The 115,343-nt window shown below is 45.1% G+C and carries 103 protein-coding genes and 3 riboswitches (2 of these 106 cut by a window edge); of the genes, 31 read left to right on the top strand and 72 right to left on the bottom strand.

The window, feature by feature from the left end; genetic code table 11:
• From AM506_RS07375 to AM506_RS07345, 6 genes are all read right to left on the bottom strand, one after another.
• Positions 1–486 carry the start of an ATP-binding protein gene (locus tag AM506_RS07375; protein ID WP_060671839.1) on the bottom strand. It extends 762 nt beyond the left edge of the window, so 486 of the gene's 1,248 nt are visible here — the first part of the coding sequence; its start codon is at positions 484–486; its stop codon lies off the left edge, out of view.
• A gap of 37 nt (positions 487–523) precedes the next feature.
• On the bottom strand, positions 524–1,093 hold the full coding sequence (locus AM506_RS07370; RefSeq protein WP_060671838.1) for a helix-turn-helix domain-containing protein: 570 nt from the start codon (positions 1,091–1,093) through the stop codon (positions 524–526).
• Between the two features lie 214 nt (positions 1,094–1,307).
• Complete coding sequence (locus AM506_RS07365) at positions 1,308–2,366, bottom strand: C45 family autoproteolytic acyltransferase/hydolase (RefSeq protein ID WP_060671837.1); 1,059 nt, start codon at positions 2,364–2,366, stop codon at positions 1,308–1,310.
• 79 nt (positions 2,367–2,445) lie between these two features.
• Positions 2,446–2,964 carry a hypothetical protein gene (locus AM506_RS07360; RefSeq protein WP_152968545.1) on the bottom strand — a complete coding sequence of 173 codons (519 nt, stop codon included), beginning with the start codon at positions 2,962–2,964 and terminating at the stop codon, positions 2,446–2,448.
• A gap of 168 nt (positions 2,965–3,132) precedes the next feature.
• Complete coding sequence (gene clpP / locus AM506_RS07350) at positions 3,133–3,717, bottom strand: ATP-dependent Clp endopeptidase proteolytic subunit ClpP (protein ID WP_060671834.1); 585 nt, start codon at positions 3,715–3,717, stop codon at positions 3,133–3,135.
• Positions 3,718–3,738: 21 nt separating this feature from the next.
• Positions 3,739–4,410, bottom strand: coding sequence for a sigma factor-like helix-turn-helix DNA-binding protein (locus AM506_RS07345; RefSeq protein WP_060671833.1), 672 nt, complete (start codon positions 4,408–4,410; stop codon positions 3,739–3,741).
• Positions 4,411–4,594: 184 nt separating this feature from the next.
• Here AM506_RS07345 and AM506_RS07340 point away from each other — a divergent pair, with 184 nt between their 5' ends.
• The 4 genes from AM506_RS07340 to AM506_RS07325 all read left to right on the top strand — a co-directional run bounded on the left by AM506_RS07340 (position 4,595) and on the right by AM506_RS07325 (position 8,401).
• Positions 4,595–5,269: a response regulator transcription factor gene (locus AM506_RS07340; RefSeq protein WP_060671832.1), complete on the top strand. Its 675-nt coding sequence runs from the start codon at positions 4,595–4,597 to the stop codon at positions 5,267–5,269.
• Complete coding sequence (locus tag AM506_RS07335) at positions 5,266–6,636, top strand: HAMP domain-containing sensor histidine kinase (RefSeq protein WP_060671831.1); 1,371 nt, start codon at positions 5,266–5,268, stop codon at positions 6,634–6,636. The genes AM506_RS07340 and AM506_RS07335 overlap by 4 nt, the downstream gene beginning before the upstream one ends.
• 72 nt (positions 6,637–6,708) lie before the next feature.
• Positions 6,709–7,746, top strand: a complete 1,038-nt coding sequence (locus AM506_RS07330; protein ID WP_160316855.1) for an ABC transporter permease — start codon at positions 6,709–6,711, stop codon at positions 7,744–7,746.
• A 1-nt stretch (position 7,747) separates the two neighbouring features.
• Positions 7,748–8,401: an ABC transporter ATP-binding protein gene (locus tag AM506_RS07325; protein ID WP_060671829.1), complete on the top strand. Its 654-nt coding sequence runs from the start codon at positions 7,748–7,750 to the stop codon at positions 8,399–8,401.
• Positions 8,402–8,437: 36 nt separating this feature from the next.
• Here AM506_RS07325 and AM506_RS07320 read toward each other — a convergent pair whose 3' ends face one another.
• From AM506_RS07320 to AM506_RS07300, 5 genes are all read right to left on the bottom strand, one after another.
• Positions 8,438–9,457 carry a hypothetical protein gene (locus AM506_RS07320; protein WP_060671828.1) on the bottom strand — a complete coding sequence of 340 codons (1,020 nt, stop codon included), beginning with the start codon at positions 9,455–9,457 and terminating at the stop codon, positions 8,438–8,440.
• Positions 9,458–9,621: 164 nt separating this feature from the next.
• On the bottom strand, positions 9,622–10,488 hold the full coding sequence (locus AM506_RS07315) for a DMT family transporter (RefSeq protein ID WP_060671827.1): 867 nt from the start codon (positions 10,486–10,488) through the stop codon (positions 9,622–9,624).
• Positions 10,489–10,665: 177 nt separating this feature from the next.
• A complete protein-coding gene (locus AM506_RS07310; RefSeq protein ID WP_060671826.1) occupies positions 10,666–11,121 on the bottom strand; it encodes an SRPBCC family protein in 456 nt (151 codons plus the stop codon).
• The gene (locus tag AM506_RS07305) at positions 11,105–11,881 is read right to left on the bottom strand and encodes an SRPBCC domain-containing protein (RefSeq protein WP_060671825.1); all 777 of its coding nucleotides are present in this window, start codon (positions 11,879–11,881) and stop codon (positions 11,105–11,107) included. Before AM506_RS07305 ends, AM506_RS07310 begins: the two co-directional genes overlap by 17 nt.
• Positions 11,882–12,071: 190 nt before the next feature.
• A complete protein-coding gene (locus tag AM506_RS07300; RefSeq protein ID WP_060671824.1) occupies positions 12,072–12,929 on the bottom strand; it encodes an AraC family transcriptional regulator in 858 nt (285 codons plus the stop codon).
• A gap of 249 nt (positions 12,930–13,178) precedes the next feature.
• On the opposite strand from AM506_RS07300, the gene AM506_RS07295 reads away from it, so the two are divergent.
• The 3 genes from AM506_RS07295 (at position 13,179) to AM506_RS07285 (ending at position 15,556) form a co-directional block, all read left to right on the top strand.
• The gene (locus AM506_RS07295) at positions 13,179–13,613 is read left to right on the top strand and encodes an SRPBCC family protein (RefSeq protein WP_060671823.1); all 435 of its coding nucleotides are present in this window, start codon (positions 13,179–13,181) and stop codon (positions 13,611–13,613) included.
• Positions 13,614–13,931 (top strand): ArsR/SmtB family transcription factor, encoded by a 318-nt coding sequence (locus AM506_RS07290; protein ID WP_060671822.1) that lies wholly within the window; start codon positions 13,614–13,616, stop codon positions 13,929–13,931. It begins immediately after the preceding gene.
• 146 nt (positions 13,932–14,077) lie between these two features.
• Complete coding sequence (locus AM506_RS07285; RefSeq protein ID WP_327205522.1) at positions 14,078–15,556, top strand: flavin monoamine oxidase family protein; 1,479 nt, start codon at positions 14,078–14,080, stop codon at positions 15,554–15,556.
• Between the two features lie 41 nt (positions 15,557–15,597).
• Here AM506_RS07285 and AM506_RS07280 read toward each other — a convergent pair whose 3' ends face one another.
• Together AM506_RS07280 and AM506_RS07275 are read right to left on the bottom strand one after the other, a co-directional pair.
• Positions 15,598–15,963 (bottom strand): permease, encoded by a 366-nt coding sequence (locus AM506_RS07280; RefSeq protein ID WP_235576063.1) that lies wholly within the window; start codon positions 15,961–15,963, stop codon positions 15,598–15,600.
• Positions 15,960–16,172, bottom strand: coding sequence for a helix-turn-helix transcriptional regulator (locus tag AM506_RS07275; protein ID WP_060671821.1), 213 nt, complete (start codon positions 16,170–16,172; stop codon positions 15,960–15,962). Before AM506_RS07275 ends, AM506_RS07280 begins: the two co-directional genes overlap by 4 nt.
• Positions 16,173–16,412: 240 nt before the next feature.
• Between AM506_RS07275 and AM506_RS07270 the strand changes: the two genes are divergently transcribed.
• Complete coding sequence (locus AM506_RS07270; protein WP_060671820.1) at positions 16,413–16,850, top strand: hypothetical protein; 438 nt, start codon at positions 16,413–16,415, stop codon at positions 16,848–16,850.
• 78 nt (positions 16,851–16,928) lie between these two features.
• Here AM506_RS07270 and AM506_RS07265 read toward each other — a convergent pair whose 3' ends face one another.
• Positions 16,929–17,864 carry an NADP-dependent oxidoreductase gene (locus AM506_RS07265; RefSeq protein ID WP_060671819.1) on the bottom strand — a complete coding sequence of 312 codons (936 nt, stop codon included), beginning with the start codon at positions 17,862–17,864 and terminating at the stop codon, positions 16,929–16,931.
• A gap of 190 nt (positions 17,865–18,054) precedes the next feature.
• On the opposite strand from AM506_RS07265, the gene AM506_RS07260 reads away from it, so the two are divergent.
• A complete protein-coding gene (locus AM506_RS07260) occupies positions 18,055–19,473 on the top strand; it encodes an NAD-dependent succinate-semialdehyde dehydrogenase (protein ID WP_060671818.1) in 1,419 nt (472 codons plus the stop codon).
• A 38-nt stretch (positions 19,474–19,511) separates the two neighbouring features.
• Here the strand turns inward: AM506_RS07260 and AM506_RS22700 are convergent, their stop codons facing one another.
• On the bottom strand, positions 19,512–19,685 hold the full coding sequence (locus AM506_RS22700; protein WP_160316854.1) for a hypothetical protein: 174 nt from the start codon (positions 19,683–19,685) through the stop codon (positions 19,512–19,514).
• 328 nt (positions 19,686–20,013) lie between these two features.
• On the opposite strand from AM506_RS22700, the gene brnQ reads away from it, so the two are divergent.
• A complete protein-coding gene (gene brnQ / locus AM506_RS07255; protein ID WP_060671817.1) occupies positions 20,014–21,312 on the top strand; it encodes a branched-chain amino acid transport system II carrier protein in 1,299 nt (432 codons plus the stop codon).
• Positions 21,313–21,374: 62 nt separating this feature from the next.
• On the opposite strand, the gene AM506_RS07250 is transcribed toward brnQ, so the two are convergent.
• Positions 21,375–21,869, bottom strand: coding sequence for a GNAT family N-acetyltransferase (locus AM506_RS07250; RefSeq protein WP_327205524.1), 495 nt, complete (start codon positions 21,867–21,869; stop codon positions 21,375–21,377).
• An 83-nt stretch (positions 21,870–21,952) separates the two neighbouring features.
• Positions 21,953–22,447: a lactoylglutathione lyase family protein gene (locus AM506_RS07245; RefSeq protein ID WP_060671815.1), complete on the bottom strand. Its 495-nt coding sequence runs from the start codon at positions 22,445–22,447 to the stop codon at positions 21,953–21,955.
• 132 nt (positions 22,448–22,579) lie between these two features.
• Here AM506_RS07245 and AM506_RS07240 point away from each other — a divergent pair, with 132 nt between their 5' ends.
• A complete protein-coding gene (locus AM506_RS07240; RefSeq protein WP_060671814.1) occupies positions 22,580–22,912 on the top strand; it encodes a winged helix-turn-helix transcriptional regulator in 333 nt (110 codons plus the stop codon).
• Positions 22,913–23,008: 96 nt separating this feature from the next.
• Here the strand turns inward: AM506_RS07240 and AM506_RS07235 are convergent, their stop codons facing one another.
• The 3 genes from AM506_RS07235 to AM506_RS07225 form a co-directional block, all read right to left on the bottom strand.
• On the bottom strand, positions 23,009–23,629 hold the full coding sequence (locus tag AM506_RS07235; RefSeq protein ID WP_060671813.1) for a LysE family translocator: 621 nt from the start codon (positions 23,627–23,629) through the stop codon (positions 23,009–23,011).
• 149 nt (positions 23,630–23,778) lie between these two features.
• Complete coding sequence (locus AM506_RS07230) at positions 23,779–28,326, bottom strand: FtsX-like permease family protein (RefSeq protein WP_060671812.1); 4,548 nt, start codon at positions 28,324–28,326, stop codon at positions 23,779–23,781.
• Entirely contained in the window at positions 28,323–29,015 is a 693-nt protein-coding gene (locus AM506_RS07225; RefSeq protein WP_060671811.1) for an ABC transporter ATP-binding protein, read from the bottom strand. The genes AM506_RS07230 and AM506_RS07225 overlap by 4 nt, the downstream gene beginning before the upstream one ends.
• A gap of 193 nt (positions 29,016–29,208) precedes the next feature.
• On the opposite strand from AM506_RS07225, the gene AM506_RS07220 reads away from it, so the two are divergent.
• Positions 29,209–29,565, top strand: a complete 357-nt coding sequence (locus AM506_RS07220) for a DUF488 domain-containing protein (RefSeq protein ID WP_060671810.1) — start codon at positions 29,209–29,211, stop codon at positions 29,563–29,565.
• 92 nt (positions 29,566–29,657) lie between these two features.
• Here AM506_RS07220 and AM506_RS07215 read toward each other — a convergent pair whose 3' ends face one another.
• The 3 genes from AM506_RS07215 to AM506_RS07205 all read right to left on the bottom strand — a co-directional run bounded on the left by AM506_RS07215 (position 29,658) and on the right by AM506_RS07205 (position 34,888).
• Positions 29,658–30,695, bottom strand: a complete 1,038-nt coding sequence (locus AM506_RS07215) for a hypothetical protein (RefSeq protein WP_060671809.1) — start codon at positions 30,693–30,695, stop codon at positions 29,658–29,660.
• A 146-nt stretch (positions 30,696–30,841) separates the two neighbouring features.
• Positions 30,842–33,055 (bottom strand): bifunctional diguanylate cyclase/phosphodiesterase, encoded by a 2,214-nt coding sequence (locus AM506_RS07210; protein ID WP_235576062.1) that lies wholly within the window; start codon positions 33,053–33,055, stop codon positions 30,842–30,844.
• Between the two features lie 132 nt (positions 33,056–33,187).
• Complete coding sequence (locus AM506_RS07205) at positions 33,188–34,888, bottom strand: transglutaminase domain-containing protein (RefSeq protein ID WP_060671807.1); 1,701 nt, start codon at positions 34,886–34,888, stop codon at positions 33,188–33,190.
• Positions 34,889–35,154: 266 nt separating this feature from the next.
• On the opposite strand from AM506_RS07205, the gene AM506_RS07200 reads away from it, so the two are divergent.
• From AM506_RS07200 to AM506_RS07190, 3 genes are all read left to right on the top strand, one after another.
• A complete protein-coding gene (locus AM506_RS07200; RefSeq protein ID WP_060671806.1) occupies positions 35,155–35,538 on the top strand; it encodes a GntR family transcriptional regulator in 384 nt (127 codons plus the stop codon).
• Between the two features lie 3 nt (positions 35,539–35,541).
• Positions 35,542–36,645 carry a DUF1648 domain-containing protein gene (locus AM506_RS07195; protein ID WP_235576061.1) on the top strand — a complete coding sequence of 368 codons (1,104 nt, stop codon included), beginning with the start codon at positions 35,542–35,544 and terminating at the stop codon, positions 36,643–36,645.
• 274 nt (positions 36,646–36,919) lie between these two features.
• Positions 36,920–38,338, top strand: coding sequence for an alanine/glycine:cation symporter family protein (locus tag AM506_RS07190; protein ID WP_060671805.1), 1,419 nt, complete (start codon positions 36,920–36,922; stop codon positions 38,336–38,338).
• Positions 38,339–38,382: 44 nt separating this feature from the next.
• Here AM506_RS07190 and AM506_RS07185 read toward each other — a convergent pair whose 3' ends face one another.
• The 7 genes from AM506_RS07185 to AM506_RS23295 all read right to left on the bottom strand — a co-directional run bounded on the left by AM506_RS07185 (position 38,383) and on the right by AM506_RS23295 (position 45,344).
• Positions 38,383–39,450, bottom strand: coding sequence for a carbohydrate-binding protein (locus tag AM506_RS07185; protein ID WP_152968544.1), 1,068 nt, complete (start codon positions 39,448–39,450; stop codon positions 38,383–38,385).
• Positions 39,451–39,600: 150 nt separating this feature from the next.
• Positions 39,601–40,395, bottom strand: a complete 795-nt coding sequence (locus AM506_RS07180) for a cytochrome c oxidase assembly protein (protein ID WP_235576060.1) — start codon at positions 40,393–40,395, stop codon at positions 39,601–39,603.
• A 34-nt stretch (positions 40,396–40,429) separates the two neighbouring features.
• Entirely contained in the window at positions 40,430–40,906 is a 477-nt protein-coding gene (locus AM506_RS07175; protein WP_060671803.1) for a DUF2243 domain-containing protein, read from the bottom strand.
• Positions 40,907–41,111: 205 nt separating this feature from the next.
• A complete protein-coding gene (gene hflX, locus AM506_RS07170; RefSeq protein WP_060671802.1) occupies positions 41,112–42,377 on the bottom strand; it encodes a GTPase HflX in 1,266 nt (421 codons plus the stop codon).
• 590 nt (positions 42,378–42,967) lie between these two features.
• Positions 42,968–43,888: a methyl-accepting chemotaxis protein gene (locus AM506_RS23390; protein WP_060671801.1), complete on the bottom strand. Its 921-nt coding sequence runs from the start codon at positions 43,886–43,888 to the stop codon at positions 42,968–42,970.
• 349 nt (positions 43,889–44,237) lie between these two features.
• Complete coding sequence (locus AM506_RS07160) at positions 44,238–45,062, bottom strand: SDR family oxidoreductase (RefSeq protein WP_060671800.1); 825 nt, start codon at positions 45,060–45,062, stop codon at positions 44,238–44,240.
• A 147-nt stretch (positions 45,063–45,209) separates the two neighbouring features.
• Entirely contained in the window at positions 45,210–45,344 is a 135-nt protein-coding gene (locus AM506_RS23295) for a hypothetical protein (RefSeq protein ID WP_268788380.1), read from the bottom strand.
• Positions 45,345–45,587: 243 nt separating this feature from the next.
• Here AM506_RS23295 and AM506_RS07155 point away from each other — a divergent pair, with 243 nt between their 5' ends.
• A complete protein-coding gene (locus AM506_RS07155; RefSeq protein ID WP_060671799.1) occupies positions 45,588–46,163 on the top strand; it encodes a TetR/AcrR family transcriptional regulator in 576 nt (191 codons plus the stop codon).
• An 84-nt stretch (positions 46,164–46,247) separates the two neighbouring features.
• Positions 46,248–49,415 carry a bifunctional cytochrome P450/NADPH--P450 reductase gene (locus tag AM506_RS07150; RefSeq protein WP_060671798.1) on the top strand — a complete coding sequence of 1,056 codons (3,168 nt, stop codon included), beginning with the start codon at positions 46,248–46,250 and terminating at the stop codon, positions 49,413–49,415.
• Positions 49,416–49,542: 127 nt separating this feature from the next.
• On the opposite strand, the gene AM506_RS07145 is transcribed toward AM506_RS07150, so the two are convergent.
• From AM506_RS07145 to AM506_RS07105, 8 genes are all read right to left on the bottom strand, one after another.
• Positions 49,543–50,373, bottom strand: a complete 831-nt coding sequence (locus tag AM506_RS07145; RefSeq protein ID WP_060671797.1) for a carbohydrate ABC transporter permease — start codon at positions 50,371–50,373, stop codon at positions 49,543–49,545.
• A 15-nt stretch (positions 50,374–50,388) separates the two neighbouring features.
• Positions 50,389–51,288: a carbohydrate ABC transporter permease gene (locus AM506_RS07140; RefSeq protein ID WP_060671796.1), complete on the bottom strand. Its 900-nt coding sequence runs from the start codon at positions 51,286–51,288 to the stop codon at positions 50,389–50,391.
• A 154-nt stretch (positions 51,289–51,442) separates the two neighbouring features.
• Positions 51,443–52,696, bottom strand: a complete 1,254-nt coding sequence (locus AM506_RS07135) for an ABC transporter substrate-binding protein (RefSeq protein WP_060671795.1) — start codon at positions 52,694–52,696, stop codon at positions 51,443–51,445.
• Between the two features lie 56 nt (positions 52,697–52,752).
• Complete coding sequence (locus AM506_RS07130; RefSeq protein WP_060671794.1) at positions 52,753–54,861, bottom strand: amylo-alpha-1,6-glucosidase; 2,109 nt, start codon at positions 54,859–54,861, stop codon at positions 52,753–52,755.
• 143 nt (positions 54,862–55,004) lie between these two features.
• Complete coding sequence (locus tag AM506_RS07125; protein WP_060671793.1) at positions 55,005–56,021, bottom strand: LacI family DNA-binding transcriptional regulator; 1,017 nt, start codon at positions 56,019–56,021, stop codon at positions 55,005–55,007.
• 174 nt (positions 56,022–56,195) lie between these two features.
• Complete coding sequence (locus AM506_RS07120) at positions 56,196–57,062, bottom strand: AraC family transcriptional regulator (RefSeq protein ID WP_060671864.1); 867 nt, start codon at positions 57,060–57,062, stop codon at positions 56,196–56,198.
• A gap of 117 nt (positions 57,063–57,179) precedes the next feature.
• The gene (locus AM506_RS07115; protein WP_060671792.1) at positions 57,180–58,625 is read right to left on the bottom strand and encodes a DEAD/DEAH box helicase; all 1,446 of its coding nucleotides are present in this window, start codon (positions 58,623–58,625) and stop codon (positions 57,180–57,182) included.
• Between the two features lie 423 nt (positions 58,626–59,048).
• Positions 59,049–59,249: a cold-shock protein gene (locus AM506_RS07105; protein WP_060671790.1), complete on the bottom strand. Its 201-nt coding sequence runs from the start codon at positions 59,247–59,249 to the stop codon at positions 59,049–59,051.
• Positions 59,250–59,493: 244 nt separating this feature from the next.
• On the opposite strand from AM506_RS07105, the gene AM506_RS07100 reads away from it, so the two are divergent.
• Positions 59,494–59,706 carry a hypothetical protein gene (locus AM506_RS07100; protein WP_060671789.1) on the top strand — a complete coding sequence of 71 codons (213 nt, stop codon included), beginning with the start codon at positions 59,494–59,496 and terminating at the stop codon, positions 59,704–59,706.
• A gap of 78 nt (positions 59,707–59,784) precedes the next feature.
• Here AM506_RS07100 and AM506_RS07095 read toward each other — a convergent pair whose 3' ends face one another.
• The 3 genes from AM506_RS07095 to AM506_RS07090 all read right to left on the bottom strand — a co-directional run bounded on the left by AM506_RS07095 (position 59,785) and on the right by AM506_RS07090 (position 61,258).
• A complete protein-coding gene (locus AM506_RS07095) occupies positions 59,785–59,985 on the bottom strand; it encodes a cold-shock protein (protein ID WP_034762311.1) in 201 nt (66 codons plus the stop codon).
• 267 nt (positions 59,986–60,252) lie between these two features.
• Positions 60,253–60,399, bottom strand: a complete 147-nt coding sequence (locus AM506_RS22035; protein ID WP_082386265.1) for a DUF3934 family protein — start codon at positions 60,397–60,399, stop codon at positions 60,253–60,255.
• A 97-nt stretch (positions 60,400–60,496) separates the two neighbouring features.
• The gene (locus tag AM506_RS07090) at positions 60,497–61,258 is read right to left on the bottom strand and encodes a MerR family transcriptional regulator (RefSeq protein ID WP_060671788.1); all 762 of its coding nucleotides are present in this window, start codon (positions 61,256–61,258) and stop codon (positions 60,497–60,499) included.
• Positions 61,259–61,436: 178 nt separating this feature from the next.
• Here AM506_RS07090 and rluF point away from each other — a divergent pair, with 178 nt between their 5' ends.
• The 3 genes from rluF (at position 61,437) to AM506_RS07075 (ending at position 63,944) form a co-directional block, all read left to right on the top strand.
• A complete protein-coding gene (gene rluF, locus AM506_RS07085; protein ID WP_060671787.1) occupies positions 61,437–62,144 on the top strand; it encodes a 23S rRNA pseudouridine(2604) synthase RluF in 708 nt (235 codons plus the stop codon).
• 169 nt (positions 62,145–62,313) lie between these two features.
• Positions 62,314–62,931: a DUF47 domain-containing protein gene (locus tag AM506_RS07080; RefSeq protein ID WP_060671786.1), complete on the top strand. Its 618-nt coding sequence runs from the start codon at positions 62,314–62,316 to the stop codon at positions 62,929–62,931.
• 14 nt (positions 62,932–62,945) lie between these two features.
• Positions 62,946–63,944, top strand: a complete 999-nt coding sequence (locus tag AM506_RS07075) for an inorganic phosphate transporter (protein WP_060671785.1) — start codon at positions 62,946–62,948, stop codon at positions 63,942–63,944.
• Positions 63,945–64,071: 127 nt separating this feature from the next.
• Here the strand turns inward: AM506_RS07075 and AM506_RS07070 are convergent, their stop codons facing one another.
• From AM506_RS07070 to AM506_RS07050, 5 genes are all read right to left on the bottom strand, one after another.
• Positions 64,072–64,545, bottom strand: coding sequence for a response regulator (locus tag AM506_RS07070; protein WP_060671784.1), 474 nt, complete (start codon positions 64,543–64,545; stop codon positions 64,072–64,074).
• 77 nt (positions 64,546–64,622) lie between these two features.
• Positions 64,623–65,654: a fatty acid desaturase gene (locus AM506_RS07065; protein ID WP_060671783.1), complete on the bottom strand. Its 1,032-nt coding sequence runs from the start codon at positions 65,652–65,654 to the stop codon at positions 64,623–64,625.
• A 270-nt stretch (positions 65,655–65,924) separates the two neighbouring features.
• On the bottom strand, positions 65,925–66,767 hold the full coding sequence (locus tag AM506_RS07060) for a TRM11 family SAM-dependent methyltransferase (protein ID WP_327205523.1): 843 nt from the start codon (positions 66,765–66,767) through the stop codon (positions 65,925–65,927).
• A gap of 194 nt (positions 66,768–66,961) precedes the next feature.
• Positions 66,962–67,747 carry an SDR family oxidoreductase gene (locus AM506_RS07055; protein ID WP_060671782.1) on the bottom strand — a complete coding sequence of 262 codons (786 nt, stop codon included), beginning with the start codon at positions 67,745–67,747 and terminating at the stop codon, positions 66,962–66,964.
• 109 nt (positions 67,748–67,856) lie between these two features.
• A complete protein-coding gene (locus AM506_RS07050; RefSeq protein WP_060671781.1) occupies positions 67,857–68,720 on the bottom strand; it encodes a 5'-methylthioadenosine/S-adenosylhomocysteine nucleosidase in 864 nt (287 codons plus the stop codon).
• 134 nt (positions 68,721–68,854) lie between these two features.
• Positions 68,855–68,958: riboswitch (purine riboswitch) on the bottom strand.
• Between the two features lie 176 nt (positions 68,959–69,134).
• Between AM506_RS07050 and AM506_RS07045 the strand changes: the two genes are divergently transcribed.
• Complete coding sequence (locus tag AM506_RS07045) at positions 69,135–70,034, top strand: Gfo/Idh/MocA family protein (protein ID WP_060671780.1); 900 nt, start codon at positions 69,135–69,137, stop codon at positions 70,032–70,034.
• Positions 70,035–70,185: 151 nt separating this feature from the next.
• Here AM506_RS07045 and mmuM read toward each other — a convergent pair whose 3' ends face one another.
• Together mmuM and mmuP are read right to left on the bottom strand one after the other, a co-directional pair.
• Positions 70,186–71,136 (bottom strand): homocysteine S-methyltransferase, encoded by a 951-nt coding sequence (gene mmuM, locus AM506_RS07040; RefSeq protein ID WP_060671779.1) that lies wholly within the window; start codon positions 71,134–71,136, stop codon positions 70,186–70,188.
• On the bottom strand, positions 71,105–72,517 hold the full coding sequence (gene mmuP, locus AM506_RS07035) for an S-methylmethionine permease (protein ID WP_060671862.1): 1,413 nt from the start codon (positions 72,515–72,517) through the stop codon (positions 71,105–71,107). The genes mmuM and mmuP overlap by 32 nt, the downstream gene beginning before the upstream one ends.
• A 92-nt stretch (positions 72,518–72,609) precedes the next feature.
• Positions 72,610–72,716: riboswitch (SAM riboswitch) on the bottom strand.
• Between the two features lie 136 nt (positions 72,717–72,852).
• Here mmuP and nei point away from each other — a divergent pair.
• Positions 72,853–73,677 (top strand): endonuclease VIII, encoded by an 825-nt coding sequence (nei, locus tag AM506_RS07030; protein ID WP_060671778.1) that lies wholly within the window; start codon positions 72,853–72,855, stop codon positions 73,675–73,677.
• Between the two features lie 64 nt (positions 73,678–73,741).
• Here the strand turns inward: nei and AM506_RS07025 are convergent, their stop codons facing one another.
• The 7 genes from AM506_RS07025 to AM506_RS06995 form a co-directional block, all read right to left on the bottom strand.
• The gene (locus AM506_RS07025) at positions 73,742–75,958 is read right to left on the bottom strand and encodes an ABC transporter permease (RefSeq protein ID WP_060671777.1); all 2,217 of its coding nucleotides are present in this window, start codon (positions 75,956–75,958) and stop codon (positions 73,742–73,744) included.
• Positions 75,958–76,659, bottom strand: a complete 702-nt coding sequence (locus AM506_RS07020) for an ABC transporter ATP-binding protein (protein WP_060671776.1) — start codon at positions 76,657–76,659, stop codon at positions 75,958–75,960. The genes AM506_RS07025 and AM506_RS07020 overlap by 1 nt, the downstream gene beginning before the upstream one ends.
• Before the next feature lie 2 nt (positions 76,660–76,661).
• Positions 76,662–77,291, bottom strand: coding sequence for a TetR/AcrR family transcriptional regulator (locus AM506_RS07015; RefSeq protein WP_060671775.1), 630 nt, complete (start codon positions 77,289–77,291; stop codon positions 76,662–76,664).
• A 147-nt stretch (positions 77,292–77,438) separates the two neighbouring features.
• Entirely contained in the window at positions 77,439–78,011 is a 573-nt protein-coding gene (locus tag AM506_RS07010; RefSeq protein WP_060671774.1) for a cysteine hydrolase family protein, read from the bottom strand.
• A gap of 181 nt (positions 78,012–78,192) precedes the next feature.
• Positions 78,193–79,227, bottom strand: a complete 1,035-nt coding sequence (locus tag AM506_RS07005) for a zinc-binding dehydrogenase (RefSeq protein WP_060671773.1) — start codon at positions 79,225–79,227, stop codon at positions 78,193–78,195.
• Between the two features lie 52 nt (positions 79,228–79,279).
• Positions 79,280–80,725 carry a protein adenylyltransferase SelO gene (locus AM506_RS07000; RefSeq protein WP_060671772.1) on the bottom strand — a complete coding sequence of 482 codons (1,446 nt, stop codon included), beginning with the start codon at positions 80,723–80,725 and terminating at the stop codon, positions 79,280–79,282.
• A 111-nt stretch (positions 80,726–80,836) separates the two neighbouring features.
• Positions 80,837–82,231 (bottom strand): amino acid permease, encoded by a 1,395-nt coding sequence (locus tag AM506_RS06995; RefSeq protein ID WP_060671771.1) that lies wholly within the window; start codon positions 82,229–82,231, stop codon positions 80,837–80,839.
• 282 nt (positions 82,232–82,513) lie between these two features.
• Here AM506_RS06995 and AM506_RS06990 point away from each other — a divergent pair, with 282 nt between their 5' ends.
• The 3 genes from AM506_RS06990 to AM506_RS06980 are packed head-to-tail and all read left to right on the top strand — an operon-like array spanning position 82,514 to position 84,908.
• Complete coding sequence (locus tag AM506_RS06990) at positions 82,514–83,296, top strand: ABC transporter permease subunit (RefSeq protein WP_152968543.1); 783 nt, start codon at positions 82,514–82,516, stop codon at positions 83,294–83,296.
• Positions 83,293–84,318, top strand: coding sequence for a hypothetical protein (locus AM506_RS06985; RefSeq protein ID WP_060671769.1), 1,026 nt, complete (start codon positions 83,293–83,295; stop codon positions 84,316–84,318). Before AM506_RS06990 ends, AM506_RS06985 begins: the two co-directional genes overlap by 4 nt.
• Positions 84,315–84,908, top strand: a complete 594-nt coding sequence (locus tag AM506_RS06980; RefSeq protein WP_060671768.1) for a hypothetical protein — start codon at positions 84,315–84,317, stop codon at positions 84,906–84,908. Before AM506_RS06985 ends, AM506_RS06980 begins: the two co-directional genes overlap by 4 nt.
• Positions 84,909–85,050: 142 nt before the next feature.
• On the opposite strand, the gene rlmD is transcribed toward AM506_RS06980, so the two are convergent.
• The 3 genes from rlmD to htpX form a co-directional block, all read right to left on the bottom strand.
• Complete coding sequence (gene rlmD, locus AM506_RS06975; protein ID WP_440480346.1) at positions 85,051–86,415, bottom strand: 23S rRNA (uracil(1939)-C(5))-methyltransferase RlmD; 1,365 nt, start codon at positions 86,413–86,415, stop codon at positions 85,051–85,053.
• Positions 86,416–86,574: 159 nt separating this feature from the next.
• A complete protein-coding gene (locus tag AM506_RS06970; protein WP_060671766.1) occupies positions 86,575–87,741 on the bottom strand; it encodes an N-acetylmuramoyl-L-alanine amidase family protein in 1,167 nt (388 codons plus the stop codon).
• A gap of 142 nt (positions 87,742–87,883) precedes the next feature.
• A complete protein-coding gene (gene htpX, locus AM506_RS06965; protein ID WP_060671765.1) occupies positions 87,884–88,765 on the bottom strand; it encodes a protease HtpX in 882 nt (293 codons plus the stop codon).
• A gap of 157 nt (positions 88,766–88,922) precedes the next feature.
• On the opposite strand from htpX, the gene AM506_RS06960 reads away from it, so the two are divergent.
• The gene (locus AM506_RS06960; RefSeq protein ID WP_060671764.1) at positions 88,923–89,627 is read left to right on the top strand and encodes a DUF1836 domain-containing protein; all 705 of its coding nucleotides are present in this window, start codon (positions 88,923–88,925) and stop codon (positions 89,625–89,627) included.
• Between the two features lie 47 nt (positions 89,628–89,674).
• Here the strand turns inward: AM506_RS06960 and AM506_RS06955 are convergent, their stop codons facing one another.
• Positions 89,675–91,672 carry a YhgE/Pip domain-containing protein gene (locus tag AM506_RS06955; RefSeq protein ID WP_060671763.1) on the bottom strand — a complete coding sequence of 666 codons (1,998 nt, stop codon included), beginning with the start codon at positions 91,670–91,672 and terminating at the stop codon, positions 89,675–89,677.
• Between the two features lie 119 nt (positions 91,673–91,791).
• On the opposite strand from AM506_RS06955, the gene AM506_RS06950 reads away from it, so the two are divergent.
• Positions 91,792–92,694, top strand: a complete 903-nt coding sequence (locus tag AM506_RS06950; protein WP_060671762.1) for a LysR family transcriptional regulator — start codon at positions 91,792–91,794, stop codon at positions 92,692–92,694.
• Positions 92,695–92,772: 78 nt separating this feature from the next.
• Here AM506_RS06950 and AM506_RS06945 read toward each other — a convergent pair whose 3' ends face one another.
• The 4 genes from AM506_RS06945 to lysA all read right to left on the bottom strand — a co-directional run bounded on the left by AM506_RS06945 (position 92,773) and on the right by lysA (position 100,335).
• On the bottom strand, positions 92,773–96,486 hold the full coding sequence (locus AM506_RS06945) for a S8 family peptidase (protein ID WP_060671761.1): 3,714 nt from the start codon (positions 96,484–96,486) through the stop codon (positions 92,773–92,775).
• Between the two features lie 559 nt (positions 96,487–97,045).
• Positions 97,046–98,068: an ABC transporter permease subunit gene (locus AM506_RS06940; RefSeq protein WP_235576059.1), complete on the bottom strand. Its 1,023-nt coding sequence runs from the start codon at positions 98,066–98,068 to the stop codon at positions 97,046–97,048.
• Positions 98,068–98,937, bottom strand: a complete 870-nt coding sequence (locus AM506_RS06935; RefSeq protein ID WP_235576058.1) for an ABC transporter permease subunit — start codon at positions 98,935–98,937, stop codon at positions 98,068–98,070. Before AM506_RS06935 ends, AM506_RS06940 begins: the two co-directional genes overlap by 1 nt.
• Positions 98,938–99,048: 111 nt before the next feature.
• A complete protein-coding gene (gene lysA / locus AM506_RS06930) occupies positions 99,049–100,335 on the bottom strand; it encodes a diaminopimelate decarboxylase (protein WP_060671759.1) in 1,287 nt (428 codons plus the stop codon).
• 114 nt (positions 100,336–100,449) lie between these two features.
• Positions 100,450–100,626: riboswitch (Lysine riboswitch) on the bottom strand.
• A gap of 150 nt (positions 100,627–100,776) precedes the next feature.
• Between lysA and AM506_RS06925 the strand changes: the two genes are divergently transcribed.
• Positions 100,777–101,565, top strand: coding sequence for a DUF2935 domain-containing protein (locus tag AM506_RS06925; protein ID WP_060671758.1), 789 nt, complete (start codon positions 100,777–100,779; stop codon positions 101,563–101,565).
• A gap of 94 nt (positions 101,566–101,659) precedes the next feature.
• Here the strand turns inward: AM506_RS06925 and AM506_RS06920 are convergent, their stop codons facing one another.
• The gene (locus AM506_RS06920) at positions 101,660–102,250 is read right to left on the bottom strand and encodes a helix-turn-helix domain-containing protein (protein ID WP_060671757.1); all 591 of its coding nucleotides are present in this window, start codon (positions 102,248–102,250) and stop codon (positions 101,660–101,662) included.
• A gap of 92 nt (positions 102,251–102,342) precedes the next feature.
• On the opposite strand from AM506_RS06920, the gene AM506_RS06915 reads away from it, so the two are divergent.
• The gene (locus AM506_RS06915; RefSeq protein ID WP_060671860.1) at positions 102,343–103,302 is read left to right on the top strand and encodes a DMT family transporter; all 960 of its coding nucleotides are present in this window, start codon (positions 102,343–102,345) and stop codon (positions 103,300–103,302) included.
• A 41-nt stretch (positions 103,303–103,343) separates the two neighbouring features.
• Here AM506_RS06915 and AM506_RS06910 read toward each other — a convergent pair whose 3' ends face one another.
• From AM506_RS06910 to AM506_RS06875, 8 genes are all read right to left on the bottom strand, one after another.
• Positions 103,344–103,991 (bottom strand): 2OG-Fe(II) oxygenase, encoded by a 648-nt coding sequence (locus AM506_RS06910; RefSeq protein WP_082386267.1) that lies wholly within the window; start codon positions 103,989–103,991, stop codon positions 103,344–103,346.
• A gap of 346 nt (positions 103,992–104,337) precedes the next feature.
• On the bottom strand, positions 104,338–105,477 hold the full coding sequence (locus AM506_RS06905) for a mannitol-1-phosphate 5-dehydrogenase (RefSeq protein WP_060671859.1): 1,140 nt from the start codon (positions 105,475–105,477) through the stop codon (positions 104,338–104,340).
• Positions 105,478–105,482: 5 nt separating this feature from the next.
• Positions 105,483–107,552, bottom strand: coding sequence for a BglG family transcription antiterminator (locus tag AM506_RS06900; protein WP_060671755.1), 2,070 nt, complete (start codon positions 107,550–107,552; stop codon positions 105,483–105,485).
• Between the two features lie 85 nt (positions 107,553–107,637).
• Positions 107,638–109,545, bottom strand: coding sequence for a PTS mannitol transporter subunit IICBA (locus AM506_RS06895; protein ID WP_060671754.1), 1,908 nt, complete (start codon positions 109,543–109,545; stop codon positions 107,638–107,640).
• Between the two features lie 199 nt (positions 109,546–109,744).
• Positions 109,745–111,778 carry a DUF4179 domain-containing protein gene (locus AM506_RS06890; RefSeq protein WP_060671753.1) on the bottom strand — a complete coding sequence of 678 codons (2,034 nt, stop codon included), beginning with the start codon at positions 111,776–111,778 and terminating at the stop codon, positions 109,745–109,747.
• Positions 111,779–111,938: 160 nt separating this feature from the next.
• The gene (locus tag AM506_RS06885) at positions 111,939–112,271 is read right to left on the bottom strand and encodes a hypothetical protein (protein ID WP_060671752.1); all 333 of its coding nucleotides are present in this window, start codon (positions 112,269–112,271) and stop codon (positions 111,939–111,941) included.
• Between the two features lie 129 nt (positions 112,272–112,400).
• On the bottom strand, positions 112,401–112,949 hold the full coding sequence (locus AM506_RS06880) for a hypothetical protein (RefSeq protein WP_060671751.1): 549 nt from the start codon (positions 112,947–112,949) through the stop codon (positions 112,401–112,403).
• 161 nt (positions 112,950–113,110) lie between these two features.
• Complete coding sequence (locus AM506_RS06875; protein WP_060671750.1) at positions 113,111–113,944, bottom strand: STAS domain-containing protein; 834 nt, start codon at positions 113,942–113,944, stop codon at positions 113,111–113,113.
• Positions 113,945–114,326: 382 nt separating this feature from the next.
• Here AM506_RS06875 and asnB point away from each other — a divergent pair, with 382 nt between their 5' ends.
• A protein-coding gene (gene asnB / locus AM506_RS06870; RefSeq protein ID WP_060671749.1) for an asparagine synthase (glutamine-hydrolyzing) crosses the window boundary here: on the top strand, positions 114,327–115,343 show its 5' portion. The gene runs 807 nt beyond the window's last position; 1,017 of the gene's 1,824 nt are visible here — the first part of the coding sequence; it begins with the start codon at positions 114,327–114,329; its stop codon lies off the right edge, out of view.

Here is a 115,343-nt window from a genome sequence, read left to right as displayed (position 1 = left end):
ATACTCATCCACTGAGATTTCGGCTGAATTGATATAACCAAACAGGAGATTAAAGATCGTCATGCTAAAACAGATGGCAACGGTAAAGAACATTTTCACTTTTTTCTTAGCCCTCAGGAAACCTTTAGAAAAGGCTGCCAAAATTAAAAAAGTGATAAAATAGTTTAGGATCACTAAATGGATCAGCCCGCTCCCGATGATCAAGTAACGTAACGCTATGATGATGATCATCAAAACAAATGATACGGCCGGTCCAAAATATAAGCTGGCCAGAAAAAAGGGTATCCTTCTTAAATCGACATAAACTCCATTTGTAAGCTTATGACTGAACATTACACATAACAGAATCGTAACCGTAGAAAAAATGATGACGATTCCTTTAGAAGGCTGCTTCTTTGTCACATCGTAATAAAGGGCGAATAGCAAGAGTCCCACTACAATAAATAAAAAATTCAATAATAAGTTCGTTAAGACAGAATCATGCATGTGTACACCCCTCTCTCACTTCAATTGGACAATCTTATCAGGAGGGAATTTCATAATCCGCGGCCTTTACCTCTTCTTTAATCAGCTGAGTGGAGGCAGAACTTCCTCCAATCAGTTTACCTTTATGATTAAATAAGGGATGGCAGGTAACATCATATTCATATGTTTGATCGGATATTGGAAAAGCGATATTCCTTCTAATGGATGTACGAATGTTAATGACCTCTTGCTTTAATTTCATTAATTCCCTGGTGCCGTCATTATCTTCTAATTCCACGTCCCGCTTACCAATTACTGAAACGGGATCGAAGTCCGGATGGGGGTTGAAAATCCATGTATATCTCAACTCTAAATCAAAATGGGCAATTACCATCGGGGAATCTTGCAGGGCGAAATGAAAGGGACTTTCCTCTAACTCGAAGACGGAAACGTGAAAATTCAGCAAGTCTGCCAAATTCTCTGCCAGCCTCCTGCTTGGTACTCTAACTCCACTTTCAATTTTTGAATAGTAGGACCTGTCGATATGAACTAAATAGGCAATTTCTTCTTGGCTGTACCCCTTCATCTTTCTTAGTCGTTCAAGCCAATTTCTCTTCTGATGACTCATTCGCATCCCTCCTACAAAACCTTTCTAGTTCTATTATACTGATTCAATATCCAAAAACTATGTGACTATTTTGTCACTATTGCAAAATATCGTAAAACCGCCTAAAAGCCCTACATTTAAGGAAAAATCAGAAAAATTCTTCTAGTAAAATGGAATTTACGTCGCTAACCATACACAAAAAAAGAACTCCAGGAGTAAACCTGAAGTCCTACATTTAATTCCCGAACCAATCCGCTCCCTCATCCATATGAACAAACGGAATGTCAGTATCCACTTTGCCTGTCATTTTCTCCTGTTCAACATCCTTACCATTCAGCCATTCAGCAAAATCAAAGATAACAGGCTCCCGATCCCCGCCAAGGGCAAACCATGCTTTCATTTGTTTCGGAAAATAAGCCGATGTATGTATCGTGCCGGCCCAGCTGCCGTAAAGATCCGAGAACACCCCTTTATCACTGTCATTCATTAATCGGAAGGCACTACGGGCGTCATGCTCACCCGTTTCCTTGATTATGCTCAATCTTCGCTTGGAATCGACCAGGTGATTTCTATTCTCATGGGTCATGATTTCAAAATGATTGGTACACGCATTTTCCTGTCTTACCTCTACCCCGCGCGGTGAGGTTTCCACGATAAACGTTTCCCCGCTCCTGTCATACACGACATAGCTGAATGAGTGCCGATGCGGAATCTCCTTCAACATATCAACGGCTTCGGTAACATCTTTACACGATTCGAGGATCAATCGTCCAATCATGCAGCAGATGAAACCATCACCGGGATTTTTCCGGTGCATGAAGTTATACCCCAACGCCAGGCCTTTTTCGTTCATGCCGTCCATCCTGCCAGTCACGCGCTGACTTGGACCGATGATCGCGTATCCTGTATCCGTTGGTTGAAAGAACGTATAGCGTCCCTCATAGGTTTTGGGATGGTAATCATAATTTCTGATCAGATAATCGTTACCCGTCATGATCGAGCATCCGGACTTCACATAATCCACCCGGTAGCCGCCAAACTCCTTCAGCACCCGCTCCATCGGCCACTGGAGTGCTTCCTGTAAGCCAAGGAGTTCATCCCAGAGCCCTGGGGCAAATCGCTTGATGGCTCCCTTTGCTTCTTCAATGCTGATGGAGAAGCGCGGCTTACGTACTTTCCATTGATTTTCCCGGTTTCTGACCGTGATCGAATCCTTTATTCTTTCTCCCTGCATATAACCAAAATCGTAATGAGATCCACGAAATTGAATCACATCGCTATGTATTGTTTTCATGCTAAACCCTCATTTTCATCAGTATCTATTCTACAAGGATAATAGAATGGTTCATAAAAAGAAAGAAATCGCCATCCTCCTATACACGCTTATCAACTGGAAGAAAAACAAGTATCACAAAACAAATGATGAACGCCATACCCGTTACCAATTCTCCAATGAAAAAACCGATCATACTCATGAATTCGTCTTCGCCAGGATACTGAGGGACGTACGTCATCCATTTATAAAGGATAATCAAAAACAGAAACAAGTAAAAACCGCTTCCCAACAAACCCACTTTCAACCTTTCACATTTCCCCCAGTCTCTTGCATAGACAATCGATTGCCACACGCGGATACTGGAAACAACTGCCCCCACCATGATTACAAGATGAATGTATGGAATCATCATGAAGGTGATACCGTACAAGATCAACGCCGTTGACCCAAATAAAAGGAGGTTCATTCCAAATAAAAAAGCACCAATCAACCAGGGATTTTGAAACCAATTGTGCTTATTGAGCGATAATATCCATTTCACTCTATATGGTTTCCCTCCGGACTTTCTCATAAAAAACAACACCCATATAAATCCCAATAAAATCATCAGCGTCATAATTGATACCCTCCTTCTCATCCACAGACGATTTTACCATATTTTTCTTAATGATTGTGCCCTGTTGTACCTGGTACAACTCCAGTGAAATGTACCAGGTACACGTCCAGTCGTTCAATAGACGAACTAAAACAAAAAGAACGGCCGTATCGACCGTTCCTCTCATCCTTATTTTTTCTTCTCAATAATCTCATCGATGATCCCATATTCCTTTGCTTCATATGCACTCATAAAATAATCACGATCTGTATCAAAGGCCACTTTCTCTACAGATTGCCCTGTTTTCTCAGCTATGATTTCATTGATATGCTCCCTTAATTTCAGGATGCGCTTTGCCGAAATTTCAAGATCAGTCGCCTGACCACGCGCTCCTCCCAAAGGCTGGTGAATCATGATTTCACTATTCGGAAGGGCAAATCGTTTCCCTTTCGCACCTGCTAACAGAAGCATCGCCCCGAATGAAGCCGCCATCCCCGTGCAGATCGTCCGTACATCGGGGTTGATATACTCCATCGTATCAAAGATGGCGAACCCTGCGGAAGTCGATCCCCCCGGACTGTTGATATATAAGGAAATGTCTTTATCCGGATCATCCGCTGCCAGGAATAACAATTGTGCCACAATACTATTAGCCATCTGATCATTCACTTCGTCACTCACCATGATGATTCGGTCCTTTAATAATCGTGAGTAAATGTCGTAGGAGCGCTCCCCTTTACCGGATTGTTCAATCACATAGGGTATTGCATTCATATATACTTCCTCCCTCATTCGTTATGCAGCCATTGAGAGGACGTGCGAAGACGACGGAGATGCCGGTGTCACCATATGGACCTGACCATATGCAAGAAGTGTCGGGATGTAGGCGATCAAAAGACTGGGATCCTGTGCTTTCAGGCTCCGGGATAAAATCGCGTTCAGCTCTCTTTGAAGAGTATCGTTTTCATATCGTTCACTTCCGCCCCATTCATCATCGTCTGAGATCTTTTTCACTTTCGATCTGGCACGGTTCAGTAAGGCTTTTACAGCGGTTTCCTTCAGGTTCAACAGACCAGCGATTTCAGAAATCTTGTACTGAAACGCTTCCTTTAATACGAATGAAACCAGCTGCTTTGGAGTCAATTCATGTGATATCATTTGAATCATTTCGGGACTGATCCACTCTTTTGAATGATGTTCTAAAGCATATTCAGGAACGGGACCGATCATTTCCCTGCTTTCTTTCCGTCCTTTATCAATCCAAAGATGATACGCCATTTTCTTCAGTAAGGCAGAACTCCAATCCAAAGATTCAGGGTATCGGCTGAGTGCTTTACAAACAGACTCCTGAGCAAGATCCTCCCCGTCCCATTTGTCCTTCGTCAGAAAATAGCAGTATCGTAACAGTTTGAGAACCATCTCTTCCATTCCCTCATCGTCCCTGTTGTACACCGACCTCATTTGCATAGTCTTCACTCCTTTGCATCCTCTCACTTCTATAACGGATAAGTACGGAAAAAAGATATGGGTGAAATCATATTTTCCTATTATTATATCCAAGGGGAGGGCGTTTCGTCATAAATTGGTTTCCTCTCCGTCACTTGTGCTAAAGTGAAATCATAATAATCGCAAACAGAAATGAGGTGCCGTAATGATATCGATCCTTGTGGTTGATGATGATCCCAATCTGCGAAAGCTCGTTAGGGTGTATTTGGAGCAAAATGGATACCTGGTAACAGAGGCAACGGACGGCGAAGCGGCTTCCGTCAGTCTTCTCCATCAACCCGTCGACCTGGCCATTGTCGATCTGATGATGCCGAATAAAGATGGATTTCAGCTGGCAGAAGAAATTAGGTCTGACTATGACATCCCGATCATTATGTTGACGGCCAGGGGCAGTCTCACCGATAAAGCGAAAGGATTCCAGGCAGGGACCGATGATTATATGGTGAAACCCTTTGAAAAAGAAGAACTCCTCTTCCGGGTGCAGGCGATCTTGAGACGATTCGACCGGGCAGGTTCCCAAACCGTGCGCCTGGGAGACATGGCTCTTGATAAACGATCTTATGAGGTAAAGGCCGGGAACAGAACGGTGGTCCTCCCCCTCAAGGAATTTGAACTCTTATATTATCTTGCCAGCTTTCCAAACCGGACCTTTACCAGGGATGAGCTCATCCAGCATGTATGGGGAATGGACTTTGAAGGGGATGACCGAACCGTCGACGTCCATATTAAAAGACTGCGTGGACGGTTCCAGGATTCTTCCCAATCCTTTACAATCACGACCGTACGTGGAGTCGGATACAAACTGGAGGTACACAAATGAAGAGCCTATATATCCGGATCGTTGTTGTCACCCTTTTCATCATGATGATAAGCAGCGTGATCGCCTTTATCGGCTCGAACCTTTACTACCAGAAGATTTTAAAACCATCCAATGATAAGAAAAACACAGAAATCGCCAATGACGTAGTGGACCTATTCGAAGCTGCCTCCATGGACGAATCCACTTTTTTTGAAAAGACGGCTAAACTCAGTTATCAATTTTACGTAACAGATGAAAAGGGAGACGGAACCTTTTATGGAGAAGAGTTTCGGAATCGAACCTTGTCGCCCAAAGTGATAAAGAATGTAGTGAATGGCGATACATACCACGGCATGGCTGAATATCCCTCCACCACATTTGTGACAGGTTTTTTCTCAAATGAATTGTCCAACTCGATCGGTGTCCCGATTGAAATTGACGGAAAACCGCATGCCTTGTTCATGAGACCGGACATCAAGCAGCAGTTCAATGAGATCCACATTCTGCTGGCTATCCTGCTCCTCCTGACGATTTCCCTCAGCATGCTGATTGTCTTCTTCAGTACAAGGTATCTGGTGAAACCGATCAGGGGGCTCACCGTCGCTACAAAGAAGATCGCCGGCGGGGATTATTCCATACAGCTGAAGGAAAACCGACAGGATGAAATCGGGACATTGGCCAAATCATTTATGTCCATGAGTCGACAGCTGATGCAAGTAGAACAAATGCGTCAGGAATTCGTTGCAAATGTATCCCATGAAATTCAGACACCTCTTTCCTCCATGAAAGGTTATGCAAATCTGCTCCGTTCCCCTTCTCTTTCCAAAGAGGAACAGGAGGCCTACACCAAGGTGATTGAATCTGAAAGCACCCGCTTGGCAAAGGTAAGCAAACAGCTTTTGACCCTTGCCTCTCTTGATAAGGATGATGGATTCATCAAATGTGAATCCGTTAACTTGACTGGGATGCTTCAAACTCTCATTAGCCAAACGAGGTGGCTGTGGGAAGAAAAAGACCTTGCCCTCTCACTGGAGGCGGATGAGGTGATCTGTTCAGGGAACGCAGACCTTCTTTACCAGGCCTTCGAGAACCTCTTATCCAACAGCATAAAATATACTCCCTTTGGAGGTGAAATCCGTCTTTCCCTTCACAAGGAACAAAGCGGCATCACGTTTAGGATCGAGGATACGGGAATCGGCATCCATCCCGACCATATCGAAAAGATCTTTGAGCGTTTCTATAAAGTGGACGAGTCCCGCAGTCATGAACGAACCAGCAGCGGACTGGGTCTCTCCATCGTCAAGAAAATCATCTCCCTCCACAATGGAGACATTCATGCAGAGAGCATGCCCGACGAAGGGACGATCTTTACGGTGACGCTTCCTTAATACACTGTTCATCTTCCGTTCATACTTCCCTTTTATGATGAAGGGGAAGTTATGAAAGGGAAGGTGATTTTTTTGTTTCTTGCATGGAAAGAAATTCGCTATGCCAAAATGAAGTTCTTATTAATCACAGGCATCATCACATTGATTACCAGCCTTGTGCTATCGATATCTGGATTGGCCAATGGTTTGTCCGTGGATAACGCCTCTGCCATAAAAAACATGACCGCCGGCACATTCGTGGTAGAAAAAAGCGATCAACATCAGCTTGAGCGCTCCATGATGACGCCTGTCGATATCGATGCCGTAAAAGGAGGCTCTCCCCTGGGATTGAAGATGGTGGAAATGATCCATGACGGTGAAGCCGTGAATATCAGCCTCTTTGCCTTAGATCCCGAGAGCTCATTCATGCCAGCTGGAGAAAAAAGCGTGAAACTTGCTCCTTACGAGATCCTTGCAGACCCTGCCCTCAAGAAAGAAGGATATAAACCAGGGGACACCTTCACCTACGGGGAGAAAACATGGATCATCCAGGGATTTACAGAACAACGCTTCAGCTACGGGCATACACCTGCCGTGTTCACCTCTCTGGAGACGTGGAAAGATTTCCAAGGAGAGGATCTCTCGTATCAGGCTCTCCTCTTCACTGACAATAAGGAAGATGACATCCCTCCCAATCTGGACGCGGCAGCCAAAGAGGATATTCTTTCAAACGTACCGGGTTATTCGGCGGAACAGGGGTCATTAAAGATGATGGTGATCTTTCTGCTCATCATCTCAGCAATTGTCCTGGCTACATTCTTCTATGTCATGACGCTGCAAAAGCTCCATCAATACGGTGTACTGAAAGCAATCGGAGCCAAGGCAGGCATTCTCCTCAGTGCCCTGTTTCTCCAGATTTCCATTCTTTCGATCTTCGGTATCCTGACAGGGAATACCCTTACGTATGGATTGACACAACTCATTCCGGGAGATGTCCCGTTTGAATTGTCTTCTAGGATGATCCTGTTAAACAGCGGGTTGATCTTGGCCATGGCTTGGGTCGGTTCACTTTTGTCCTTTAGAAGCATCATGAAAGTCGATCCCCTAGAAGCAATCGGAGGGGTGAAATAAGATGACATCGATCTTGGAATTAAACGGAATTACAAAGACTTACAAACAGGGAAATGAACGGCTCACGGTACTGGATCATATTTCAATGAGGGTCCAAAGCGGGGAGTTCGGTGCGATCCTTGGGCCATCCGGTTCTGGAAAAAGCACACTCCTCTCCATCATCGGAGCTCTGACCAGTCCTTCAAGTGGCGAAGTGATCATCAACGGGCGAAACGTTCATGAGATGAATGGAAAAGAACAAACAACCCTGCGACTCAAGGAAATCGGCTTCATCTTTCAGCAATCGAACCTTGTTCCTTTTTTAACCGTAGAAGAACAACTGCTGCTTGTCGGAAAGCTCACTAAACAGAAGGACCGTCCCCAGGAACGGGCATTGGAATTATTGTCTCATCTTGGACTTGAAGAACGGCGCTCCCATTACCCTGAACAGCTTTCAGGCGGTGAACAGCAGCGGGTCGCCATCGCACGTGCCCTCATGAATGAACCGAAGCTGATCCTTGCCGATGAACCTACCGCGAGCCTCGACAGGGAACGGGGAAAATCCGTGGTGGAATTATTAGTAAAAGAAACGAAGGAAAGAAATATCGCTACTATTATGGTCACTCATGATGAGTCGATGATCGGGGAATGTGATTGGGTTTATCGCATGGGGTAGGAAAGGAAAGTGCCTGGTAACCGTCAGGCACTTTTTTCATGTTTGCTCCAACAACCGTTTTAACTTCTCCGGATCATCCACTCTCAGTGCTACTTTTGACACGCTTTTTTTTCTCCCCATGAACATGGTCGCTTCTACAGTCGTTTTCAAGAACAAGAGCGCTTGAGGATGAAGCTCTTCAAAATCTTTCTGCATGAATACAATGGTATCTTTACTTGGTTTCTTCTCTCCCCATTCCACTCGCTCGATGTTTGAAAGTGGCAGGATCATCCTCAGCCTCAGCCCCTGTGCCACACGCAGCTCGTCATCTTTCACTTCAATAGGATGCAATCTCGTGATCTGGATTTCAGCTATGAAGAGAAGGACTGTGTATACGTTTAGAATCAGCAGAATGAAAGACAGAACAGGAATCTTAGAATGAAGCCACCAGTGAAGGCCGATCGTTTCAATGAGGACGGCATGGATAAGCATAATATTCATGGCAATGGCGCTTGTTTTCCGGTGCAGGGTAACGACTCCGTCATGAACAGGAGCTTTTTTTCGCCAGCTGAAGAAGGCGTAGTAGACCATTAGAAGCTCTGATGACAAAATCCTTATCAGAGGAAGGTTGCTTACCTTTCTTTCGACTGCGGGCAGGAAAGAAAAGATGGGACTTGTTCCTGATGATTTCATATCGGTTCGGATGACTGGAATTCTCTTGATCAATAGTAATATCAGACCCAACTCCGCCAGAAAGAACAAGGCTTCCAAGCTTATTCCGAAGTATAGGAGGATGGTATATGGGGTAAAAAAAACCTCCGGTATAATCACTCTTGCTATCACCAGTCCGAATACCATGAATCCGGCCGCCTGCTTCTTTGACACTTTAAAAGCTGCATAAGCCAGTACTGGTGAAATGACCACCAAATCCATTAAAGATCCTAATACCACCCCTTTTTCAAGTTCAATGGCCAGGAATTGCTGCACGACAGGCTGATACAATAAAACATTGCTCAGGATGACGATTGATAACAGTGTAAGTGCCCATAAAGACCATTTCGAGTCGCGGAGTACCATTTCAATCCTCCTCCCAGACGAAAATTCCATTTACTTACATTATAACTCCTCAGCTTGTTTTTGAGAATATTTATCACATCAATTAATAAGTAAACGACTGATTTGTGAAATTTCGTCCACATATATATGAAAAACCTATCCACCAATTGATGGATAGGTTCGTTTTATACTTCCTGTTTTTTACCGGCTGCATTATTTTTCAAGAACATATACAATGATGCTCCGAAGATCACTACGTATCCAATGATGCTGTACACATCAGGGATCTGCCCGAATAAGAAGATGCTGATGAGAGCGGAATACACGACAGTCGAATAGAAGAAGATCGAGATTTCCCTCGCCGGCGCGAACTTGTATGCGATCGTGATCCCGAACTGACCGACTGTCGCAAAGACACCAGCGGATAACAGGTAAACCCACTGTTTCGCGCTCATCGGTTCATAAAATCCGATGACAAATGGAAGCAGCACGACCGTCGTAAAGAATGAGAAGTAAAAGACGACCGTATAAAACTTCTCCCTGCTCCCGAGTACGCGCAGGACCGTATAGGCACCTGCAGCGAAGATGGCCGAAAACACCCCTGCGAGATACGGAATGACATCAAAGGAAAATGCGGGTTTGATGATGAACAATGTCCCGATGAACGCAATGATGATGGCCACCACCTGAAAGACGCGCGTCCGTTCTTTCAAGAATAGTGCCGAAAAGATGATGGTTAAAAACGGGCTCAGCTTGTTCAGCATATCGGCATCTGACAGCACGAGATGATCGATTGCATAGAAGAACAGCACAATGCCGACAGCACCTAAACCGGAACGCAGTAACAGAAGCTTCTGATTTTCTTTTTTTCCAAATAGGCGTTCCTTATGGTACCGGACAAAACCGAATGCAATGAACGCAGAGACGATATTCCGGAAAAAGGTTTTCTGGATCGTCGGCACATCCCCCGACAACTTGACAAATGCCGCCATCAGAGAGAAACCAAACGCTGATAATAATAACAGTATAATTCCTTTATTTCGATTTGACATCATATCCTCCAATGATAAACAATTTAGCAACTAAATTAGTGTATCAAAAAAAAGGCGGCAAGGAAAAAGAACGGTTCGCAATCCTGCGTACATTCTATACATGTTGAATCAATATTATGTAGACGAGGCACCTGCTTTGTTCAAGCAGGTGCCTCGTCTCTTTTTATTTAGTCAATATTAACTTTCCAGGATTTCTTTGATTTTCTTTAAATCCTTTTTGTTTGCATTTTTCATCATGACTGATATAAGGGGAGTCATCCATCTTGAAAATCCAGTAGGGTTCCCCTGATTCCTTAGGGTCATTTTGGTCGTTTGTTCATCAATAGACTCCCACTCATAGGTGGTTTCCATTGGGAAAGGCCCATTTTCCGTTTTCATCACGAGCTTCTGTTCAGGCATGAACTCTCTAATTTCATATATATAGGAGAGATCCTTCCCTAAGAATCTAGCTTTAAATGCAATTTGAGAATGTACGGATAGTGGCTTTTCCGTTTTCCATTCTGCGGAATCAATATTCACATACCATTCGGGTGCATGATCCGGGTTCACAGCATATTCTGCAACCATATGGATTGGACGGCGTATCGTTATGTTTGTTGTGACATCTACAGTCGTCTTACTTCTTTTCAACATAATTTTTCAGCAGGGTTCCAAGTAAATAGGTCCAACCTTCGGAATGCTTATCTGCCCAGTCCTCTTCTATTACTCCTGAAGCTGCATGGGATAATTGAAGTAACGTGGAGTCACCTTTTTCAATCAATCGATACGTATATGCACTGTTTACGGCACCTTGCATTCCAAGATGACCGTGGAGACGAATTTCCTCCGGTGCGTTAACGTAATACACTGTCCCCCATAATGCTCCTTCATCCTTGCGCCATTTCTCGATGAATTGACCGCCGGGTACAGGATCGAATGTGAATTGTGAGCTTACTCCCTCAGGAGCCAGTTTAAACTCCCACCAGTCCCCCGCTTGCTCGGTTAACGCTTTAAATACCTGATCCCTTGGCGCATCTATCATCACTTCTTGCTCAATGCGAAATACTTTACTTTGTTCCATTGATTCTTCTCCTCCTTTGTTCTCGGCTATTGCTCGTAAATTTAACAGCGAATTGGCAGTAGATTCCATGTATTTCCCTACCCACCGGTTGTGCATTTCCTGCAATGGGACTGCGTTAAGGTAATTTCGCCGGTATTTCCCTTCACGCTTCACCACCACCAAGTTCCCTTCCTCCAAGATGTTCAAATGTTTCATAATCGCGTATCTTGTCACTTCGGGAAAATATTCATTCAGTTCGCCCGTCGTCTTGGCCGACTTCTTTAAGAGATCGAGGATTTCCCTGCGAATGGGGTGACCCAGAGCTTTAAATAAGGTAGAAAGTTCGTCCTTCATGTTAACGATCCTTTCGTTTTGATTAACATGTGAATGAATGGTCACATGTGTTATGTGACTTTATAGTAACATGATAGTTATAACAAATCAATGACAAAAAAAGGACTAGATCCAGGGGAGTCGTCCTTAAAACAAGTTCTTCTCCAGTTACACATAAAAGCCCCCAATCCCTGTTGGAGGCAAACTTACCTTATTTCTTCATAACCGGAACCCAAACTTCACATCTATAATCCTCGTCATTCGGATTTCCAGGCGGATATAATTCGAATTCAGGCGCATCTCCATGCTCATACCCTGTAGACGGAAACCATTCAGAGAAAATCCGCTTCCACACACCCTGGATCGCGTCCGGCATCGGACCAACCGATTCAAATACTGCCCATGTGGAAGCAGGTATCTCCTTAACCTCCAGTGAGGAATGAGGGTCCGTTTTCTTTTCTGACCCGATGAAATAGGTAAACTCTTCATTCGTATGATCGAACTCCATGCAGATTCCGAGCATTTCATCATTATTTGCTGCCTCACAAATTTCACTGTCCAAGCCCGAAGTATTCACCTCATCCCAAAATGCCGGAATCTCCTTCAAGTTTTGACCGTTACTGGTTGAGACTCTTTTCCCTTTTCCAATCACCTGAAATGCTTCTTTTTCAACGATTCTATAATTCATTTCGACTTCCCCTTTTAATTGAATTTGGAAGGAGATACGCGGGAATGCTTTCAAGGGAGTTCCTGATTCTCTTACCTGGGATGGGGAAACACCGTGAGCTTTTCGAAATGCCTTCGAGAAAGACTCTGGTGTTTCGTATCCATACCGGAAAGCGACATCAATGACCTTTACATTCGCATTATTCAGTTCCTGAGCAGCAAGAGTCAGCCTTCTCCTCCTGATGTAATCAGCTACAGTGCAGCCTGTGACTAAAGAAAACAGCCTTTGAAAGTGAAATTTCGAGTTCAATGAGAGCTTGGCAAGCTCCTCCATCTCGATATCTCCTTCAAGATTCTCCTCTATATACTGAATGCAGTCATTCATCCTATGAAGCATTTCCATTGTTTATCTTCTCCCGTCTCAACTAATGTACCATGCAGATTATCTATTCTCCGGTCATTCTGTGCGAAGTGGTGACCGGTGTTTCTTTATAAATTGTGCAATGTATGCAGATACTAACCTTTACCAAGACACTATTTCTACACTCTTTCACCGAACTCCTCTTTTCATTGACACGAAACCATATGGTGTTGTATCATTAAAGCAAAACCAAATGGTGTTATTTTCAACACCAGAAAGCAGGCGACAAATATGAAATCAAATCAAAGCAGTCAGCTTCAAGATATTAACCAAACCGTCCTCTTCAATGCCCCAATCCAAAAGGTATGGGACACCGTTTCCACTTCAGAAGGCATTTCTTCATGGTTCATGCCCAATGATTTCCAACCTGAAGTCGGGTACGAATTTCATATTCAGTCCCCTTTCGGTCCGTCTCCATGTAAGGTATTGGAAGTTGAGGAGCCTCATAAGCTGTCCTTCTCCTGGGATACGGATGGCTGGGTCGTCACATTCCTTTTAAAAGAGGTTGGGACACAAACCGAATTCACATTGGTTCATGGTGGCTGGAAGCATGATGATGCCGTAGTTTCAAAACCGAACGAAAAAAGCTCCGTTATCCGGGAACGTATGGAGAACGGCTGGGTCGGCATTGTGGACCAGCGACTTCGGAAGGTTGTGGAGGAATAAGTGTCTGCCGTTAAACACGATGTATTCCAGGCGATTGCAGATCCAACCCGCCGGGAAGTGCTTCGCCTTCTTTCGGAAAAAGAGATGCCCATTTCGGCACTGACTTCCCATTTTCCGATGAGCCGGACTGCCATTGCCAAGCATCTTGCCATCCTGACAGAAGCCGAGTTGGTTTCCGGTGAAAAAGTCGGCAGGGAAAAAATCTATCGACTTCAGCCTGAACCCCTCGCAGAACTAAAGGATTGGCTAGCCTATTACGAACAGTTCTGGAGCAATAAGCTCTCCAAACTTAAATACCTAGTCGAGGACGAAGATTGAACACTAACAGGGACGGACCTTCCATAGGTCCGTCCCTGTTTATTTTTTACAAGTTGGAGAATTGGAACTATAGCTCCCCCTTCTATTCCCCATCACCTCAATCATATGTATATGTAATGCAGCTTCGGCGTAAGGGGGAGAAAGAATTGAGGAATAGAGCTGATAATCACAATTACGGCGATCTTTCTTATCCAGATGATATGGTATCCATCGTGAAAAATGGATTGGTCCCTACATCAGATCCAAAGAAAGTGATCATTATCGGGGCGGGCATGGCCGGTCTTGTGGCAGGCTCCCTATTAAAAAAAGCAGGCCATACCGTCACGATCCTTGAAGGAAATGATCGCATAGGCGGGAGGGTGTATACGTTACGGCAACCTTTTTCAGAAGGTCAATACCTCGATGTCGGAGCTATGCGATTCCCGGAAACACATGATTTAGTCTTTGAATATATTCGTAAATTCAACTTGCCCACAAATGAGTTTATTAATAAAAGCGACCTCTATCTCGTAAATGGAATTCAGACGACAGATACCAATTACACCGCTAACCCTGATATTTTCAATTACCCTTTGCCACCTGAAGAACAGGGGAAAACGGCCATTGAATTATTATCGTCAGCTATAAAACCGTTTTTAGACCTGTACGACAAAGCAGACCCGGAAGAACAAGAACGGTTACGAATCAAGTTTGATCATTATTCATTCGACGTCTTCTTACGATTTAATCCGATCGGAACGTCGCTTTCCCCGGAAGCCATCCGCATTGTAAAGGTCATCTTGGGCATTGAAGGATTCCCGGAACTCTCATTCGTTGATATTCTCCTGGACATTGTCCGGACAGTTTTCAATGATGAACTAAAGTTTTATGAAATAGATGGGGGCAATGACAAACTTCCATACTCCTTTTTGCCTCAACTTCAGCAGAATATCCACTATTCCCAAAAAGTTCATGGGATCATTCAGAAGGACGATGGAGTAGAAGTCATAACCAGAGACCGTACCACCAACCGTTATCATCGCTTTGAAGGAGATTATACCATCGTTACGGTCCCTTACTCAGTTTTTCAATTCATTGATGTGCATCCCTATCATTCGGTTTCTTTTCAAAAATGGAAAGCGATACGGGAACTGAATTATGTTTCGTCAGTGAAAATAGGCTTGGAGTTTAAGTCGAAGTTTTGGGAAACCTTTAAAATTGGAAATATCATAACGGATCTTCCCATCCGGTATACGTACCGACCAAGTCATAAAATAGGCGTTGCAGGTCCAGGTGTCATGCTCGGCAGTTACAGCTGGGGACAAAATGCAAATCTGTGGAATAGCCTGCCTGAGGAAGAACGGATACGTGAAGCACTGCAGGGGCTTTATAAAATTTATGGAGAGCAGGTGTACAAAGAATTTACTACTGGCGCCTCTTACAGCTGGGGAGAAAACCAATTTTCAGCAGGTTGCTTTACGCTATTCGCTCCAAATCAGGCTTCCGATTTTTCTGACAACCTGTACTTACAGGAACACCGCATCCACTTTGCCGGGGAACACACATCCCCTTTCCACGGCTGGGTCGAAGGGGCAATCGAATCCGCCATCCGTGCCGCCTACGAGGTCAACAACAGATCGGATTGAACAGGGACGGACCTATAAGTTAAAGGTCCGTCCCTCCCTGTTTAGTAGATTTTCGACATGACCACCATGGAGATGAATACGGTCATGATGGTAAGACTGGTTATTATGTACATTAGATTCATAGCCGATAGATCAATCAGGCCAAGGCCGAGTGTGGACATGATGATAACATAAAAGAATAAGATGGCAAAGTACGAATAGAAGATTCCTTTCTCCCTTATCACCTTCATTCGCTCATCCTTATCTTTGAACTGTGGATACAGATAGTACATACAAAAGCTCATGACAGTCAAAGACAGCTGTGTAAGGGCAAAAAACGGAAACTCCCCTGCCGAGATGCCGATGAAAAATAAAAAAGCAGTCTGCAGCGCCATAATCAATCCTATAATCAGATAAGCCTTTGTCACGTTTTCTCCCCCCCTTTTTCTTCATATACAAATATCTCTTCAATCGAAGTATCAAATACCTTTGCCAGCTGAAATGCCAGATTCAAAGAAGGGTCATACTTTCCCTTTTCAATCGAAATGATGGTTTGTCTCGATACTCCCAGTCTCGCTGCCAATCTTTCCTGAGAGAAACCAAACGTCTTCCGGTATTCAACCAGTTTATTTTTCAAAGAGAGCTCCCCCCTTATATTTTCAAAGCATAATGTAAAGGAAACTTTACGTCAAGTGTCCTTTACATTTTTTTCGAATGCCTTGTTTCACCACATACTCGAATCATTCAACTTAATGGATGTAAAAAAAGAGGGACGGACCTTGGATACATAGGTCCGTCCCTCCCCGATACCATGTTTAGTAATGAATAAACAGGGGAAACCAAGTGAAATGACAATGGTAAGGAGGAGGTTAGTATAATGAGGACAGATGGAATAGAGTCAGGATTAAAGAAGCTTGAAGACGATTACATACGAGGACTAAACCTAAATGAAAGCAACACAATAGAACAGTTTATTGAAACATTTCTCTATGATTCGTGGGATTATAATGAACAAAATATGGAATTGATTAAATCTGTAATGGGCCGTTTTAGCAGAGGTGATATTCATCAGACGATATTTAGCCAGTCATTTGATCGAATGATAACTCATTTACAAAAAAAGCTTTCTGAAGTGGATCACGATCGAAACTTCCCTATTGTTCATTCAAAGAGCGGGGCTTCAATTCTAGTGTCATTCGTCGATGGATTCATCATTCAATACTATGCAGGGATTTATAGTGTGGGGGACTTAAGAAAGCTCACACCTCAACTTAAGGAATCGATTTTAAACGCTATCAGCATTTCAGACAGGTAGCTTATAACTTATATTAATTCCTTAAAACTATGTAGGAGAGGGACGGACCTATAGTTTATAGGTCCGTCCCTCCTATCATTATTTCACTTTGATCACGATTTTTCCTTTTGCGTGGTGCGTTTCACTGAGTGCGTGGGCGTCTTTTAACCCTTGTTCACTCAGTTCGAATGTCTCTCCTATCACTGGCTTTAGTTGCCCGGATTCATACAGGTCGGCAAGCTTTGAAAGCTGCTCTCCTTTGGGATCAAGCCATAGGAATTCAGCTTTCACGCCATGCTTTGCTGCTTCCTCCTCATTTGGAGGCTGTGCAATCGATACGAGCTTTCCGTTTTCCTTGAGGACTTTATAGCTGTTGGACTGGATTTCCCCGCCCATCGTATCCAACACCAGGTCGAAGCCTTGTAACACTTCACTAAAGTCTTCTTCTTTATAATTAATGAACTGATCGGCTCCCAATGATTTGACGAACTCTTCATTCTTTCCGCTTGCGGTTGTTGCGACATGTGCCCCGAAGCTTTTGGCAATCTGAATTGCATAATTCCCTACCCCGCCGGATCCTGCGTGGATCAGCACTTTATCTCCTTCTTTGATTTCACCAAAGTCGACTAAGCACTGCCAGGCGGTCAGTCCGGCCAGAGGAATCGCTGCCGCTTCTTCAAAGCTCATGTTTTCAGGCATTTTAGCGAGCAGTTCTTCATCCACTGCCACATACTCAGCATAAGTACCTTCCCTTGTTGTAGCCGGTCTGGCAAATACACGGTCACCCACTTCGAATCCTTTTACATTTTTACCTTTTTCAGCAATCACTCCAGCTGCATCCCATCCCAGGATGATTGGGAATTCAAAGTCCAGCATATCTTTTAAATATCCTGCCCTCACCTTCCAATCGATGGGGTTGATGGATGTGGCATGATTTTCGAGTAAAATTTGATTGTCCCCGATCGCAGGCTGATCGATTTCTTTTTCCTGTAAAACGTCTTTATCTCCGTACTGGTTGATGATGATGGCTTTCATATGATTACGCCCTCCTTGTTTTTGAACATACGGTTTATCTTCCCTCTTATTTAGGGTATTTAAACAATGAATAGCCCATCGTCATTAAATAAAGTGTATTACTGGATTCTTCCTTCACACTATTGTAAATTTAAGACAAACTACATAGTCATCAGCATATGGGAATCTATCATACTAAAGGAGGAACACTATGCAACATTACAATCTCATCATCAATGGAGAACAAACCGGATCGGATCTTGAAAAGAAAGAAGTAACCAACCCTGCCACATCAGAAGTAATTGCCACCATTCCGAATGGAGGTAAAAAAGAGGCCTCGAAGGCGGTGGATGCTGCTCATGAGGCATTCAAGGAATGGTCTCAATTCTCGGCATACGAACGAAGTGAACTCATCCGAAAATGGTATGATCTTATTAATGAAAACCAAGAGGATCTTGCACGCACGATGACCATCGAGCAAGGAAAACCGCTAAAAGAGGCACTCGGCGAAATTCAATATGCCAACGGATTCATCTCCTGGTATGCAGAAGAAGGAAAGCGGGTTTATGGGGAACAGATCCCTGCCACTCAGCGGAACAAACGATTATTTGTCCATAAGCAGCCGGTCGGGGTTGTAGCGGTCATCACTCCGTGGAACTTTCCTGCGGCAATGATCACACGCAAGGTTGCACCGGCACTCGCCACCGGATGTACAGTCGTGATCAAACCTGCAAATCAAACCCCTTTGACTGCGTTAAAGATGGCTGCACTTGCTGAAGAAGCGGGCATCCCGAAAGGCGTCGTCAACGTCGTGACAGGTGATTCGAAATCCATCGGGGAAGCGTGGATGGAAGATACACGCGTCCGGAAACTGACCTTCACCGGTTCAACAGAAGTCGGAAAGGTCCTGATGAAAGGATCAGCGGACACCGTTAAGAAAATATCCCTGGAACTTGGCGGCCACGCCCCTGTTATTGTGATGGATGACTCTGATTTGGAAAAAGCCGTTGACGGTGTCATCGCATCCAAATTCAGGAATGCCGGACAAACCTGCGTCTGTTCCAATCGGATCTATGTCCATGAATCCATCGCAGATACTTTTTCTGAAAAACTGGTTGAAAAAGTGAAGGGGCTGAAAGTCGGAAATGGTCTCGAAGAAAGCGTCGATATCGGTCCATTGATCGATGAGGATGCCATCGAAAAAGTCCGCAAGCATGTGGAAGATGCCATAGACAAAGGAGCTTCCGTTGCCTATGGAGGAAAAGGAATAGAAGGGCTATATTATGAACCGACTGTCTTGACGAACGTGAATGATGACATGTTGTGCATGAATGACGAAACATTCGGGCCGGTCGCTCCGATCACCACATTTAAAACCGAAGAGGAAGCGATCGAGCGCGCCAATAATTCCATCTATGGCCTCGCTGCCTATGTATTCACCGAAAATATCACTAAAGGAATCCGGATCAGTGAACAACTTGAGTACGGTATCGTCGGATTGAACGATGGGCTGCCATCGACTCCACAAGCTCCATTCGGAGGATTCAAGCAAAGCGGCCTCGGCCGTGAAGGCGGCCACCAGGGTATAGAAGAATTTTTAGAAGTGAAGTATATTTCCCTCGGATTGTAAGCACAGACAAAGGCACGCATCCCCATGCGTGCCTTTGTCTATTTTTTTTGAAATCGGTCCCTGATTTCCCGGTACAGATACAATGCCCCTGCCATTAAGAATAAGAAAATAATAAAATTCATATTTTCCGGTCCAGTAAACCCGTCAAACCCTTGTAAAAATAAGAATAGCATCCCGAAAGAAAGATAGATTGCCGCAGCAACATGCTTCATGGAACCAACTCCCCTACCTTTTCTATATACATATTCCAGACCCTCTGCCTGCATAACCTGAAGATAGAGAAGAAATTAATATTATAGTAGGAAAATTCATTGACGACACAAATAAGCCTGTGCTAAATTGTGAGTATTAATGAAATTTTAAAAAAGAAGAAAAGTATGAATATATCCGCTTTCACATTCCTTACGAAAGTTTGGAACATACGGAATATGGTTAGTTAAGCGAGTTTAGACTCGTCCCTGATCAGGGGCGGGTTTTTTCATGTGTTATGTAAAATGTGACTGAAGCCTGGCAGTCGGTCATGAATTTGGAGGCGTGAATATGAGAAAAAGAGATGTCCTGATTTCGGGATTTATGCTTTTTTCGTTATTTTTTGGTGCAGGGAATTTAATATTCCCTCCATATCTCGGGATGGAATCCGGAACCCACTTTATTGCAGCGATTTCCGGATTTATTTTAACGGCGGTGTTCCTGCCTTTTTTGACGATCATTTCCGTATCCCTTTCAAAAAATGGATTATTATCGATTGGTGAACGGGTCCACCCTGTTTTCGGACTCGTATTTGCCATTGTGATTTATCTGTCAATCGGTGCTCTCTACGGAATCCCAAGGGCTTCCAATGTGGCGTACGAATTGGGATTTCTGCAAATGGTCAGTGTGGAAGGACGGCTGCCCTTATTATTATTCTCGTTCGCTTTCTTTGGGTTGACCTACTTGCTCAGCATCAACCCTAAAAAAGTGATTGATCTTGTCGGACAATTTTTAACACCCATATTACTCATAGTATTAGCTGTACTATGCGTCCGGGCTTTTTTCACCTTTGATTATATGGATGCGGAAGCGACAGAAAAGTTCCAATCAGCCCCGTATCTGAAAGGCTTCCTTGAAGGGTATTTCACGATGGACGCCGTGGCAGCCCTGGCTTTCGGCATAGTCATCATCAACGGACTAAAGGATAAAGGGGCTTCCGGTAAAAAAGATCTTATCCGTGGAACCATCAGTGCAGGAATGATTGCCGCCTTCGGGTTGGTGATGGTGTACCTTTCCCTAGGGTGGATCGGACGGGTGATCCCCCATGAAGCACCGATCAGTAATGGTGCTGAAATACTCGTGTTAGCATCTCAGCAACTATTTGGGTACAGTGGCAACCTCCTTTTTGGTTTGATTGTGATGATTGCCTGTTTAACGACATGCATCGGACTGATAAATGCGTGCGGGCGCTTTTTCCATGAGATTTACCCACGGTTTTCATATAAAGCATATGTAATGATTTTCATCGTGATCGGAATGGCTGTGACCAACCTGGGACTGAATATGATATTAAAGGTCGCCACCCCGCTGCTCGTTCTCATTTACCCTGTGGCGATTGTACTTGTAGCCCTTTCCCTCTTTCAGCACTTCTTCGGGGAGAGCAGAAGGATGTATGTGTATGGTGTCAGCATTGCTGCGATCTTTTCCTTATACGAAATGCTCGCCAGCCTCAATATCCAAATGGAAGGAATCCAGAGAGTCCTGAGCGCTCTCCCCCTGAGTTCAAATGGACTGGCCTGGACCACCCCCACCCTCGTAGCCACCATCATCGGATACGGACTGGACCTCGTTCAGAAGAAAATCATTTGAGGGACGGACCTCACAAAAAAGCAGCAAGAGAATGTGACCCATCACATTCCCTTGCTGCTTTTTTATGTATTTGTCTGTTTTTGATAGACTTTCATGGAGTCTCCGCCCGGCCCGACGGCTTCTGTCGAATGAGTCCAGCCGTATTTTTCATAATACCCTTCCAGGTCAGTCGTCAGGTAAAGACAGTTGTACCCTTTTTTATGAGCCTCCCGGAGAGCATGGTCAAGAAGGACAGAACCAAGTCCGTCCCCTCTCTGGTCAGGGTGAACATACAGGCACGCCAACCACGGATACAGGTCTTGACGGCTGTTAAGATCATTTCTTAACAATGCGTACGTGCCGATGATATCATCCTCATTGACAGCGATATAAAATCGGGGAAGGTCTGCTTCGGTATGACAGGAATGAAACATGCAATCGTAGTAGAACCTGTAATTATCCTCATTCCCCCATTGTCCCCAGAACACATTCACTGCTTGTTCAAACATGCTTGAACCCTTTTGTAATTCAATTATTTTCATTGGGGTTTTCCTCTCTAACTTATGGAATGTAACAATAATACATTCTTCATTTGGTAAAGAAAACCTCTTTCAAAAGAGAAAAAGGCACGCTCAAATATTGAACGCGCCTTTTGCATCAATTAGTAAGCCCCATCGGAATAGGTTAATTCATAGCTGTGGGAATAGATCTCGAAAATATTCCCGAATGGATCTTCCACATACACCATGCGATAAGGTTTTTCACCAGGATAATACTCACGGACCGGCATACGCTGTTTTCCACCGTGCTGCTTGATCTTTGCGACCATGCCTTCAACATCGGGATCCTGGATACAGAAATGGAATAATCCTGTCTTCCAATATTCGAAGTTATTCTCCGGCTTTTCGTTATGAGGGAATTCAAATAGCTCGATCCCGATTTTATCACCGGTTGCCATGTGGGCGATTCTGAACTTATCCCAGTCGTTCCCGAAGACATCGCGGCACATTTGACCGATGGCCGTGTCGTCATTCTCGACATCGGAAGGTTCCATGATGACGTACCAGCCGAACACCTCTTGGTAAAATTTAATGGCTTCTTCAAGGCTTGGAACGGATAATCCTATATGAGAAAATGATCTTGGATATGGTAACATTGATTGACTCCTCCTTCGTTTTGATTAGTTTCATCTAACCCGACTTCATTATACGAAGAGAAGCGGATATATGTAAGAATGCACTTTTTTGTGAGAAACTAACCTTTAGGTAAGAAAGGACGGGTTAAAGATATGGATACACCGATTGATCAACATGGAAAATTGAAGTGTTCCATCGAGTACACATTGCGGAAAATCGGCGGAAAATGGAAGACCGTCATCCTCTGGCACCTCGGGACGGAAGGGACGCACAGGTACAATGAATTGCGCCGTCTTCTCCCGGGCGTTGCCCACAAAGTACTGAGCCAGCAGCTGAAAGAACTTGAAGAAGAAGGATTCATCAACCGCACACAATACGACACCATCCCCCCAAAAGTCGAATACTCCATGACCGCCCTCGGCATGACCCTCATGCCCATCCTACAGCACATGCACGAATGGGGAAATGAACATGGGGATTTTTAGTATAGAGAGGGACATGGGAGAGGGACGGACCTCCACACGGATATCTTATGTAAAGTAAGAATCCGTTTGGGAGGTCCGTCCCTCTTTTAACAAGCATTATAACAGGTCAATCAAAAAGAGTGCACTGAATATCGTTAGGACGATGCCGGCTGCACGATTAATGATTTTTAGCGAGTCAGGTCCGATCCTGCTACTTATCCATCCACCTATGAAGGCAAGCAGCCCCCACCAAAGCGCAGATCCGGAAAACACTCCCGATACCACCGTCAAAGAGGTTAGAAAATCCTCAGGACCCCCAACCCGAAAAACACCGAATATCGCGATAAATGCAAGAATCGTCATCGGATTCGTGAGTGTTAGTAAGAAAACGGACAAAAATCCGTTCATTGGGGAAGGTTTTTTGCCCGATCCCCCTGCAGTAAATTCAGCCGGTTGAGAGGTGAATGTCTTCCAACCCAAAAGCAATAGGAACACCCCTCCCCATACTTGTATCCAGAACTGATGAGCCATAAGGAAGCCGGAAACGACCGTGAGCCCCATAACGGCAATCAACCCATATAAGGCATCTGCCGTGGCAGCCCCCAACCCTGATATGAAACCTGTCCGCCTCCCATATGCCAGAGTCCTTTGAATGCATAGGATCCCCACAGGTCCAACAGGTGCAGCAATGGCCATACCTATAATAACGCTCTTGAAAAACAATAATGCAGCAGCCATTGTTCCCTCTCCTTATTCTGAAGAAACCATATCTGATTGTAGCAACAAGAAGAACTTTCTTTATGAGAATCCATCACGATTGTCATCTTTCACAATGAGGGACGGACCTCCAACAAAGCCCTCATTTGGAGGTCCGTCCCTCTCACTTTCTATTCTAGCCATCCTGTCAGGAATTCTTTTTGGCTGCCTTCGTAGTATGCCTCGAAGAATTGTGCAAAGGTGTCAGAATCAACATGTTTGTATTGATACTCTTTGTAGTAAGCGGACAGGAAGGTCAATGCTTCCGTTCTTCCCCCATTATCCTTGAAGAAATCATTCAACAGGAGGGGCCCTTTTCCGTACACCGTTGAAATATAATTCCTTTCAAATTCATTCAGCGGAGTATTTAAGAACTCTTCCGGCTTCACTGTATTCAACACTTGATTCGAAAACGCAAAGGCTTTTCCCTCGTCCTTATATGCATATGCGAGATAATAGGAGGATAGTAATTCAGCGAGACTTTCATCGAGCCATGCATCCCGATAAGGATTGTTCGCCACTCCCTGATAGAACCATTGATGAGCGATTTCATGGAACAATGGATGTTCATATCCATCGGGATCGTCCGATATTTCTACAATATTGGAGTATTCCATGTCTCCATTATTTGCAATGAGATCCAATTCACGAGTCGGATTCTCACCAATGTTATCATGGTAAAAAAGAAGAGAATTAGCTGCATTTTTTAGCACATCGTCCATGATGAAAGCTTGTTCTTTTTTCATAAAAGCGCGGATGTCCACGTTTCGATACATCCCGACTTTCACTTTTTCTGTCTTTTGTGCCCATTCTTCTGGGCTCAGGAACGCGAGATAGAAATCCCTGATACTCCCTCCTTCGATTTCCCCTTTGTTCACAGGTTCATCCAACACGTCGTCGCCGGAGCTTGCGACTAAATATTTCTCTGGTGTTTCAAAGGAAACGTGATAGTTTCCATAGGTTGTTTCATAGGATTCGCCTTTGGGATCGAAAGGTTCAATGTCCCAACCATCTCTATACGTCGCAAGCATCGGGTACCACTGTGCAAGAAAGAAGTCTTCCCCTTTCTGCGATAATCGCAATCCATCTTCCGGTAGTTTCAAGCTATAGTCGATGCTGATCGATTTCGTTTCACCAGGCTGCAGCTTTTCGTCAAGGTCGACTAGGAGCTGATTTCCATCCAAGGAGTACTGGAGATCCTCACCGGTACTGTTAATGGTGTGAATACTGGTCTCCCCATGACCTTTAAGAAAATCTGGTTTATGTTTTTCCGTAAAGGCATTTGGAATGAAATAAAATCCAATATCCTCGAACGCTTCTTCCGAATGATTGGTGACTCTGATATCGGCCTCCACGCTCCATTTGTCATCCTTATCTAACTTCATCTTCAACGTATAATCAGCTGCTGCACCCGGGGAAACACCGGTTTTCTTCAAAGAAAATGGCTCCCTGCTCTTTTTCAGGTCTTCTCTCGTAAGTTCGGCCACTACTTCTTTGGAATTATCAGGTATCCTTCCGCTTATCAAAAAGCGCTCATACTTCTTCGGCACTTCAAACGTCAATAATGCCGTCACTCTACCAGGGAACACCAATTTCCCCCCACGATAATTCACCTCATCCACAATCTTCGTTTCCACTGGATAATACCTTTTCTCCTTTTCATCCAATAGGAAATAGGCACCTGGTTTAAAAGAAAGACTGCTCGAATTGGGATCACTATATTTAACGTCCCAGCTAATGGGCATGGTGATAAGTTGATGATTCTTTTTTGCCTTTAATTCGGATGGTGTTTTACTCGGTGGCTCGATAAGGATCGTTTGCTGATCAAGGTCCAGTTTTTCACCGAGCTCTGTCTGCTTTCCAGCAAGTTCTTTTGCTTTTAAAAATGCGAGGGGAGCATCCTCCTGTGGTTCATCCTCCTCTTTCTTACCGGGTGCAAAGGCCGACGTTGTCTTTCCTTCTGTTCCTTGTTCTTTCACGGGAGATGCCACTTTGGCGGTTTCAACTTTCTGCACTTCGGGAACTCCCTTCCCTACTAAGGTCATGACACCGAGAAGGAGGATGACTGCTGCCCCTGAGAGAATGTATTTGAATTGTTTTTCCACTTTCTTATCATTGCTGTATCCTCCATTCAGTCCCTGATAAGGAGGAGTATTGGCTGCCTTCCCCGCAGGCAGGACGGCTGCGATGATTCCCGTAACGACAGGGATTGACAGGGCGGCCCCATAGATCCACCAAAGGGTGAAAGGGAAGCCTCCGTAGATCTTCCAGATTAACGTAAACGCAAAAAGCAGGCCAACGACACCCGCAAGTGCTCCCGAGAACATCCCTTCCAGAATGACAAGCATCCGAACGGTTCCATTACTCCAGCCAAGGGCTTTAAACACTGATATTTCGGGCTGTCTCTCAGCTACGTTTTGCCAGATGATTTCAGCCGTTGTCAGGATGGCAATCGAGAGAGCGATCCCCATGGCCACATAATGCATGGTGCTTACTTCCATGGCCACATACTCCCCTAACCAGGTCGTATACATGACCCCTTTCAATCGAAAGGTAATGAATAAGTAAAAGACAAGAAGACCCGTTGGCAGACCCATGGAAACCACGGATAAAACGGTCCGTTTCCACCTGGACACCATTGAATTAACCGCCATTCCGACCACTGATTCAGACCTTGCCACCCGCTTGTGTTTAAGGGAGATTTCCCCTGACCGCATTGCTTCGTATGGTCTGATTTTTTTCACAAGATAGGCGGGAATGAGTGCACCTGCGATATAAATCGTCAGTCCGATCAATCCGATGAGGGCGACTCGAATATAGGATGTTTCTAGTTCGCTCGTTACTGAAAACCATGCCAGTATGAGCCAGCTGATAAAAGATACCACCATACCCAGCAATAGCGCTTCAAGGAGCAGGAGTCTGGAAAGCTGATTCGGACGCCACCCCAGCGAAAGTAAAACGGCAAACTCCTTTTGGCGTGCATACATCATGATGAGATTGGAGGAAAACACATATACGATCGCCACCAGGATGACGCTCCCCACCACTCCTGACACCCCGAGCTTTGCTTCTTTGAAAATCGTGATCGAGGAACCAATCTTAATCCACGGCTGCTCGATCCAGCCAAACCCCTTTTCCCCCTGAATGCCCGGGATATGAGTCAAAGCAGGCTGCGGGGAGGAGCCTAACGTTACATCCACAATCAATCCCGTCTTCTCTTCAATTTCTTTTGCCACTTTTTGAAGGGAGGCTTCACTATCTTCATTGAACGTATCGACCCCTTTCACGTTGACACGTATCGCTGAAATGGGTTTGTCCCCCAGAACATGAGCTGCCGCATCCAGGGTCGTCAACATCAATGGAGGCTTCGTCAGGAAACCATAAGGATTGTTTTCAGGTTTCATCGTGACTGGGGGATTGACGGGATCACCGTTCTCATCTATTACCCAGCTGGCTTTCGAAGGAAAGTACGTTTCAACAGGCAGCTCCGTCAAGGGATCTTTCGAAATGGTCAGCTTCTGGGCGTCAAAGATCCCGATGTAATCCAGTTGAAGCCTTGGCCAGTTTGTGCTATCCTCTCCGAACACTTCAACCGGCCTGTACGCCTGTTCGACAGCGAGGAGAGAATCCTCAGGTAAACTGTATGGTTCCACTTCATAACTGAAAGCCCATCTTTCCCGAAACGGGCTGGTGACCGGCTTGTATTCCACCGGCGACGGCTTAAATGCCATCCAGCTCATTCCCCCCAAACCTGCTTCGAAACTTGGATTCATGACAGCATTGACAATTTTTTCGTGCGCTTCCTGTGTAGTAAAACTCTTTTCTTCCACGACATTCCCTGTTTGCTTCTCTAAATATTTCTCCCCGCCGTTCTTCTTCACTTTCTCCATGGTTGCATCCTGACTGTCGGAATCAAATGGCATATCGAGCTTTTCCACTGTATAGTGAATTTCTCCATCAACGAATTCACGGTTGCTTAGAATGACGGGTATGGATATATCGTTCAGGTTCTCATCCAGGGGGATATCCATGACCTCATCATTTTCCGAAAAATACCGGCTCCCTTTTCCAGCAACCATAGCTTTGTCCAGTCCGACAAGCTTCGCTTCCTGTTCGGGATCGATGCCTGCAACGAGGACCTGTGTACCGTAGGATAATTCTGCAGTGGATTCCCCTACCCCATAAGCAGGGTCCATCGAATACTGTCCGCCTCCCACTGTAAAATAATAATTCCCGTCATTGACCTCCTCCTTCGCCCCGGTCTGAACCACTTCTTTTTGATTCAAGCGATAAACTCCCGGTTCTGTAATGTTTAACTCTCCCATCTGAACGCCATTGAACACATACCCCATCATAGAGATGGGTGCTGCAATCTTGACATCGTCCATTTCTTTAATTGCTTCATATTGTTCCAGAGTGATGCCTCCGTCAAGCCCACTCAAATAGTTCGGTTCTAATAGATTCATATCTTCCGTGACGCTTCTTGAATCAGGCGGCCTCACCACCATGTGATAGGAAGACTTCCATCTTTTCTGTAATTCATTGACGATCGTCCCATTATTGGTTTGCGTCATCCCGACGAGATAACTCAGTCCGACACTTAAAAGGAGGACTCCGATGATCAACAGGATGAACCGCTGCTTGTTCCGCCACCACGTATTCCATATAAAGCGGATCACAGGGCTCCCACCATCCGATCAGATATAATCCTGCCATCCTTCATCTCAATGATTCGATCCGCCTTCTCGGCAAGTTCGGAGTCATGGGTGACAAAAATGACACCACAGCCTTTTTCTTTATTGAGCGATTTTATGATATGAAAGATGAGCTCCCCTGTTTCTGTATCCAGATTGCCTGTCGGCTCATCGGCCAACAGCCACTTAGGTTCGTGTACCAATGCCCGTGCGATCGCCACCCTTTGCTGCTGTCCGCCTGACAATTGAGAAGGAAGGGAATGTAACTTATCACCAAGCCCTATTGACTCCAGCAACTCTTTCGCCCGCTGTTTTTTATCATATGGAACTTTCCTAGAGAAAAGAGGTGCCATTACATTCTCCAACGCCGTCATGGTAGGGATCAAATGGAATTGTTGAAAGATGAAACCGATGTTCTCAAACCTGAAATCAGCCATCTCACGCTGACTGAATTCAGTGACATCCTTTGACTCGAATAAGATATTCCCACCCGTTGGACGATCCAACGTCCCGATCACACTCAATAGCGTTGACTTTCCCGAACCAGATGAACCAACGACGGAGACAAACTCCCCCTCCTGAAATTCAGCCGTTACATTCAATAAAGCATGAGTCTCTACACCTTCACCTTTATATATCTTAGATACCCCATCAACCTTGACCCCATTACCCATCCAAAAGCCCCCTTATTTTTGAATTTTTTAACAATTATAACAGAAATACTACAAACATATTACAATTATTTGAAAACGCATGAGGGACGGACCTTGTTGTTAGGATGTTGGGTTGGGGATATATGATGTGGGATGAGGACCGTTGCTTCTTGCCCCATTCCCATTTATCCTGTTAATAGAAGGAGGGTTTACGATGTCTATCATTTTGAAACGAATCTATGATGAACCTCCCCGATTGGGAGGTCACCGGATCTTGATCGACCGTGTCTGGCCCCGTGGGATATCGAAAGAAGATGCGAACCTTGAAAAGTGGATGAAAGAAATTACACCCAGCCCCTCTTTACGGAAGTGGTTTAACCACGACCCCGAAAAGTTCGAGAAGTTCAAACAATCCTATAAGGACGAACTCTATCAAGATGAAGAAAAACAAAAAAAACTGCGGGAACTGAAAGTAATGGCAGAAAATGAACGTGTCGTTCTACTCTACGGAGCCAAAGATGAAAAGCATAACCATGCCATAGTGCTAAAAGAAGTTCTAGAAGATATGTAAGAGGGACGGACCTCTAAATCGGCAGAATACCATTCGGTCATTCGCTGATTGAAGGTCCGTCCCTCAATGTGTAATAAACAAGATAAATGTACTCAAGACACGCGCTCCTTACTCTTTCTTTCAAGCAAATATCGATTTGATCCCACCCATAAACCAATCTCTGCTATGAGAAACAGGCACACAATCCACGCCCAAACATGTAAGAATTCTTCATGAAACGAATAAAAACGATTCAAGTAATAAGGGGTATCGTGCATGGTCATCGTAAAAGCATAGAACATTCCAAAGGTAAAATTCCGCGACCACTGACTAATATGATAGGTGAAGATCCCCTTTTTCCACCCCAGTTTCTGAATCCGCTTGACGGCTCTCACCATCTCCAACCATTCCACTCCAATCAGCAGGACAAATACAAGTAGCCAAAAAATCATGATAATCCTTCCGGACAACATCTCAGAAGACACGATCGCAAGGCCCGTAATGGATAAAGCACCGTGGATGATACAATTTGTACTCGGCCAATCATCGATGAGTGTCCAACGGCTTCCTCTGCCATAACGAACGATCATCAGCGTAATCCCAATAAAATAAAAAAAGGCTCCCAGTGATATCGCCCCAATCAGCAATCCCTCTGGAAGAGAAGGATAAAGCTTCACCCAAAAAATCACTACTGACTGGGTAGCAACGGTAGACAGTAACACCACACCATTAGTGGGATGTGCTGTCGGCCGTTTCAACAACTCTTTAAACTGATAGACGCAGCTTGCCATAAAACCGAGCCACATCAGTGTATTGAGTAGCATGACAACTTGAACCGCCTCGCTCTTATCAGGAAAATATTTGACAATCACATTACTCATTACCGAAATACCCGCAATCCATGATCCAATGACGAATGAAGGTACAGGTTTCCTGAGTAAAAGAATTCTATCTGTTTTATTAAATAACTGCTGAATAAGAGATTTATATATAATGGCAGTCAGCACAATTAAGGAAACAATCAGTATTTTTGCAGTGATGTGATTCACCCATGTAAAAGCATCAATGGCAGCATAAAGAAAGATTCCAATAGCCATAATGATGGCACCTGAAGCTGGATCGATGCTGTTTTTGTTTTCTACAGTCTTCATCTTTTTCCTTTAGTGGCCTCCTTTCTGTCCCAAACCCGAGATACCAACTATATAAGTTTAACATTTCTCAATTGAAAAGAGGGACGGACCTCCAATATGCAATAAAACCCTGGGTTTCATCACGAATTGGAGGTCCGTCCCTCAAATTATTGCGTCGTTTCCTTCTCGATTAAAGATAATCGCAACTCAGAAGGAGGCAATGGCCTGCTAAAATGGTATCCCTGGCCAATCTGACAGCCGTTCCGCTTCAGGAACAACATTTGATTTTCCATTTCTATGCCTTCTGCTATGGTTGTAAAATTCATATTTTGACTCATATCAATGATGGCTTTGACAATGGAAACCTGATTGGAGTCTTCCATAATATCATCCACGAACGATTTATCGATTTTGATGCTGTCAATCGGTAAGTGCCTTAAATTACTCAATGACGAGTAACCCGTTCCAAAGTCATCCATGGAAATCATGACGCCCACCTTTTTCAACTTATTGAGAACTTTCGTTGAGATTTCAAAGTCCTGCATAATGCTCTCTGTTATCTCCAGCTCAAGTCGGTCAGGCTTAAATTTGTATTCTGATAATATTTCTTTTACCATTTCAACAAATCCGCCATCCTTAATCTGTCTGACGGATATGTTGACAGCAACAGGAATGATGCCCATTCCGGTCTCTTCCCACTCTTTGCTCTGTTTACAAGCCTCTCTCAACACCCACTCCCCGATCGGAATGATCAACCCGGTCTCTTCTGCCAGTGGAATAAATTCAGCCGGAGAAACCATCCCCAATGTAGGGTGCTCCCAGCGTATCAACGCTTCTACACCAATTATTTTATGGGTATTGAGGTCCACTTTCGGCTGATAATGGAGGCATAATTGGTCAAATTCCAATACCTTTCGGAGTCCATTTTCAATCTCCATATTCCTTGAAGAAGCCTTTTCTAGTTCCGGATAATAGAACTGATAGTTATTCTTCCCTTGCTCCTTGGCTAAATACATGGCGGTGTCAGCATGTTTAATTAAACTCTCCTGATCTCTCCCATCCTTTGGATACATACTGATACCGATACTCGGGGTGACAAAGAATTCCTGTTTCTGAATGAAGATCGGACTTATGAAACTTTGTAAAATTTCTTTCGTAGTTTCTGCAACTTCTCCTTCATTCATATTGGAGAGAATAATAATAAATTCATCCCCTCCTTGTCTAAACACAATCCCTTTGTCACTTACAACCTTTTTCAATCGAGAGGCGACTTTCCCTAATATGGCATCTCCAGTTGAATGCCCTTTTGTATCATTAATGACTTTAAAGCGATCCAGATCCAAAAATAAAATCGCCATCAATTGATCCGGATTGTCACGTAAAGATCCGCTTAAATGTTGTTTGAATTTATTCCGATTTGGAAGACCGGTCAGTGAATCATAATAGGCCATGACATGAATCGTCTTCTCAGCTTTCTTTCGATTCGTGATATCCCGGCCAACCAATTGAATGGCCGTCCTCCCACCATATAAAATGGGCATAGCTGAAATCTCCAACTCTATCTCATCACCGTTAAAGCGATACACGGTCAGTTCAAAACGTTCACCTGAGGTAGAGCCATAGGTCTCTTCCCTAACCCTCCTGATATTTTCAGCACTGGTAAACCTGGAGACATTTTGGTTGATGATGTCTGCCGGGCTATCTGCACCTATCATCCTGCTTCCCGCTACATTGATATAATCAAACGTTTGATCACTGATCACTGCAATGATATCCGGGGACAAGTCTACTAAACTGCGATATTGATCTTCACTCTCTTTTCGGTTGGTGATATCAAACAACACACTCGTAAAAGAAGTCATTTTCCCGTCTTCATCCAAGGTTGGGATGCCCCGGTCCTGTATCCAGCGAACCTGGCCATCCGGCCTAATAATCCGGTAAATGCTCACACATGCCTGACCGGAACCAAGATTCTTCGCTCTCTCTTCCAATACCGGCATATCTTCGGGATAAATCACTTTTTTCCATAGAAGTGTATCCTGATAGAAATCATTCAACGGATATCCATACAATTTTTCAATACCCGGGGTGATCAAGAGGACATCTGATTTCAAATCATGGGACCAAATAGCCACATCCAGCGTCTCAAAAATATTGTTTAAATTCTTATTGCTATTGGATAATTCCCTGGAAGCACTCCAATTCCCCCTAAAGAGGATGAACAATAGAGCAAGCATACAGACCACTAAACCTGTGTGAAGAAATAATGACCCTTCACCATTCGTTTGATCATTTGTCTTCCATGAAAAATCGAGGATTTCTAAGAAGATCATGGTGATAAAAAGTATGAGGACTGTTTTCTTATTTTGTGTAAAAAACATCATTACGCTCCTGAATATAGAATTTCTACTTATCCAAGTGTACTATTTATGGCTTTCATTCACAATACAGCTAAAAATTTCCTGTCACACTAAAAAAGAACCAACTCCCGCTATTAAGAGTTGGTTCTTCATTCAATACGACACACCCGTCCGAGTGTGTGTCTTCTTAAATTCATTCATATCCGGATCGAAATAATCTTCATTGAATGCAGGAACGAATTTATCGTCCTTCAAGTAACCGGATCCCCATGTCGGATCCAGGGTCACCCATTCCCCATCAAGATTCGCTTCCACCCACGCATGCCTGCCCGGGAAAATGCCCCCTGCCCTGCCTTCCACGAATCTCGCCTCAATATCGCTGGCACGAAGCATGGCAATCGCCAGGTACGCATAATCCTGACACACGCCGGTTTTGGATTCCAGTGTTTTCAATGCACTGTCATCCCAGTTGAAATCATCATTTTCATACTTTTTAACATCATACGAGACATTCTTTGCGACATAATCATAGATGGCTTTTGCCTTGTCCCTGTCACTCCCTTTTCCTGAAGTGACGGTTTCTGCCTGCCCCTTGATTTCAGGGGAGTCCGACTGAACACCACGTGAAGGCAGTAGATCCCGCTTGTCTTCACCTGTGGATTCCACTTCGAACTTCGCAAAGCCGAAAAACCTGAAGTAATCACTGTTCTCTTCCTTGATTTCAGGTACACTGAGGGTCACTTCATACGTTCCCGGCCCAAATCGCAGGTAAAACGAATCATCAAAGTTGAAATCTTCAACAGGGATGACATCCAACGCTTCGTCCTCCCCTTTTTTGGTGGTGATATAAATATGCGTCGTTTCTCGGCCGAATTCTGCTTCCGGATCGATGCTTCCTTTAATCCTGTATTGGCCATCCGACTCCTCTCCCCCAAATCGAGGAAATTCGAGGGTCACTCCCCGCTCACGATACGTATCCGCATACTCAATCGGGCTCATCACCCGGGCGGACTCGTTATCTATAAGAAGAGTGGTCGCCGTCTGGTAGTAATTTTCACGGTCTCCATCCGGAACCAGCACTTCAAGCTCGTGAACCCCTTTTCCGTAAAACAAGGGAACATCATAGTTAAATTCCCCATCCTTCACGGGGATGACTTGCTTCCAATTATCTGAATCCTTCTTTAGTCTGAGCATGATTGTATCTTCATCCGAAAGGCTGGCAGCCTCTCCTTTTAAAGAAAAGACTTCATTGCCTTTGACATAGCTGGATTTCGTACTTAATGACAGTTCCGCATCCTGGCCAAATGGAGTCAGGGTCACATCCCTATTAATCTCAGGATTCACATTATGGACGGTAAAAGACGCCGTATCATAGTAGTAATTTTCACGGTCCTTGCTCGGGAGCTGCACAGAGACGCTATACTCACCTTTCCCGTTGAAAAAGTGGATGTCCTGCTTGAACATGCCGTCTTCGATCGGTGTGTAATATTCGAGTTGCCTTCCTGCTGGTCCTTCTTCATTCGCCCTGACCTTTATCCAGGCAAAGTCCGATTTCAGATCTTGATACTTTTCAATTTCCCCCTTCACGCTCACCTTTCCATTTGCAGCGAATTCTTTATATGTCGGCTCATTGATTGTGACACCGATTTCCTCGCTGTAGGATGTAAGTTTCAGAGGCTCCTCTTCCCCGATCTCTTCGTTCATTTTCTTTACTTCTTTTTCATACGGATATTCTTCTCTTTTATCGGCTTTCGCTTCCCCACTGCTGGCATTCGAGTCACTGCATGCCGTGACAAACAGGAAACTGCTTAACAAACACACTATTAAAATCAAAAACGAACGTTTCTCCCTCATGTCTTCCTCCTCAAACTTCTATACTTCCTACACATACGAACTACACAGATATAAGTTTCTGATTCTATTTTACTATTAATTAAGGGACGGACCTCTAATTTTGATGTCTTCTTTTGAATTAGAGACTGATTTGAGGTCCGTCCCTCTTAATCATAACCACTAAACAACTAAGATTCTAACTTTTTCTGGAAGTTCAACTTTTTGTTATACCCATACTAGAACAATTCTGTTATACTTAACATATAACAAAACTAGGAGGTGACACTTTGTTTATCCAAATTGAACCTCAATCGGATACTCCGATTTATGCTCAGGTAACAAACGGAATCATGGAAGGGATTGTCAGAAATGAACTGCGTCCAGGGGATATCCTTCCTTCTGTACGGAGTCTTGCCGGTGACCTTGGTGTGAACATGCATACCGTGAATAAAAGCTATCATGAATTGGAAAGCAAAGGAGTGATCCGGATTGTTCCTAAGTCGGGTGCGGTCATTTGTTCACCTACCGATGGAACGATTCCAACGCAAAGGTTGAATCAGATATCAGAAGGATTACGGCCGATAGTAGTCGAATCACTCGTCGCAGGCATGAGCGAAAAAGAGATTGCCGAATTAGTCGCATCCATCATTTCAAACGTTAAGGGGGATTAAAAAATGGAAATGACACTTATTTTCGTCACGGTAGGCTTTCTGGCAGCACTTCAAATGGCGGTTCCTTTCATTGTAAAACGAACGGTGGTGTTCGGTGTAACCATTCCTGTTAATGAGGTAAAGAATGTCCAACTTCGTCTGTATAAAAAACGTTATGCCACCCTGACATTGTTCATCTCAATAATCGTGTTGGCCACCTATTTTGTTTGGGCATCGATGAACTCCCTCACCGAAAATCACCTCATATTTGCGGGATTATTTATGCCCTTTGTCATCTTATTCATGTCTATGGCCCTTTATTTTTATTACCATATGAAAGTGACGCAAATGAAAAAGCAAGAGAAGTGGTTCAAGGACCGCAAACAGGTTCGCGTTTCTGAGATAAACCTCAGAACGAAAGATGAAATGCTCCCATGGATCGTATATGTCGTCCCCATGGTCATCACAATAGGGTTAGTGGTATTTACTTTATTAAATTACGCAAGTCTACCGGACCAGATCCCTACCCACTGGGGACCTGATGGCAAGCCTGATGCTTTCACCGGTAAAACGTATCTTGCCGCTTTAACCCTTCCTATCGTGCTACTGGTGATGAATGCCATGTTCCTCGGGATCAATGAACTTACTAGAAATTCCGGCATCAAGCTGAGCGCAGGGAATGTCAAGTCATCCCGCATTCGTCAGCTGCGACTTCGAAAGTACACAAGCTGGCTGTTGTTCTTCATCTCCATCCTGGTTTCCATGCTGTTTACGTTCCTGCAGTTCACCACTCTGTACGAAAACAGCGTCAGTGACCTGCTGATCATCGCGATGCCACTTGCCTTCTCTGCACTTGTCCTTATAGGGACAGTCGTCCTCGCCATTAAGGTGGGGAAAAAGGACTCAGATCTGGATGTTGAAATCCTCGATGAAGGATCCACCGAAGTGATCAACGCAGATGATGATCAATACTGGAAAGGCGGCCTCTTCTACTTCAATCCCGAAGACCCTTCCATCTTCGTCGAAAAACGCTTCGGAGTAGGCTGGACCCTGAATTTCGCAAGACCACTGGGATACATCATACTCATCGGACCACTCCTGGTCATACTAATCGTGACCCTCATATGATGCACAGGGACGGACCTCGAAAATCAAGCAAAGGCGTGACGCAAACGTCGTGCTGATTTGAGCTCCGTCCCTTTTGTTATGCGGATTACACAATTTGTCTTCCTACTGAACACTTCCATTATTCACCTGAAACCGAGGTCCGTCCCTACTAAAAAAGGCTCAATCTCTGGAAATTCGGCTTTTATTATGGACAGATTGTTCGGAATACTATATAAATAGTAGATGGAAACTCACAAAGAAAACGTTTACAACAAGAGATGACAAGGAGGATTCTATGTTAGATGTGCTAGACAAGATTAATTCATTCTTATGGGGGACACCAAGTTTAGTACTATTATTCGGTACGGGTCTATTCTTAACATTTATGCTGAAAGGACTTCAGTTCCGTAAACTGATGTATGCTTTTAAACTTGCATTCACGAAAGAGAAGCCTTCCGCATCCTCTGATCAATCAGAAGGGGATATCAGCAACTTTAAAACACTGATGACAGCTTTATCTGCAACGATTGGAAATGGGAACATTGCCGGAGTGGCAACGGCCCTGACCATCGGGGGACCCGGGGCGATCTTCTGGATGTGGATCGTCGGCCTGCTCGGGATGGCAACGAAATACGCAGAAGCCCTGCTTGCCATGAAATACCGTGTGAAAAATAAAAACGGGGAATACTCCGGTGGTCCTATGTATTATGTAGAAAAGGGCCTCGGAAGTAAGTGGAAGTGGCTTGCGGTGGCATTTGCATTGTTCGGTGCATTCGCCGCTCTCGGCATTGGGAACAGCGTGCAGTCGAATACGATTGCAGACGTCATGAGTACCAGCTTTCACATTAGCAATCTGGTAACAGGAATCGTTCTTGCTGTCCTGACAGGATTGATCATCTTCGGTGGGATTCAGCGGATCAGTACCGTCGCTTCCTTCTTTGTTCCGGTCATGGCGTTTCTGTACATCGGTGGTTCACTTCTGATCATCGTCTTGAATTACGATATGATCATTCCAGCGTTTAAAATGATTTTCTTCTACGCATTCAATCCTGTCGCAGCTGCAGGTGGATTTACAGGGATCATTATTTCAGAAGCGATCCGCAGCGGGGTATCAAGAGGAATCTTCTCAAACGAAGCAGGTCTTGGTACGGCAGCACTCATTGCCGGTAATGCGAAAACCGACCACCCGGTCAAGCAGGCACTTGTAGCCATGACAGGAACATTCATCGTCACGATCGTCGTGTGTACGATGACCGGTCTGGTCCTGTTGATCACAGGTTTCTGGGATCCGACAGGCGGTGCGATTTCAGGTATCGAGCACGCTCCGAGTCTTGACGGCGGGGCATTGACGAGCGCCGCGTTTGGACATGCTCTTGGTATAGTCGGAGAATATATCGTATCCTTCTCCGTCATCTTCTTCGGGTTCTCGACGATCGTCGGATGGTACATGTATGGAGAAAAATGCTTTGAGTATTTGACAAACTATCGATTTGCCAACTCCTACAGGCTTATTTATATTTTTGCCACTGGACTTGGGGCAGTCGCGAACTTAAACCTGGTTTGGGCCTTTGCCGACATGTCCAATGCCTTGATGATGATTCCGAACCTGATTGCATTACTATTACTCTATAAAGTCATCGTTTCGGAGACAAAACATTATTTTAATGAATATATGCCTATGTTGGAAGCTCGTCCGAAAAGAAAAGCAAGTTAAAGAAAACCGGTGTGACCCCTGTCACGCCGGTTTTTTGAATTTGATCAGGCATACCACTTATGCCACATATGGTCATTTCTTCCTCTGGCAAAGGCATCCACCCGGTTTGGTCCCCAGGAAACGACCCCCGGTGAGGAACGCACGCCTCCCCGTGGTGCACCAAGATCCTCCCAGTTGCTCCAACGGGAACCGTTCCACCATTTGTGCCACATATTGTTGTTGTCTCCACGGACGAAGGTGTCGATTCGATTGTTTGCCCACGAAGATGCTGCAGGAGCTCCTTCAAAGCCACGAGGCGGCGATCCGAGATCTTCCCAATTACTCCAGCGGGAGCCGTCCCACCACTTATGCCACATCCGGTCATTGTTTCCACGTACAAAGCAATCGATCCGATTTGGTCCCCATGACACGGCACCCGGTGAGTCCCTCAAGCCGCCTCTTGGAGCGCCCAGATTCTCCCATTGACTCCAGTTTCTGCCGTCCCACCATTTATGCCAAAGATTATTGTCGTATCCCTGGACGAACACATCAAGCCGATTGGCTGACCATGATGATACCGCCGGATCTCCCTTGAAGCCCCGTGGCGGCCCTCCAAGGTCTTCCCATTCACTCCAACTTCTGCCGTCCCACCATTTATGAAAGAGCGTATCCCGATTTCCCCTTACAAAGGTGTCAATCTTATTTCTGCCCCATGATACAGCAGCAGGCGAACTCTTTAATCCCCGTCTTGGAGCTCCGAGGTCCTCCCAATCACTCCAGCGGGAACCGTCCCACCACTTATGATACATTCGATCGTTTTCACTTCTGACAAACGTATCCAGCCGGTTTGCCTGCCAGGATGCAACGGCAGGTGAACCCTTCATCCCCCGTGGCGGTGCCCCAAGATCCTCCCATTCCCTCCAGTTGGCCCGGGAGTCAAATGGATCCGTGTAAACAGGGTCTGAAGCATATCCCTGAAAAGAATAGTTCTGCGGAAAGTAATCCTGGTATGGAACATATTGCTGATAAGTATGAGGTAAAAACATATCTTCATAATCGTTTCTTACTTCTGCTCCAAATGGGTAGCATTCATATGCTGTTGGATAAACCGGATAGCGTCGCTGAAAAAACATACTGCATCCCTCCTCAAGCCTACTGTATGCAGAAGCCCAGATGGGTGAGCATGTACAATGATTGACGTTTTTTTGTAAAGGTTAAAGTATACTTTTCCATAAAGAAAAAAGCACCCTAAAACCTGGGTGCTTATACCCTTATGATCGGAATTAGCCTTTAAACGGCATTGGCTTCTCTAAATTTTTATTGTCTTTGTTCCTGCTAATATTCATTCCCGACCGGACAGCCTTATACCACTGATAACAAAAGATTACGATCAGAATCAAATCAATCATATCACCGCCATAATACATAAGCATCCCTCCACTCTGTGCCTGCTCACGGGGTATTCCGATCGGAGGGTAGGCATATATGTATTTAGACAAGATGCCATGTCCGCTCAAGGCAAGAATCAATACAATCCCTCTGTAAATATATCCTGTTCTATGCGGGGCCGGATCAATATAAATCATGGATATTGTAAAAAGATATCCAGCCAGGAAGACATGGATGTGTATGAATAGATATAGGAGTATATTGTGATGCATTGCCTCGTACAAACTGGTGGTATAAAGAACCCACAGACCTCCAACATTGAGGATGGCAGCGACAATGGGGTCACTCACTATTCCCATAATGCGTCTTTTAAGTATGTAGGACAGTCTCCTGGCAAGGGTGACTGGCAACGTCCGCAGTGTAAGTGTTATCGGAGCAGCGAGTACCAACAGAAGAGGGGCCAGCATTCCTAAAAGCAGATGACCAAGCATATGAAAAGAAAACTCCATATGTGCCCGCTGAGCCACCGGTCCTGATACAGCAACCACTGCACAGCCGACACCGATGATCCATAAAATTGTACGGGAAATCGGCCATTGTTTATGCTTACGATTGGAAACTACCACAGCAAGGAGGTACAGTATTAATACAACTATAAAAGGAACGGCTAGTAGAATATGAGAATTCATTCCCACTCCTTGAGATACGTTTAAGATAGAATGATCAGTTTGCATTTGCGGTATTCTCATATTTTCTATATCTCGTATTCAATACCATTACAACCCCGACAAGAATCATAGCTGCCGCACTCGCATTCCAGACCATATCATAGATAAGGAGATTCTCCACATAACGGATCTGATGAAGCCCCATCAGCTTATGCTGCACTGTTCCGTCATACAATTGAAACCCTCCTGCTCCAAGCAAAATGCCTCCCCACCATCTTTTCTTCCACAGCCCTTTCTTACGGCGTAAGTCAGCGAACATAAACAAACCACCGATAGTAGCAAACCAGCTAAATGCATGAAAAAAACCATCAGATACGAGCCCGATCGATGTGGTGGACTTGTCATAAAAATGATGCCAATGAAGCAACTGATGAAATACTGCTTCATCGATAAATGCCACGATCCCCATCCCAAATAAGATACCGGCCCATAGATTCCGAGTTGAAGACGTCTTTGTGTAGTTTGCTATCATTGTTACAGCATCCTCCTTTATTATTAGCCACTCTACCCTTTCCTGAATATGGGTAAACTTTTCTTAAGACTCGTCCTAAGTGCCCGGTAGATGTATTGAAATACCCGTCTGAACCTATTCTTGATAGGTTTCCCGTGAAGTACCCGGCAATACTAAAAGTAAAAAACAGGACCTTTCGATTAGAAAAAGGCCCTGTCTTTCCATGTTATTCATGAACGATATACTGTTGATACTTCTCAAAGTCACTTACCTTGCACTCAAGGGTCAATTTCGTCCCTGATTCTTCATATTCTGTTTCCACTACATTTGCTTGTTCATTGAAATAAGAAATCAAATGACCTTTATCAAATGGAATAAGCATCTGACACTTTTTGTAGTCTTTAAAAATATAGCTTTTCACAACATGGAGCAATTCGTCCATCCCGATTCTCTTCTTGGCCGATAAATAAATTCGATCCTTTTCGACTCTCGGAACTTCTCCTTCCACTAACTCTGCTTTATTAAAGGCATAGATGACCGGAATATCTCCTACTCCAATGCCTTCAAGCGTTTTGTCAGTCACGTTCATCAATTTCTCATGATGGGGATCAGAATAGTCTACCACGTGTATGATGAGATCCGCTTCCAGTACTTCTTCCAGAGTGGAACGGAACGCCTTGACCAGCTGATGGGGCAGTTTGTTCACGAACCCGACCGTATCTGTCAGGAGAAATTCTTTTTTATCCGGCAGGGTGATGTTCCTTACCGATGTCTCCAGGGTCGCAAATAACATATCCTTCTCGAATACCTGTTTGTTCTCGTTTGGATGGAAGGTTTCGACAAATGCATTCATGGTCGTTGATTTACCCGCATTCGTGTATCCCACAAGGGACACGACGGGAATTTCACTCTTTTTCCGCTGCTTTCGCTGTGTTGTTCGCAAATCAACGAGTGAATCCAGTTCTTTATTCAAAGCTGTGATTTTTTCTTCAATCCGTCGGCGGTCAAGCTCAAGCTTCGTTTCACCGGCTCCACGGTTGGCAAGCCCCGAACCGCCACCCTGACGACCCAGTGATTCCCGGCGACCAACCAGACGGGGCAGCATGTATTGCAGCTGTGCCACCTCGACTTGCAGTTGGGCTTCACGGGTTTTCGCCCGTTCGGCAAAAATATCAAGAATCAGCATCGTTCTGTCCATCACCCGCACATCAAGCTTTTCTTCAAGGACCCTGATCTGCGAGGGAGAGAGCTCATCGTTCGTAATGAGAACATCGGCATCCCATTCTTCAATAAGTGGCAACAGTTCGTCAATCTTCCCTTTTCCGATATAATGCACATGATTCGGCCGGGGCAGGTTTTGCGTAAGTTCGCCGACGACATCGATTTGCCTGGCATCGGCCAATCCTTTCAACTCTAAGATCGAATACTCAAAGTCATTGTTCTTATCCTTCGTATTAACGCCTATGGCGATGGCTTTTAATCTTTCTTCCATTACATAGTCACTTCCTGTTTGGTTATTTTGGTAATGATGGTGCAGAAAAAAACACAGGCCTCCGCCTGTGCTTTTTGTAAATGGATTTGAATCTACCAATGGCACAAGAAGAAGACCGCATTTTCCCCTTTTGTGTTTTTTTCAATAAAAAACACAAAATAGCGCCTCTTGGTAAGTATTCAATTCTATTTTTAAGAGAGTGTCATGGACACTCCCTTCCTTCATTTCACGTTAAATGAAGAATTCCTTTAAAAATAGTCAGACCAATCCCATTTACCCTGCACACAGGCAGAGCCTTTGAACTTATTCAATTAAGCGTTCAAATTGCGGATGCGTAGTCTGATCAAAATCAAAAGGAAAACCTCCATTTCTCATAAGTTACAACCATTCTACCACACCCCGTGATGGATGGGAAGATATGGTTTGAGGGACGGACCTCCAAATCCATTGATTAAGAGTTCCTGCAAAGGATATTTTGAGGTCCGTCCCTCACCACATTACCTCACTAAAGAAAAGAACCCCCCATTCTTCCCCTTTTCCGGTAAATTCACAAACGGATAAGGGGTAATTAAGAGGTCCGTCCCTCAAGCCTACAGGAGATCTTTGAAGTCCCGAGCTTGGAGGTCGAGTCGCCGGGCTGTGCTGCCGATTTCTTTGAAAGCGAGGACGGCCTGCTGGTTGCGGTCCTGGTTATTTGAAATGCCTGATTGTGACCGGACCGTACCTTCATTGATTTTCTTGATTTCGCCTGTGATTCCTTCCACATGGGAGTTCACTTCCTGAATTGAATCCTGGACCCTCGTGGCAAGCTTTCTGACTTCTCCGGCTACGACATTGAATCCTCTTCCATGTTCTCCGGCCCGTGCCGCTTCGATCGCTGCATTCAGCGCAAGGAGATTAGTTTGAGTCGCAATGTCCCTAATCGTTTTGACAATATTACCGATTGAATTTGCTTGCAGAGTAAGAGACTTCAGCGTTTCCATATTCTCATTCGAGTCATGCACCAGTTTCCCCGTGGCCATGGCCGCTTCTTCACTTCTTGTCATACCCTGCTCCGCTTTTTCACTTAACTCTTCAGACATCTTCTGTAATTCAGAAGCGACCTTTTCAATCGTTGTTTCCCGCTCCGTAATATCCGTCGCAATCTTGACAACACCTTCAAGCTTTCCTTCTTCGTTATAAACTGGTGTGTATGTAGCCTCAAGCCAAAGAAGTTTCCCAGTCTTCGTGACCCGCTGAATTTTCTCCTGAAAGCTTTTCCCACTTCTTAAGTCCCGCCACAATTTCTTATAATCCAGACTTCCGGCAAACTCCGTTGTACAAAATGCCTGATGGTGCAACCCAATCATTTCTTCTGCATCATATTCCATCGTACTTGCGAAATTCCCGTTCACCCATAACACATTTCCGTTAACATCGAATTCAATCATGGCAAGCGATTCTTCAATGGCTGCAAGTAAAGCAGATTCCCCAAACACTTGAGTACTATTTCTTGATCTTGTTTTCAGCACTTCGCAACACTTCCTCTTTTTGAACAGTATTAGTAGAGACAAGACAAATATGTACCAAAGAGAAATTAGTCGTTGTTATAAAGGCTCTCCGTTTGGCGTGTGCTGGCCGGTTGCGCCACTCTCTCCTATTCACAAACAGCGCCCATTTTACCAATGAATGATCTTTGCTTCCAACTTATATATTTGTAAGACTATCCTACTAGGTAACTCATTAATTAACAACTATTATCCTCTGAATTTTATAAATCTTCTCCCATTTGAAGATTTAAACGAAAAAGGACCCCCATCCCACATACAACCCTATGATGTAAAGGATGCCGTAAGATTGGAGGTCCGTCCCTCATACATATTATTCAGTGCCCTTTTTCCACTCTTCTTCTTCGATCAGCATTTTACCCGGCCATGTGTAAGCCATGATGCCTCCGTCTGCTGTGATGTCTTCACCAGTTACGTAGGAGCTGTCATCCGATGCGAGGAACAGGGCCACCGTGGACATTTCTTCAGGCCTACCCAAACGGCCCATCGGTGTGATCCACTTATTGACTTCCCTGAATTTCTCTCCCATCTTATCCTGTTTGCTCCCGACAAGATCGTCAATTAAAGGAGTCTCGATTGTTCCGGGTGAAAGAGAATTCACACGGATGCCATGTCTTGCATAATCAATCGCCATGCCCTTCGTAAAGTTGATAATGCCTCCCTTTGCAGCATTGTAGCCAGACCGGTCCAAATCTGCCGCTTGCCCGGACATGGACGCCGTATTTATAATGGACCCACCGTTTTCAAGCATAAGCGGGATTAAATATTTGCTGCATAAAAAGGTACCTCTGAGATCCACTGCGATGATTCGATCAAATAGTTCGACAGGATATTCATGCACTTTTCCACCCTGTTCATCGACCCCTGCGTTGTTAAAGAGGACATCGATCACACCAAATTTCTTCTTTATCTCTTCAGCAAATGACGTGACACTTTCCTCACTGGAAACATCAACTTGAAATGCCACTGCATTTCCGCCCTCATCTTTGATCTCGTCCACTGTTCTATTCATTTCCTCTTCATTCACATCTGCACATACCACAGTCGCTCCTTCACGCGCAAACACTTTGGCAGTCGCTGCCCCAATCCCAGTTGCAGCTCCTGTAATCACCGCAACCTTATCTTCTAACCTTCCCATAAAGTAAAACCTCCTTGAAATATCTCATGGAAAGTATTTTCCCCTTATGTGAAATAGTAAACATAGAGAGGGACGGACCTCCCTGAAGCCTGTTTCATCCTCGAATGAAAGGCATTTGGAGGTCCGTCCCTCTTAAATGAAATTATACTAGCATCCCAAAGTACTGCAAACGGCGTTTTTCAATACAGTTACCAGGTTGCTGTTTGGAGCCAAGATCGATACTAATAGCCAAGCGACCAGCAATAATACGGCAATCAGAAAGGTGACAAGTCCTAAAGACATCTAAATCCCCCCTTTCTATTTATAACTCTAGTAAGTGAGCTCTCTTACAAACTTATTCTATGAAAAAATGATAGAATCGGACCGGCTAATATAATAGAAGAGAAAAAAAGGGCAGTACTCCTTCTTAACAAAACCTTCACAAACAATGGGTATTTCGTGTGATTGAGATAACCTTTATATGGGTATACACTATACTGGAATGAACATTCATTCCGCATTACCGTTATGAAAGGCTGAGTCGGTATGTCAATGGCATTAAATAAACGGGAGAGCATTGTAGCGAGTTCACTGGCTCTATTTGGAGAGCGGGGTTATGATGCCACGACGATTCCCATGATTGCCTCGTCTGCAGGCGTGGGAGCAGGAACCATCTATCGCTATTTTGAAAATAAAGAAGTCCTTGGAAATACGATATTTCAAGAATATGTGAAGATTTTTACTGAAACAGTGGAAAATGCTTTCCCTTACGAGCAATCGATACGGGATCAATTTCATCATATTTTCCAATCAATGATTCAGTTTACAAAAGAACAAAGCCAGGCGCTCTACTTCATCCGAACACATAGCAGCGCTCATTTCCTGAATGAAGAAAGTCACACATGCTTCGCGGAACTGTTGAATCTATTTAAATGCTTCTTCGATTTTGGGAAAGAAAAGAAGGTCATCAAGAATCTGCCTTCGACTGCATTGATCGCCATTCTTTATGGTGCCTTTCTCGAGCTTCAGCGACTTGTCCGGATCGGGGAATTAGAGCCTGATACTTCCATGCTTTCAGAAGTAGAGGAAAGTATGTGGGATGCTGTTCGATTACATGTGTGAGAAACGATCTGTTTCTCATGCCTCACGCGGAATGAACGTTCATTCCGCACAACCAATCAAACCATTATACGAGGTGAAGGAACCATGACACATCAATCTCAATATCCACAACCGAAAACATATGGACCACTCGGGAATTTGCCCGTAATCGATAAAGAAAAACCACTACAATCATTTATGAAACTTGCCAGGGAACTGGGGCCAATCTATCAGTTCCAATTTCCAGGCAGAATGAGCACCTTCGTTTCAAGTGCTTCCCTTGCAAAAGAAATATGCGATGAAACCCGTTTTGATAAAAAAGTCGGACCTGCCCTGCAAAAAGTGAGAGCCTTCGGTGGAGACGGACTTTTCACCAGTGAAACGAAAGAGATTAACTGGAAGAAGGCACATAATATCTTACTGCCAAGTTTCAGCCAGCAGGCCATGAAAGGGTACCACTCAAAGATGGTGGATCTCGCCACCCAGCTCATCCAAAAATGGGCGCGCTTAAATCCTGCAGATGAAATCGATGTCCCTGAGGATATGACCCGTCTGACCCTGGATACCATCGGGCTCTGCGGTTTCAATTACCGTTTCAACAGCTTCTACAGAGAAACTTCCCACCCCTTTGTCGACAGTATGGTCCGGGCTCTGGATGAAGCGATGAACCAATCACAGCGCCTCGGCGTTCAAGATAAACTGATGATCAAATCGAAAAAACAATTCAGGGAAGACATTGAGTACATGTTCTCCCTTGTCGACAATTTGATTGCCGACCGCAAGGCAAACGGGGATCAAGGGGAAGATGACCTCCTCTCCTATATGTTGAAAGGAACAGATCCTGAAACAGGCGAGGCACTCAGTGACGAAAACATCCGCTTTCAAATCATTACCTTCTTGATTGCAGGTCACGAAACAACAAGCGGACTCCTCTCCTTCGCCCTTTACTATTTGATGAACCATCCGGAAAAACTGAAAAAGGCTCAAGAGGAAGTCGACAGCGTTGTTGGCGATGCCATTCCTGATTATAAACAGGTGAAACAGTTGAAGTATGTCCGCATGGTCCTGAATGAAACCCTGCGTCTGTGGCCTACCGCTCCTGCATTTTCTGTGTATGCGAAAAACGACACCACTCTTGAGGGCAAATATGATGTCAAAAAAGATGATGTATTCACTTTGCTCATTCCTGAATTACACCGGGACTCATCCGTCTGGGGGGATGACGTGGAAGCATTCATTCCTGAACGCTTCGAGGACCCATCTTCCATTCCCTATCACGCGTACAAACCGTTTGGAAATGGCCAGCGTGCCTGCATCGGGCAGCAGTTTGCCCTTCATGAAGCGACACTGGTGCTCGGCATGGTCCTGCAGCACTTTGACCTGATCGATCATCAAAACTATCAACTCGATGTCAAAGAAACCTTGACTCTCAAGCCCGATGGATTAACGATGCGGGTCACACCCCGTAAGCCGGCCATGTCATTTTCCATTGCTTCGTCTGAAGAAACAAAACCGGAAAAAGCGACTTCACCTATCGAGGTAGAATCATCCCACGGCACCCCCTTACTCGTCCTATATGGTTCAAACATGGGAACGGCGGAAGGAATCGCCCGGGATCTAGGGGAAACTGGCCGTCAACAAGGATTCCGGACAGAGATAGCTTCCTTAGATGAGTACAGTGATGGACTCCCAACCAAAGGAGCGGTCATCTTAGTCTCTGCTTCCTACAACGGAAACCCACCTGACAATGCTGGTAAATTCATTTCCATGCTGAAAGAAAGTGAGTCTGATGACTTTGCAGGTGTCCATTACGCAGTGTTCGGATGTGGTGACCATAACTGGGCTACTACGTATCAAAGGATCCCTAACTTCATAGATGAACAGCTATTTGAAAAAGGCGGGCACCGCATCGCGAAAATCGGGCATGGTGATGCAAGCGATGACTTTGAAGGGGATTATGAAAAATGGGCGGAGACTCTTTGGCCGAAACTGGCTGAAGACTTAAACATCGAACTCCATCAGAATGATCAATCAAACAGCTCGATTACAATGAACTACGTCAGTGATGTGAGTGACACACCGCTTGCTCGCACTCACCATGCCTTTACAGCGATGGTGAATGAGAATACAGAGTTACAACACGCAGAAAGTGGCAGGAACACAAGACATATCGCCCTCTCTCTTCCAGAAGGTGTTACCTATAAGGAAGGCGATCATATCGGGGTCCTTCCGCAAAATCCATCGTCTATTGTCGAGCGAGTGCTCAGTCGATTCAACCTGAACGGACAGGATTTCGTTACCTTAACAGGCGATTCAGGTAAAGCGGCGCACCTCCCTACAGAAAAGCCTGTAAAACTTTATGAATTACTGGCCAATTATGTAGAGTTCCAAGAACCCGCTACACGTTCTCAAATCAGGACTCTTGCCGCTCACACCGTCTGCCCTCCTCACGTCGTTGAGCTCGAGGAATTACTGAAGGATGAGACGTATAAAGAGGCAGTATTAAGTAAACGAATAACGATGCTCGATCTTGTGGAAAAGTACATGGCATGTGAAATACCGTTTGAAAGCTTCCTTGCACTTCTCCCTTCATTAAAGGCACGCTATTATTCAATCTCAAGCTCACCTTTATATAAAAACGGAGAAGCAACCATCACCGTCAGCGTCGTCCGTGGAGATGCCTGGAGCGGACATGGTGAATACAAAGGAATCGCATCCAACTACCTGGCAGAGCGATCTCAAGGAGACAAAATCGCCTGCTTCATCAACACACCACAATCGAACTTCCAGCTGCCTGAGAATACGGAAACTCCGATTGTCATGATCGGACCTGGAACGGGAATCGCACCATTCAGAGGATTCATCCAGGCACGAAGCATTCTGAAGGAGCAGGGAAAATCACTCGGCGAAGCACAACTCTACTTCGGTTGCCGAAATCCTGAGCACGATTACCTGTACCAGGACGAATTGGAGAGTGCGGAACAAGAAGGAATCGTCACACTTCACACGGCATTCTCAAGATGCCCTGGTCAAGAAAAAGCATACGTCCAGCACCGACTGGCAGAAAATGCAGAAGATATCCTGCCGTTATTAAAAAATGGCGGGCGTCTATACATTTGTGGTGACGGAAGTAAAATGGCTCCAGATGTCGAGCAGACTCTGGTAGAAAGCTACATGCGTATCTATCAAACATCGAAAGAAGAAGCAGATCGATGGATGAGATCATTGGAAGAGGATGGTCGATACGCGAAGGATGTTTGGGCTGGAGCTTGATTTAATAGAGGCGAATCCTTATAGGGTTCGCTTTTTTAGTCATCATAATTGATTCGGTCATGGCAACTTATATGTACCACAATTAACTCAAAAAAGAGAGCTTCCGCTTCAGAAGCTCCCCCAAATGCTATTTCCCCCCTGTAAACGAAATCCCCTTAATAAAGTACCGATTAAAGAATGCATACAACAACAGAACGGGAAGTGTAAACACCATTGATGCTGCCATGATGTAATTCCAATAGCTGACATACTGTCCTTTGAAGGTGTTCAACCCTAACGGCAAGGTATACATTTCTGTATCGGTCATGACGATCAATGGAGTCATGAAGTTATTCCAAAAGCCCATAAAGACAAAGATTGCCTGGGCAGCCAGGGCCGGTTTTGCCAATGGCAATACCACTTTAAAGAAGATACCGAAACGGCTGAGACCATCGATTTGGGCAGCCTCTTCCAGTTCCTTTGGGAAATTGATGAAGAATTGTCTCATCATGAAGATGAAGGTCGCATTGATCATGGCCGGTACGATCATCCCTTGATACGAATTAAGCCATCCGATTTCCTTTAAAATTAAGTAGTTCGGGATCATGGTGACCTGTGCAGGGATCATCAGGACAGCCAGGATCATGATGAACAGTGCCTTTTTTCCTGGAAAGCTCAACCTTGCCAAGGCATAACCCGACATAGAATTAAAAATGATATTCAACCCGGTACCGACTACAGCAATGAACAGACTGTTGAACAGCCATCTTGGAAACAACTCTTGTTTGATGAAGATTTGTTTATAATTGTCTAAAGTGAAATTCTTTGGTATGAAGTTCATTGTCCCGCTTATGATTTCTTCCAGCGTTTTAAATGAAGAAGACAGTGCCCAAAGGAATGGGATCAGGGTCGTGATGGCATAGCCAATCAAGACAATATACAGGAGACGTTTACTGAACGTCTTTTTCTTTGAATTCATGCTTTAGTCCCCCCATTAATAGAGTGATTCTTCTTTAGAGAATTTCCGTTGTATCAAGGTGGCCACCAGGATGATGAGAGCTAGTGCAAAGGCAAGGGCCGCTGCATATCCCATGGATCCCAATGATTTAAACGCGTATTGATAGATTAAGAGCACGACCGTTAACGTCGAGTTATTGGGTCCCCCGGATCCACCTGAGAAGATATACGATTGATCAAATAACTGGAATGTGCCGATGACTCCCATGATCACGACGAAAGATGTAACCGGTCTGAGAAACGGAACCGTCACATAGAAGAACTTCTGAATGGCATTCGCTCCGTCCAGTTCAGCGGCTTCGTATAACGAGTCGGGAATATCTTGAAGGGCAGCAAGATAAATGACCATGAAAAACGGAGCCGTCGCCCAAATATTCATCAGCATGATGGCATTCAAGGCTATATCGGGATCCCCAAGGAAATTGTAGGTGGGCAAACCGACTTTATCTAACACGTTATTGATCAACCCTTCTTTGTTGTACATCCACATAAAGATCAGGGTCAATACGGCTGAAGACGTTAACGTCGGCAAGAAGTAGACAATCCGGAACAGCTTCTCACCCTTTAAACCTGCATTTAACGTGGCAGCTAATACCAGTGCAAGGAAGGTTTGGGTCGGAACTACGATCAGCACATATTTGGCTGTGTTTTTCAATGCAATGATGGCCCGGTTGTCTTCCATGATCCGGGTAAAATTGTCGAAAGCCACAAAATCGAAACTCATATCACCAAGGAGTTGAACTTTATGAAAGGATAAAAAAATGGCGTATAGAATCGGTCCAATGATAAACACGGCTAATACCAGCAGTGTCGGTGACATAAATAAGTATCCTTGTCCTGCATCTTTTAATCTCTTTTTTGAAGATGGTTTGTTCATTCTTATCCCTACTTTCTCTCTGTCTCGTTAGACTACACCGATTACCTGTATTTTTTCCGCCAAGGTCTAAAAGCCAAGACCTAAAAAGAAAGAATACAGTCAATGGTAAAGTTGTACCTGACACCATCATGAGTGCCAGGTACCTTTAGAAAGATTATTGAATTTCGCTATTTGCCTGTTCCTGTGCTTCTTTCAGAGCTTCATCCAATGGGCGGTCTCCGAGGAAGGCTGCGATGAACTGGTTGTTAAAGTTATTCATGATGATCGGCAGATTCTTTCCTTCTGCCCAAACTGTTGCATATGGTGCTCCTGATACGAGGGCACCCCGTAATTCATCTTTGTCATACCCCAATTTTTCAGCAACTGACTTCCGTGTCGGAAGGGCAAAACCTTTGGACGTCCAAGTTTCCATTCCTTCTTTACCTGTCAGATAAGAAATCAATTCCCATGAAGCTTCCTTCTTTTCAGATGCAGCATTCATTACATATCCTACCGTGTAAGCCATTGTTCCTTTTTTTCCATCAATGGTCGGTAATTCAGCCGTTCCGTATTCTACATCAGGGAATGTATCCTCTAAAAATGGAATCGCCCAGTTTCCTTCGATGACCATGGCCGCTTTTCCTTGACCGAACATTTCTCCACCCCAGTTCGCTCCCACTTCTGAAGCCTGAGCAGAGGTTTTGTCTTTGTTATGCTGGTCGATGATTGGCTGAAGGGCATTCACCACTTTATCAGAAGCAAAGTTCGCTTGATCATCCTTCACGACTTCCCCACCCGTTGCCTGGGCGATGTGGTAAAGGCGGGCGAGCTCAGGAGCCACACCAAATCCATAGACGCCATCTTTCGTAAGTGCTTTTGAAACTTCCCGGAGTTCTTCCCATGTTTTCGGAACTTCGACACCCGCCTCCTCAAACATCTTCTTATTATAGAAGAGCGCTAAAGTACTGTAATCTTTCGGAAATCCATACGTTTTTCCATCGACTTGAAATGCTTCAAGCATCGGCTTTTCGAAATCTTTCACATCAAAGTCTTCCGTCACATAATCATCCAGTGGTTCAACAACCCCGGTATCAATCAGGGCAGGTGCTTCCAGGGCATCAAGATAGAAGACATCCGGCCCTTCTCCACCGATTAGTCTTGTTTTCAAGACATCCATGTACTGCTCAGAAATGACTTCGTGCTTCACATCGATATTTGGATGCTTCTCTTCAAAGTCAGCAAGTGTCTGCTTCAGGAGCTTTTGCTCTGAAGGATTCCCTCCCCAGCCTGCGAGGGTAATTTCGACCTTTTCACCATTTTCCCCGCCGTTTGAACTTGCTTTCTCATCCGAACCGCTGCAGCCTGCAAGCACTGACCCCACTAACATCGTCGTCATTCCTAAACTCGCCATCCACTTCATTTTCACCATTTCTTCCAACCCCTTTATTGATTTATAAAAAATAGGAAGCTTATTCCCAGGTGTACCTAAACTGTTTGTTTTTCTTTAACAATGTCATAGCCGGTTGAGTTTTCCATAATCGTGGTCTCTACTTTGTCCCCATTTCGCACCACGGAGAGAGAAAGCACTCCATCACCAATCGCTATATTTTGAACCGTCAAGGTATTCATCCCATTGAGTAAAATCGGATGTAAATGGATCTCTTTTTGAAGGCTGTTCGGGAAAAGCCCCAATAAAGATTGAACAAACACAAGAGGTGTCCCTGCTGCCCATGCTTGCGGAGAACATGCGACAGGATACTTTACTGCCTTTCCGATTGTTGACTCGTATCCACAGAATAATTCGGGAAGACGGTCGTATTCGAAATGATGGGACGCCTCAATCAGCCCACTCATGACCTTCTTGGCTTCAGCCGTTAATCCCAGCTTGCTTAATCCGAGCAAAGTCATACTATTATCATGAGGCCAGACACTTCCATCATGGTAGCTCATCGGGTTATAGCCAGCTTCCCCTTTCCCCATCGTACGGATTCCGTAACCGGAGAACATGCTGTCACCTGTTAATGTTTGACTGACTTTTTCAGCGCGATCACCTGTCATTATCTCGGAAAACAACACATGACCTGGATTCGATGTAATCGTACCTACCTTTTCTTTCTTTCGATCAAGAGCAATGGCGTAGAATTCAAGGTCATCCATCCAAAACTCCTGTTCAAATCGCTCTTGGAGATTTTTCGCTTCTGCCTTTAATCTGGAAGTTGTCTCATGGTCCTCAAGTGCTTCATAAATGGCAGCCAGTCCCCGTTTTGCCTGGTACACATAGCCTTGGACCTCTACCAGGGCAATCGGCGTATCCGCATAGTCTCCGTTTCGGTGAACGATGGAATCCCCGGAATCCTTCCAGCCCTGATTGGCAATTCCTTTGGAAGATTCCTGGTGATACTCAAGGAAGAGGTCTCCATCCCGATCTCCATATTGATCGATCCACTTTAACGCGTTCTTTACGTTGTCAGAAAGTCTTTGGAATGTGCCGAAATCCCCTGTCCATTTCACATACTCCGTTAGAAGGACAAGGAATAACGGAGTGGCATCAATCGTCCCGTAATAAGGCGTGAACGGAATCTGATTCGTATTTGCAAGCTCTCCGTAGCGAATTTCATGCATGATCTTCCCTGGTTGTTCGTCTCTCCAGGGATCCATCTTCGTTCCTTGCTCGCTCGCCATCGTGAACAGGGTACCTTTTGCAACCTGTGGCTGGAAGGCGATCATTTGCAGCGCCGCAATAAGACTATCCCGACCAAATGGAACCCCGAACCAAGGTAGGCCAGCTACAGGAAACTTTCCGTATCCAGTGTCGTTCAATAACACTCTAAGATCTGATAATCCTCTGTCCACCAGACGCTGAAGCGGTTCGTGATCGGTTTCTACCTTTGTTAACCCAGCGGACCATTCTTTATAAGACACTCTTAATCTTTGTAGAGCCTCTTCGACAGGTAAGATATCATCTCTCGTTTCCTCATTTTCCAAGGGCACGATCATAAATGTAATGGATTGCTCTTCCTCATGATGAATCTCCACTTGGAATGTGACCTCTCCGGTTTCATTCACATGTTTCGCCTCTGCATCCCAGTGAATGTTGGTCGCGCGATTGATACCGTCTGCCCCTTCGTATTGGAAGATGAGGGATTGATCTTCCACTTTCTGTCCGGTTCGTTTTCCTACCTTTCCCGTTTGGAAGCCGCGTACGATAAACATATCGTTAAAGTCCACATCGACTTCTATACTCAACTCAAACGAGACCGGCTTTGGGTAATAGTTTTTTGTTTTTATCGTTTCATATAAAACGTCATCATAAATAAAGCGCTTACGTTCAATCTCGACGGATTCTCGCCACAGAATAAGATTGCCCTCCTCTTCCTGGTGGGGATTTGTCGATAGAATCGTAGACATATAATTTTCAGATCCATCAGAATGTAATAGAATCGGTTTTTGATTATTGATTTTCACATTTAACTTGCTTAAATACCTCGTATCATTCTTGTATAAACCCAACCCGTAACTATGCTCTGAAGTGATATCTCCCTGTTCATCTGTAAGAAGAAATAAGTTGTTTTCTTTAATCACTCTGTAATTCATATCGGTTCCTCCTACTTTTACACATTGTTTTAACGATTTCCGAAACGTTTTGGAAAAAGTGTAAAAAAATATATCCATTTCACCCAAAACGTTTCGGATTTGCTCCCGAATAATGGCTGGTGCTTGAGATTACACACCAACTATTATTCGATTATACAGTTCGTACTTTCCCTCTCAATCAACTTTGTTTCCAGCACCATTCGATGGGTTTCAGATTGATTCGTTAACAAGTCCAATAATAATTTCGCAGCTTCATAGCCCAATTGAAATTTATTTTGTTGGATGGTCGTAAGCTTCGGGCTTACATACGAAGCAAGCAGGATATCATCATATCCAACAATCGAAAGATCTTCCGGGATTTTAATATCTAACTCTTTTGCAGCGTTCATTGCCCCGATGGCCATTAAATCACTGGCGCAAAAGAGGGCTGTGATTTCCGGGTTTGATGAAAGCAATCCATGTGCTGCTACCCTTCCGCTTTCTTCAGTAAAAGCACCGTTTACGATGTAGTCGGCTTTACTTTGTATTTGTGCTTGACGCAAGGCGGCATGATAACCTTCCAGCCGCTGCTGACTGACAAACGCAAACTCGTGCCCATTGATCATCCCGATGTTCCTGTGGCGCTGATCGATTAAATGCCGGACAGCCTTTTCAGCCCCCAACACATTATCCGTTGTCACATGACTTACATTCGTAGACTCAAGAGGAATATCGATCAATACACAGGGGATATCACTTTCCACCACTTCATGTAAATAAGGATCATCGGTTCTGATTCCCTGTATGATCACTCCATCCACTCTTCTTTCCTTGCAAAGCTGTGTGTAGGTCTTTTCTCGCTGCTTCGATGAATTTGTATTAAATAACACAAGGTCGTAATCAGAACCTGATACAAATTCATTAATGCCCGCAAGAACTTCCACAATAAAATTATCCTTCACACTTTCCTTCGTGAATCCCGAAACGAGTAATCCAATCGTTTTCGATCTCTTCATCACCAGACTCCGTGCAATGGAATTCGGGCTGTAATTCAACTCTTTTGCCACTTGGGCGATCTTCTTTCTCGTATCTTCATTGACATCCGAGTAACCATTCAACGCTCTTGACACCGTTGTAACGGACACCCCAGCTACTCTTGCAATATCTTTAATCGTCGTCACTTGCACATCTCCCAAAACGTTTCGGATTTCCTTTATCTGAATAGTACAACAGTTTGAAAGCGATTACAATATTATTTTTCTATAACGTTAGTAACTTTCCAGGATTCCTCCCTAAATATAAATGTCGACCACAATAAAAAAACAACGAATCCAAACGAATTCGCTGCTTCTTCCTCACTTTTTCCTGACTGGTATCCATATTTCACTTTTAAATGAATCAGACTTAACATCTTTACTTTCATTCCACAATATCTCCGGTCCCTCTGCTTGTTCATAGCTTGAAGTTGGAAACCATTCGGAATAGATTCTCCCCCATACCTGCTGCAATGTGTGCGGAAATGGTCCGACCGCTTCAAATACAGCCCAAGTTAGACGAGGGACATCAAGTTTCGATAAGCCTGCGGGGCATTCCTCCGTTGTGGCTGCACCAATATAATGATCAAGTTCCCCCTTCTCTTCCATCCTGCCTTCGGAAAAGTTGACGGATGCACTAATCAATCCTTGTGGTTCCACATTAGACAAACTTTTTAACCTCTTGATCATTTTCTCATCCAGGCTCCGCCACATTTCTGCAATGTCAGGGTTAACCCCATTAAACATGATCGGCACCCGCTTCATAATGCCAACAATGGAAAACGGTTCTTTCTCTACGATTCGATAATTCATTTCATTGCCTCCTCTGATGGATAACTGGAAGGTCATCGGTGGAAATGATTTGAGTGAATGGCCTTTCGCTTGTGACGGAGTGATCCCATGCATTTTTTGAAACACTCTCGTAAAGGAATCGGGAGATGAGTAGCCATATTTTAAGGCTATATCAATCACCCTTACATCTCCGTTTTGCAGCTCAAGGGCTGCCAGGGTCAAACGTCGGCGTCGGATATATTCCGACAGTGAAATCCCTGCAAGGAACGAAAACATCCGTTTAAAGTGATATTCCGAGCAATAGGCACGCTTTGCCACTTCTTGATAATTTATTTCTTCCGTCAGGTTTTCTTCAATATATTGTAAAGCGTCATTCATTGTCTTCAATGTATCCATTTCCATGACCTCCTTCTTCATAAGAATAGCAAGAATGAAAGGAATCAACCCGACATATCGTGCCATATGTTGCAGGATGTTAAAAAAAGACCTCCTCACATGAGAAGGCCACTTCATTTATTTCCTTGCTTCATGTACCTTGAGCATCTTCCCTTTTACCGTCGTTTTCTTCATGGCTTGTAATACCAACGGTCCTTTTCCATTGAGGATCTCCACATACGACAGGTTTTCCTGGATTGTGATGATTCCGATGTCTTCAGCCGTCACCCCATCAATTTTCGCAATCGTTCCGACAAAATCAACCGCCCTGATTTTCTTTTTCTTCCCGCCATTGAAATAGAGCTTCATGATGTCTCTGTTCAGCTGCTGACTTTTGTCCATTTTAAAATCGGGTTCCTCATCCAGCTTCCGTTCAAACTCATTTTTCGCATCAGCCACGGCATCCTGTGTAGGGCCCTCAAGCTTCGGGATCACAAATCCTATATACTCCTCAATCTCACCAAGGAACTTCTCTTCATATGGTGTGCAGAAAGTGATCGCTTTTCCTGTCTGACCAGCTCTCCCCGTTCTCCCGGTACGGTGTACATAGCTTTCTTTCTCCATGGGAATATCATAATTAATTACGTGGGTGATGTTCTCGATATCGATCCCCCGTGCTGCCACATCCGTTGCCACCAGGTATCGGAAATCTCCCCTCTTGAAATCGTCCATTACTTCGAAACGGGCTTCCTGGATCATGCCGCCATGGATTTTATCCACAGGGTAGCCTGACCGGTCCAACTCTTCACATAATGTATCCACATTTTCCTTCGTCCGGCAAAAGATGATGCAGCTATCCGGGTTTTCTACGGTCGTCACGTTTTTCAGAAGGGCTAGCTTATCCTCTTCTCTCACTTCGAGAACTGAATGCTCGATTTTATCCGTCGTGATGCCCGTTGCCTTGATTTCAATATGAACAGGCTGCTTCATATATTTATGGCAGAGTGTCTCCACATCTTCTGGAAGTGTGGCGGAGAATGTCAGCGTCACACGATCAGATGGCAGTTCCTGAATGATCGCTTCAACCTGATCGATAAAACCCATGTTGAGCATTTCATCGGCTTCATCAATGACAAGGTACCTAAGTTTATCCAGAGGAAAGGTCCCTTTTTCAATATGGTCGAGGACACGTCCTGGTGTTCCGACGACGACATGATTTTTCTGCTTCAACTCAAGCTTCTGGCGGTGAAAAGGAGATTTTCCGTATACTGCTGCCGCCTTGATCCGCTTGTATCTTCCAATGTTCGTGATGTCTTCTTTGACTTGTACCGCAAGCTCCCGTGTCGGAGTCAAAATCAGCGCCTGTGGTTTATTTTCTTCCCACTCCACCATCTCGCATAGGGGAATCCCGAAAGAAGCCGTCTTTCCACTCCCCGTTTGGGAACGGACAACAAGATCTTTTTTCTCCAAAGCAAGTGGGAGTACCTTGGACTGTACTTCTGTAGGAGCTTCATATCCTAAACCGGACAGCGCCCTTACAATCTCTTCACTGAGCGGATAATCCATAAATTGTTTATCTGACATATCATAACCTCATTTATTTTTTCTTATTTTCATAGGAAAGCGCCGATTCTATTCAATGAAAAATACCCTTTTAAAATTCTTTTAAAATTTATTTAGGTAATCCCCCAATAGTGTGTTATGCTTTACCTAACCATTTTTAACTTGTAACATGTTGTCTCCGGGACCGACGAACGCTGTCGGTCCCTTTTTATATCTAAAGCGCAGGCGGATCGTTCAGAGGCGACAAGCATAAGATGAATAGGCTGGGAAGGCGCTCTTTGCCTTCCTGGCCTATTTAGCTTAGGACCTCGAGCCTCTAGCCGCCGGAGCTGGATGAAACCTAAAGCGAAGGCGGCTCGTTCAGCCCCCACACAACCCCGCCCTAAGATTTTCACTCCCAATAAAAAAAGGACCCTCCTGAGAGAGTCCCTTCATCAAAAGCTATTACGCTTTGTTAACGTTAGTCGCTTGAAGTCCACGTTGACCTTGCTCAGTGTCAAATGTAACTTTTTGACCTTCGTCTAAAGATTTAAATCCTTCGCCTTGGATAGCTGAGAAATGTACGAATACATCTTCTCCACCTTCGATTTCGATGAAACCGAAACCTTTTTCTGCGTTAAACCATTTTACTGTACCTTCTTGCATATGTGTATCCTCCTGTGTGGATGTTATATCCACGATTTATTACTATCGTTGCTCAAGTTAGATATCAAAGGCGAAAAGTTTAAAACTTATTCTTTCCTTACAGACCGAACAAAAATAATTCTTACTAAGAATAACAGATAATCTCAAAAAAAGCAAATCTGTTCGAAAATCCACCTACAAACTCTCTACATAAAGGAATATCCCGCCCCTATGTCGAAAGTAAAGATATAAAGGGGATGGCCCAATGAATAAAAACACATTACTCAAAACGCTGAGTCAAGCAAGTCGCGGAAACTTTTTCACAATCGAACTTCCTGTGCAATCGGGAGAAGAAGCAGAAACCATCGAACAGGTGGCAGCTGAATTAGAAAGAGAGGGAAAGATCAAGATCAGGGAATGTACATCGAAGGAATCCTCCATCTACATCCAGGGAATTATAAAATACGCTTTAACATAACGTGTTGATGCCTCATTGCAGGCATCTTTTTTTACATAAAAAAGGACCCTCAAAAGAGAGTCCTTCTTTTTAAAGCAATTAGATTTTGTTAACGTTAGTCGCTTGAAGTCCGCGTTGACCTTGCTCAGTTTCGAATGAAACTTTTTGACCTTCGTCTAAAGATTTAAATCCTTCGCCTTGGATAGCTGAGAAATGTACGAATACATCTTCTCCACCTTCGATTTCGATGAAACCGAAACCTTTTTCTGCGTTAAACCATTTTACTGTACCTTCTTGCATGTGTGTATCCTCCTGTGTGGATGTTGCATCCACGATTTATTACTATTATTGCTCAATTAGATATCAAAGGCGAAAAGTTTAAATACTTTCATTCCTTACAGACCGAACAAAAATAATTCTTTCTTAGAATAACAGGAAATCGTAAAAAAAGCAAATCTATTTTTATCATTTTTTTAAAATGGGTTATTGAACAGTGATTTCCAAACACCATTATATAGAGAGAAGCAGAAAAAAAGCCCACTCCCCAAAGGAAATGGACGTGAATTCTTAATCTTCCTGCTTGTTCCCGTGTTTTACACCTTTACTCGTATAAGGCTTGTTGCTCTTTTTCTTATTGGCGCCTGCCTGCCACCGGTTCCAGCCTTTCTTGCCGGTGCCCTGGCCAGTTCCGCTCTTTTTCTTAGGTTTACTCATTTTTTCACTCCGTTATGATCAGGTTCGTTCTTTCAAGTTCGTCTCCATATCATAACACGGATTAGTGTAGCAGTGTACTTCTTGTTTATTCCACTTCTTATTTCTGCCCGGTATAAATGTGGATCGCATCCCGCAGGAATTCGGCCATACCGTCTTGTTCTGCATCATAATAAGCCTTGAACCGTTCATCATCCACGTACATTTGAGAGAGTCCAGCATGAGCTTCCTTGCTGTAATGCCCCCAATAGAAGGAAATCCACTGCCTGTGAAGATCAGCCGCTGTCTGTGCCATCTCACTTCCAGGGTCACCGTCTTGAAATGCTTCTCCTAGCGTTTTCTTGATTTCCTCCTCTAATCCCGTGACTTTTTCATACTCTTCCTGTGACATGTTCATAACTTTCGCGTTGGATTCGTCCACTCTCTTGTCACCATATTTCTCCCGCACTTCTTTCCCATACTTATTCTCATTCTCTTCCACCATACTCTGTTTGAATCCTTCAAATTTTTCTTTATCCCCCATAGTGATTCTCCCTTCCTTTCCACGCAATGTTTTATCGACATTCGCAATCAGTTGATCAAGCTGGTCGCGTCTGTTCAGTAACTTTTCCCGGTGTTCCCGTAATGCAAGTGTTGAGTCAAAGGCGGGATCATCGAGAATATCCTTGATGTCATCCAGTCCAACACCCAATTCTTTGTAAAAGAGGATCTGCTGAAGACGGTCGACTTCCTCCTGCCCGTAAATCCGGTATCCTGATGAATTGGTCCTTGCCGGCTTAAGAAGCTCAATTTCATCATAATAACGCAGTGTCCTCGGGCTCACACCAGCGATCTCCCCCAATTTTTTAACGGTATATTCCATGATGTCACCTCCTGACAATTCTTACTTTACAGGTTGACGCAGCGTGAATGTAAAGGGCTTTTTTGAAAAAAAGTCCGAATGTGACGGGGGTATCCTTTCCCCCGGATTCCCTTGAAAATAAGGTGCCAGTCCGATATATTCTTAGTATAGTCACTTTGAGTATAAGGTTGTGTTGAATATGCGAATTAATAAATATATCAGTGAAGCTGGAAAGGCATCAAGACGCGGAGCCGATAAGTTGATCACAGAAGGCAGGGTCACGATCAATGGACGGGTCGCGAAGATCGGTGACCAAGTGAACCCCGGAGATGATGTGCTGGTGAGCGGTGCCCCTGTGAGGGTCGCCCGGAATAATGTATACATCGCTTTAAATAAGCCTGTCGGAATCACGAGTACGACAGAAAAAGGGGTCAAGGGTAATATTGTGGATCTCGTTAATCACCCCTTGCGAATATTTAATATCGGAAGACTGGATAAGGACTCCGATGGCTTGATTCTCCTGACGAATGACGGAGATATCGTCAATGAAATCCTCCGTGCGGAAAATCAGCATGAGAAGGAATACATCGTCACGGTTGACCGCCCGATTTCAGAAGACTTCCTCAAACAGATGTCAGAGGGCGTCAAGATTCTTGGAACGAAAACATTGCCATGTAAAGTCGAACAGATTTCGAAGTATGTCTTTCAAATCACCCTAACCCAAGGATTAAACCGACAGATCCGCCGCATGTGTGAAGCTCTTGGGTATGAGGTGTACAGACTTCAGCGTACTCGTATCATGAACATTCAGTTGGGAAATCTTCCTGTCGGACAGTGGCGGGATCTTTCCAAGAAAGAGAAGACGCGCTTGTTTCAGGATTTGGATTACGAACCGAAGGAATGGTAATAACAGACAGGTCCGGTGCCTTGACTTCCAACAGTCAAAGCACCGGACCTTTTTTATCCTGTCCCGCTTCCAGAAAACGAATGGATTTTCTCTTCTTATTTTCGACAATATACGCTATTATTAAATAGTTTAGAAATTCTAACTAGATTTTGTGGAGGTTTGAGAACGCATGGTTTTCAAGAAAAAGGATAAATTCGCTATTCTTCTTAGTCAAATAGCTGGTAATTTGAAAGTGAGTGCGCATTATTTTGCTGATTATAAACTGAATAATGTGAGTGATTTAAAAGAATTTTCAGGTACGATGAAGGACTATGAAACAAAAGGGGACTCTTTTGTGCATGAGGTCATTTTGGACTTGAATAAAGTCTTCATCACACCGATCGAACGGGAAGATATCCTGGCACTTGCTATGAGCATGGATGATGTTCTGGACGGGCTCGAGCACACATCCGCTATGTTTGAAATGTATTCCATCACTCAGGCAGACGAATATATGCTGAAGTTTGTCGAAGCGATCCGCCAATGTTCCGATGAGATTGAATCGGCTGTCGAACTGCTTTCTACAAAAAAATGGCTTCAGATCAGGGAGCATGCCATAAAGATCAAGGATTACGAATCAAAATGTGATGGGATTCTCCGTCAATCCATCAAGCATCTCTTTCATACGGAAAAGGATCCAATCCGTATCATTCAATACAAGGAGATCTATGAGGAGCTTGAGGAAATCGCAGATTATTGCCAGAATGTGGCCAACACGTTTGAAACCATTATTATGAAGAATGCATAAGGAGTCTTGCAGGAATGGATACAATCTTAATTTTAACCATACTTATCGTTGTGGGAGCCCTAGTATTTGATTTCATCAACGGGTTCCACGATACGGCCAATGCCATTGCGACCGCTGTATCAACAAAGGCACTGAAGCCTCGGCATGCAATCATCCTGGCAGCAGTCATGAACTTCGCTGGTGCCCTCGCTTTCACAGGAGTCGCCAAAACGATCACCAAGGACATCGTCGACCCCTTTTCCCTGGAGAACGGGACGATTGTCATCCTGGCAGCGCTTCTTGCAGCGATCACATGGAATTTAGTGACGTGGTATTACGGGATACCAAGCAGTTCCTCCCATGCGTTGATAGGGGCGATTGCAGGGGCTGCCATTGCGGCGGCAGGTGTCTCTGCACTGAATTATAAAGGGTTCATCAAAATCATTCAGGCGTTGATTTTTTCACCTATTTTGGCTTTTGTAATTGGTTTTATCATTTATAGCATATTCAAAGTCGTCTTCAAGAATCGGAACCTGGCGAAAACGAACCGGAATTTCCGTTCGATCCAGATTGCGACCGCGGCCCTTCAATCTTTTACCCATGGAACAAATGATGCGCAAAAAGCGATGGGGATCATCACCATGGCCCTGATCGTGAACAATTATCAAACCTCCGATGATATACAGACGTGGGTTCAGGTTTCCTGTGCCACGGCCATGGGACTCGGGACTTCGATCGGCGGATGGAAGATCATCAAAACCGTCGGTGGAAAGATCATGAAGATCCGACCGGTAAATGGAGTGGCAGCAGACTTGACGGGTGCAGCCGTCATTTTTGGTGCAACGGCGATTCACTTACCTGTCAGTACGACACACGTCATCTCCTCTTCCATCCTTGGTGTGGGTTCCGCTCACAGATTGAAAGGTGTAAAGTGGGGAACGGCTCAAAGAATGTTGATCACGTGGGTCATCACATTACCCATCTCGGCAAGTCTCGCCGCCATCTTCTTTTATATCTTGAATGTATTTTTCTAATAAAAAAGGAAGTCAGAAGGGAATCCCCTTCTGACTTCCTTTTATCGTTTCAGATGATGACAAAAAAACCAAAAAAATGAGCCAACTCCCCACTGAGATTCTGTGAGGAGCTGACTGACCAACCTAATCACCCTGTCGGATGCTTCATCTTATCCATGATCATCGTAAAATAATTCTTCTTCACCGGTCCGGATGCATGGGGGATTTCGTATAATGCAGGTTCTTTTTTCTCCACGAGCTTTGAGGAATATACTTGTGTTCCCTCCATCATCCGGCGAATGGAAGAGGTCAATTCTTCACTCGGACTATCCTTCAATAAGTAACCGTCTGCACCCGCATCCTGTACCTTTTCAAGATTCCCCTCTTTAGGGAATGTTGCGAGTACGAGCAGTCGACATTCCAGCACTTCCAGAGGTCCGTCCCTCAGTAGATGTTCGATGTTAAGGATAAGGAGGTCTGGTTGCATGGAGTGGATGAGTTCCAGTGCATGCTCCCTGTCCCTCGCCTTCCCCACTACTGCCATGTCTTCTTCAAGGTTCAAGAGCGAGCCTATTGTCCCTAACACCCATTCTTCATCCTCTGCTATCACAATGCGAATCATATGCGTCCTCTCCTTTTAACACCGTATCAAGTAAAGACTCTCCTTATATGAAGGTTCATAAGGAGAGTCGGCTCTGTTTATAATTCAGGTTTGGCTTCTGTAGAAATGCGAGAGTTCGATTTCCTTGAGGATTTAAGACCTCTAAAGCTTACAAACGTCTTATTTTCTTCATCCCATAATTTGAAGCGAAGAGATTTCAAGCTCGTTACGAGTGAAATCGTCGGTACATTCTGTAAGGGCTCCGTGTTAACATGAGCCTGTTCCAGCTTGTAATTCGGCACCCTTGGACTCAGGTGATGGACATGGTGATAACCGATATTCCCTGTCAGGAACTGCATGATTTTCGGAAGTTTATAAAAGGAACTTCCCTCAACCGCTGCCAAAACATACTGCCACTCTTTGTCTTCTTCAAAATAGGAATCTTCAAACGTATGCTGTACATAAAACAACCAGATTCCGATCGAGCCTGAAACCATGAAGATCGAACCTTGTACGAGCAGGAATTCCTGCCATCCAAGCATGACAGAAAGCAGTGCAATGAGAGCCACGATGATGACATTCACTAAATACGTGTTATTGCGTTCTTTCTTACGTGCATTTTTACGATTGAATCGATTTTTCAAAAGGAATACATAAATCGGTCCCAGAACGAACATGACGAACGGATTACGGTAAAAACGATAAGCTAAACGTGTTTTCAAAGGTGCTGCTATATATTCTTCGATGGTAAGGGTCCAGATATCACCTGTTCCTCGTTTATCCAGATTTCCACTTGTCGCATGGTGGACGGCATGATCATGTCCCCACTGATCGAATGGGAACAGTGTCAGGACACCCATGGCCGTTCCGACTGCCCGATTGGCTTTACGGCTTTTAAAGAAAGAGAAATGGGTGCAATCATGAAAGATAATGAAGATCCTCGTCAAGAATCCTGCGGCAATCACGATTGGTACGAGTGCGAGCCAGTATGATACTGACAGACTTTGATACGCAAGGAACCATAATAGAAAGAATGGTCCAAGCGTGTTGATCATCTGCCATACACTTTCCTTCGTTGTAGACTTTTCATAAGGAGCAACTTCTTTTTTCAGCGTTTTTATATTTGTCATGTCATTATTCCCTTCGTTTAAGGCGTTGATTTCATTATAGGATAAGAGGAATCATCATGTTAGTAGTAGGTGTCATATGCTGGGCATGACAAATGTCATAAGGGAGAAAATGTCATGCGTTTTCATTGCCCGGAACCGTTGATAATCCTGACTTCCTCTCATTCAGCCAACCGTTCACTTAACTTTATTATTATTGGCAAAAAGAAATATATTCTTGTTTTGGTGAAAAAGTGTCATAAAAAAAAGCGCGGGAACAAACTCCCACACTCATTACGAACACACCAATATTTGTCTGACAAATCTTCCTTTACTTACTTCACAACGGTCGATAATATCGAAGTCCGCTTTCCCAACGTTGCTATCTACATCTTCCAACGTCACGATCACGACCTTATCAGCGAATCGTCTCGCACTCTTCAGCATTTCCAGTTGTTCATCTTCCGTTATGACGGAGCAGAGATTATATGGCAGGTCAATGACCGCGACATCGTAACTCCCCGATACATCATTGATGTCTTTTAATGACACATTCCCTTGGAGTCCAAAATGATCGATATTCTCCCTCACTCCATCGAGGATCAATGGGTTGCGGTCACTGCCCACAATATCAATCCCCATGGACAAGGCTTCTACAAGTACCGTCCCGATCCCACAGCAAGGATCGATCATTTTGATCCCTTCCGTTTCGGGAGCCGCAATATTCACGACAGCTCTTGCTACACGGGTACTCAAAGCTGTGGAGTAACTATGTGGCTTTTTCACGTGGTGCAGCCAAACGGCTTCGTTTTTCATATAATGCCCAAACACCCAGCGGTCACCTGTGTTGAGGACTCCATACCAGATGTCAGGATTGACTAGTTCTGCTTCGCCTTTCAGGTGAAGCCCGACTTCCTTTTCGATTCTTCTCAGTTTCTTGAAACCTACTCTGTCGACATCGGGATTCTGTACGAACACGACTTTGAATCCATCCACTGCTTCCAATCGGTGTATTTCTTTCAGTAATTCTTCAAATTCAGAACCTTCACAAATGACTTCAAGCCTCTCCCGAATAAAAGGACTCCTGCTGGGATCTATTTTCACCGTGCTTTCAAGAACACTGGATTCCGAATTCACCCCAAACAATGTGCGTCTTTCCAGTGCACATAGGGATTCTTCGTTCGGTTCCCATGAATACGTATATAAATAGTTTTTCGTTTCTATTATGACCAACTCCGTATGATGTACAAAATGAGATGTTGCATTTCATCATTGTAACACAAAAAGGGAAGGAGCCTTCTCCAGGTTCCCTCCCTTTCATTGAAATGGAGTTAAATCTCCATTTCCCAACGCTCTGCCTGAGTCTGTTTCAACTGTCTTTCCGTTTCTTCGGGGTAAACCGTACGGAATTTGTGATTTTCAGCAGGGATGATTTCAATCATCTTTTGGATCATATCCTCAGGATCGAACTGGTCTTCCAAGCCCTTCTGCTGTTCGAGAATATCTTCTTTTCTCGTGTAATTCTTCTCATCATCGAACCATTTCCAGATTTCTTCCCCGCTCCGCTTATTGAATCCGGTTTCGAAGGCACCTGGATTGATGGTGGCAACTTTCACTCCAAATTCTTCAAGCTCGGACTTCAAGGTTTGGGCAATCCCTTCAATGGCGTGTTTGGTTGCCGTATACGGCCCAACATATGGTGTTGCTGAGATCCCGGCCATAGAACTCATGAACACGATTTTCCCGCTTCCTTTCTTCACGAGCTTTCGGGCCGCCTGCTGAACCGTTTCCAGGGTAGCGAAGACATTCACTTCAAACAGGGCACGAAACCGGTCCATCGGCACTTCACCAAGTGGTCCCCCCTCATTGATAGCCGCATTCGCCACGAAAACATCAAAATCATACTTCGAGATTTGCTCGCGGTCCCTTGCATTTGTTATATCAAGCTTAAATACCTCCATATTCAATCCTTGTTCATCCGCTTCTCTCATTAGATCAGTCTTTTGAGAGGTAAGTTCTGTCGTCGCAATGACACGGTGGCCCTTCTTGGCAAGACCAAGAGACGCTCCCTTGGCGAGACCGCTTCCCGCGCCAGTAATGAAAATTGTTTTACTCATTCTGTTTCCTCCTCGGCGTTCTAGTATAATATGTTCTTCCCTTTAACAGAATCAGTAAAACTTTTTCAATTTAAAAGGGACCGGCTAATGGCCGGTCCCTCATGATGAATTACTCCATCTCTCTAATATACTCTTTCACTACTTCATACACATACCCTTGGTTCGCAGTAGCTGTGTCAGGATTGTATGCTCCGCCGTTCGTCTTGTTATTAGACAATATACGGATTCCAAGGAATGGCACGTCGTATGCACCGGCGATTTGTGCCGCCGCTGCCCCTTCCATTTCCTCTACGGATGTTCCGTATTTATCGTGGAACCATTGGATACGGTCGACTTCGTTATTCCACACGTCTGCAGAACCGATTGTTCCTTCGACCACCTTGCCTTCTTTATATGTGTCCTTTACGGCATTAGCAGCCGCAAGCAGTGCCTCGTCACCATCGAAATAACGGATTTTTTCTGCATCTGGGTCTTCCCCGGCACTTCCTTCAGATGCCATCAGGTCCATCGGCTTCCATGCTGTTGGATCGATTCCTTCTTCATCTGCTCTGCTTCCGGTTTTCAACGAGCCCAGATTGACGGTTCTTTCACCGAGAACAATATCAAAAACATTCAATGCCGGATCGTGGCCACCTGATGTCCCTTGGTTGATGATGGCTGCTGGATCATATTTTTCAATGGCGACTGCCGTGGCTGCGGCTGTATTCTCCATTCCTTTACCAGTCTTTGCGACGATGACCGGGTAATCGTCCAGTGTTCCTTTATAAAAAACGAATGAGCCGGATGTTTCTTCCTTCACATTCTTAAGTTTTCCAGCGAATTTTTCAGCTTCAATGGGCATCGGTCCCTGAATCAGGATCGGCTGCTCTTCCTTTTTATCTTTCGCTTCCGTTTTGTGCGTTGAACTGCACCCCGTAAATAATGATAAACCTAGTACAGATACTGCTGCGAGTGATGCGATTTTCTTTTTCATTTGTCTCTCTCCCTTTTCTGGATGATTGGCTCCCGTTGATTTCGGTCAAAAGAAAAAGACCTGTCATGGCAGAATGCATCTACCCTCCAGGTCTCAATAGTCAAAGTAAACGAAAAAGACGGCAAACAGGCCGAAAACCGAATACTTCAACTCGTAGTCTGGTTCTTATAATGGGAACCAGGTAGAAACGCTCAGACCATATTACCGAGGATATACGAGTAACGATATGTAATGGTGGTACGGTGTTACTATAACAAACCCTCTCATTTAAATCAATCAAAATACGAATTTTAATTTTAAAAATTATATAATCGTTCGTGTTTTAGAAAATACCTCTTTTTCAGATTGAAAGCGTTACATTTGAAATCTTATTGTAGAATACTATAATAAAAGAAAAAAGATGAGGTGAATCTTGTGAAAATCGGTCTTATCGGATTAGGCGATATTGCGAAAAAAGCCTATCTTCCTGTTCTATCAAAAAAAGAAGGAATTGAATTGGTCCTTTGCACGAGAAATGAAGAAACACTGCTCAGCATGGCTGAAAAATATCGAATCAAAGAAAGGGTACAGAATGTAGAGGAATTGATTGCTGCAAGTATTGACGCAGCCTTCGTCAGTACCGCTACAGAGGCCCATTTTCAGATCACGGAAACGCTTCTTGAAAACGGCATTCATGTGTACATAGACAAACCGATTTCGTTGAATTTCCATGAAACGGAACGAATCGTCCAACTTGCGAAGGAAAAGGGCAAGATCGCCATGGTCGGGTTCAACAGGCGCTTCATTCCCAAAGTGAAAGAACTGAGAGACCATGGGAAACCAGACTTCGTATTAATGCAGAAAAACCGATTCAAAGCACCGGACGAGCCAAGGAGATTCATCGTCGAAGACTTCATCCATGTCGTCGATACCCTGCGTTTCCTGATGGATTCAGACGTGTTGGATGTAAAGGTTCAATTCCTTAAAAAAGGGGACCTCCTCCATCACCTCATCATCCAGCTCATCGGTGACGACTGCACGGCCGTCGGCATCATGAACCGTGATGGTGGTGTGACGGAAGAAATCATTGAATACTCTGCCGGACATCATAAGTATGTCGTCAACAGCCTTGTTGAAACGACGCACTATCATAACAAAGAGAAGAGCATTTCTTCTTTTGGTGACTGGGAACCGACTTTATATAAACGGGGTTTCTATGATCTGGTGGATCACTTTATCCAATGTGTGGAAAAAGGGCAAGAAACCGACCCTTCCATCGGGGATTCTTTGATCACCCATGAGATTTGCGAAAGAATTGTGGGAATGATCGAGTAATGGAACGATAGGGGAGCAGCTTGTAATACGGGATTACTCAAATCGGGAAGTAACCTAAAGACTTGCTGATTTCCCCTCCAATAATAGTAGCGATAATCATACAAAAGCCCAAGTGATATACCATTTGGGCTTTTGTATATAAATGTATGGTCTACCTCCACCTCTTCGCCAACGCCTCAATATCCCCCGGATGCGTGCGGCAGCAACCACCGATGATACGGGCACCAGCCCCGTACCAAATTTCTGATTGTTCATCAAACGGGCAACGCTCTTCCTCCCCATCCCACGTTTTCGTTTCAGCATTGTAGGTCTCACCTGAATTCGGGTAGAGGATGATTGGTTTGTCTGTTTGTCTGCTTAGTACGCTTACCGCTTCACTGGCGGCAGGAATCGGTGCACAATTCACACCAATCGCAGCGATTTGTTCATTATCATTGAACACGCGGGCGCACTCTTCAATCCCCGTTCCATCACTTATCGTCTCTCCATCCTTTAATGAAAAAGACAGCCAGGAGCACGTATCAGGAAATTCTTTCAGAAGTGAAGCGAGTACCTTTGCTTCCTGTAAGGAGGGGATGGTTTCGAATGCCAGCACATCGGCGCCCGCCTCCACCAATGCTTCGATTCTCGGAAAATGGAAGTCTGCTAAATGTTGATCACTTACATCATAGTTCCCCACATATTCAGAGCCGTCTGCCAGGTATGCTCCGTAAGGTCCTACAGAACCGGCGACGATTGGTTTCGGCCTATTCGTATTTCCCTTCTCTTCCTCCCAGAAGTCATCCCGTGCCTGCTTGGCAAGATAAACCGTCTTCTTGATTAATTCCAACGCTTCGGGTTCCTGGATTCCTCGCTTTCGAAAACCATCCACCGTTGCCTGGTAGCTGGCTGTGATGGCACAATCGGCTCCTGCACGGAAATATTCAGCATGAACCTTCTCAATCGCTTCCGGATTTTCAAGAAGGACACGGGCAGACCAAAGGGGATCGTTCAAATCACAGCCGTGTGACTCCAGCTCTGTGGCCAATGCCCCATCCAAAATAATCAGGGAATGTGTTTGTAATATCACTTCAATGGGATTCAGCTTCAGTTGACTCGGCATAATCTTTTCCTCTTTTCTTCACGTATTGAGTTAGATAATAGCTTCCATAGCAAAGGGCGATAAACGGGATTCCACAATAGAGGGCGATCCTCTGAGTGGGATCAAAGGCAATGCCGATACAGGAAGCGAGACAAAGCAGGAATGACGCAATGGGAACGAATGGATATAACGGCGTCCGATAAACGAGGTCCTTCACATCGTTTCCTTCCCTTATGTACTGTCTACGAAATAGAAATTGGGCTGCACTGATGCTCATCCACACGATGACTACCGCGAGTCCTGAGACCGAAACCAATACAATATAGACCGTCCCCGGTGCGATGATGCTTGAAAGCAGGGCCAGACCCCCTCCAAGCATGCTGCACACTATCGCATTGAGTGGGACTCCACGATCAGTCAATTTGCCAAAAACCGGCGAGATCGTTTGTTTATCTGCCAGTGACCATAGCATTCTGGAAGAAGCATACAGACCTGAGTTTGCCGCTGATAAAATGGCCGTTATGATCACAAAATTCATGATATCGGCGGCAAAAGGGATTCCAATCCGTCCAAGCACTGCGACAAAAGGGCTTTCCAATACACCGGCTGACTGGCTAGGCAATAATGCAGATAATACGACAATCGTCCCTACATAGAAGAGAATCAATCTCACAAGCGTGGTGCGGATAGCTTTAGGAATTGATTTTGATGGATTCTCTGTTTCTCCTGCTGCGACTCCGATTAATTCTGTTCCAGAAAAGGCAAAATTGACGGCTAGCATGGTCATCAAGATGGCAAATGCCCCGTTCGGAAACAACCCTGAATGTGTGATATTCGAGAAAAACGGAACGGGCTCTGAATGACTGAGGGGGATGAACCCGAAAATCGCCCCTGCCCCGATCACAATAAACGCGACAATCGCAATCACTTTTATTAAAGAAAACCAAAATTCAGATTCAGCAAAAAAACGCACTGACAAAGCATTAAGTCCAAATATCAACGCAGCAAAGACCGCGCTCCAAATCCATACACTAATTGAAGGGAACCAGCGCTGCATCATCAAGCCGGCCGCCGTGAACTCCGACCCCAATGCCACTGTCCATGTCAGCCAATATAACCAACCTACCGTATAACCGGTCCCTGGACCAATGAATTTTGCCGCATAACTATGAAAGGATCCGGTCTCCGGCATATGGACAGAAAGTTCGCCTAAACAAAGCATCACAGAATAAACAACCAGCGCCCCTACCAAATAAGCAAGGATCGTCCCAAATGGGCCCGCCTGATGGATCGTATACCCCGAACTCAAGAAAAGCCCGGTCCCGATCACGCCTCCAAGAGACAGCATCACTAAATGCCGAGTCTTCATCTTTCTTTTGAAACTATGTCCTGTGTTCTCCATACAAGCACCCTTCCTTCTACATTTATTGAGGAATGGGTGAACAAACAAAAAACGCACCCTGAACGAGTGCGTCACCGACAAATAAAAGATTGCTCCTATCTATCAGGGTTTGAAACACCCGCTGGAATTAGCACAGTATCTTAACAGACCTGTTGCTGAGGCTTCAAAGGGCCAGTCCCTCCACCTCTCTGGATAAGAAAATATTTTAATTTTTTAAACTTTATCAATATATCGAAATAATGTCAAGACCTGAAACGGATAAGCTGCCCAGCCCATTCAATGGTTACATGAAGGAGTAAAAAGGGAACAACTATAGTAAAAAAGGAGAAACTGCCATGCCAGAAGGTCCCGAAATCAGAAGAGCAGCCGATAATGTTGAGCGTGCTCTTATAAATAGAACAGTGGAAGATGTTTATTTTGCCTTCCCTCATTTAGAAGACTACGAAGATCTCTTGAAGGGGGCTATCGTGATAAGAGTCGATACGAAAGGAAAGGCCATGCTCATCCGCTTTGACAATGGATACACCATCTACTCCCACAATCAACTTTACGGAAAATGGTATATCAGAAACTTATATCATTACCCGAAAACAAACCGCCAGCTCCGATTGGCCCTTCATAACGAGAAAAAATCAGCCCTTCTCTATAGTGCGTCGGATATCGAGGTTCTTCGTGATGGAGAAGTGCCATCACATCCCTTCATCTCAAAAGTCGGGCCAGACCTTTTAAGCGAAGAGGTATCCGTAAATGAGCTGGCGGAGCGGATGAAGGACAAACGATTCCGAAAGCGCAAATGGTCGATTTTATTGCTTGATCAAGGTTTTATTGCCGGAATCGGTAATTATTTGCGATCTGAAATCATGTTTGTTGCCCGTACACACCCTTCTCTCAGGCCCGTCGACTGTACAGAGGATCAATTAGACAAAGCAGCTCATGCGGTCATGAATTTAGTACAGCAGTCGTATGAAACTGGAGGTATCACAAATGATCCCGACCTTGCTCAGAAAATGAAAGACCAAGGAGTAAATCGTTCCCATTATCGTCACTGGGTCTTTAACAGGGGAGGTGCGTCTTGCTTCATCTGTGGAAGTGAAATCGAGAAGACGGTGGCAGCGTCAAGAAGGCTGTATTATTGTCCAGTTTGTCAAAGAATTGAATGATAGATAAAGGATACGTGGCAATCTTCATGCCACGTACCCTATTATCAATTAACGTACCACATTTCTATTCCGTACTCCGGTTAATCGCTTCTTTCATGGAAATCCCTTTCAACTTCCGATGATTCAGCCACAGGGATATATAATACGATGCAAGAATGATGACGAAGCTGATCAGGACACTCTTCCAATCCAGCATGACGGGAATCGTCACATTCATCTCTGCGGTGATCGAATTCATAAAGGCTGAAATCGACAGAAGCGTCACCGGGATGCCTATCACATATCCAAGGATGATAAACCAGATATTGTAACCGATCATCATATTCATAATCGTTCTTTCCCGATAACCGATAACCTTCATGAGTGAAATTTTAAATGAATTTTCCTCAATTAATAAAGAAATCAAAATATAGATGATGATCACCGCAATGATGGCGGCAACAAAGGCAATCGCCGCCACTCCATAGTTCAACGGTTTTATCATTTCCTGGAATCCGTCAATTGTTTCTGATGATTTAGTTGTCGACACGATCTTTTCTTTCGGTAATGTGAGTTCTTTGTTTGAATAAATCTCCGTATAACTCCCTTTAGGATAGTCGTTTAATTGGTTGAATTCATCCAGCGGCATATAGATCATATTTCCAAGATACGATTCTGCGATGTGATCAACGGTTAGAGTAAAGGATTTATCCGTCAATTCATTTCTCACACGAATCGAATCCCCTTCTCCAATCCCCAGTTTATCTGAGAGTGATTTATTCATGATGACTGAATTGAACCTGAGCTTTTCCCCGCTTGAGTCCTTTAATCGAATGGACGTATTATCCGGCTTAAGACCAGTGATCGTCACGCTCTCCTTCTCTGTGGTAAAAGGGGCCACAGCTCCGACCTGTCCCGATTCAGGCTCGGCGGTCTGCGGAGCATTGAATAGATAACTATACTCATGGTCGTAAACTTGCTGAAAATTATCGGTCACCAAATACTCCATCGAGTTCTTCGTGACGAATCCGAACAACAATAATAATGTGGCAAACATCACACCGATGATCAAAAAGAGTAGCCTCGGAAGGTTTCTCATGATTTCCCTGATCACAAACTTCCTTTGGAACGGCAGCTTCTTCAGCCTAAATAACCGCTCCAGCCTGTTCACTTTCACTTTTCTTTCCCCGCCTTTTATTAAACTTACGGGTGGAATCTTCAAGACGCGTTGAACCAGATAGTAAGTTAATGGGGTAAAGAGAACAAGTGGTAATAATAAGCTTGTAAGTAAGTATCCCACATGTGGTTTCACTTCTAAAACGGGCAGATTATAATACGCCGCAAATGTTGATAACAATGGGTGCAGGAATAGCCAGCCAAGAATCGTTCCCACGACACTTCCTGTGATGGCAAGAATTCCGGCATATGAGAGATAATGACGGATAATCTCCCTTTTCCTGTAGCCAAGGGCATACAATGTACCAATCTGTACATATTCCCTTTTCATTAAGCGCCAAAGCAATATGAGGATGATCACCATACTAATGAACAAAATGCCTACCGGAAGAAATTGTCCCATCTTTTTGACGCCCGCAATATCCCCTTTGATGAAGGAGATGCGATTATTATCTTTTTTATCCGTCCATTTGATAATCTGATTCGTTTGATTGATTTCTTTCTTCAGTTCATCCGGGGAGGTATGTGCAAAGCGGACACTATAATAAACTTGATGATCTTCCCACTTTGAGATAACGGATTGTTTCACGACCGCGACACCGAAAGCATCCGGATTTTTAAGGAAGCTTGATTCATCCTTTAATGGATAGATATAATCGGGGATCGCCATATATCCTGTAACACGGAACGTTTCCCCTCCCAGTTCTACCTCGTTTCCAATTGAAATGTCATGTGCTTTAGCAAAACCTTTATCTACTAAAATATCCCTCTCTGAGGACAAGTTTTCCCCTTCAACGACAGAACGGAGATTGACATCTTCAGCGGCATCCAAGATCCTGAGTGTTGTATCTTTACCGTATGAAACATCCGCGACATACCTCTCGTCAATTTCTGCCCCATTCTTTTTTTCAATCCCTGTGATATCTTTCAAAGGCTGTTGTGTAATGAATTGAGCATCTTCCACCTTATTCTCCTTGAAGAATAGGTCTAAGTTTTCAATGAGATTCGCTCCGGCTGCGGTAAATGCGTAAAACACAATGGAGCTGATCACAATCAGAAACCACGCAGAGAAAAACTGTGCCTTCTTTTCCATAATGGTCCGAAAGAGTTTTTTCCGAAGAGGCATCACCACTCAACCCCTTCAGCAGAGGTTTGATGTTCATTGACAAAGTCGGACTCTATCTTCCCATCCTTCAGTGTGATGACCCGGTTCGCCATGCTTTTGATTGCCTGATTATGCGTAATGATGAGGACTGTTGTGTTAAACTCTTTATTCACTTTTTCGATCAGCTGCAGAATCTCTTTCGATGTCCCGGAATCCAGGGCTCCCGTCGGTTCGTCACATAATAATAGTTTCGGAGCTTTCACGACAGCCCTGGCAATCGAAACGCGCTGTTGCTGTCCACCGCTTAACTCCCTTGGAAACCGATCCTCCATCCCCGACAACCCCACGGCGTCAATCACCTCTGAAATAGACAATGCCCCCCGACTGATATTTCCCGTTAATTCGATGTTTTCATAGACCGTTAAATTAGGGATCAGATTATACATTTGAAAGACAAAGCCTACGTCTTCCCTTCTATAATCCACAAGATGCCGATCAGTCAATTGGGTGATATCTTTCTCATTGACGATAATACTTCCGGAATCAACCACATCAATCCCGCCGATCGCATTTAACAGCGTGGACTTCCCGGAACCCGATGGACCGAGAATGACGACAATCTCACCCTTCTCCACTCTTACACGTATATCCGTCAGGGCTTGAAATATCATTTCGCCACTCTCATAGGATTTATGAACTCCTTCTATTCGCAGAATGCTCATGTTCATTCCTTCTTTCCAGGCTTCATTTTTCCTTCGAATAAAAATCGGATATGCCTCGCCAGTTGTTCCTTATATGCTTTGAGATCCATCTCTTCGTTATACATATACAACATTGTGTCGGACATGGCCGCACTATAGATGGCATAAGCTGCTTCCTGTGGATCAACCTCGACGACAAAGCAATCTGAATGGCTCTCAATCATATACATGACCCATTTCATCATCTCTTCATCGATTCCTAATAACCCCTGTCTAAGACGGATGCTCTCTTCCACTTCCCCCGTCATCACATGAAACAACTCCCGCCAAAATGCTTTCGGATAATGCTGAAAAAACTCTGCAAAACCCTGCATGGCCCCAATCACACTTTCTACGAGATCCCCACTCTCTTGTGAGGAAAAAGGGTCTTGCAGTGCTTCTTTCATTTCCTCCGCTTCTTCAGTGAAGATCCGCAGCAGCAAAGCTCCCTTAGAAGGGAAATAATTGTAGATGGTCCCGGTACCCACCCCGGCATCCTTCGCTATTTCAACCATGGAAGCCGTTTCGAATCCCTTTTGAGAGAAGATGTTTTTCGCTGATTCCATGATGTTCAGCTGCGTTTGCCGTTTCTTATCTTCACGTAGTCCTGCCATGTTCATTGCTCCTTTGAATACAAAAATATGAATACGTTCATTTATGAATACATTCATATTTTAACTGGAAGAATATTGATTGTCAAACACAGCCTGTCTAGGGAATAATAAAAGCCCACTTCATCAAATGAAATGGGCCCGCTCTTTCTACATTCCATATTCCTTTCGATACTCATCATGCTTTGGCTGGAACAGTTCCTCATTGGATGGCCTCACATCCGAGAAATGATCCACATTGTAATGACCTCTCAGTGCGGCATTATGATGGGCGATGATTTGCTCAGCTTTCAAGGCTTGAGAATCCTTGGTGGAATGCCCATCAGCCACCAGGGTCACATCGAAACCGCTCACCGTCGCATAGCGGACAGCCGTATCGATGCAGTACTCTGTCTGACAGCCCGCAATCACGAGATGCCCCACCTCTTTTTCTTTTAAGAATGAGAGTAACGGCGTCCCGTAAAACGAGTTGGTGGCGAGCTTATCAAACACCTCTGCATTCTCCGGAATCTCAATGCCTCGATGCACCTCGAATCCTTCACCGGTACCGCCAGCGACGTCTTTATCCCTGATGAAGACGATGTGGGCATCCGCTTCCTTTGCTTGCGTGATCACGCTGTTGATGGTCTCGATCAGTTTTTCTTTTTGAAAAACCGCCTGCTCTTTCTCGTTTCCTTCCACTAGTTCCTGTTGCACATCAATGACAAGTAATGCCTGCTTCACATACAAAACCCCTTTACGATTTTAGTCCTCTTTTAAATGGATGTCGTTCGGTAATCTTTTTCATCATGAACCGCCCCCTTTTAAGTCTATATGTGTATAGTTCGGCTTATCCCCCGTTCAATCCTTTTATTCAGCAAAAAAGCTCGGAATCACATATGACTCCGAGCTTATTGCATATATATCAGGGAAGTAAGACGATCTTCCCCAGTTTTCCTGAATGTTTAAAATAGGTTTGTGCTTCACCCGCCTGTTCCAGTGAAAACGTCCGGTCAATGACCGGCTTGATTTTCCCTTCGGAGATCGCACCAAGCATACGTTTGAACTCTTCTCTTGTCCCTAAGACCGAACCATAGAACGTGATATGTTTTAAATAGAGGGTTCTGAAATCGAGTTGAGTTTTCTGACCACCGGCGGATCCGGATATGCAAAACTTGCCGCCTTTTTTCAAGACTTCAAGGGATGTTTCAAACAGTGCATCCCCTACTACATCCAACACCGAATCGACAGGACCTCCATTTACTTCAACGATTTCCTCGGCAAGGTTCGCCGACCTATAGGACAAGACGTGTGTGGCCCCGAGTTCTTTCATCTTCTCTTCTAAAGCCAAATCACCCACTATGGCAATGACCTTTGATCCAAATACTTTGGAGGCAATTTGAACATTCAATGATCCCACACCGCCATTGGCACCGGTGACGACAATCGTTTCCGAAGGCTGAGCCTGGATCTGTTCCACCATATGCCATGCCGTCAAACCGCTGACGGAAAACACGGCACTTTCTTCATACGTGGAGAGAGGCATGTCATAACAGAGTTCTGCAGGCCATGCGACGTATTCTGCATATCCGCCGTCATATTCGGAACCGATGAATGACATATCATCTGATATATGTTCGCTACCTTCCGTGCCGCTTGAAGTGAATGGGAAAAGAACAACAGATTTCCCCACTAGGGTTTCAGAAACATCGGCACCCACTTCTACTATTTCACCGGTGATATCCGATCCGGGAACCCGTGGGAACTGGACACCTTCAGGACGCCAGCCTGACTTTTCTTCTGTTCCATAGGCGCCTTCTCTCATCCAGATTTCTGTATTGTTGATGGCACACGCTTTCACTTTGACAAGGACCTCTCCCTTTTTTGGGGGCGGAATTACAATATCCACTACTTCGAGCATGTCGACATCTCCATACCCTGTAACTTGAACAGCCTTCATGTTTCGTTCCACCTTTCCATTTTGGTTCTAGAGTTGCCGAAAACCCGCTTCTTTACGTTCCACAATAGGTACGATACGGACGGTTAGACGGACTTGGAGGTGCGCAATACTCTTCCTGGTCTGAAGAGTAAGCGTACGGATCTTTCAGAACTGCAAGCAAGTCGTTCATGATAGTGAGATCATCCTCTTCGACTGCTGCCTTGAGCGCTTCTTCGACCTTGTGGTTGCGAGGGATGACCGACGGATTGCTCGTGCGCATCCGCTGTCGGGAAGCTTCCATCGTCTCGTCCTGTCTCCCTAACCTTTCCTTCCATTGTTCTTTCCAAACCGCATAATCAGGAGTCTTGAACAAGTCTGATTCTTCACGCCCCAGTGTCAGGCTCCGGAATGTATTCGTAAAGTCTGCCTGATGCTTATTCATCAGTACCAATAGATCTTCAGCAAGGGAACGATCTCCTTCTTCACTATTGAATAATCCCAGTTTCGCCCTCATGCCATTCAGCCAATGACTCTCATACAATTTAGGGAATTCCAGTACCGCATTCTGTGCAAGTTTCAAAGATTCTTCCTGTTCGTCATGAAGGATCGGAAGCAGGCTTTCGGCAAAGCGTGCGAGATTCCATCCCGCAATCGGCGGCTGATTCCCATATGCATATCTTCCTTGTGCATCGATGGAACTGAAGACCGTTTTCGGGTCATATGTATCCATGAAGGCACATGGCCCGTAATCAATCGTTTCCCCGCTGATCGTCATATTATCTGTGTTCATGACTCCGTGGATGAAACCGACCACCTGCCACTTAGCGATAAGGGCAGCCTGGCGTTTGATGACTTCCTTCAGTAGGAAAAGGTAACGGTTCGGAGCATCGATTCCTTCTGGATAATGGCGCTCGAGGGCATAATCAGCAAGAGCAAGAAGATCATCTACCTCACCGAATCTTGAAGCGAACTGGAACGTCCCGACACGGAGATGGCTTGCGGCCACCCTGGTCAGGATCGCACCCCGCTGTTCGGTTTCCCGGTAGATGGGTTCTCCTGTAGTGACCACAGCAAGACTCCTCGTCGTGGGGATCCCGAGTCCGTGCATCGCTTCACTGATGATGTGCTCCCGGAGCATGGGACCGAGTCCCGCACGACCGTCTCCTCCACGGGAATAAGGGGTTCTTCCTCCCCCTTTAAGCTGTATATCAAATCGTTCTCCCCCCGGAGTGATCTGCTCCCCGATCAGGACAGCGCGTCCATCACCCAGCATATTGAAATGTCCGAACTGATGGCCGGCATATGCTTGAGCAAGGGGATCAGCTCCATTTGGGATTTCATTGCCCGATAGGACATCCGCTCCAAGTTTTTCTGCATCAAGCCCCAGGGATTCAGCAACCTGCTCATTTAAAACAACCAGCTCAGGTGCACGCACCGGTTCCGGATCTTGAAGAGTGAAAAATGTTGCCGGAAGACTTCTATAACTGGTGTCGAGATTCCAACCTGTTTTCTTTTCCATTGTCGTCCTCTCCTCCTTTTCATTAAGTAAAACAAAAAACCATAGACGTTGTTCTATGATTTTTTGGTGAATTTCCCTTTTATCTCCCTTTCATTATACCGTTCTTTTCCGCTAATGTCCTTTATGGCCCCTGCCGAAAACACCCCAATACGAAAGATAAATCATAAGGATCAACCCCAGTGAGATGAACAACCCGATTCGTTGATTCGCGTGGACCAGAGCACCTGAAATCGCAAGGAGAATCAGGGCGATCCCTGCATATGAAGTAAAGGGGTATCCAAACATCTTAAATTTTCCATTCGATGCGTCATACGAAGGATGCAGCTTTATATGGGAGACAAGGATGACGCCCCAGTTCAGGATCAGCATGACTCCGGCGGCGGTCGTGATGTATTCGTACACTTCATTGGGCAAAAGGAAGGAAAACAGAATCGATACCCCAAGCCCGACCGCTGTGATCATCAAGGACTTCACCGCCACTCCCCGGTCATTTTTTTCAGCGAATCCCTTAGGCGCATCCCCATCAACAGCCAAGGATATCATTACATTCGTGATAGAGAATAAAGCCCCTACCATCGTCGAAAAAGCAGCACTGATAATGATGATATTGAAAATCGAATCAAGGAACGGAATGTGGTAAGTCGAGAGCGCCGTAACAAATGGGCTTTCTGACTCGTTGATCTTTGTCCAGGACACCATGCTCATGACAAAGAACAAGGAAAGAACATATACCGTCACTAATGAAAACAATGTCCCCTTCCCTGCCTTAGGGACATCTTTCTGGTCCCGTAATTCATGGGAGGCGATTCCAAGAACGGCAATTCCCCCGAATGAGAAAAACACAAAAATCAGCGCCGCCCAGGTTCCTTTGATTCCCTCAGGCATGAAAGGCGAGATGCCTGCATCCTTGGCAGACGCAAGCTCTGAAGGCGTGATAATGTGAAATAACAGGAGAGCACCGAACACAATAAAAATAAGCAAAGTGGATAATTTAATCACGGCAAAAACCGATTCAATTTTGCCGAAGTTGCTCGCCCCCAAAAGATTGATGCCGAACCCGAGGGCCGCATAAAGAATGGAAAAGATCCATAACGGGACATAGGGAAACCAAAACTGAGTGAAAGTCGATAACGCCACGATTTCACTGGACATGATCAGGATGCCAGATAGCCAGTACATCCACCCTGAGACAAACCCGAAAGAATGTCCGAATGCTTTCTTCGCGTATATTCGAAACGTCCCCTTTTGTGGATCATTCGTAATCATTTCCGCCAGGGCACTAAATACGAAATATGCCGTCACTCCGGCGATGATGTAATCGATGAGTATGGAAGGTCCGGCCGTCTTGATGGATAACCCTGTCCCCAGAAAGAATCCTGCCCCGATGACGGATCCGATCCCAATCAGGGAAAGCTGCCACCAGCTGAGCTTCGTTCCTTCCCTTTTCTCCTGCTTCTTTTGTTGGTGATGGGCTACCGTTTGGGTCAATAAATGCTCGTCTTTCATTCAACCATCCTTTCCTATGTATGTATACCAATAGGTTTTTCATCAGATGGGATTACTATACAAGCGGCTAACACCCGTGGGATTAACACAATTGTAAAAATTTAAATTATTTTGAAATCATTGTCACAAAACGTTATAATTGGGCTAAAAGATAAGGGGGCGTTTCTACTGAAAAGATTCCAGGTCGTCGGTCTACCAATTCAGTTCCTACTTACATGTATCGGTCTATACCTTTTCAGTGGGGCGGGCTCGCTCCTTGCATACGATACTGAATTAGTCATCATGCTGGGGAAATATCTTCAAACCCTTCAGGAGATCGGACGTGAAATGCTTCATCCCACTTCTATCATCTTCAAAGTCGGGGATCCTATGGACTACAAAAGCTATTCGCTTTACCCGTTATTTTTTCAATTGTTCGGTTACTCATTCTCACTTTTAGTTCTGGCTTTTTTCCTGGCTGCCATCACATCCTCCCTTGTGAGCTATTTGTTTATGTTTCTCCCAAAGAGGGTGTATCGAATCTGCTTCCGTTTACTCGACTCACTGGATTCCCTTCCCGACGTCATGATCATTGTGATCATCCAGCTGTTTATCATCTGGTTTTTCAAGAAAACGGATATTTTGCTATTTGACATTTATACTCTCGGCGATGAAAAAATTTATCTGCTTCCAATAATTTGTCTTAGCATAATGCCGATTGCGTTTTTAACAAAACATTTCATATTTCAGCTTCGGGAAGAAGAAGAGAAGCCTTACGTGGAGTACTCGTATTCTAAGGGGTTCTCAAAAGCCTATACAATATGGGTTCACTTATTTCAAAATGTATGGCTTCACTTTTATTTCCATATTAAACCGATTTTTCTTTTGATGCTTTCAAATCTGTTGATCATCGAAATCCTTTTTAATATCAACGGATTTATGAATGTACTTCTCGATGTTTCAAGGAATACGCCAAGTGCATTTTTCGTCGGGATGCTGATGATTTACATACCGTTTTTTCTTATTTTTACTTTGGGAGCCGTTTTTCTAAAGAAATGGTTATCGGGAGAGGAGGTCAGTTCATGAGAGTGCTTACATCACCACGCTTCTGGCTGCCTTTAGGTTTTCTTCTGGTTCTGGTCTCAGCAAGCTTCATCGTGCCCGCCGTCTATCCGGAGCTACTGGAACCGGGTCCCCCTTATTTAAAGGATGATGCAGGGAAGATCATCGCAGATCCCCCTTATACGATGGAGGAAATGAAGCCCCTCGGAAGTGACAAACTCGGACGGAATTTATTTTATTTACTATTGTCCGGTGCGAAATATACCTTGCTGTCGGCTATGATCATCGCACTCCTCCGCATGGCCGGTGGGTTCGCGTTCGGGATTGTGTATGCTTTTCTCCCTGATTGGGCCAGGCAGATGATTAAGGGAATCGGGGATACATTCAACTTTATCCCCCTTGCGATCATTGCTTTCGTTCTCCTCACTCCCCTGCAGCTTGCCTTTGAAGCAGAGGCCATGTTTTCATTCCGGTTTCTGGTCATTGAGGTTTTCGTGATCGCCATCATCGTGATCCCTTCTCTTGGCTTGTATATGGGGGAAGAAATGAAGGAGTATTTAAAGAATGATTTCGTTAGTGTATCGAGACAAATCGGGGCATCGAAATACTATATAATCAAGCGGCACCTGCGTCCACATTTCAGCCGTCATGCCCTTGTCATGTTTTCAGAGCAAATATCACAGACCCTTTACCTTCTCATTCAACTTGGGGTTCTGCATATCTGTTTGGGAGGGTTGAAGATAGCGGAGTTCGGAATCATGGAGCACATACCTGAATACTTCTCTTATACAAATGAATGGGCGGCGACGATGAGCATCAATATTCAGATGGTCTTTCTGCATACATGGCTGGTGCTTACCCCACTACTATTTTTTGCGATCTCCATCTTTTGCATCAATGAAGTGACCAGATTCTTAAAAGAGGTTCTCCTTGAAGATAACCTCCCTGTCGGCGAGGCAAAGCCCATTTCCAAACAGACTCCACCTTCATCCATGTTTGATGATCCATTCACGTTTACAAACCGCTCAAGGGAGGAATCGCATTGAGAAATCAACTATTATTGATCCTCTTTCCCATTCTCATCGTACTGACCGGATGCAGGGTTGAAATGGCAACGGAACTCCCTCAAAGACAAGAAGCTCCATCCGGGGTCAGGATTGAAATGAGCGGGACCGTCTCCCTTCAAGGAAAAGAACTAATCGTGGAAGGGAAATCCAATCTTCCAGAGGACAGCATCCTATTTGCCGGCCTTAAAGATTATGGTGAAATGGAATCCTACGCCAGGGTCATCAACTGGCAGGGAGAAGAAACCGATGAATATGTCACGGAAAGCACCGGGGCGGTGGACGATAAAGGGAATTTTCAAATCAAAGTGGACCGGGTCAATCCGCAATCCCGCTACAAACTGGAGGTTCTCTTTAACCCCGCCATCCAAAAATCCAAGATTCAGGAAATCTACGGCTTCTGGGGAGAGGACATCGCCCACAACATCGGCTACCTCGATTTCGAGTATAATGGCAACACGCTCTCCGGGATGATCAAAGTCGCCCCGATCGTCAGTATCACAGATCCAAAAGGGGACGGTGCCAAATGGAACCTCACCAACATTCCGAACAAATCAAGGGCACTAAAGTGACGAATGAGGGACGGACCTCTATACATGACTAAAATGCTTGGTTGAAGCATGAATGGGAGGTCCGTCCCTCTCAGCATTGAAAAATCCCTGACGCTGATTATAGCGTCAGGGATTTCTTCGAAGGGAACCGGTTTGGTTCCTTTTATGAGTTCAATGTCAGTGTCGCGACACATTCCACGTGCACTGTATGGGGGAACAGGTCAACAGGTTGAACGGCATCAAGGGTGTAGCCGAATGGCTCAAGCTCCTTGATATCCGTCGCGAATGTATCCGGGTTGCATGAAACGTACACGATCCGCTCCGGTTTCGCGCGTCCGATCCTTCTCATTACCTTACCTCCTGCACCGGACCGCGGAGGATCCAGCATCAACAGCTGCGGATGGCCGAACGTTTCAAGCATCTGATCGATTCCCTTCCTCGCATCCTTCGCAAGGAATGTAGTATTTGAGATCCCGTTATCATCGGCATTCCGTTTCGCCGATTCGATGGAGCTTTCCACGATTTCAATACCTGCAAGCTCACCCACCCGGCTTGCGAATGGAAGGGAAAACGTCCCTACCCCACAGAAAAGGTCGATCATCTTTTCCGTTTCTTTCGGCTGGCTCATTTCAATCGCCAGGTCCACGAGCTTCTGTGCCTGGGTAGGATTCGTCTGGAAGAACGTGTCAAACCAAAGACGGAAACGGTAGCCGTCCATTTCGTCATAGATGAAATCACGCCCGTCCAACAGATGGATCTCCTCCGCCTGAGTACGGTCTGCCCATGCCGTGTTTTCCAGCCATAATAAGCTTTTCACGTGAGGGAATTTCTCGCCGACACGCTTGACCAGGTCCCGAACGGCCTCCGGATGAGAATCAGGTGCTTCCGTTGCGAACAAGGCAAGCATCAATTCGCCTGTCGCAAACGATTGGCGGACCATTAAGTGGCGCAGTAATCCTTCATGCTTGTCTTTGTCATACCCTTGTAAATGATGATCCTTCACCCAATCAGCGACTTCCATCGTCGCTTCCACCATTTCCTCACTTGCGATCAGGCACGTTTCAAGAGAAATGATCTTTCTGAAATTCCCCTGTTCATGCAAGCCGAGGGCTCCCTCCGGTGAGAAGGTAAACTCCATTTTATTCCGGTAACGCCAAGGGTTGTCCATACCCATCGTGTTACGGACAAGTGCGGGATCAAACCCCTGTTCCTTCAGAGCTTCCTTCACGTGATCCGTCTTGTGCTTCAACTGACCTTCATAGTCCCAATGCTGCCACACACAACCTCCGCATCGGTCAAAATGCGGGCAAGGTGGAGAAATGCGTTCTGGGTTCGGTTCCAGTATTTCATCCGCCATCACTTTCCGTCTTCTTCGTTCCGGCTGGTCGACTGTCACTTTCACCTTTTCCCCTAGCAGCGTCTGAGGAATCGTCAGCTTCAGCTTTTTCGGATTCCCAAGCTCATTCTCACGCCAGATCACAGCCTGGCCGGAACCCTTTTGATCTAACTCTTCTATAGTGGCAACCATCGTTTCTGGTTTGATATTCGACAATGTTTACGTCCTCCTTCAAATTGCTCTCTAACTCTATACTTTATTAAAAATGGAGGCGGAATGCAACAGGGACCTGGCGGCAGTTAGCACAAAGAAGGAGCCTTGATTGTAAGGCTCCTTACCTGTGTAAATAGTTTAATAGGATTTGTAACGTCCGAATTTTCCGGTGATATAAGCTCTTCTTCCATTGTAGGCGACTTCCCAATAGCCTGAGCTGCTGTTTTTCCCTTTGACGGAGCCCGTGACGGGGATGGTCCGTCCTTTTCGGATGGTACCCAGATCTTTTGATGCGAGGCGGTCCGGGCGGTCTTGTATGAGGGCGGCATTCGCGACTCCCATGATGGTGATTTCCCCAATGGCAACCGGCCCTCCAGAAGATGGAACAAGTGAGGCAGTTCCCCCCGGCTGTCCGCTTCCTTCCACCTTCACATATTTCGGTGATGCCGTCACATAAAACACATAGTCCCTGGAGTTCATGACTTCATACATATCAGCACCTTCCACCTTAAGCTTCCGGACAATCGTCGGAAATCCATCCCCGTACTTCAAGATTCCTGCACGGTAGGTATCATCGAAGGTCGGCCGGCTGTAGAAGTCAAGGCCATCCGCTCCTTTGTAAATACTCTCAACGCGTTTGCCGGCAATATCCCCGCTGCTTGCCCCATCGGAAGCGGGAGGGGACCCGACGTTTCCGCCGTTACCTGCAGCCACATAAGACACCCCGAAGTAATCACATACTCCCAGGGCCTGCTCCCTTGCCGTCTCACGTTGAAAATCCTCGTTGATCATGAGCAGCGCTTCCCTCTCATTATCCATGAAGCCATTCTCTACAAGAACCGCCGGCCCATTGAACTCCCTCGTCATATGAAGATTCTGCTCAATGATTCCCCGGTACACTTGCTTCGTCCCCTGTTTCAAGTACTTTGCAATATTCTCAGCAAGTTTCAGGTCCATTCCATCATTGAAATATACATGGAGCGAATGCCCTTCTGCATCCTTCCCGGGGCCGTCAAACTTTCCATCGAAGGCATTATAGTGATTGGAAATCAATGCAGCCGCACCCATGGAATTCGCGATATCCGTTCTCGCCTGAAGCGGAGTATCTGCATCTGTCGGAGCCGTTAACATCGTCCGGAATCCACATCTCTCCAATTCCAATTTTAAAAATAAGGTAACTTTCTCATTGAACTCATTTTCCCGGATCTGCCTTCCAATCGACGGAATGTAAGGCGTCCGTTTACCTACTGTCTCAAGACCGTGACCATCATCCAATGCTATTAAATAATCACTAGATTTTGCCATGTTTTATTCCCTCCTTTACTAGTAAAATATTCATAGCTTGGACAAATGGTCACGGTGAGGGGAAAAGGTTGATCTTGTCATGAGAATACATAAAAAGGTGCCTGACCCCACTAACGGGATCAGACACCTTTTTCATCATCTATTATTTTGCCTGCAAACGACTAATCCGCTCATCCAAGTCCGGGTGAGTCGAAAACATCGCCGATTTACGTCGTCCATTGATCTTCAACGTAGAAATCGCAGTGTCGTCTTCCCTCTTCATGCGGCTTGAGTAAGCTTTTAACATTTGAAGGGCATGAACCATCTTGTCCTTACCGGCAAGGTCCGCTCCACCTCTGTCAGCGTGGTACTCACGATGACGGGAATAAGCGAAGACAACCAGACTTCCCAAGATCGAGAAAACGATCTGGAAGACGATCACGGCAATGAAATGCACGATCGGTGCCATTTCTTCCCTTGCAAAACGCGACGCAATCCACGCGGCGATCCGTGCCAGGAAGACAACGAATGTGTTGACCACACCCTGCAGCAACGTCATCGTCACCATATCCCCGTTTGCAACGTGGGCCACTTCATGGGCGATGACGCCTTCCACCGCATCATCATCCATTTCACGAAGCAATCCAGTCGAAACGGCCACAAGTGAGCGCTTCTTTGAAGGACCTGTTGCGAAGGCATTCACTTCAGGAGAATGATAGATTCCCACTTCCGGCATATGCGTGAGCCCTGCAGCTCTTGATAAGCGGTGGACCTTCTCGACTACGGCACGTTCCTCAGAAGATAAAGCGCCATCCGGATTCAACACCTGGACGCCCATCATCCTCTTCGCCATCCAACGTGACATCGCTAAAGAAATAAACGATCCGGAAAAACCGATGATTGCACTGAATACAAGCAGTGCCCCTAAATCGATTCCGCCTGAAGCAGTGATATAATTCCCCGCTCCTGTGACGGAAAAAATGATACTAATTGTCAGTAGTACTAATACGTTCGTTAACAGGAAGTAAAATATACGTTTCCCCATCTTGATTCTCACTCCTATTTCAAGTTCAAATGAACCTGTATCTGATACTATTATAAATCCTTCATCGGTAAAATACAAGCAAAAGGTGAAATTGACGAGCCTCCACCTAACCAGTAGTATAGAAGGAGATATTTGCAAATGAGACGGGGTAATCACGATGAAAACGTTTAAACTGACACGCAAAAATATGGCCGACCTGCTGCTCTCTCTGAACGGCACTACAAGCAGGACCCCACACCAAGCACTTTACGATGTGTGGGGGGATTTACATAAAGACGAACTTCCACCAATACTTCAAAAAATACTCAAACCCGCCAAAGGCGAAGTAGGCTTTTCCCTCAAAGAGATCGTGTCACTGGGAAATCTGATCGAATTCACCAACTTTCCTCAAAGCACCGTCCAGAACTGGGTGAAGCGGGATGTAAGGGGATTGATCGGTTCACCCCAACTCGGTAAAAAGTACACCACTGAACAGGCTGCCATGCTTTTCATCGTCGAAGACCTCAAAGCGACGCTTGATTTCGGATCCATCCGTAAGGTTCTGACTCTCGTGTTCAATAATATCGAGGACCGCACAGATGATATCGTCAATCCCACGGATCTATATCTTGCTTATGCCTCAGTCTTCGATCAGATCCATCATCGATCCCTCCCTTCCATCAAAACGGCGGATGGTTCAGTCAACGAGCATATTGATGACTTCATCAAGGAAGAATGCCGAGTGATGCTGGAAACGTTTGACGGGATTGCCGAGGATAACCTTTCAAAAGTCCTTAATGTCATGATTGTATCCGTCTTGACGGTCCAGGCCGGATTTTATCAGGCAGTGACGAAGAAGTATGTAATGGATGCCTTAGCTTAATAATAAAATGCCTGTCCCTATAAATCAGGGACAGGCATTTTTTATAATCATTCCGCGACTTCGACTGTTTTCGAATGCTGCATATGGGTGGTGAACCAGGCGATACCGCCGGCCGCAGCCAAGTAGGCAAACAGGATCCACAGCTGGTGCGCAAGCTGCGTGAAGTCACCTAATGTAATGACTTCCTGGAAGCTGCTCAACGAATGAGCCATCGGTAAGTTCTCCCCGATGAGGCGCAAAATCGGTGTATTCAAGTCTCGAGGGAACGTCCCTCCACAAGTTGCCAGCTGAAGGACAAGGAATGTGACAGCCAAAAACTTCCCAACGAATCCGAATACGGTGATCAGCATGAAGATAAAGGTCATGAATGTGAAAGACACGATGATACTTGATAGAATGAACAGCGGTGTATTGACGACTTCTAAATGGAAGCCAAAGAGAAGTACTGCGTCGACGATGAGCGCCTGAATCGATCCGATGGCAAATACCAATCCCCATTTATTGATGAAATGGGTCGTCCCGTTCACGCGAAGATCATTGCGCCTGCCAAGAGGCAGTATGTTCGCTGCCATGATTCCGCCGACGTATAAGGCCAATGACAAGAAATATGGTGCGATTCCGGTTCCATAGTTCGGTACCTTTGATACATTGGATTTCACAAGAAGGACGGGATCCGAGAACATGGACGATAGCTCCTCCGTTGAATGAACCGCTGACGTTTTCTCTGCAGCATCGGCGAGTTTGTCAGCTAATTCCCCTGAACCCGATTCAAGATCGGTCATTCCCTTACTTAATGCACCGGCTCCTGAAGAAAGCTTGTCACTTCCGTTTGATAAACGGCCGATTCCGGCAGTCAAGGTTGTAAAGCCCTGGTTCCAGTCGGCAAATCCTGTAGAAAGCGTTGACGTACCGGACGCTAGTTGTGATGCTCCACCGGATGCCTCGTTCAACTTGTCTGAGAACTGGGAAAGCCCTGCATGGAGCTGACTCTGCCCATCCGCTACCTGCTCTGTTTGCCGTTGAAGGTTCGATTGCTCTTTTTCAACCTCTGATGTAGAGGCTGCTAAATGTTCTGAAAGCTCTTTTATACGTGTAAATTCAGGATCATCTTTCGCCTCTGGATGTGACTCCTGATATGTTTGAAGCTCGCTCGCAAGTTTCTCAGCCGTGACATTTGCTTCTGATTGTTGTTGCTCAAGGCCATTCTCTGCGTCAGCCAGCTTCTTTGTTTGAGTAGCCATTTGTTCGGAGCTTGAATTCAGGTTATCACCTGCTTGGGACAGACTCTTCATTCCGCCGGCTAATTCAGCAGAACGTGAATTCAGTTTGTGAAGACCATTTTCAAGGGAAGCGGCACCGTCTGACAGTTTTTCACTTCCTCCTTGAAGCTCGCGGGATCCTTCTCCGAGTCCATTGATCCCGGCTGCAAGACTGGTCATTCCTGCCTTTTCAGCAGTAATCCCATTATTCAATTTGCTCGCTCCATCACTTGCTTTCGTTAACCCCTTACCCATTTCTTCAAACTTGGAAAAAACGCCGTCCGCATATGACTTTGAAATGCTATCAGACAGCTTGCTCTTCATTTTTTCTGTAGCACTCGAACTGATCTGGGAGGCTACGAAGTTTTTCCCGGGGTTATCCGTATACATAAGTTCAGCAGGCTCTGGATGATCATCCATTAAGGAGCTCACCTTTTTCGAGAAGTCTTTAGGGACCGTTACGATCATATAATACGTTCCTTCTTCAAGACCTTCTTTGGCTTTAGTAGAGGAAACGAACTTAAAATTCAGATCTTCTGACTTTTTCAGTTCCCTTACAAAATCCTTCCCCGCCTCTATCGGTTCATCCTCCATCACCGCTCCCTCGTCCTCATTGACGACGGCTACCGGTAATTGATCAAGCTTACCGTATGGGTTCCAATAACCTGACAGAAATAATCCTGAATAAATCAACGGAACTAAAAGAAGAAAGCCGAGGGCGATTCTTCTGTGCTTATGGCTTAACATTGCTTTTAAATCTTGAAATATGAGTGCAAATCCTTTCATAAACAAACTCCTTCTTATATTCTTTTACATCCAATTATCATACGTGGATATAATGATAATGTATAATACATAATTAGTTATACATCTATAGCTTTCAATCTATGAAAGGATGAATACTTATGGAATTACAGCAGCTGCACTATTTTCAAACCGTCGCCCGGCTGGAACATATGACCAAGGCTGCAGAGGAACTTAGGATTGCCCAACCCTCTCTCAGCAAAACGATTGCCCGCTTGGAAGAGGATCTGGGGGTTCCCTTATTCGAAAGACAGCACCGACAAATCAAACTGAACCGCTTTGGTAAACTGTTTCTTAACCGGGTGGAACGCATATTTATGGAGATCTACGAAGGAAAAAGAGAGATTATGGAGGCGATGAACCTCGAGGAAGATACCATCCGGATGGCCGTCACGATTCCACGGGTACTTCCTGAACTGGTTGGATCGTTCTTGAAGGAACATCCCCATGTCCGTTTTCAACAATTCGTACACTCGATGTCTAAAATGAAAGAGCAGTTAAAAAATGGTGAAGTGGATTACTGCATTTCTTCCATTCCATTGGAAGAGGATGAAGAGATCGTATGGGAGCCGTTGATGACAGAGGAGATCTTCCTCATCGTCCCTCCTGGTCACTGGTTGGAAGACAGGGAGGAAATCGATCTGATTGAGGTGAAGGATGAACCGTTCATCAGCATGAACACAGGCTACGGCCTCAGGAACCTGACAGATGAGATCTGTTTGCAGGCGGGCTTCACACCCGTGATTTCCTTCGAAGGAGATGAACCGGGCGTTATCGGGGACCTCGTCAGGCAAGGTCTCGGCATTGCCTTCATCCCCGCCATCTCATGGATGAACCGCCGGACGCCCTTCCCTCATAAAATCCGGATCAAAACACCAACCTGTGAGCGCACCATCGGACTCGGCTGGTCCAAAAGAAGACACTTCACCAAAACCGCCAACAAGTTCCACCCTTTCATGATCAACTACTTCGATCACATTGGAAAGAAGCTGAATCAACTATAAAGGGACGGACCTTCATTTTTGCAAATGAAGGTCCGTCCCTATTGGGTTTTGCCTTAAAATCAGAGGTGCGTCCCTCTCTTATCTCAATCCATAAGCCTTTACAATTTCCTGACTGATTTTGTTTCCTTCATCATCCCAGGCACTGGCTTTCAATGATACACTCTTGGCATTCTTAGGGTTCGTGATGACCGCTTTGAATGTATCTCCGTCACGGTCAAGCTTTACTTTCTTCCACGACTTCCCTTCGTTGAAGGACACTTCCAGTGAGGAGCCTTCTACCTTTCCATAACCGAATGCCCTTTCTACCATACCTACAGAAAGTTCCAGGTTGGTTGGACGGTTCGCCAGTGCATCTCCATTCACATCTGTATCCACCTTATAGTCAAGGATCAGGAATGGAAGGTCTTCCATCCAGTTCTCAGTAGCTTCTGTCCAGAAGGTCCATTCTGTATGAGTTCTGGTGGAGGTGTTCCAACGTGTTTCATCCCGTTTGGCGTCTGTGACATATCGGTACTGTGTACGTTCTTCCGGTACGATGTCCCAAACATTCATTGCCTGTCCTTTTCCTTCTTTCAATAACGTATCTCCTTTGTATAACTGAGAGGTCTGGTTTTCGAAAGATACATCCCATTCAGTCCCCCCTGTGTTCCCTTTCCCGGCATCTGCCCATGCAGGAACATTGATTTGAAGGGAACTACCCTGTCTTCTCGGTGGCCAGTAACCATCTCCGAGACTTGGACGGACTACAGGTGAGAACCAATTTTCTGTATTTTTCTCTCCTCCAGCATACGACATAAGCGGTTGACGGATCTGCCAGCCCTCATCAAGTACATTTGCCTGATGATACCATCCTGTGCCTTCTGTCGCCGATACATATTCCGTACGGGTGCTTGGCAATGACACTTTTTGCAGGAATCCTACAGCTCCCATCGTGTGTGGACGAAGGTCATAACGGAATTCCCCTCCATCCGTCTCAATAGGTGAATTGTAGTTTGTTTCGATTTTTGCCAGTTCTTTCCCTTTAGGTGCATAGGTCAGATCTTTCGGTATCGAGCCTTCATGAACATCCATTAAATCATATAGGTATGGAGAATCGACCGTTCCTTCCACTTTTAACTTTACATTGCCTGAACGGACCGCTTTGACGAGCTTGTCCCCTTCACTCTTACTTATACCAGCAACAGCAACCGGATTATCCGTATAGTCAGGAGTTCCCGCATATACACTGAACTCTTTGTCCTCATTGTTCACAATGATCACAAGCTTTGCCCCTGCTTCGGCAGCATTCGTAGCTTGCTCTGACACACTCACTTCTGCATTTCGATCGACTACCACCGCTTTTCCTTTTGCCTTCAGGCGAGCAAAGTCAGCTGAGCTCCCTGAACCTGCATATACGGTGGAGAGATTGAACTTTCCATCCAACCGCGTACTACCCGCAAATGGGATATCATCCAATTCTTTTCCTTTAAAATCAATGGTCAATGCCGGTTTCGTCAAACGCCAGCGGGTCAGTTGCTCAAAGTACCCATTCTTCACTTCTTTAGTCGGAACAGCATATAGCTTATCAATCCACACAGGCATCAGGTAAAGACTTGTCATCGGCATATCCCCGAAGGTTTGGTGATACTCCATACGTCGATAGTTTGCTTCCGTTTCTTTTGGAACGACCGCTTTGATCTCCTTCGCCTTTCGTGCATCAAGTTCGACTGTTTTCGGTCCGTCAAGTTTCACTTCCGGATTACCGACCAGTGCTACTCCAGCATGATCTGTTTCTGTATCGACATCCATAAGGGACATGGCGGAATACGTGCCAGGAGGCAATCGAAGTTCAAGTGTTCCATCCACGGCCACAGCTTCCGGTTCCATCTTCTCACTGAATAGGACCACATAAGCAAGCCCCTTAGAGCCGTCACGATCGGTTGCCTTCAAAGTCAGTGGATAACGTTCTTCCTCCTTGACCATGGCCATCGTTGTGCTGATAAGTTCCTTTCCATCCTCCTTCGCTCTCAGGAACCCCTGATAGCGCGAACCGGCTTCTCCAAGAATCGAATCCAACGTCACCTTTACGTCTACCGTCCCACCTGAGGGGATTGTAACCTTTTCTTGCTCGAGATTCAGCATGCCTTCAGGAGCTTCTTTTCCCTCCGCATTGGTAAAAGTCGCTTCCAGATCAAGGGTGATATCCTGATCACTCTCGTTCGTATACGTGATCACCTTTTCAACTGGAGCAGCCTGATCATGAGGCCATTTGAAAAATCCAAATGAAATGGATTCCGTGGCTCTTACTTTTGAATCCAGTGCTGCAGGCACATCGACTACACCGGTTCCGACCTGGTATGGTGCGTAATCTTCAAGCTTATTCGTCGTGTTCATCAATACCTGCTTCAATGTTTTCCCATCCCATTCCGGATGTTTTCCAGCCAGGATCGCAGCGGCTCCGGCTACATGTGGTGTGGCCATGGATGTCCCGCTTAAGCTTTTATACAACCCCTCCCCGCTTGAATACTGGGAACGGGCAGCCACAATATCCACACCAGGCGCAGATAAATCAGGTTTCAGCCCCATATCTCCGTAGCGAGGACCTTTGGAGGAAAACCATGCGAGCTGATCATTCTTATCCACGGCCCCAACCGTCAATGCCGAATCCGCTGCTCCCGGGGAACCGATTGTCCCTTCCCCGCCTCTATTTCCTGCGGCAATAACGAATAATGTCCCGTTTTCCTCTGTTAATTGATTGACCGCTTCTGCCATGGGATCCGTTCCGTCACTCGGCATATCGCTTCCAAGACTCAAATTGACGATCTTTGCATTTTCCGATGCCCATTCCATCCCATCGATGATCCAGGAATCCTGTCCAACCCCTTGATCACTCAATACTTTCCCTACCAGCAAACGGGCATCCGGGGCGACCCCTTTATGTTTCCCGTCACCAGCACCCGTTCCAAGAACCGTGGAGGCCACATGTGTTCCATGACCATTGACGTCCTTTACTTCTTCACCGGGGACAAAACTGACTGCCTCGTCGATTTGGCCAGTAATATCCGGGTGTTCTGAGTCAATCCCGGTATCCAGGACCGCCACTTTAACACCTTCACCGGTATATCCCTGTTCCCAAGCCTGATCTGCACCAATCTGCGGTACACTTTGTTCAAGGGCTGCTTCGACGCGTCCGTCCAGCCAGATCTTATCTACACCATTATCGAATTGGGACGTTGCTTGCTTTTCAGCACGTTGAACCGTCACGTCATTCCAGAAAACTTCAGCCTGCTTTTTCTCTGTAGAAAGCGCGGCTCCGTGGATACTTTCCAATTCCCGTACTTTCTTGGATCCCTTTGGTGCAGTGTTGATCGATTTCGCTTTCGTTTCTTCATATTCGACAATGACCGGTACCGAATCCGTATTTTTGTCATCATAACCATATTCGATCAGTTTTGTGATGTTAAACAAATCTTCATCCAGCTTACCGGCTGACATATAGGGCATTGCAGAGTTCGGAAAGACGAAGGTTTCATCTTTGATCGTCATGACCCTGACCCCTTCACCGTTTTTCTCTGCCGGCTCCACATTGATGATCTGTTTTCCATCCTTTAAAGTAGAGACTTTCACCACGTCTCCGGTTATGAGGGTGATGGTATGCTCCCCTTTTATGCTGGCTTTCACATTAACGGTTGACTGTTTAGGATTTACGTCTTTCGAGGGTACGCCTTGGGCATTCACTTGGAACATCGAGCCTGCAATCATAGAGGCTGCGATTGATCCGACCAGAAGGGGTTTCACGTTCAGCTTTTTCATTATCATTCTCCTATTCTATTAAGGTCTTTATACAGGCATAGGGTAAAATCTGGGTGAGGAAAAAGGAATAAAGTATGTAGTCACAACGTCTGTTGCATGATTGGTAGACTACGGGAAAAATAGTAAGCCACCGCCTCCTTGATTGAATTTGAAGGGTATGCTCTGGAAGTCGATTGAACCTCATGTTTGTTAATTAAATTGTAAGGGTGGGATCATGGATTTCTCAATTGGGGTTATTTTTCGGGACAAGAGTACTAGAGTGCCCCAGCTTCCGGGAGAGTAAGAAATAAATCTATGAAATTGGGTACAGAAATTCATGGCAATGTAGGATACAAAGAGGATTAACGAAAAAAATATCTTATCTATTCTATTCATAGAAGACTAAATTCCTCTAAAATATTCGCAAAAAAATTTCTTGATAGACGTATATTACCCACTATCCGCTTGAACCGGGCTCTCAGGTTGAAACACAAAGAAAGAAGGCAGCATCCCAGCAGACGCTGCCTTCTTTCTCATTTCATTTTCCATACTATAAACCCAGGTCATTAGATCTATCCTCTCACTTCGCCTCTTTCACAAGTTGGAACATTTCATTATCTTTTAAGCAACGGGTTTCAGATTCATCAGCCGATAAATCATCTGTTGAAGATTCCACCATGGTTTCCACCACTTGCGTTGCTCCGATCAGCATCAGCTTTGCCGACAGGATCGTCAAAGTAAAGAAAATGACAGGGATGAAGGATATCCACGGATAAGTGGTCCATAGGAATTGCCACCAGCCGCCGAGGAGACCCGACCATTCATGGGAAAGAGAAATCAGGAACGGATTGTCAAAAAGGTCGACCTCAAATGAGGCCCCTCCTATATAAATATTCAGAACCCCAAGATGCGCAATCAACAGCATGATAATCATAAATTCCCGAATCGACACGAGCAGGATCTGCGGAAGAATAAAAGGACGAATATGATTCCTGATGTAATGACGCTTTGTTGCACCCAGCACTTTTGCACTATCAATGAACTCCTGACCCATGATCCGGTCATACTCATTCGTAAACAGCAGTGTCAGACTTGGAAGTGAAATAACGATAAGAATGACCAGGTAAAAAACGGTTTTATCGGTAAAATCATAGGGGAATCCCTCAGGATTATATAACGGCCCCTCAAGCAACATCCAATTCAATAATAAAAACGATAATAACGTCGGCGGAAAATAGTTTGCGGCATCCACAATGTGATCGATGATCCTCCTGAACGGTTTCAAGTAAAAGTGAAGCACCAGTCCAATTAAAACTGAAGGCAATACCCTGCATAACGTGATGATCAGCGCTGCCCCTATTGTATATTTAGCCCCCACGATGATAAGTAGGAAGATATTCCGGTTGAAATTGTCGGTGCCAAGAGGAGGATACTCTACCGGGGAGTATGGAGGGCTCATAAACTCTCCCCCATTTTTCATAAGATCCAGCTTCGGCACCTCATCCCCCCAACCCACATAGTAAACAAGACTTGCTCCAAACATGCCGAACAGAAATATAAACCCCACTAAAAATGCCGGATTCTTCATCAATTTTTTCAGCATCATATCACCACCTTCTGCCCGGTTTTCCGATCAACGAAGATCCTGATGAGGATGAGCAGCATAAAAACAGGCAGATAAAACATGATCAAACTGAAACAAATCACGTCCATTTGAGAGAATGAGAGGATGAAATGGGTGATGCCATAAATATTAAATAATCTCTCAAACACTATTAATGAAGATAAGAGAAAGAGAATGATCGATTTGGAATGATTCAATAAACTGAATGCGATATTCCGCAGGACATGGATGAAGAAAATTGAATGCTTGGACATTCCCCTGCTCTTGATCAAGTCTACATAGGGCTTCCCATATTCATCGCACACCAGTAAATAGATGACCCGGAACCACATGATCGTCGGTAAAATGGACAGGGTCACAATCGGTACGAGATACACTTTTTCCTGGGAGCCGACGATCGGAAACAGCAGTACCCCCGTCTCTTTCAGGATGAGGATGACGCTGTATTGAATGACAATCAAGATGAAGATATCGGGTGTGGACTCGAGAAGATTGGTCGCCCTTAGGATGAACTTCGACCAGCGGGAGGGCAGCAAATGCGTGAGGTACGCAAGGAAGATGCCCATGAGGACGGCTAAAAGAAAGGCCGACAAAAAGATCGAAACAGAATAGAAATACGGCTCCCAGAAGGACGGGAACATAGGATACGTGTTGTTCGATTCATTCGTGATGGTCATTGATTCAGAATGGACGAGGGAAATTGAAATCTCCACAATGTTGAGCATATATTGTTTCAGGCTGAGATCCACGCCTTCATTGAATAAACCGATGAGGCCAGTCAGAAGGATGATCCCCAATAGAACGAAGACAAATTTCAACACCATGGAACCGATCGATTTGAGATTCATAGATTGACCCTCCACATTCATTGGATAAAGTTACCTCTACATTACCATAATCATCCAAACATTCCCATAGAAAAAGGTGGAACCCATATGGACCCCACCATTCCTTTTTTCCTATCGATCTTTCCTTACAAGATCCGCATACGTCTCCCGCTCGATCACGACCCGGGATCCCCCGTTCTCCACAAACACAACAGCCGGTCTCGGTATCCGGTTATAATTGCTCGCCATGGAATACCCGTATGCCCCTGTACTGAACACAGCCAGGATATCACCGTAATTCGTTGGCGGCAGCATCAGGTCCCAGATGAGCATGTCACCGGACTCGCAGCATTTTCCCGCAATGCTCACAAGTTCCGTACATTCCTCATTCGGTCGGTTGGCAAGTACTGCGTGATACTTCGCCTGATACAGGGCCGGACGAATGTTGTCCGTCATCCCCCCGTCAATTGCCACATACGTCCTCACATCAGGGATGATTTTCTTAGAGCCCACTTTGTATAACGTCGTACCCGCTTCCGCCACCATGCTTCGACCCGGCTCCACCCATACTTCAGGGAGTGGGTATTCATGTTTGGCAAAATAGGTTTTCACACTATCCGTTATCCCTTTGACATAGGTCGGAATCGGCAGAGGCTTGTCTTCTTTCGTGTACCGGACACCAAATCCGCCACCAATATTCAGCACAGGCATCGTTAAGTCCAAATCAATCCGTATGCGATGCATGAAATCAGCGAGTACCATAATCGCCTGATCAAACCCTTCCTGTTCAAAAATCTGGGATCCGATATGGGAATGGAGGCCGAGCAATGAGAAGTATGGCTTTCTGATCGCAAGTCCAATCGCCGTGGCTGCCTGTCCGTTTGAAATGCTAAATCCGAATTTCGAATCCTCCTGGCCTGTCGTGATGTATTCATGGGTGTGGGCTTCCACGCCCGGAGTGACCCTGATCAGGATCTGCACGTCCTGCTCCCGCTCTTTTGCCAGGTCATGCAGCAGTTCAAGTTCGAGGAAACTGTCGACGACGAAACAGCCGATTTCAGCTTCTAGAGCCATTAGCAGCTCTTCTTCGGACTTGTTGTTCCCGTGAAAATGAATGCGGTCTGCCGGGAAACCCGCTTCCAATGCCGTATACAATTCCCCGCCGGAGACGACGTCCAGGGATAAGTTTTCCTGTTCTGCAAGTCGCACCATCTCTTTGCAAAGAAATGCCTTACTCGCATACGCCACCTGATATTTCAGGCCGCTTTCATTGAATGCAGTCCGGAACAATTTCGCATTCCCGCGGATCAGCCCCTCATCATACACCATCAGGGGAGTGCCGTATCGTTCGACCAACTCACCTGTACCCATCCCACCGATCGTTAAATCTCCTTGAACATTCACATCAACTGTACTCATATCCCTAACTCCTTTAGACTCTCTAAACAAACACAAAAAAACCGTATGAAGCAGATGCTCATACGGTTTTTCATCAAAGTTTACGGAACCAAGATGAAGACTATGTATTAACATCTCTTCAATAGTGCTCCACAACTTTTGCATTGTGACAGTCCAGCATTTCTTCAATGCTGGCCCAACAAAAAATAGAATTGGCTATTTTCTGCTTCGGCGATCTGCCTTTCCCAACTTATCCCGGAATCCATTATTCTCAAAGAAGGTACTCATCATTCTCGCGCCTCTATTATCAGAGAGTGACTGTATATTTTTATTGGCATAACTATATCATTCTCTTGAAATGGTTGTCAATGCTTTTTGTTCCCCTGGAAGGACCAGCAGTCGGACATTTTTTCGTGATTTCTTTAATACATATACAAGGAAACTACTCTAGGGGGATACTAAATGGCAAATTACCAAGAAACAGCCCGATTTGAACATGGTTTTTGGTTGCAGGTGCTTGGAGATCATGCACGGTTTATCCATGACTCTCTTGCTCCAAAAGAAAAAGAATATATCAATACTGCCAATACATTTAAAAAAGAGTGGGATCAACTGTTGGAACGCTCGAAACAGAATCCTGATATTTCTTTAAGCAGACAGGCAGAAGAGGTCAGCCTCCGTTTCAGGAAATTCAAACTTGAACTGATTAAATGTCATTTAACAGGGGATATCAGCATAGGTCTTGGACCCACATTTCTAAATCATATGGTGAATGAGCTCGAAGAATACCTCCGCGTTTTAAAATACTTGACCAAAGGCGAAAAGCCTCCCATCTTCCACGAACTCCACCATCATCTCTTGTGGCTGTTAGATGCGGCGGGACATGCCGGAGCTATCTCCGACAATATGGACCGGATAGAAAAACAAATCAAGAAGCAAAGTGATGAATTCACAACGGATTTTGAAGCTTTTTACTTAAAGGCCGTTGAAATGGCTGGGTTCCTGCGGACAGAAGTGAACCACTTCCCTGCCCTCGAACGATTCAATGATGATGTCAAACTTGAGATGAAGCTGTTTATGGGCTTTTTAGATGAGATTGAGGAAATGGAATTAAGTAAGACAGCAATCGGAACCTTCGCCGCTTTAATGGCCGATCATATGCTGAGGGAAGAATGCTATTACTTAACGAAACTCGCAGAAGCAACCAGCCAGCAAGGTCCGGCCTGTGACCCTACAAAGCCCCGTATTTAACTCTGACACCTATTTAAGAAGATCCCCAGAGTTGATTAAATTTCGGGGGTTTTCTTAATTCAGTTTTATTTTACAATACCATACTCAGGATTCTTCAATCTGCCCGTCCAGTGTAAATCATCACAAAATGGAGGACGGCTTCCGTTGATTCCATATTCATATAGCTGTGTTCTTTGTCCGCACGGAATTTGATCGAATCATACTGACAGAGCTCAAATACCTCAGCTTCCACTTTCACCTGTACCTTCCCTTCCATGACCGTCACAAATTCAGTCACGCCAGGCTGGTGGGCATCGGCACGGTATTCGCTGTTTGGTTTCAGGAAGGCACGATGGGTTTCCAATGATCCATATCCTGAAGAAGTGAACATCGGTTCAAGGGTCAGGGACTCATTAGCACTGATCACTTTGCTGCCTTCATTATTCCTGGAAATCTGTACTTCCTGCTTTTCCACGAGGAGTGCTGATAGTGGGATCGAAAGCCCATTCGCGATTTTCCAGATGATCGTCAAAGATGGATTGGCCTCCCCCCTCTCGATCTTTCCTAAGGTCAATGTACTGACGCTGGTCTTATCCGCGAGTTCCTGAAGATTGAGTCCCCGCTCATTTCGTATGTTTCTCAATGTATTTCCGACGTGCCGGGCGAGCTTTTCTGGGTCCTGCCATGTCAAACCGTCATTGTTCATCTTTCTACCTCTTTCTATCTGCAAAGTTTTGAAGTATATTATAATATATATAAAGTAAACTATAGTATATGTATTAGAAAGGAGTGCTTCCCATCAAAGAACTGGCCCTCGGTATCATTTCATCTATGTTCTTTGCCGTCACCTTCATCCTGAACCGTTCAATGGAACTTGCCGGCGGAAGCTGGATGTGGAGTTCGTCGCTGCGTTTTTTGTTCATGCTTCCTTTCCTTTTCCTTATTGTAGGTTTACGGAAGAATATAAATCAAGTGTGGATCGAAATGAGGAAGAAGCCATACGAGTGGCTGACTTGGAGCTTTGTCGGATTTGTCCTCTTTTATGGTCCTTTGACGTATGCGGCAGCATATGGACCTGGCTGGCTTGTTGCGGGCACATGGCAGTTCACGATTGTGGCAGGAATCCTGCTCGCTCCCTTGTTTTTTACATCAGGGCCTGTGAGACGGAGGCACACCATTCAAAAAAGGGCTCTCGCCATTTCCTCGATCATTTTAATCGGGGTGCTGTTCATCCAACAGGAAAATGCCAGTGGGCTGTCTCTTTCAGAAATGATCATAGGAGTCTTACCGGTGATCATCGCAGCGTTCGCTTACCCCCTCGGGAACCGTAAAATGATGGAGGTATGCGGGGGAAAGCTTGATACATTTCAAAGGGTACTCGGAATGACAATCGCAACCACTCCCTTCTGGTTGCTCCTTGGAAGCTTTGCGTTTTTCAAAGCAGGCGTCCCTTCCGCTGGTCAAGTGACACAATCCTTTATCGTGGCCATTTGCTCAGGGGTGATTGCGACTTCCCTCTTTTTCCTTGCGACGAACATGGCAAGGCATCATCCAGGCAAGCTTGCGGCAGTGGAAGCGACCCAGTCGACCCAGATCCTGTTCGTCATCATGGGGGAAGCGGCAATCCTGTCCGTTCCCCTCCCGTCTGGATTCGCCCTGATCGGCATCTTCCTGATTATCGCAGGCATGATTATTCATACCGTCAACGTGAAAAAAATGAATGCAGCTGTGGTAAAATCCGTGAAATCCGCAAGCTAAAAAGGAGGAGCATCCCACTCTTGGGATACTCCTCCTTTCCATTACTTAAATACTTGCCTTCTCATCCACTGGGTCGCAGCCCATTTATCCCCGATGACAACCGGTGCCCCGCCATGGAGCGTCAGGTCGTTCAACTCTTGATTATCATAAAAATATTCGAAGTAAACCGCCATTCCCTTTTGGGGAGAAACAGAGAGATTCAGCTTCGGGAAGTAGGTTTCCCCGCCTTCTTCTACGTCGTTCAAATACATGACGAGGGTACTGATCCGAGGATTCTTCACCGGCCTTGCCGATGCCGAGAAGAAATCGAAATGTGCCTTGTATTCCTGACCCGGTTTATAGTTCAGAATTTGAAGACCCTCCCCGTGGGCAACAGGTATATTCATAATCTGGGAGACTCGCTTTTCAACTCGTGTCACGACATCATGACTTTCTTCCAAAAATACAGAACTGCTCGTTCTAAGTCCATCGACTGCCCGGGTATTCCCGATTTTTGAGCGCTCGACACGATCTTTTGACAATTGGATGAGTTCATCACATTCTTCATGACTCAACACATTGCCAAGCACGACGATCAGGGGCTCCTCCATTTTCGCGATGATCTGGATATCCCGGTCTTCCGTCTTGATCTTATTTCCCGTATGGTGGAAAATCGTTTGTTCCTTTACAGCTAACTCAGTCGTATTCATTGCCAACTTTCATCAACCTCTTATCGTATTTTTAACATTCTGAATTCTTACATTGGTGGAAGCGTTCTTTCAATCTTCCAGACTGGGAAAAATAAATAGCAACAATAGGCATAACTGTATCTTTTATTCGGTTGTTTCCTCCTGCATGTCAAATTATGAGAGTGTATTTTTATATATTTTACACCCGGGGTCAGTGGAATTCTATCTTTATTTTTTCTTTTTTTCTCTGAAAAATAATGAAGTTGACCGGGTTTAGGATTGGCGTGGGTTCACGGGTGTCACAGAAAGGACACGTAGTCAAAACTTATCAAAAAAGACTGCCGGATCCCATCCGACAGTCCACATTTTATTTCTTTAATGCTTCATACTGAACCAATACTTCCTTCACAATCTCACTGTCCGCATCCAGTCCGCTCACTTTTTCCAAAACATATGCAGGACCGTGCTCGTTGATCATGCCCTGGATTTCCATTGCTTGCTCGTCTTCTGGATTGTCGAACAGTAACGCTGCTGCAATCGCCTTGGCGAGATATGAATAGGAAAGTACTGCTTTTTGAGCTTCTGTGGTCGGGCGGATCAAGCGGTCATCGGGACCAAGCTTCCTGATCGGCGCGCGTCCCACCCGGGTTACATCATCATTCAAATAGGCATTTTTAAAGCGTTCGATGTTTTTATCAATATAAGCCAAATGTTCTTTTTCATCCAGACCATATTGCTTCACGAGGTAGGCACCTGTCTCTTTCAATGTCTCTTTGACCTGCTCGGCAATGGCTTCGTCGGCCAATGTTTGATCGATCGTTGATTTTCCCTGAAGGTAACCAAGGTAGGCAATGACCGCATGCCCTGTGTTCACTGTGAACAGCTTCCGCTCGATGAATGGTGCAAGATCTTCAACGATCGTCATTCCTTCAACAGGGGGGATTTCTTCCGACGTTTCAACGACCCACTCGTAGTATGGTTCAACGAGGACGTCCAAAGAACCTTGATCCTGCATCGGTACAATGCGGTCCACCGCTGAATTGAAGAAGTAGACTCTGTCTTCAAGCTTTGCGACCGTTTCTTCATCAAGATTTTCTAAAATATGCTTTTTCAAAATATCCGTTGCACCGATCTGGTTTTCACATGCGATCACATATAACGGTTCATCTGAAGAGGCCACTCGCTTTGTGATCCCTTTTGCAATCAGTGGAGCGATTCTTGGCAGGATGTTCGGTCCGATGGCCGTCGTCAGGTAAGTGGAGCGGCCGATTGTGTCGATCACTTCCCCTTCCTGATGGAGATTGTTCAGGCCGGACACATTTTCGATCGTTTCCGTTTCCATCGATTCGGTTGCGAGTTTTACCTGATAGCGCCCTTCTTCATTCAGTTTATTAATTACCTGCTCGGCAATATCGACAAAGGTCACGTGGTAACCTGATTGGGAAAACAATGCTCCGATAAATCCTCTGCCTATGTTTCCTGCACCAAAATGTACGGTTTGTTTCAAGATTATCATTCCTTTATCAAATTAGTTTGTAAGTACTCCAGAAAGATTTCTTCCAGTTTCTTCAGGATGATCGCTTCGTTCGTGGACGAATAAATCATCATTGATCTATGATCTTCAATTAAGCTTGTACTGATCAGGCTGAGGATTTCCTGTTCCCGCCTGCTTAATTCTTCAGGGGCGAGCATCAGGAGAAGGCTTTTCATCTCCATCTCCGCACCATCCATCCCCTTGATTTTACAAGGTTCATCCAGATGGGCTACCTGGAAGACCAGCTTGTTTACGTTGTGATCCCGGCAATGGAAAAGGCCCATATTCGTGTTCGGGATGCCGAGTCCGCCTTTCTTCTCTCTCTCCAGCAGTTGGGCAAGGACCCTTTGAGGCTGTTGAAGAAGTCCTTCCAGTTCCGCCTGGTCCACCATTTCACTCAGGATCTTGATATGTTTTCCCGTCGACTGCTTCCGGTACACGCGGAAATTGGTAAGAATGGCTTCCATGCTGGAATGGACTTCTTTGATTTCCTGAAGGAGCATTCTCACTTCTGCTTTCCCGTCAGACTTCGGTGAAGATTTCAAGTATTTTTTCCTCGTCAGCTTCTCGACATTATTCTGCAGATAGCTTTGGATGAATCCGATGTCTTTCTCACTCAATAATGGACTCACCAGAATGTATTCCACTTCCGTAAAAGGAAGTCTGACTGTGGAAATGACGATGTCGTAATCCTCGAGGTCAGCATTCTGAAAGTCCTTGATCGACAGGATTTCCACCTTATTGATCATGCTCAGTTCCCGCTGGATGCGGCTCGCGAGCATCTTGGACGTACCGATTCCTGTCGGACATACGACCACTGCTTGGATGTTGACCTTTTCTTCATTCATCAGCATGGCCGATCCGAAATGAAGGACGATAAACGCCACTTCATCATCCGGAAACGAGATATCCTTAAACTCCATTTCAAGACTCTTTTTCACCGCTAGAAATAAGACCGGATACTTCTTCTTGATCTCATCCGTCAGGGGATTGAACAGGTCCAGTTCCTGCTGCAGACGGAAGATGGACGGTCCCATATGGGCAAGGAGTCCCTGAAACAGGGAAAAATCATCGGCCAGATCCACGTGGAGGTCCGCCGACACATCCTTGATGATATTTTTGATGAGATGCCCTAGAAGGATGCTGTCATAGTAAACGACTTCGGGATCCTGCACCTTTGATCCTTTCAAAATCACCGTCAAGAATTGGACGTCCAGATGATTTATTGAAACCGAAAGCCGCTGTTTCAGTTCCCGGCATATCGTCTCCATCAACCGGAACTCACCTGATGTCCCTTCTTCAGATGGTTCCCCTTCCTGGAATCCGAAGCCCTTTTCCGTCCGCTGTATTGTCAGGCAGATATGCACGACAAGACCGATATAATCACTGTCCGTCAATGTGATCTGCCCGTCTGCCAAATGATGATTCACTACTTTGTCGACGGCGAGTAAATAGTCGGTTTTAAAATAGCCGAGAACAGGTTCATCAAGATGATGACCCTTTTGCATCCCATACAGAGTCTCGATGATGTCTTCATAAAAATGGACGAGGAAAAAACTTGCCAGGGCATGACGCTTGTCGGCTTCTTCCGCCATAAGCTCCACCCCCACACCCCGTTTTTTCGTCAGGGTGATCCCATACTTCTGAAGCCAATCGGCAAGCTCATCCAGATAAGTAGATAAGGTCGTCACGCTGATTCCAAGCTGACTCGCAAGCACCTGCTTTTTAAAAGAAGGGCCTTCATGCAGAAGGATGATCAGGAGATTCAGTTTTCGTTCCTCAGGGGTTTCGTCGGTCGGATTCACATCCGCAAGATTTTGAATTAAACGATAGATGTGCTCATTCTTCCCGTCGATGAACAGACCTTCATTGGCCGTCCTCTTCAATTCCAGGTGGTACTGTTTTAAAATGCTTTCGATTGATTTCAAATTTCGCTGTACGGTTCTTCCGCTCACATTCAAAAACGCAGAAAGAGAGTACACGGTATGTTTTCCAGATGTTTTTACTATCAATTCAATAATGGATTTTTCCCTTAATGTAATAAACATACTTTCCCCTCTTTCCCTATCCTGAGCTTTTTTCAAAACAAATGAGAACAGAAAGGCAGGAATCCCGCCTTTCTGAATGATAGTTCTAGTTGCTGTTGATGATGTCCTTCAGTTCTTTGGCTGACTTCGCCTGTACCATCTGGTCGACGTTTTCCTGCTCGGAGCAGACAACCGCGATACCTGAAAGGATCTCAAGATGCGTTCCGTCCTTACCGGCGATACCGAAGATCATCTTCGCCTTCTCACCGTTGAATTCCACGCCTTCCGGCACTTGAACGACGGTGAATCCGGATTTGATGACGGCTTTCTTCGCGTCTTCCGTACCGTGTGGAATGGCTACATTATTACCCATATACGTAGATGTGATTCCTTCTCGGTCAATCATAGCATCTACGTAACTTTCTTCCACGTATCCTGCTTTAACGAGAGCTTCTCCAGCGAATCGGATCGCTTCTTCTTTCGTGGCAAATGACTGATTCATGAAGATATTCTCTTCAAGGAGAAGATCATCGTCGTGATCTGCATTCGGTTCAGCGTTAACCGCTTCCTCTCCTGCTTCTTCCACAACTTCTGCCTGTTCATCCGTGATCCCGTCTTGAAGACTCGCGATCAGCTTGTCGTATTCCGGACTGGATAAGAAGTTATCCACGGAAATATGATAGGCATTTGGAAGCTTGTTTTTCGCACGAGGTGTCAATTCTTCCTGAGTGATGACCACCTGTGCGTCTGATGGCAGATTACTGATGGATGTGTTCGTCACGCTGACATCCAGATTTGCCGCCTTCACTTTCTTACGTAGAAGGGAAGCACCCATGGCACTCGAACCCATACCTGCATCACAGGCAAAGACGATTTTGTTTACTTCTTCAGGCAGTGTTCCCTTGCTCACATGACCGGCAACGGAACTCTTCTTCCCTTTCATTTCCTGCATTTTCTTTGTTGCACCTTCAATATCATCGTCTGTCGCCTTACTTGATTTCAAGATGATGGCAGACACGATGAAGGAAACAGCTGTTGCTACAAGGATCGCTGCATAGTTTGCCAGATACGCCATTCCTTCAGGAGGAGTAACCGCTGTAATTGCGATGATACTTCCTGGTGATGCCGGTGATACCAGTCCGCCGCCCAATAATACAAGAGTGAAGACCCCACTCATTCCACCTAAGATGACAGAAATGAATAGTTTAGGCTTCATTAATACGTATGGGAAGTAAATCTCATGAATCCCACCAAGGAAGTGAATGATGGCTGCCCCTGGAGCCGATTGTTTCGCTGTTCCTCTTCCAAATAACATAAAGGCAAGGAGTACTCCGAAACCTGGTCCCGGGTTCGCTTCTAATAAGAATAGAATCGATTTTCCACCTTGTTGAACCTGCTCCAACCCGATTGGTGACAGGACACCGTGGTTAATTGCATTATTTAAAAATAGAATCTTCGCTGGTTCGATCAGGATACTGGTTAATGGAAGCAGGCCTGCTGCAACCAGCCAGTCAACCCCTTCAACGAGTAAACTTGTGAATGCGTCCACTGCAGGTCCGACACCCAAGAACGCAAGAATCGCAAGGATTCCCCCAAGGATACCAGCAGAGAAGTTATTCACGAGCATTTCAAACCCTGCCCTGATCTTCCCTTCGATCAATCCGTCAAACTTCTTGATCACATATGCTCCGAGCGGCCCCATAACCATGGCCCCTAAGAACATCGGTGTATCCGGTGCTCCGACAATGACACCCATTGTCGCGATCGCACCAACGACCCCACCACGCTGGTCGTGTACGAGTTTACCCCCTGTATACCCGATCAATAACGGTAACAGATACGTAACCATCGGCCCGACCAATTTGGCAAGGCTTTCATTTGGAAAGAACCCAGTTGGTATGAACAACGCTGTAATTAAACCCCACGCGATAAATGCACCGATATTCGGCAGAACCATAGAACTGAGGAAGTTACCAAACTTTTGTACCGCAACTTTCATATTGGATTGCGCCACTTCTCTCATCCTTTCATATATAGATAATGATTTCTTATTTTAATGATAGGCCTTACAGCATGGTGGATTCAAGAATGATGAAAACTAACTTTGTCACCCTGGTGACGACAAACCTATTGTTTCTCTGATTGTGGAAGATATTCCGGTGGTGTTGGAACAAGTAAAAAGGGAACAGTATGGCACTGTTCCCTTCAAGCGTTTAATCCAGCTTCACCTTCACCTGATCGTCCAGGTATTTGGTGGTTGTGTAGCCGTCTATGACAAGCTCGGTCGGCATGACGTCTTCCGCTCCGCCTTCGTTGTAAAAATCAATGGTTTGTTCTGTTTCAAAATAGCGGGGCTGTTCTATTTTCTCAAACTCAAAGGAACCAGGCTCATACTTCTTGCCATCCTTATCCATTAATATGCCATCACCGCCACTTACACCCAATGAGTATTGTTCCTCTTCATCCTTGGTACTGTAATATAAATAGTTCACACTATCATAAATCCGATCTTTCGAGAGAGCGTGGGTAAGGGTCACTTGTGTCGGGCTGCCGATTTTGATGTCATCTATGGTGATCGTGTTGCCGAGATACTCAATAGTATCTGGCAATCCTTCATTTACATCGAGTTCGATGATTTTTTGATCCTTCACATATAGATGAGCCGATCCAAAGCGGATGGTCACATTCTTAGGGTCATCAAAATAGAGAGTGTCAAAGGCCGTTTTAAAGGAATTCCATCCCTCATTATCCGAAGCCCCCCCGTACATCATGCCTCCGAATTGATCCGCCTTCCACTTTTTATCTTCCGATTCAATCGCCTCAAAGGTCATCATGTCAATCCGCCCGTTCTTTTCACGCTCCTGAAAGCTATATTCAAGAACTGTTGCGGTCGGGGCAATCGTCATTTGATCTAACCTGACCGGTATACCGGCAACTTCCATTTTCTTATCCAGCTTATGAACACGGGAAGGCTTCTTTTCGAATGGGATATCGAAACTCCAGCCCCCTTCAGCAAATCTCATTTCCCCGCCACCAAATTCACCCGTTGCAGGATCATCGGGTAATTGCATAAGTCTTGCAATCTGTAGTTTAATCGTTCCCTCGTCCACTGAAACCGGAAGGAGACTAATGGTCCCCCTATAGACATTTTTCTTATAATTATGTAGGGTTTCTTGATCACGTGGAGGAGAATAGAACCCGGATTGCTGGTCCCTCTTCATGACATCATATTCATTCTCGATGGTGACTCCTTCATAGGGGTTCATCATATAACGATTTTCTCCCTTGAGGTCTTCCACTTCATAAAAAACCAGCGTCTGCACGTCATCCGCGACAACACTCCGGATTGTGATCTTCACTCCGTCACTTTCCGCTTCCAGATCCATCCGTTCACCTAGATCGTGCTGGAGTATCGCTCGCAGTTGTTCATCGCCTTCCGTATAAGAATAGTAAAGATGTGAAAATCCGCCTGTGATAAATCCTGTAACGATCAGGAGTACAAACACCCCCGCAAAGGAAAGCAGGATCGATTTCCGCTTCTTTCTCCGCTTCTTTCTCTCTGCTTCCCTTTGATCGAGCCTGATTCTGACTCTCTCCATGACATCTGCCGGGAGATGAGCCTCTTCTGCCAATTCGGTAAGAGCAAGGGTCACTTCCTGAAACGAAGCGAGGTCCTCCTGACAATCTCTGCAATGATAGATATGTATTTCAAAATCCACCTTTTCCGGTCGATCCATCGTTCTTCCTAAGTAATCCAGATAATGCTTCTGATAATCGTGGCAGCCTTCAACTTCAGGGCCGTTCCCCATCGATTCACGAAGCTTCCTTATGCCACTGAATAACCGGGATTTCACTTCATCAAGCGGGATATCAAGTATACGGGCGGCCTCATCCTGGTCGCACCCTTTCAGATAGACTAATGCCACCGCTTCTTTATCAGCTGATCCGAGGTGGTGAAATGCGTGAAAGGGATCATCATCTGAACTGAAAGATGGTTGTTCCGATAGCTTTTGACATTCCTCCAGAAAAATTCTTGTAGCTGAATGAGCCTTCTTCCTTTTACGAGCCTCATCATGCAGACGGATAATCGATCGGTAAAAAAGATCCTCCATATCCTGATGGTGAATGTAAACCCGAGCCAATGCATAGAACGAATGCTTCTCCTTTTCGAACCGGGCAATGATCGATTCCAATTCCTTTTCAAAATCCCCGCTGACCGGTACGTTACCGGTTTCCAATTTCGCCATGGCTTTCTTCCCTCCTTCCAATTTCCTACTAATAATTATTTCAAAATTCCCAATACTTCACAATCCTTTTCTTAAAAATTGCTTCAGTGATCTGTTATTTTCCATGGATCATACAAAAAGAAGGTTTGGATCGTCTTGGATCCAAACCTTCTTCTTCCTATTATAATCGATCGATTTCACCCAACTGGGATTGCATATCCAGCTTCACCATCTCTTGTGCTTTAGAAAAGGTAAACACTTCATTCGATACCCAGTGATTATACAGTTTAGCCAGGGCATTCCGGTGATAGACCGTGCCTTTCACCTCTGTAAAGAAATAGATGATCAACAGGTTGGTCACGTCGGCTGGTAGGTTCTTCTTACGTTCTATGCCCTTCAACGAAAGGATATCTAATCCTCTTAATGGACTGCCGATCACGGTTTCTGCCATTTGAAAATGATCAGCAGTCTGACATAGTGCCACGAGATCCGGATTCAATTCTTCAAATTTCAAGTGAATTCCCCTTTTATATATTACATAGATAGTGCACGAAAGATCGTTACACTTCAAGTCTTCTTAAATTATAAGATTAACTACTATGTAGTATAACAGATAAACGTTACAGGGAAACACTTCAAATTGTTAATTTTTACTCAACCAAAACTCCATGACCGTTTCATTTGTGGATGGATAGATCAGCCTCTTCACCTGGCGCTCAGTCAGATAGCACTCGGTGACCCAATCAGGAAGGTGGACATTCTTCTCCTTCCAAAGACGGGTTCGCTCCAAGGCATCCTCCACGCTCATCTTCACCCAACTATCGGTCATTACATTCCCTCCATCGCCGGATTCATATTCCAGCAATGGGTGAAGAGAACGGTTGTAGTATGGGGTGCCGTCACCGACATGGCTTATGTTCCTCACCCAAATGTTGCTTTCCCTTGGAAGGAAACCGATCGTCCTCGTACCTGACGTTTGCATGGCATTCTCCTCCAAATAGCATAAACAACCGTACCAATCACGGTCTTCCTCTTTCGGAGAGATTATTTCTGTCGTGAAGATCGCTTGGCCGGTATGAAACAAATTATGTACAACACGGTTGAGGAAAACCGGATCCTTCTCCATTTGTTTTGAAGGTGCTCCACTTGTGAATCCATTGCGGTGGAAACGGATCATCTTGACGAATTGCATGGTACCCCCTCCTTCTAAGGTGAATTATATTCAAGGGCATACCTTACCAAATTCACTCTATAATGGAGGTAATTCCCTATATAGATTGATTCCAAACAAAGTATGAGGAAATTACATAAAAAAAAGAGCGTTCATGTAAACGCCCGTTATCTTTCAATCTGCTATTTCTGTTCATTCAAAGCACGTTCAAGAGTCGACGTGACCGAAATATCTTCAAATGAAATGCCCAACTGAATCGCTGTTTGGGCAATTTCCGGACGGATTCCGGAAATGGTACTCTTCACCCCGATCAAATTCAGGCTGTCGATGATCTGGAATAACTGGTGGGCTACCATGGTATCCACCATAATGACACCGGAAAGGTCGATGAATAGGTGCTCGACATTCTTGTTCACACATTCTGCCAGAGTGTGCTCGAGGATGTACCTCGCTCTTCCTGTATCGATGTCGCCGATCAAAGGAAGGACACCGGTCTTCTTATTTAATAATATAACGGGGGAGCTGAGTTCCCGAATCATTTCCTGTTGTGCCTTCAAGCGTCTCTGGGAATATTCGTAATTTCCTTCTGCAAATTTGGAGATGACGATGCTGAACGTTTTAATGATCATCTCTCTGAAATCATCGATTCTCCCAGACGGAAACTCATCACCATGCTGACGGACAAATTCCTGTAAAATCCCTAAATACTGATCCTGTGTTCGAAAGAATTCCCGAATGATATAGTGTGTAGGAGTGGATAAGTGTTCATCATCCTTCGCAATTTCTTCAATCCAACGTTCAAAGTTACACAGTGCATCCTGCCCAACATCCTTAAATAAAACACAAAAACGTTCATGAAATTCATGATTTTGCCGCTTTAACGTCTGAATCACTTGGGGATCCGTTGAGGCATAAACGCCTGAAGAATCACTTTTATCAAGGGACGCATACCAATCCTCTGTCAGCTGCCATGTACGTGCATTTATAAATTCGTAAAACTTTTCCGCTACCTTCATAATCGACCTGCTTTCTATAAGACAAGGGAATGTGATCATTTCTTCCTTCGGTCCGTTGCGAAGCGATATTCTACATATGCTTATAAAAATAATGTACTATGGGCGAGCCATAAAGGAAAGAAAAAGTTTATCCTAACTTTCTTGCAGGACACATTGCCTTTCATAAGGCGATAGACATGAGTTTTTAGGAATCAACTGACAGGAACAGATGACCTTTTACATTTTTTCTCAGAAGTCAGCCGTAATCCTTTGACGTCCATTGAAGAAGAGATTTACCATTTAACGTGACCCCGTAAAAGGGATCACTATAGCTAAAAGATAAAATCCATTACATGGTGAGCGCTCACCACGAATGAACTTTAAGAAAGAAGGCGTATGGAATATGTGTGGAATTGCAGGCTGGATTGACTGGTCAAGAGACCTTACCAATGAGGGACGGACACTGAAAAACATGACCGATGCCATTGAACACCGGGGACCGGATGCAGAAGGGAGCTGGCTCCGGGGTCATGCTGCACTCGGGCACAGGAGACTGATCGTCATCGACCCCGATGGCGGGAGACAGCCCATGCTCTATCAGAGTGAAGAAAAAACGATAGCATTAACCTATAATGGGGAGCTCTATAACTATCTGGAACTGCGAAATGAACTGATCGAGAAGAATCACCGATTTACGACAAACTCAGATACAGAGGTGCTGCTCCATGCCTATTTGGAGTGGGACGTGGATTGCGTCTATCATTTCAACGGCATCTTCGCTTTCGGGATCTGGGATGAGCGAAAAGAAAGACTTATGCTCGGCCGCGACCATTTAGGGGTCAAGCCATTATTTTATACCATTAAGGACGATGAGATCTTGTTCGGTTCTGAAATCAAAGCACTCCTTGCACACCCGGATGTTCAGGCTGAAATCGATACGGAAGGTTTATCCGAAGTATTCGGCCTTGGTCCGATGAAGACACCGGGGAAAGCCATTTTCAAAAATATATATGAAGTTCGTGCCGGCCATTACATGACCCTCACCAATAAGGATCGAAACACCGTACAATACTGGAAGCTTGAAAGCAAAGAACATACCGATGATATAGAAACAACGGTCAGGACGATTCGAGGACTGCTCGAGGATACGGTCAAACGACAGTTACTTGCAGATAAGCCACTCGTGTCCATGCTATCAGGCGGACTGGACTCAAGTGGACTGACGGCCATCGCCGGGAAAGAATTCAACAAGGAAAACAAAACACTTCCGACGTATTCCATTGATTTCGTGAACAATGAAGAAAGCTTCAAGGAAGATTTCCTAAGACGGGACCTTGATGAGCCGTGGGTGAAACGTGTATCCGAGCATGTCGGTACGGATCACACTTCCATCGTCTTTGACGCGGAAAAACTCGTGGAC

Origin of the sequence: Rossellomorea vietnamensis, from assembly GCF_001305855.1 — a bacterium.
Lineage (GTDB): Bacteria > Bacillota > Bacilli > Bacillales > Bacillaceae_B > Rossellomorea > Rossellomorea vietnamensis_A.
The sequence above is the reverse complement of the archived record's forward strand: the minus strand, read 5'-3'. Positions and strand labels throughout refer to the sequence as shown.

Coding starts and splice junctions, on each gene's coding strand:
- AM506_RS07210 (WP_235576062.1), bottom strand. CDS start 33,055: ATGTTTTTTACACAAAATAAGAAAACAGTCCTCATACTTTTTATCACC.
- AM506_RS06920 (WP_060671757.1), bottom strand. CDS start 102,250: ATGAACAATGACGGTTTGACATGGCAGGACCCAGAAAAGCTCGCCCGG.
- mmuM (WP_060671779.1), bottom strand. CDS start 71,136: ATGCCGAGTCAACTGAAGCTGAATCCCATTGAAGTGATATTACAAACA.
- AM506_RS07105 (WP_060671790.1), bottom strand. CDS start 59,249: ATGCAAGAAGGTACAGTAAAATGGTTTAACGCAGAAAAAGGTTTCGGT.
- AM506_RS06925 (WP_060671758.1), top strand. CDS start 100,777: ATGGCAAATTACCAAGAAACAGCCCGATTTGAACATGGTTTTTGGTTG.
- AM506_RS07175 (WP_060671803.1), bottom strand. CDS start 40,906: ATGATAGCAAACTACACAAAGACGTCTTCAACTCGGAATCTATGGGCC.
- AM506_RS06970 (WP_060671766.1), bottom strand. CDS start 87,741: ATGGCAAAATCTAGTGATTATTTAATAGCATTGGATGATGGTCACGGT.
- AM506_RS07220 (WP_060671810.1), top strand. CDS start 29,209: ATGTCTATCATTTTGAAACGAATCTATGATGAACCTCCCCGATTGGGA.
- AM506_RS07000 (WP_060671772.1), bottom strand. CDS start 80,725: ATGGAAAAGAAAACAGGTTGGAATCTCGACACCAGTTATAGAAGTCTT.
- clpP (WP_060671834.1), bottom strand. CDS start 3,717: ATGAATGCAATACCCTATGTGATTGAACAATCCGGTAAAGGGGAGCGC.
- AM506_RS07190 (WP_060671805.1), top strand. CDS start 36,920: ATGTTAGATGTGCTAGACAAGATTAATTCATTCTTATGGGGGACACCA.
- AM506_RS06910 (WP_082386267.1), bottom strand. CDS start 103,991: ATGAATACGACTGAGTTAGCTGTAAAGGAACAAACGATTTTCCACCAT.
- AM506_RS07235 (WP_060671813.1), bottom strand. CDS start 23,629: ATGGCTGCTGCATTATTGTTTTTCAAGAGCGTTATTATAGGTATGGCC.
- AM506_RS06985 (WP_060671769.1), top strand. CDS start 83,293: ATGAGAGTGCTTACATCACCACGCTTCTGGCTGCCTTTAGGTTTTCTT.
- AM506_RS06900 (WP_060671755.1), bottom strand. CDS start 107,552: ATGTTTATTACATTAAGGGAAAAATCCATTATTGAATTGATAGTAAAA.
- AM506_RS07245 (WP_060671815.1), bottom strand. CDS start 22,447: ATGTTACCATATCCAAGATCATTTTCTCATATAGGATTATCCGTTCCA.
- AM506_RS07185 (WP_152968544.1), bottom strand. CDS start 39,450: ATGTTTTTTCAGCGACGCTATCCGGTTTATCCAACAGCATATGAATGC.
- brnQ (WP_060671817.1), top strand. CDS start 20,014: ATGAGAAAAAGAGATGTCCTGATTTCGGGATTTATGCTTTTTTCGTTA.
- AM506_RS06880 (WP_060671751.1), bottom strand. CDS start 112,949: ATGCAATTCGTCAAGATGATCCGTTTCCACCGCAATGGATTCACAAGT.
- AM506_RS06995 (WP_060671771.1), bottom strand. CDS start 82,231: ATGAAAGACGAGCATTTATTGACCCAAACGGTAGCCCATCACCAACAA.
- AM506_RS06955 (WP_060671763.1), bottom strand. CDS start 91,672: ATGAAAGGATTTGCACTCATATTTCAAGATTTAAAAGCAATGTTAAGC.
- rlmD (WP_440480346.1), bottom strand. CDS start 86,415: ATGGTTGCCACTATAGAAGAGTTAGATCAAAAGGGTTCCGGCCAGGCT.
- AM506_RS06945 (WP_060671761.1), bottom strand. CDS start 96,486: ATGAAAAAGCTGAACGTGAAACCCCTTCTGGTCGGATCAATCGCAGCC.
- htpX (WP_060671765.1), bottom strand. CDS start 88,765: ATGGGGAAACGTATATTTTACTTCCTGTTAACGAACGTATTAGTACTA.
- AM506_RS23295 (WP_268788380.1), bottom strand. CDS start 45,344: ATGTCTTTAGGACTTGTCACCTTTCTGATTGCCGTATTATTGCTGGTC.
- AM506_RS07005 (WP_060671773.1), bottom strand. CDS start 79,227: ATGAAGGCTGTTCAAGTTACAGGGTATGGAGATGTCGACATGCTCGAA.
- AM506_RS06990 (WP_152968543.1), top strand. CDS start 82,514: ATGCTGGGGAAATATCTTCAAACCCTTCAGGAGATCGGACGTGAAATG.
- AM506_RS06940 (WP_235576059.1), bottom strand. CDS start 98,068: ATGCTGAAAAAATTGATGAAGAATCCGGCATTTTTAGTGGGGTTTATA.
- AM506_RS07075 (WP_060671785.1), top strand. CDS start 62,946: ATGGATACAATCTTAATTTTAACCATACTTATCGTTGTGGGAGCCCTA.
- nei (WP_060671778.1), top strand. CDS start 72,853: ATGCCAGAAGGTCCCGAAATCAGAAGAGCAGCCGATAATGTTGAGCGT.
- AM506_RS22035 (WP_082386265.1), bottom strand. CDS start 60,399: ATGAGTAAACCTAAGAAAAAGAGCGGAACTGGCCAGGGCACCGGCAAG.
- AM506_RS06950 (WP_060671762.1), top strand. CDS start 91,792: ATGGAATTACAGCAGCTGCACTATTTTCAAACCGTCGCCCGGCTGGAA.
- AM506_RS07145 (WP_060671797.1), bottom strand. CDS start 50,373: ATGAATTCAAAGAAAAAGACGTTCAGTAAACGTCTCCTGTATATTGTC.
- AM506_RS22700 (WP_160316854.1), bottom strand. CDS start 19,685: ATGAAGCATGTTGCTGCGGCAATCTATCTTTCTTTCGGGATGCTATTC.
- AM506_RS07335 (WP_060671831.1), top strand. CDS start 5,266: ATGAAGAGCCTATATATCCGGATCGTTGTTGTCACCCTTTTCATCATG.
- AM506_RS07130 (WP_060671794.1), bottom strand. CDS start 54,861: ATGAATTACAGAGTGATTAAAGAAAACAACTTATTTCTTCTTACAGAT.
- AM506_RS06890 (WP_060671753.1), bottom strand. CDS start 111,778: ATGGCGAAATTGGAAACCGGTAACGTACCGGTCAGCGGGGATTTTGAA.
- AM506_RS07050 (WP_060671781.1), bottom strand. CDS start 68,720: ATGAAAAAGAAAATCGCATCACTCGCAGCAGTATCTGTACTAGGTTTA.
- AM506_RS07180 (WP_235576060.1), bottom strand. CDS start 40,395: ATGAATTCTCATATTCTACTAGCCGTTCCTTTTATAGTTGTATTAATA.
- AM506_RS07270 (WP_060671820.1), top strand. CDS start 16,413: ATGAGGACAGATGGAATAGAGTCAGGATTAAAGAAGCTTGAAGACGAT.
- AM506_RS07150 (WP_060671798.1), top strand. CDS start 46,248: ATGACACATCAATCTCAATATCCACAACCGAAAACATATGGACCACTC.
- AM506_RS07205 (WP_060671807.1), bottom strand. CDS start 34,888: ATGAGGGAGAAACGTTCGTTTTTGATTTTAATAGTGTGTTTGTTAAGC.
- AM506_RS07160 (WP_060671800.1), bottom strand. CDS start 45,062: ATGGGAAGGTTAGAAGATAAGGTTGCGGTGATTACAGGAGCTGCAACT.
- AM506_RS07100 (WP_060671789.1), top strand. CDS start 59,494: ATGAATAAAAACACATTACTCAAAACGCTGAGTCAAGCAAGTCGCGGA.
- AM506_RS07325 (WP_060671829.1), top strand. CDS start 7,748: ATGACATCGATCTTGGAATTAAACGGAATTACAAAGACTTACAAACAG.
- hflX (WP_060671802.1), bottom strand. CDS start 42,377: ATGGAAGAAAGATTAAAAGCCATCGCCATAGGCGTTAATACGAAGGAT.
- AM506_RS07155 (WP_060671799.1), top strand. CDS start 45,588: ATGTCAATGGCATTAAATAAACGGGAGAGCATTGTAGCGAGTTCACTG.
- AM506_RS07055 (WP_060671782.1), bottom strand. CDS start 67,747: ATGAGTAAAACAATTTTCATTACTGGCGCGGGAAGCGGTCTCGCCAAG.
- AM506_RS07020 (WP_060671776.1), bottom strand. CDS start 76,659: ATGAGCATTCTGCGAATAGAAGGAGTTCATAAATCCTATGAGAGTGGC.
- AM506_RS06960 (WP_060671764.1), top strand. CDS start 88,923: ATGAAAACGTTTAAACTGACACGCAAAAATATGGCCGACCTGCTGCTC.
- AM506_RS07225 (WP_060671811.1), bottom strand. CDS start 29,015: ATGGGTAATGGGGTCAAGGTTGATGGGGTATCTAAGATATATAAAGGT.
- AM506_RS07310 (WP_060671826.1), bottom strand. CDS start 11,121: ATGTTGAAAAGAAGTAAGACGACTGTAGATGTCACAACAAACATAACG.
- AM506_RS07315 (WP_060671827.1), bottom strand. CDS start 10,488: ATGTCAAATCGAAATAAAGGAATTATACTGTTATTATTATCAGCGTTT.
- AM506_RS07065 (WP_060671783.1), bottom strand. CDS start 65,654: ATGACAAATATAAAAACGCTGAAAAAAGAAGTTGCTCCTTATGAAAAG.
- AM506_RS07095 (WP_034762311.1), bottom strand. CDS start 59,985: ATGCAAGAAGGTACAGTAAAATGGTTTAACGCAGAAAAAGGTTTCGGT.
- rluF (WP_060671787.1), top strand. CDS start 61,437: ATGCGAATTAATAAATATATCAGTGAAGCTGGAAAGGCATCAAGACGC.
- lysA (WP_060671759.1), bottom strand. CDS start 100,335: ATGAGTACAGTTGATGTGAATGTTCAAGGAGATTTAACGATCGGTGGG.
- AM506_RS06875 (WP_060671750.1), bottom strand. CDS start 113,944: ATGAAGGTAGCGGAAAAGTTTTACGAATTTATAAATGCACGTACATGG.
- AM506_RS07135 (WP_060671795.1), bottom strand. CDS start 52,696: ATGGTGAAAATGAAGTGGATGGCGAGTTTAGGAATGACGACGATGTTA.
- AM506_RS07260 (WP_060671818.1), top strand. CDS start 18,055: ATGCAACATTACAATCTCATCATCAATGGAGAACAAACCGGATCGGAT.
- AM506_RS07265 (WP_060671819.1), bottom strand. CDS start 17,864: ATGAAAGCCATCATCATCAACCAGTACGGAGATAAAGACGTTTTACAG.
- AM506_RS07115 (WP_060671792.1), bottom strand. CDS start 58,625: ATGTCAGATAAACAATTTATGGATTATCCGCTCAGTGAAGAGATTGTA.
- AM506_RS07360 (WP_152968545.1), bottom strand. CDS start 2,964: ATGACGCTGATGATTTTATTGGGATTTATATGGGTGTTGTTTTTTATG.
- AM506_RS07015 (WP_060671775.1), bottom strand. CDS start 77,291: ATGGCAGGACTACGTGAAGATAAGAAACGGCAAACGCAGCTGAACATC.
- AM506_RS07025 (WP_060671777.1), bottom strand. CDS start 75,958: ATGCCTCTTCGGAAAAAACTCTTTCGGACCATTATGGAAAAGAAGGCA.
- AM506_RS07215 (WP_060671809.1), bottom strand. CDS start 30,695: ATGAAGACTGTAGAAAACAAAAACAGCATCGATCCAGCTTCAGGTGCC.
- AM506_RS07140 (WP_060671796.1), bottom strand. CDS start 51,288: ATGAACAAACCATCTTCAAAAAAGAGATTAAAAGATGCAGGACAAGGA.
- AM506_RS07370 (WP_060671838.1), bottom strand. CDS start 1,093: ATGAGTCATCAGAAGAGAAATTGGCTTGAACGACTAAGAAAGATGAAG.
- AM506_RS06935 (WP_235576058.1), bottom strand. CDS start 98,937: ATGAATCTCAAATCGATCGGTTCCATGGTGTTGAAATTTGTCTTCGTT.
- AM506_RS07070 (WP_060671784.1), bottom strand. CDS start 64,545: ATGATTCGCATTGTGATAGCAGAGGATGAAGAATGGGTGTTAGGGACA.
- AM506_RS07090 (WP_060671788.1), bottom strand. CDS start 61,258: ATGGAATATACCGTTAAAAAATTGGGGGAGATCGCTGGTGTGAGCCCG.
- AM506_RS07320 (WP_060671828.1), bottom strand. CDS start 9,457: ATGGTACTCCGCGACTCGAAATGGTCTTTATGGGCACTTACACTGTTA.
- AM506_RS07080 (WP_060671786.1), top strand. CDS start 62,314: ATGGTTTTCAAGAAAAAGGATAAATTCGCTATTCTTCTTAGTCAAATA.
- AM506_RS07305 (WP_060671825.1), bottom strand. CDS start 11,881: ATGAAGGACGAACTTTCTACCTTATTTAAAGCTCTGGGTCACCCCATT.
- AM506_RS07365 (WP_060671837.1), bottom strand. CDS start 2,366: ATGAAAACAATACATAGCGATGTGATTCAATTTCGTGGATCTCATTAC.
- AM506_RS07295 (WP_060671823.1), top strand. CDS start 13,179: ATGAAATCAAATCAAAGCAGTCAGCTTCAAGATATTAACCAAACCGTC.
- AM506_RS07195 (WP_235576061.1), top strand. CDS start 35,542: ATGGAAATGACACTTATTTTCGTCACGGTAGGCTTTCTGGCAGCACTT.
- AM506_RS07240 (WP_060671814.1), top strand. CDS start 22,580: ATGGATACACCGATTGATCAACATGGAAAATTGAAGTGTTCCATCGAG.
- AM506_RS07345 (WP_060671833.1), bottom strand. CDS start 4,410: ATGCAAATGAGGTCGGTGTACAACAGGGACGATGAGGGAATGGAAGAG.
- AM506_RS07120 (WP_060671864.1), bottom strand. CDS start 57,062: ATGGATACATTGAAGACAATGAATGACGCTTTACAATATATTGAAGAA.
- AM506_RS07300 (WP_060671824.1), bottom strand. CDS start 12,929: ATGGAAATGCTTCATAGGATGAATGACTGCATTCAGTATATAGAGGAG.
- AM506_RS07340 (WP_060671832.1), top strand. CDS start 4,595: ATGATATCGATCCTTGTGGTTGATGATGATCCCAATCTGCGAAAGCTC.
- mmuP (WP_060671862.1), bottom strand. CDS start 72,517: ATGGAGAACACAGGACATAGTTTCAAAAGAAAGATGAAGACTCGGCAT.